Annotated in this window: 97 protein-coding genes, 4 tRNA genes and 1 other RNA gene (1 of these 102 running past the window's edge); 45 read left to right on the forward strand and 57 right to left on the reverse strand. The window is 65.4% G+C overall.

Annotation, left to right across the window (positions count from 1 at the left end; translation table 11 throughout):
- Positions 1-552: 552 nt before the first annotated feature.
- Positions 553-1770: a chromate efflux transporter gene (chrA, locus tag ACVOMC_RS12435; protein WP_481524209.1), complete on the reverse strand. Its 1218-nt coding sequence runs from the start codon at positions 1768-1770 to the stop codon at positions 553-555.
- Between the two features lie 357 nt (positions 1771-2127).
- On the opposite strand from chrA, the gene ACVOMC_RS12440 reads away from it, so the two are divergent.
- Positions 2128-2262, forward strand: coding sequence for a hypothetical protein (locus tag ACVOMC_RS12440; RefSeq protein WP_481524210.1), 135 nt, complete (start codon positions 2128-2130; stop codon positions 2260-2262).
- Positions 2263-2377: 115 nt separating this feature from the next.
- On the opposite strand, the gene ACVOMC_RS12445 is transcribed toward ACVOMC_RS12440, so the two are convergent.
- From ACVOMC_RS12445 to sbcD, 3 genes are all read right to left on the reverse strand, one after another.
- The gene (locus ACVOMC_RS12445; protein WP_481524211.1) at positions 2378-3331 is read right to left on the reverse strand and encodes a GNAT family N-acetyltransferase; all 954 of its coding nucleotides are present in this window, start codon (positions 3329-3331) and stop codon (positions 2378-2380) included.
- 415 nt (positions 3332-3746) lie between these two features.
- Positions 3747-7163 (reverse strand): AAA family ATPase, encoded by a 3417-nt coding sequence (locus ACVOMC_RS12450; RefSeq protein WP_481524212.1) that lies wholly within the window; start codon positions 7161-7163, stop codon positions 3747-3749.
- A complete protein-coding gene (gene sbcD / locus ACVOMC_RS12455; RefSeq protein WP_481524213.1) occupies positions 7160-8386 on the reverse strand; it encodes an exonuclease subunit SbcD in 1227 nt (408 codons plus the stop codon). Before sbcD ends, ACVOMC_RS12450 begins: the two co-directional genes overlap by 4 nt.
- A gap of 208 nt (positions 8387-8594) precedes the next feature.
- Here sbcD and ACVOMC_RS12460 point away from each other — a divergent pair, with 208 nt between their 5' ends.
- Positions 8595-9149: a DUF2939 domain-containing protein gene (locus ACVOMC_RS12460; RefSeq protein ID WP_481524214.1), complete on the forward strand. Its 555-nt coding sequence runs from the start codon at positions 8595-8597 to the stop codon at positions 9147-9149.
- A gap of 18 nt (positions 9150-9167) precedes the next feature.
- Here the strand turns inward: ACVOMC_RS12460 and ACVOMC_RS12465 are convergent, their stop codons facing one another.
- From ACVOMC_RS12465 to ACVOMC_RS12480, 4 genes are all read right to left on the reverse strand, one after another.
- On the reverse strand, positions 9168-10538 hold the full coding sequence (locus tag ACVOMC_RS12465; protein ID WP_481524215.1) for an NAD(P)-binding domain-containing protein: 1371 nt from the start codon (positions 10536-10538) through the stop codon (positions 9168-9170).
- A gap of 364 nt (positions 10539-10902) precedes the next feature.
- Positions 10903-11847: a 5'-nucleotidase gene (locus ACVOMC_RS12470; protein ID WP_481524216.1), complete on the reverse strand. Its 945-nt coding sequence runs from the start codon at positions 11845-11847 to the stop codon at positions 10903-10905.
- Positions 11848-11929: 82 nt separating this feature from the next.
- Complete coding sequence (locus ACVOMC_RS12475; protein ID WP_054658218.1) at positions 11930-12700, reverse strand: NAD kinase; 771 nt, start codon at positions 12698-12700, stop codon at positions 11930-11932.
- Positions 12701-12828: 128 nt separating this feature from the next.
- Positions 12829-17808, reverse strand: a complete 4980-nt coding sequence (locus ACVOMC_RS12480) for an NAD-glutamate dehydrogenase (RefSeq protein ID WP_481524217.1) — start codon at positions 17806-17808, stop codon at positions 12829-12831.
- Positions 17809-18162: 354 nt separating this feature from the next.
- On the opposite strand from ACVOMC_RS12480, the gene ACVOMC_RS12485 reads away from it, so the two are divergent.
- The 3 genes from ACVOMC_RS12485 to ACVOMC_RS12495 are packed head-to-tail and all read left to right on the forward strand — an operon-like array spanning position 18163 to position 23096.
- Positions 18163-18738 (forward strand): TetR/AcrR family transcriptional regulator C-terminal domain-containing protein, encoded by a 576-nt coding sequence (locus ACVOMC_RS12485; RefSeq protein WP_481524313.1) that lies wholly within the window; start codon positions 18163-18165, stop codon positions 18736-18738.
- Positions 18735-19919, forward strand: a complete 1185-nt coding sequence (locus tag ACVOMC_RS12490) for an efflux RND transporter periplasmic adaptor subunit (RefSeq protein ID WP_481524218.1) — start codon at positions 18735-18737, stop codon at positions 19917-19919. The genes ACVOMC_RS12485 and ACVOMC_RS12490 overlap by 4 nt, the downstream gene beginning before the upstream one ends.
- A gap of 12 nt (positions 19920-19931) precedes the next feature.
- Complete coding sequence (locus ACVOMC_RS12495; RefSeq protein ID WP_054658488.1) at positions 19932-23096, forward strand: multidrug efflux RND transporter permease subunit; 3165 nt, start codon at positions 19932-19934, stop codon at positions 23094-23096.
- A 117-nt stretch (positions 23097-23213) separates the two neighbouring features.
- Here the strand turns inward: ACVOMC_RS12495 and ACVOMC_RS12500 are convergent, their stop codons facing one another.
- On the reverse strand, positions 23214-24362 hold the full coding sequence (locus ACVOMC_RS12500) for an acyl-CoA dehydrogenase family protein (protein ID WP_481524219.1): 1149 nt from the start codon (positions 24360-24362) through the stop codon (positions 23214-23216).
- Positions 24363-24489: 127 nt separating this feature from the next.
- On the opposite strand from ACVOMC_RS12500, the gene ACVOMC_RS12505 reads away from it, so the two are divergent.
- Genes ACVOMC_RS12505 through metH form a run of 3 tightly spaced genes read left to right on the forward strand, consistent with a single transcriptional unit; the run spans position 24490 to position 29202 of the window.
- Positions 24490-25419: an ArsR/SmtB family transcription factor gene (locus ACVOMC_RS12505; protein ID WP_057505827.1), complete on the forward strand. Its 930-nt coding sequence runs from the start codon at positions 24490-24492 to the stop codon at positions 25417-25419.
- A 25-nt stretch (positions 25420-25444) separates the two neighbouring features.
- Positions 25445-26524, forward strand: coding sequence for a homocysteine S-methyltransferase family protein (locus ACVOMC_RS12510; protein ID WP_481524220.1), 1080 nt, complete (start codon positions 25445-25447; stop codon positions 26522-26524).
- Positions 26521-29202, forward strand: a complete 2682-nt coding sequence (metH, locus tag ACVOMC_RS12515) for a methionine synthase (protein WP_481524221.1) — start codon at positions 26521-26523, stop codon at positions 29200-29202. The genes ACVOMC_RS12510 and metH overlap by 4 nt, the downstream gene beginning before the upstream one ends.
- Positions 29203-29282: 80 nt before the next feature.
- Here metH and ACVOMC_RS12520 read toward each other — a convergent pair whose 3' ends face one another.
- Positions 29283-30164, reverse strand: a complete 882-nt coding sequence (locus ACVOMC_RS12520) for a LysR substrate-binding domain-containing protein (RefSeq protein WP_481524222.1) — start codon at positions 30162-30164, stop codon at positions 29283-29285.
- A gap of 126 nt (positions 30165-30290) precedes the next feature.
- Here ACVOMC_RS12520 and ACVOMC_RS12525 point away from each other — a divergent pair, with 126 nt between their 5' ends.
- The 3 genes from ACVOMC_RS12525 (at position 30291) to ACVOMC_RS12535 (ending at position 33787) form a co-directional block, all read left to right on the forward strand.
- Positions 30291-30965 carry an ankyrin repeat domain-containing protein gene (locus tag ACVOMC_RS12525; RefSeq protein WP_481524223.1) on the forward strand — a complete coding sequence of 225 codons (675 nt, stop codon included), beginning with the start codon at positions 30291-30293 and terminating at the stop codon, positions 30963-30965.
- Positions 30966-31013: 48 nt separating this feature from the next.
- Positions 31014-32468 (forward strand): amidohydrolase family protein, encoded by a 1455-nt coding sequence (locus tag ACVOMC_RS12530; protein WP_481524224.1) that lies wholly within the window; start codon positions 31014-31016, stop codon positions 32466-32468.
- Positions 32469-32599: 131 nt separating this feature from the next.
- Complete coding sequence (locus ACVOMC_RS12535) at positions 32600-33787, forward strand: MFS transporter (protein WP_481524225.1); 1188 nt, start codon at positions 32600-32602, stop codon at positions 33785-33787.
- A 206-nt stretch (positions 33788-33993) separates the two neighbouring features.
- Here ACVOMC_RS12535 and ACVOMC_RS12540 read toward each other — a convergent pair whose 3' ends face one another.
- The 5 genes from ACVOMC_RS12540 to ACVOMC_RS12560 all read right to left on the reverse strand — a co-directional run bounded on the left by ACVOMC_RS12540 (position 33994) and on the right by ACVOMC_RS12560 (position 37823).
- Entirely contained in the window at positions 33994-34623 is a 630-nt protein-coding gene (locus ACVOMC_RS12540) for a DUF2058 domain-containing protein (protein WP_481524226.1), read from the reverse strand.
- Positions 34624-34632: 9 nt separating this feature from the next.
- Positions 34633-34872: a SlyX family protein gene (locus tag ACVOMC_RS12545; RefSeq protein WP_054658842.1), complete on the reverse strand. Its 240-nt coding sequence runs from the start codon at positions 34870-34872 to the stop codon at positions 34633-34635.
- The gene (locus ACVOMC_RS12550) at positions 34865-36214 is read right to left on the reverse strand and encodes a UDP-glucose dehydrogenase family protein (protein WP_481524227.1); all 1350 of its coding nucleotides are present in this window, start codon (positions 36212-36214) and stop codon (positions 34865-34867) included. The genes ACVOMC_RS12545 and ACVOMC_RS12550 overlap by 8 nt, the downstream gene beginning before the upstream one ends.
- A 24-nt stretch (positions 36215-36238) precedes the next feature.
- Positions 36239-37198 carry an FKBP-type peptidyl-prolyl cis-trans isomerase N-terminal domain-containing protein gene (locus ACVOMC_RS12555; protein ID WP_054658846.1) on the reverse strand — a complete coding sequence of 320 codons (960 nt, stop codon included), beginning with the start codon at positions 37196-37198 and terminating at the stop codon, positions 36239-36241.
- Between the two features lie 85 nt (positions 37199-37283).
- Complete coding sequence (locus tag ACVOMC_RS12560) at positions 37284-37823, reverse strand: glutathione peroxidase (protein WP_481524228.1); 540 nt, start codon at positions 37821-37823, stop codon at positions 37284-37286.
- Positions 37824-37980: 157 nt separating this feature from the next.
- Here ACVOMC_RS12560 and ACVOMC_RS12565 point away from each other — a divergent pair, with 157 nt between their 5' ends.
- Genes ACVOMC_RS12565 through ACVOMC_RS12595 form a run of 7 tightly spaced genes read left to right on the forward strand, consistent with a single transcriptional unit; the run spans position 37981 to position 42439 of the window.
- The gene (locus ACVOMC_RS12565; RefSeq protein WP_054658848.1) at positions 37981-38226 is read left to right on the forward strand and encodes a hypothetical protein; all 246 of its coding nucleotides are present in this window, start codon (positions 37981-37983) and stop codon (positions 38224-38226) included.
- 3 nt (positions 38227-38229) lie between these two features.
- The gene (locus tag ACVOMC_RS12570; RefSeq protein ID WP_054658850.1) at positions 38230-38592 is read left to right on the forward strand and encodes a GntR family transcriptional regulator; all 363 of its coding nucleotides are present in this window, start codon (positions 38230-38232) and stop codon (positions 38590-38592) included.
- Positions 38589-39461, forward strand: a complete 873-nt coding sequence (locus ACVOMC_RS12575; protein WP_481524229.1) for an ABC transporter ATP-binding protein — start codon at positions 38589-38591, stop codon at positions 39459-39461. Before ACVOMC_RS12570 ends, ACVOMC_RS12575 begins: the two co-directional genes overlap by 4 nt.
- Positions 39458-40471, forward strand: a complete 1014-nt coding sequence (locus ACVOMC_RS12580; protein ID WP_481524230.1) for a hypothetical protein — start codon at positions 39458-39460, stop codon at positions 40469-40471. Before ACVOMC_RS12575 ends, ACVOMC_RS12580 begins: the two co-directional genes overlap by 4 nt.
- Before the next feature lie 29 nt (positions 40472-40500).
- Entirely contained in the window at positions 40501-41328 is an 828-nt protein-coding gene (locus ACVOMC_RS12585; protein ID WP_481524231.1) for a GIN domain-containing protein, read from the forward strand.
- Between the two features lie 28 nt (positions 41329-41356).
- Complete coding sequence (locus ACVOMC_RS12590) at positions 41357-41947, forward strand: DUF2884 family protein (protein ID WP_481524232.1); 591 nt, start codon at positions 41357-41359, stop codon at positions 41945-41947.
- Positions 41948-42004: 57 nt separating this feature from the next.
- Complete coding sequence (locus ACVOMC_RS12595; RefSeq protein WP_481524233.1) at positions 42005-42439, forward strand: hypothetical protein; 435 nt, start codon at positions 42005-42007, stop codon at positions 42437-42439.
- A 46-nt stretch (positions 42440-42485) separates the two neighbouring features.
- Here ACVOMC_RS12595 and ACVOMC_RS12600 read toward each other — a convergent pair whose 3' ends face one another.
- Positions 42486-43877: a class II fumarate hydratase gene (locus tag ACVOMC_RS12600; protein WP_481524234.1), complete on the reverse strand. Its 1392-nt coding sequence runs from the start codon at positions 43875-43877 to the stop codon at positions 42486-42488.
- Positions 43878-44021: 144 nt separating this feature from the next.
- Between ACVOMC_RS12600 and purB the strand changes: the two genes are divergently transcribed.
- From purB to ACVOMC_RS12640, 8 genes are all read left to right on the forward strand, one after another.
- Positions 44022-45404 carry an adenylosuccinate lyase gene (gene purB, locus ACVOMC_RS12605; protein ID WP_481524235.1) on the forward strand — a complete coding sequence of 461 codons (1383 nt, stop codon included), beginning with the start codon at positions 44022-44024 and terminating at the stop codon, positions 45402-45404.
- A gap of 119 nt (positions 45405-45523) precedes the next feature.
- Entirely contained in the window at positions 45524-45952 is a 429-nt protein-coding gene (locus ACVOMC_RS12610; protein WP_481524236.1) for a VOC family protein, read from the forward strand.
- A gap of 102 nt (positions 45953-46054) precedes the next feature.
- Positions 46055-47488, forward strand: a complete 1434-nt coding sequence (locus tag ACVOMC_RS12615; protein WP_481524237.1) for a ribosomal protein uL16 3-hydroxylase — start codon at positions 46055-46057, stop codon at positions 47486-47488.
- The gene (locus tag ACVOMC_RS12620; RefSeq protein ID WP_481524238.1) at positions 47485-48393 is read left to right on the forward strand and encodes a GNAT family N-acetyltransferase; all 909 of its coding nucleotides are present in this window, start codon (positions 47485-47487) and stop codon (positions 48391-48393) included. The genes ACVOMC_RS12615 and ACVOMC_RS12620 overlap by 4 nt, the downstream gene beginning before the upstream one ends.
- A gap of 176 nt (positions 48394-48569) precedes the next feature.
- Positions 48570-51398: a 2-oxoglutarate dehydrogenase E1 component gene (locus tag ACVOMC_RS12625; RefSeq protein ID WP_481524239.1), complete on the forward strand. Its 2829-nt coding sequence runs from the start codon at positions 48570-48572 to the stop codon at positions 51396-51398.
- A gap of 42 nt (positions 51399-51440) precedes the next feature.
- Positions 51441-52640: a dihydrolipoyllysine-residue succinyltransferase gene (gene sucB, locus ACVOMC_RS12630; protein ID WP_481524240.1), complete on the forward strand. Its 1200-nt coding sequence runs from the start codon at positions 51441-51443 to the stop codon at positions 52638-52640.
- Positions 52641-52766: 126 nt separating this feature from the next.
- The gene (lpdA, locus tag ACVOMC_RS12635) at positions 52767-54191 is read left to right on the forward strand and encodes a dihydrolipoyl dehydrogenase (RefSeq protein ID WP_054659053.1); all 1425 of its coding nucleotides are present in this window, start codon (positions 52767-52769) and stop codon (positions 54189-54191) included.
- 123 nt (positions 54192-54314) lie between these two features.
- A complete protein-coding gene (locus ACVOMC_RS12640) occupies positions 54315-54908 on the forward strand; it encodes an LOG family protein (RefSeq protein ID WP_481524241.1) in 594 nt (197 codons plus the stop codon).
- Between the two features lie 199 nt (positions 54909-55107).
- Here the strand turns inward: ACVOMC_RS12640 and ACVOMC_RS12645 are convergent, their stop codons facing one another.
- Entirely contained in the window at positions 55108-58014 is a 2907-nt protein-coding gene (locus ACVOMC_RS12645; protein WP_481524242.1) for a bifunctional diguanylate cyclase/phosphodiesterase, read from the reverse strand.
- A 204-nt stretch (positions 58015-58218) separates the two neighbouring features.
- On the opposite strand from ACVOMC_RS12645, the gene ACVOMC_RS12650 reads away from it, so the two are divergent.
- From ACVOMC_RS12650 to ACVOMC_RS12670, 5 genes are all read left to right on the forward strand, one after another.
- Positions 58219-58737, forward strand: a complete 519-nt coding sequence (locus ACVOMC_RS12650; RefSeq protein WP_481524314.1) for an RNA polymerase sigma factor — start codon at positions 58219-58221, stop codon at positions 58735-58737.
- On the forward strand, positions 58734-59675 hold the full coding sequence (locus ACVOMC_RS12655; protein ID WP_481524243.1) for a hypothetical protein: 942 nt from the start codon (positions 58734-58736) through the stop codon (positions 59673-59675). The genes ACVOMC_RS12650 and ACVOMC_RS12655 overlap by 4 nt, the downstream gene beginning before the upstream one ends.
- A gap of 45 nt (positions 59676-59720) precedes the next feature.
- Positions 59721-60317: an IMPACT family protein gene (locus tag ACVOMC_RS12660; protein WP_481524244.1), complete on the forward strand. Its 597-nt coding sequence runs from the start codon at positions 59721-59723 to the stop codon at positions 60315-60317.
- Positions 60310-62073 (forward strand): ABC transporter transmembrane domain-containing protein, encoded by a 1764-nt coding sequence (locus ACVOMC_RS12665; protein ID WP_481524245.1) that lies wholly within the window; start codon positions 60310-60312, stop codon positions 62071-62073. The genes ACVOMC_RS12660 and ACVOMC_RS12665 overlap by 8 nt, the downstream gene beginning before the upstream one ends.
- A gap of 84 nt (positions 62074-62157) precedes the next feature.
- Complete coding sequence (locus ACVOMC_RS12670; protein WP_481524246.1) at positions 62158-62373, forward strand: hypothetical protein; 216 nt, start codon at positions 62158-62160, stop codon at positions 62371-62373.
- A gap of 222 nt (positions 62374-62595) precedes the next feature.
- Here ACVOMC_RS12670 and ACVOMC_RS12675 read toward each other — a convergent pair whose 3' ends face one another.
- From ACVOMC_RS12675 to grpE, 5 genes are all read right to left on the reverse strand, one after another.
- Positions 62596-63708 carry a prephenate dehydrogenase gene (locus ACVOMC_RS12675; RefSeq protein WP_481524247.1) on the reverse strand — a complete coding sequence of 371 codons (1113 nt, stop codon included), beginning with the start codon at positions 63706-63708 and terminating at the stop codon, positions 62596-62598.
- Positions 63705-64613, reverse strand: a complete 909-nt coding sequence (pdxY, locus tag ACVOMC_RS12680; RefSeq protein WP_481524248.1) for a pyridoxal kinase — start codon at positions 64611-64613, stop codon at positions 63705-63707. The genes ACVOMC_RS12675 and pdxY overlap by 4 nt, the downstream gene beginning before the upstream one ends.
- Before the next feature lie 124 nt (positions 64614-64737).
- A complete protein-coding gene (dnaJ, locus tag ACVOMC_RS12685; RefSeq protein WP_481524249.1) occupies positions 64738-65865 on the reverse strand; it encodes a molecular chaperone DnaJ in 1128 nt (375 codons plus the stop codon).
- Positions 65866-66036: 171 nt separating this feature from the next.
- Entirely contained in the window at positions 66037-67953 is a 1917-nt protein-coding gene (gene dnaK / locus ACVOMC_RS12690; RefSeq protein ID WP_054658284.1) for a molecular chaperone DnaK, read from the reverse strand.
- A gap of 139 nt (positions 67954-68092) precedes the next feature.
- Positions 68093-68614: a nucleotide exchange factor GrpE gene (grpE, locus tag ACVOMC_RS12695; protein WP_054658282.1), complete on the reverse strand. Its 522-nt coding sequence runs from the start codon at positions 68612-68614 to the stop codon at positions 68093-68095.
- Positions 68615-68797: 183 nt separating this feature from the next.
- Between grpE and recN the strand changes: the two genes are divergently transcribed.
- A complete protein-coding gene (gene recN / locus ACVOMC_RS12700) occupies positions 68798-70462 on the forward strand; it encodes a DNA repair protein RecN (RefSeq protein WP_481524250.1) in 1665 nt (554 codons plus the stop codon).
- A 64-nt stretch (positions 70463-70526) separates the two neighbouring features.
- Here recN and fur read toward each other — a convergent pair whose 3' ends face one another.
- Positions 70527-70934: a ferric iron uptake transcriptional regulator gene (gene fur / locus ACVOMC_RS12705; protein ID WP_054656922.1), complete on the reverse strand. Its 408-nt coding sequence runs from the start codon at positions 70932-70934 to the stop codon at positions 70527-70529.
- A 105-nt stretch (positions 70935-71039) separates the two neighbouring features.
- On the opposite strand from fur, the gene ACVOMC_RS12710 reads away from it, so the two are divergent.
- Positions 71040-71432, forward strand: a complete 393-nt coding sequence (locus ACVOMC_RS12710; RefSeq protein WP_054656920.1) for an outer membrane protein assembly factor BamE — start codon at positions 71040-71042, stop codon at positions 71430-71432.
- 17 nt (positions 71433-71449) lie between these two features.
- On the opposite strand, the gene ACVOMC_RS12715 is transcribed toward ACVOMC_RS12710, so the two are convergent.
- On the reverse strand, positions 71450-71704 hold the full coding sequence (locus ACVOMC_RS12715; RefSeq protein ID WP_054656918.1) for an RnfH family protein: 255 nt from the start codon (positions 71702-71704) through the stop codon (positions 71450-71452).
- 3 nt (positions 71705-71707) lie between these two features.
- Positions 71708-72136 carry a type II toxin-antitoxin system RatA family toxin gene (locus ACVOMC_RS12720; RefSeq protein WP_054656916.1) on the reverse strand — a complete coding sequence of 143 codons (429 nt, stop codon included), beginning with the start codon at positions 72134-72136 and terminating at the stop codon, positions 71708-71710.
- 50 nt (positions 72137-72186) lie between these two features.
- Between ACVOMC_RS12720 and smpB the strand changes: the two genes are divergently transcribed.
- Both smpB and ssrA read left to right on the forward strand, forming a co-directional pair.
- Positions 72187-72690 (forward strand): SsrA-binding protein SmpB, encoded by a 504-nt coding sequence (smpB, locus tag ACVOMC_RS12725; protein ID WP_481524251.1) that lies wholly within the window; start codon positions 72187-72189, stop codon positions 72688-72690.
- Between the two features lie 404 nt (positions 72691-73094).
- Positions 73095-73448, forward strand: a transfer-messenger RNA (tmRNA) gene (gene ssrA / locus ACVOMC_RS12730).
- A 582-nt stretch (positions 73449-74030) separates the two neighbouring features.
- On the opposite strand, the gene ACVOMC_RS12735 is transcribed toward ssrA, so the two are convergent.
- The 19 genes from ACVOMC_RS12735 to moaA all read right to left on the reverse strand — a co-directional run bounded on the left by ACVOMC_RS12735 (position 74031) and on the right by moaA (position 93669).
- The gene (locus tag ACVOMC_RS12735; protein ID WP_481524252.1) at positions 74031-74699 is read right to left on the reverse strand and encodes a sulfate/molybdate ABC transporter ATP-binding protein; all 669 of its coding nucleotides are present in this window, start codon (positions 74697-74699) and stop codon (positions 74031-74033) included.
- Positions 74689-75375, reverse strand: a complete 687-nt coding sequence (gene modB, locus ACVOMC_RS12740; protein WP_481524253.1) for a molybdate ABC transporter permease subunit — start codon at positions 75373-75375, stop codon at positions 74689-74691. Before modB ends, ACVOMC_RS12735 begins: the two co-directional genes overlap by 11 nt.
- On the reverse strand, positions 75375-76115 hold the full coding sequence (modA, locus tag ACVOMC_RS12745) for a molybdate ABC transporter substrate-binding protein (RefSeq protein ID WP_481524254.1): 741 nt from the start codon (positions 76113-76115) through the stop codon (positions 75375-75377). Before modA ends, modB begins: the two co-directional genes overlap by 1 nt.
- A gap of 21 nt (positions 76116-76136) precedes the next feature.
- Positions 76137-76913: a helix-turn-helix domain-containing protein gene (locus ACVOMC_RS12750; RefSeq protein ID WP_481524255.1), complete on the reverse strand. Its 777-nt coding sequence runs from the start codon at positions 76911-76913 to the stop codon at positions 76137-76139.
- Between the two features lie 7 nt (positions 76914-76920).
- The gene (locus tag ACVOMC_RS12755) at positions 76921-78111 is read right to left on the reverse strand and encodes a coproporphyrinogen III oxidase (RefSeq protein ID WP_481524256.1); all 1191 of its coding nucleotides are present in this window, start codon (positions 78109-78111) and stop codon (positions 76921-76923) included.
- A 66-nt stretch (positions 78112-78177) separates the two neighbouring features.
- Positions 78178-79509, reverse strand: coding sequence for an MFS transporter (locus tag ACVOMC_RS12760; RefSeq protein ID WP_481524257.1), 1332 nt, complete (start codon positions 79507-79509; stop codon positions 78178-78180).
- A gap of 23 nt (positions 79510-79532) precedes the next feature.
- Positions 79533-80429, reverse strand: coding sequence for a peptidylprolyl isomerase (locus ACVOMC_RS12765; RefSeq protein WP_481524258.1), 897 nt, complete (start codon positions 80427-80429; stop codon positions 79533-79535).
- A 3-nt stretch (positions 80430-80432) separates the two neighbouring features.
- Positions 80433-81140 carry a respiratory nitrate reductase subunit gamma gene (gene narI, locus ACVOMC_RS12770; protein WP_054656899.1) on the reverse strand — a complete coding sequence of 236 codons (708 nt, stop codon included), beginning with the start codon at positions 81138-81140 and terminating at the stop codon, positions 80433-80435.
- Positions 81137-81817, reverse strand: a complete 681-nt coding sequence (gene narJ, locus ACVOMC_RS12775) for a nitrate reductase molybdenum cofactor assembly chaperone (protein ID WP_481524259.1) — start codon at positions 81815-81817, stop codon at positions 81137-81139. Before narJ ends, narI begins: the two co-directional genes overlap by 4 nt.
- Positions 81814-83358 (reverse strand): nitrate reductase subunit beta, encoded by a 1545-nt coding sequence (gene narH, locus ACVOMC_RS12780; protein WP_481524260.1) that lies wholly within the window; start codon positions 83356-83358, stop codon positions 81814-81816. Before narH ends, narJ begins: the two co-directional genes overlap by 4 nt.
- On the reverse strand, positions 83358-87101 hold the full coding sequence (locus ACVOMC_RS12785) for a nitrate reductase subunit alpha (protein WP_481524261.1): 3744 nt from the start codon (positions 87099-87101) through the stop codon (positions 83358-83360). The genes narH and ACVOMC_RS12785 overlap by 1 nt, the downstream gene beginning before the upstream one ends.
- Positions 87102-87170: 69 nt before the next feature.
- Entirely contained in the window at positions 87171-88589 is a 1419-nt protein-coding gene (locus ACVOMC_RS12790; protein WP_481524262.1) for a NarK family nitrate/nitrite MFS transporter, read from the reverse strand.
- A gap of 152 nt (positions 88590-88741) precedes the next feature.
- Positions 88742-89113: a DUF7009 family protein gene (locus ACVOMC_RS12795; protein WP_481524263.1), complete on the reverse strand. Its 372-nt coding sequence runs from the start codon at positions 89111-89113 to the stop codon at positions 88742-88744.
- Positions 89110-89673 (reverse strand): molybdenum cofactor guanylyltransferase, encoded by a 564-nt coding sequence (gene mobA / locus ACVOMC_RS12800; RefSeq protein WP_481524264.1) that lies wholly within the window; start codon positions 89671-89673, stop codon positions 89110-89112. The genes ACVOMC_RS12795 and mobA overlap by 4 nt, the downstream gene beginning before the upstream one ends.
- Positions 89657-90154 (reverse strand): molybdenum cofactor biosynthesis protein MoaE, encoded by a 498-nt coding sequence (locus ACVOMC_RS12805; RefSeq protein ID WP_054656889.1) that lies wholly within the window; start codon positions 90152-90154, stop codon positions 89657-89659. The genes mobA and ACVOMC_RS12805 overlap by 17 nt, the downstream gene beginning before the upstream one ends.
- Positions 90155-90157: 3 nt before the next feature.
- Entirely contained in the window at positions 90158-90418 is a 261-nt protein-coding gene (locus tag ACVOMC_RS12810; RefSeq protein WP_054656886.1) for a MoaD/ThiS family protein, read from the reverse strand.
- Positions 90415-91671 carry a molybdopterin molybdotransferase MoeA gene (locus ACVOMC_RS12815; RefSeq protein ID WP_481524265.1) on the reverse strand — a complete coding sequence of 419 codons (1257 nt, stop codon included), beginning with the start codon at positions 91669-91671 and terminating at the stop codon, positions 90415-90417. Before ACVOMC_RS12815 ends, ACVOMC_RS12810 begins: the two co-directional genes overlap by 4 nt.
- Positions 91668-92681: a bifunctional molybdenum cofactor biosynthesis protein MoaC/MoaB gene (gene moaCB, locus ACVOMC_RS12820; protein WP_481524266.1), complete on the reverse strand. Its 1014-nt coding sequence runs from the start codon at positions 92679-92681 to the stop codon at positions 91668-91670. Before moaCB ends, ACVOMC_RS12815 begins: the two co-directional genes overlap by 4 nt.
- 7 nt (positions 92682-92688) lie before the next feature.
- Entirely contained in the window at positions 92689-93669 is a 981-nt protein-coding gene (moaA, locus tag ACVOMC_RS12825; protein ID WP_481524267.1) for a GTP 3',8-cyclase MoaA, read from the reverse strand.
- Between the two features lie 191 nt (positions 93670-93860).
- On the opposite strand from moaA, the gene ACVOMC_RS12830 reads away from it, so the two are divergent.
- A complete protein-coding gene (locus ACVOMC_RS12830) occupies positions 93861-94265 on the forward strand; it encodes a ribonucleotide reductase subunit alpha (RefSeq protein WP_481524315.1) in 405 nt (134 codons plus the stop codon).
- Here ACVOMC_RS12830 and ACVOMC_RS12835 read toward each other — a convergent pair.
- Positions 94259-94588, reverse strand: coding sequence for a hypothetical protein (locus ACVOMC_RS12835; RefSeq protein ID WP_481524268.1), 330 nt, complete (start codon positions 94586-94588; stop codon positions 94259-94261). The genes ACVOMC_RS12830 and ACVOMC_RS12835 overlap by 7 nt on opposite strands.
- 976 nt (positions 94589-95564) lie before the next feature.
- Between ACVOMC_RS12835 and ACVOMC_RS12840 the strand changes: the two genes are divergently transcribed.
- From ACVOMC_RS12840 to ACVOMC_RS12855, 4 genes are all read left to right on the forward strand, one after another.
- Positions 95565-95640 (forward strand) — tRNA-Ala (locus ACVOMC_RS12840).
- 52 nt (positions 95641-95692) lie between these two features.
- A tRNA-Glu gene (locus ACVOMC_RS12845) sits at positions 95693-95768 on the forward strand.
- Between the two features lie 140 nt (positions 95769-95908).
- Positions 95909-95984 (forward strand) — tRNA-Ala (locus tag ACVOMC_RS12850).
- Between the two features lie 52 nt (positions 95985-96036).
- Positions 96037-96112 (forward strand) — tRNA-Glu (locus ACVOMC_RS12855).
- Positions 96113-96327: 215 nt separating this feature from the next.
- Here ACVOMC_RS12855 and ACVOMC_RS12860 read toward each other — a convergent pair.
- Genes ACVOMC_RS12860 through lexA form a run of 4 tightly spaced genes read right to left on the reverse strand, consistent with a single transcriptional unit; the run spans position 96328 to position 102055 of the window.
- Positions 96328-99417, reverse strand: coding sequence for an error-prone DNA polymerase (locus ACVOMC_RS12860; RefSeq protein ID WP_481524269.1), 3090 nt, complete (start codon positions 99415-99417; stop codon positions 96328-96330).
- Complete coding sequence (locus ACVOMC_RS12865) at positions 99414-100820, reverse strand: Y-family DNA polymerase (RefSeq protein WP_481524270.1); 1407 nt, start codon at positions 100818-100820, stop codon at positions 99414-99416. The genes ACVOMC_RS12860 and ACVOMC_RS12865 overlap by 4 nt, the downstream gene beginning before the upstream one ends.
- A 6-nt stretch (positions 100821-100826) precedes the next feature.
- Positions 100827-101447, reverse strand: a complete 621-nt coding sequence (imuA, locus tag ACVOMC_RS12870) for a translesion DNA synthesis-associated protein ImuA (protein ID WP_057505806.1) — start codon at positions 101445-101447, stop codon at positions 100827-100829.
- Positions 101447-102055 (reverse strand): transcriptional repressor LexA, encoded by a 609-nt coding sequence (lexA, locus tag ACVOMC_RS12875; RefSeq protein WP_481524271.1) that lies wholly within the window; start codon positions 102053-102055, stop codon positions 101447-101449. Before lexA ends, imuA begins: the two co-directional genes overlap by 1 nt.
- A gap of 103 nt (positions 102056-102158) precedes the next feature.
- On the opposite strand from lexA, the gene ACVOMC_RS12880 reads away from it, so the two are divergent.
- Complete coding sequence (locus tag ACVOMC_RS12880) at positions 102159-103172, forward strand: GGDEF domain-containing protein (protein WP_481524272.1); 1014 nt, start codon at positions 102159-102161, stop codon at positions 103170-103172.
- A gap of 63 nt (positions 103173-103235) precedes the next feature.
- Here ACVOMC_RS12880 and ACVOMC_RS12885 read toward each other — a convergent pair whose 3' ends face one another.
- Positions 103236-103934 carry a YiaD family glycine zipper/OmpA-like lipoprotein gene (locus ACVOMC_RS12885; RefSeq protein ID WP_054658707.1) on the reverse strand — a complete coding sequence of 233 codons (699 nt, stop codon included), beginning with the start codon at positions 103932-103934 and terminating at the stop codon, positions 103236-103238.
- Positions 103935-104070: 136 nt separating this feature from the next.
- The gene (locus ACVOMC_RS12890; RefSeq protein ID WP_481524273.1) at positions 104071-105480 is read right to left on the reverse strand and encodes a cryptochrome/photolyase family protein; all 1410 of its coding nucleotides are present in this window, start codon (positions 105478-105480) and stop codon (positions 104071-104073) included.
- 151 nt (positions 105481-105631) lie between these two features.
- On the opposite strand from ACVOMC_RS12890, the gene ACVOMC_RS12895 reads away from it, so the two are divergent.
- Positions 105632-106495, forward strand: coding sequence for a hypothetical protein (locus ACVOMC_RS12895; protein WP_481524274.1), 864 nt, complete (start codon positions 105632-105634; stop codon positions 106493-106495).
- A 9-nt stretch (positions 106496-106504) separates the two neighbouring features.
- Here the strand turns inward: ACVOMC_RS12895 and ACVOMC_RS12900 are convergent, their stop codons facing one another.
- From ACVOMC_RS12900 to ACVOMC_RS12920, 5 genes are all read right to left on the reverse strand, one after another.
- The gene (locus tag ACVOMC_RS12900; protein ID WP_481524275.1) at positions 106505-107929 is read right to left on the reverse strand and encodes a replicative DNA helicase; all 1425 of its coding nucleotides are present in this window, start codon (positions 107927-107929) and stop codon (positions 106505-106507) included.
- Between the two features lie 249 nt (positions 107930-108178).
- Positions 108179-108736: an NADPH-dependent FMN reductase gene (locus ACVOMC_RS12905; RefSeq protein ID WP_054658701.1), complete on the reverse strand. Its 558-nt coding sequence runs from the start codon at positions 108734-108736 to the stop codon at positions 108179-108181.
- 144 nt (positions 108737-108880) lie between these two features.
- Complete coding sequence (locus tag ACVOMC_RS12910) at positions 108881-111169, reverse strand: thiamine pyrophosphate-dependent enzyme (protein WP_481524276.1); 2289 nt, start codon at positions 111167-111169, stop codon at positions 108881-108883.
- 47 nt (positions 111170-111216) lie between these two features.
- A complete protein-coding gene (locus ACVOMC_RS12915) occupies positions 111217-111876 on the reverse strand; it encodes a glutathione S-transferase family protein (RefSeq protein WP_481524277.1) in 660 nt (219 codons plus the stop codon).
- Positions 111877-112036: 160 nt separating this feature from the next.
- Positions 112037-112864, reverse strand: a complete 828-nt coding sequence (locus tag ACVOMC_RS12920; protein WP_481524278.1) for a glycine zipper 2TM domain-containing protein — start codon at positions 112862-112864, stop codon at positions 112037-112039.
- Between the two features lie 155 nt (positions 112865-113019).
- Between ACVOMC_RS12920 and ACVOMC_RS12925 the strand changes: the two genes are divergently transcribed.
- On the forward strand, positions 113020-113244 hold the full coding sequence (locus ACVOMC_RS12925) for a DUF6116 family protein (RefSeq protein WP_054658963.1): 225 nt from the start codon (positions 113020-113022) through the stop codon (positions 113242-113244).
- 3 nt (positions 113245-113247) lie between these two features.
- On the forward strand, positions 113248-114018 hold the full coding sequence (locus tag ACVOMC_RS12930) for a TatD family hydrolase (protein WP_481524279.1): 771 nt from the start codon (positions 113248-113250) through the stop codon (positions 114016-114018).
- Between the two features lie 13 nt (positions 114019-114031).
- On the opposite strand, the gene ACVOMC_RS12935 is transcribed toward ACVOMC_RS12930, so the two are convergent.
- Entirely contained in the window at positions 114032-114865 is an 834-nt protein-coding gene (locus ACVOMC_RS12935; RefSeq protein ID WP_481524280.1) for a tRNA threonylcarbamoyladenosine dehydratase, read from the reverse strand.
- A gap of 73 nt (positions 114866-114938) precedes the next feature.
- Between ACVOMC_RS12935 and ACVOMC_RS12940 the strand changes: the two genes are divergently transcribed.
- Positions 114939-115343, forward strand: the 5' portion of a protein-coding gene (locus ACVOMC_RS12940; RefSeq protein WP_481524281.1) for a cytochrome c. 27 nt of this gene lie beyond the right edge of the window; only the first 405 of its 432 coding nucleotides appear in the window; it begins with the start codon at positions 114939-114941; the stop codon falls past the right edge of the window.

A 115343-nucleotide genomic window follows, 5' to 3' on the forward strand; every position in this document is an offset into this window, starting at 1 on the left:
CGGGCTGTCCCTACTTGGCCTAGCCGGCCGAGCCGCGGTGGCTCACCGTGCGTGGCCTTTCCGGGTGGTTTAAAGTAAAGGTGGACTACTGACCGGAGGGGGGGCGGGCCTGGCCGGCAGGCACCCGTGTCCGTGGACGTGGCGGTCAGGTCCGTCCGCGGGTTGAGCTCACCCCACCGCTGCCGCCAGATCGCGCAACGCCGGGGCATGACGCCCACCCCGCCTGCCGGGCCGATGCGAGGGGCATGGCCATTGTCCTTGCGCAAGCCGGCCCTGATGTGGCGCGCCGACGCCACGCCCCCCGCCATCAGGATCAACATGAGGTGGGGTTGCGCCTGACGGCCGGCTGGACGCGCCGCAGCTCAGAGGGCGGTGAATGCGGAGCGTGGGCGACATAGCCGACTGAAAGTTGGGCCACCCCACCCCGATCAGCATGCTCGACGGAGCGCTTTAGACTTTGCCGCCGTGGTGCGGACATCCGGCCAGCGGCGCGGGCCTCACACAGCCTTGGCCGGAAACCGCCAGCGACCGGCAGCGCCTCGGCCAGGATCGCTAGCTGAGCAGACGCGCCACGATGGACGCTGCCACGCACCACGCCACGATCCATAGCGCCGAAACCCGCCGGGTGGTCAGCAGGGCAAATCCGATCAGCGCGATGACGAAATCGGCCACGCCGTGTACGCCTTCGGTCCAGACCGGGGTGTAGAACGCCGCGATGAGCAGCCCCACCACCGCGGCATTGATACCGGCTATGCCACGGGTGGCCCAACGACGACGCGCCAGGTGCTCCCACAGCGGCAACACCGCCAGCAACAGCAGGATGCCGGGCAGAAACACGGCCAGCAGCGCAAGCGTTGCGCTGGCTGCACCGGGCCAGCCCACCGGCACTTCGGCGCCCACAAAGGCCGCCAGGGAGAACATCGGCCCGGGCATCGCCTGCGCCGCTCCGTAGCCGGCAAGGAAGGTATCCGGATGCACCCAACCGGTGTCGACCACCGCCGGCTGCAGCAGGGAAAGCACGACGTGACCACCGCCGAAGACCAGTGCCCCGGCCTTGTAGAACGCGGCAGCCAACGCCGCTGCGGTGGGGGCGTCGGCGGCAGGCCACATCAACGCGCCCCCCAGGCCGGCCAGGAAGACGAGCAGAAACGCGACTCCACCGCGGCGGCCATAGCGCACCGGGAAAGCGGCAGACAGGGGGGCATTCACCTGCCGGCAGAAGCACCATCCCAGCATGGCGCCCAGGGCTATGGCGCCCAGTTGTGCCCATGCGCTTCCGGTGGACACGATCAGCACGGCCGCCCCCGCAGCGATGAGGACTCGCGGCGCATCCGGGGCCAGTTGCCGGATCATGCCCAGCAGACCGTGTGCGACCACAACCACGGCGACCAGTTTCAGGCCGTGCACTGCGGCGGTCCCCACGCCTTGCCCGACATGGGGCGCTATCAGCGCGAAGCCGAACATCAGCAGGGCCGACGGCAGGGTGAACGCCACGAAGGCGGCCAGCGCCCCCGCCCAGCCACCACGGAACAGGCCGATCGCGAAGCACATCTGACTGCTGGCCGGTCCCGGCAGAAACTGGCACACGGACAGCAATTGTGCGAAGTGGGCGTCATCCAGCCAGCCGCGCAGCCTGACGAATTCCTCGCGGAAATAAGCCAGATGGGCAACAGGACCGCCAAACGAGGTCAGCCCCAGCCGCAGAAAGATGCGGAAAACCTCGCCTGCGCTGCCCGGTGACGGTGGAGTCTGGGGGGAAGTGTTGGACAACGGCGTCTCGCACAGGCCACTTGCGTCGCGCAATGCTACCAGCGCCTCTCCGGTTGAAGACCGCCCGCCTTCGGCAACGCCCCGGCACCCACCGCCTTCACCAGCAAGCGCCGGATCCACCGGACCAGGCGGCGCGGGCCCCACCCGCCCGGCGTCTTGGCCCGGCCGTGCGATGCCGGTTGATGGATTCCAGCCATTCTGCCGAGCCGGAAGGCCCCCATCACCGGGGACACAAGTGAATCAGCCACGCCAATCAGAGCCCGGTCTCCGCCGGGCCTTGCAGCGGGATCCGCTTCGACCTCTCCCGCCGCGCCAGCCCCCGGCGCCTAGCGCGGCCTGCCACACGAGGGCGAACCGATGACCGTGCTGGAATTCCACCACCTCGGCTGGGACCCGCACAGCGAACACCTCGGCTTCTGCGGCCAGGCCTGGGCCGAAACGCTGGTGTTGCAGCGGCGCTGGGCTGAAGCCCGCTCGCCGGGGCGTCACTGAGATAACGGCTCGCCAGATGTTCGAGTTTGAATGTCGGGCCGTATGATCGCTCTTATCGACATGTCGCGCAGATATAGAGCCGGCTGTTTTCGACCCGAAGCGGACGTACGTCAACTCAGGCTTTTGTTTTTTTCCTGTAGAGAACGTGCTGTCGAAGCGCATGGCCTTCAGGTATGTCCGGGTGCTCAAATGTCTTTTCATCCCGAACCATTTCAAGCCTCTGCATGACCCGTTCAGAGCGCTTGTTGCTGAGTGCGGTAAAAGCGACCACTTCAACAAGGGCAAGCTCATTAAAAGCGAGATCTAGTGCAGCTTGTGCCCCTTCTGTAGCAAACCCTTTCCCCCAAAAATCTCTCGCAAGTCGCCAGCCTACTTCCACACAAGGTGAGAAGGGCAATTCAACAGAAGGCTCATGGAGGCCGATGAAGCCGGCAAATTCATTGGTCTCCTTAACTTCAACAGCCCAGAATCCCCATCCACGCTGATTAATCAGCTCGCGACAGCGGTCTGCTATGTCTCGGCTCTGCTCATTTGTAAGAACACTTGGGAAAAAGCGCATAGTTTCAGCATCAGCACTCATGCGTGCAAAGGCTGGATAGTCGGATTCCTTCCATTGACGTAATAGCAGTCTCTGAGTCTCTAGCGTTCGCACATCGCCTCCAGTTGCCAAATCCCTATTGTAATTACAGTTCACATATGTCCGCTTATGGCCGATAGCCGACTTTAGTTGACTGGGGTCACAGGCCGCCTGACCCAACCAACTAATAATTTTGGTCTGTTTCGCGAGGCAGGGGAATGGCAACACCGCAGCCGGCCAAAGTTTTGCCCCCCATCGTGGAACTATTTGCCTGGACGACCGAGAAATTTTCTCGGGCCGCCAAGCTCCTGAACTCGGAGCGTTGGCCTTTTTGCCCGGACGACGAAGCAATCTGCTCGGAGTCCCCGAGCTTTTTACCCTGCGCACGGAGCTATTCACTCGGGTCGCCGAGTACCTGAGCCCGGAACTCCGAGCATTTTGCTCGGAGGACGGAGCAATTTTCTCGGAGCCTCTGAGCTTTTTGCTCGGCACACGGAGCTATTTGCCCGGATCGCCGAGCACCTGAGCTCGGCACGCTGGGCCTTATACCCGGACGATGAAGCAATTTGCTCGGAGCCTCCGGGCTTTTTGCTCGGTTGATGGAGCAATTTGCTCGGAGCCCCGAGCTTTTTGCTCGGGCCGCCGGGTACCTGAGACCGGAACGCCGAGCATTTTGCCCGGACGATGGAGCAATTTGCTCGTAGTCCCGGGCTTTTTGCTCGGTGCACGGAGCTATTTGCTCAGGCCGCCGGGCTTTTTGCCCCGACGATTGAGCAATCTGCTCGGAGTCCCGAGCTTTTTGCCCGGAGCGCCGGGCTCCGGTCCCGGAAGGCGGGGCGATCTGCCCGCCACCTACCCACGATCTGCCTGCTATCAGGCCGCTATCTACCTGCAGAGTGTCCCACCCTCACGGACTCAGTACGGTGCTGTGGCCCAGTCCGCGGGTCTTGCGTACCTGGATCTGCACCGGGATGCGTTCCTTGACGGCATCGACGTGGCTGATGACGCCGATCAGCTTGCCTTGGGCGTTGAGGCTGTCCAGTGCGTCCAGGGCGACATCCAGCGAATCCGGGTCGAGGCTGCCGAAGCCTTCGTCGAGGAAGAACGAGTCGATGCGGGTCTTGTGGCTGACAAGATCCGACAGCCCCAGCGCCAGCGCCAGGCTGACCAGGAAGCTCTCGCCACCGGACAGGGTGCGGGTGTCGCGGCGGGCGTCGGCCTGCCAGGTGTCGAGCACGCTCAGGGCCAAGCCGGTGCCGGCGCGGGCCAGCAGGTAGCGGCCGCCGTCGAGGCGCTGCAGGTGCTGGTTGGCCAGCAGCACCAGCTGGTCCAAGGTCAGCCCCTGGGCGAAGGTGCGGAACTTGTCGCCCTGCGCCGAGCCGATCAGACCGTTGAGATGCTGCCAATGTTCCAGCCGCGCGCCGGCCTCGGCGATCTGCGCCTGCAGCGCCTGCAGGCCACTGCGCTGGGCCTGATCCAGCTCCAGCCGGGTGCGCAGCTGCGTGGTCTGGTCACGTGCCTGCGCCACCGCCGCCTCGCTTTCCTGTGCCTGCCGCTGCAGCTGTTCGACATCGGCATCGCTGCGCGGGCTGGCCTGCAGCTCCTGCTCGCGCTCGCGCAACTGCGCCGCACGGCTGCGGGCATCGGCCAGTGCCTGCGCCAGCGCCTCCTGCTGTGCCTGCAGCGATGCGCGCTGCTCGGGCGGCAGACGGGCGGCCAGCAGTGCTTCGACGTTGGCGAAGCCGTGTTCGCGCAGCGCTGCATCGAGCCGGGTTTCGGCCTGACGCAGATCCTGCGTTCGGCTCTCCAGCAGCACCTCGGCGGCATGCGCTTCGGCGGCGGACCGCTGCAGCTGTTGCTGCACCTGTTCCAGTGCGGCGATGGCCTGGCGCAGCGCGGCAGCGGGTTCGGCCACCGCCGCCAGCGCCGGCCCCGGCGCGGCGGCATGACCGCTGTCGTCCCAGCGCTGCTGCCAGTGACGGCCCTGCGCGTCCGCCTGCCCGGCATCACTGCGGCGTTGCACCAGCAGCTGCTGCAACTGCTGCAGTTCCGCCTCGCGCTGACGCCATTGCGTCCACTCCTGTTCGCGCTGCTGCAGCCATGCGCCGCTATCGGCCGGCAGCTCGCCTCCGGGCAGATCGGCCGACAACCGCTCGCGCAGACGCTCGCTCTCGTCGACCGCCGCCGCGTGGTGCTCGCGCGACTCCTGCTCGCGGCCGGCAGCCAACGCCAGCGCCTCGCGCAGGCCCAGCAGTCGGGTGTCGTGCCGATCCAGCGCCAGTTGCTGTTCGTTGCAGTGCTGCTGCGCGGCCTGCAGCGCGGTCTGCAGCTGTTCGAGCCGGGCAACCTGCTCGCTGAGCTGCGTGCCTGCGGCACGGGTGGCGTCCAGCTCGGCCTGCAGGGCGGTCTGTTCATCGCCTTCGCCGAGCGCCAGCTGCAGCTGCGCACAACGCGCCGCCCACGCGTTGCCGAGCGCGAGGTACTGCACGTTCAAGGCCTGCAGCTGTTGTCCAACCCGGGTCAGTTCCGCTTGCCGTGTCGCACGCTGCAGCTCACAGCGCTGCTGGTGTTCGTAGGCCTGCCGGTGCTGCTGTTCGGCGGCGCTGGCGGCGGCCTGCGCGGCGCTGGGGTCCAGCTGCCGGTACTGCTCGATGGCCGGGTGTTCGGTGGCGCCACACAGCGGGCAGGCCTGCCCGTCTTCCAGTGCGGCGCGATGCCAGGCCAGATCCATGATCTGCCGTTCCAGTGTGGCGATGCGCTGGCGATCGTCCCAGGTGGCCTTGGCCGCAACCAGCGCGGTCTGCGCCGCTGACAGCTGCTGCTCGTCATCGACCAGGGCGGCCTGCAGCTGCTGCAGCTGTGCCTGTTCGTCGCGGATCTGCGCACGCAGCATCTGCCGTTGCTCGGCCAGCGGCGAAAGATCACGCAAGCCGCCATAGCGCTCACGCAGCTGGTCGCGCGAGGCGCGCAGCGCGTCCAGGCTGGTGCCGGTGCTGGCGGCGTTGAACTGTCCGGCCTGCGTGTCCCGCTGGGCGATGGCCTGTTCCAGTGCGCTCGCCAGCCCTGCCCGCTCGGCCTCGCCGGCCTGCAGCTGCGCCCGCGCCTGGGCGTGTTTTCCCGCGGCGTCGCCCAGCGCCTGCTGGGCCTGTGTCTGCTGCTGGCTGGCCGCCTGCAACTGGATGAATCCGGCGCGCCAGCCCGGCAGCTGTTCGCCGAGCTGCGCATGGGCGGCAACACCGGTCTGGATCGCCTGCAGCTGGTCAAACCGCTGCTGGTCGCGGTGCAACGCCTCGTTGCTGGCCTGCACGCTGTGCCGCGCCAGCTGCAGGCATTGCCACAGGCCATTCCGCTCCAGTTCGCGGTGTCCGGCGTGCCGCTGCCGCGCCTGTTCGCTACCCACGCCTGCCTCGGCCAGCGCCCGTTGCGCCTGCTGCCAGTGGCTGTACGCCGGCCATGCGCCTTCGGCCGGCTGCGCGCGCTGCAGGCGCTCGCGCGCCGGCGCGGCCTCCTCCAGTGCCTGCTGCGCGGCGCCCGTGTCCGCGTCGGCCGCGCGCAACTGCGCCTGCACACGATCCAGCTCCTGCCGCCAGGCCAGCGCCTCGCGGCTGTGCTGCTGCGCGGCCAGCAACGGCGGCAACTGCGCGGCCAACTGCTCTGCCTGTTCCTGCAGCGCCGCGCGCTCGGGTTCCGGCAGCAGCTGCACGCCGCCGGCACGGGCCTGCAACTGCTCCACCTCGCGCTTGCGCTGCTCGGTCTGCTGGTACACGCGCTGGGAGATGTCGCTGTAGATATCGGTCCCGGTGAGCTGCTCCAGCAGCTCGGCGCGGTCCTTGTCGGAGCTGTTGAGGAAGTCGGCGAACTGGCCCTGCGCCAGCAGCACCGAGCGGGTGAAGCGGTCGAAATCCAGCCCGGTGCGGGCCTCGGTCTCCTCCAGCTTCTCCTTGATCGAGGTGGTGATGATGGTCCCGTCGGCCAGCGCCAGCTCCACCTGCGGCGCCTGCAGGCGGCCATCAACCTTGTCGCGCGCACGCCGCTGCGCCCAGAACGCGCGGTAGCGCTGGCCACGGCTCTCGAACTCGACCTCGGCCAGGCAGTCGGCGGTGTGCTCGGTCATCAGCGGATTGTGCGCGGCCGAGAGGGTGGCCATGCGCGGGGTGCGATGGAACAGCGCCAGGCAGATCGCGTCCAGCAGCGTGGTCTTGCCGGCACCGGTCGGCCCGGTGATGGCGAACAGGCCATCGGCAAAGGCCGGCGCGGTGAAATCGATATGGGTTTCGCCCTTGAGCGAATTGAGGTTCTTCAGCCGCAGCGAGAGGATCTTCATGCCGGCTCCCCGCCTTCGATATCGGCCAGCACCTGCTCGAAACAGGCATGCAGCTCGACCACCCGTTCCTCCGGAAGCTCCTGCTCCTGCGCCAGCCGCTGCGCGAACACCTCGCGCGGCTGCAGTTCATCCAGATGCTGGCCGGCGTCCGCCTCGATCACCGCGGTGACGCTGCTGCGCTTGCGGCGGATACGCAGTACCTCCAGCGGCAACGCCTCGACCAGTGCGGCGATACGGCTTTGCAGATCGGGCAGGTAGTCGTCGATCTCCACGGTGACCTCGACCCAGCCCCGCTGCCCGGCGGGAACCTGTGCCGCCACATCCGCCAGTTGCTGCGGCAGGCCGGCCAGGGTGCCGGCTACCCGTGCCAGCACCCGGAAACGCGGCACCGGCAATGGCGTCACCGACTGCAGCTGCTCGCCGTCCAACTCCACCAGCAGCACCTGCTTGACCTGCCCGACCTCGTCGAAACTCAGCGGAATCGGCGAGCCGCTGTAGCGGATGTGCTCCAGCCCGCCGACCTTCTGCGGCTGGTGGATATGGCCCAGCGCGATATACGCGGCCGGCGGAAACGCGCTGGTGGGAAAGGCGTTGAGCGAGCCGACATAGATCTCGCGCACCGAATCGCTGGTGCTGGCCCCGACCGTGGTGAGGTGGCCGGTGGCGACGATCGGCAGCGGCGCGGCTTCGGCCTCGCGCATCGCCACGGCAGCGGCATGGATGCGCGCGTAGTGCGCCGCGATGCCCTCCATCATCGCGCCGCGCTTGTCATCGGCGCTCTGCCCGGCCTCGCTGCGCGCCACATCGCGGGCGCGGATGAAGGGCACCGCGCACAGGATCATGCCCGGCGCGCCAGCGCGACCGGGAATGCGATGGACATGCTCGCCCGGCTCGGCCATCAGCGTGGGCACCACGAGGGTGTCCAGCCGCGCCAACAACCCGCGCGACTCGGACAGCATCGCCGGCGAATCGTGGTTGCCGCCCAGCACCACCAGCCGTGCCCCGCTGTCGCGCAGCGCGACGATGAACTGGTTGTACTGCTCGCGCGCGTAGCTGGGCGGGGTGCCGGTATCGAACACGTCGCCGGCCACCAGCACCGCATCGACCTGGTGCTCACGCACCTGCCCGATCAGCCAGTCCAGAAACGCCGCATGTTCGGCTTCGCGCGACTGGCCGAGGAAGTTCTGGCCCAGGTGGAGATCGGAGGTGTGCAGCAGGCGCATGTGGGGCGGTTCCAGGAAGCAGGTTGATGGCGCGGAGCGCATCGGCTGTGGCGAAGAGCGGCAAGTGTGCACCGCCGGCGATGCTGCGGCCATGCCAACACGGCGGCGTCGCAACCGCTGCGACCGGGACACCCCACCCGACGGTGCGCTTCACGCATCCGGTGCGGTTTTGCGGCACGCTTGCGGCAACCGATAAGGAGGCTGGGCGATGAACAAGGTGCTGCTGGCGATACTCCTGGTCCTGCTCGTGGCCATCGGCGGTTATGTCGCCGCCGGCCCCTACCTGGCGATCCACGGCATCAGCGAGGCGATCGAGAAGCGGGATACCGCACAGCTCTCGCGCTACGTGGATTTCCCGGCACTGCGGGCCAACCTGAAAGCGCAGCTGAGCGACTATGTGGTCCGCCGCGGCGGACCGGAGCTGCAATCGAGCCTGCTGGGCGCGGTGGCACTGGGCATGGCCGGCGATCTGGCCGGCGCCGGGGTCGATACGCTGGTCACACCGGCCGGTATCGGCGCCCTGCTCCAGGGCCAGGACGTGTGGAAACGGGCGACCGGCGACACGGCCGGTGGCGACACCTGGGCACCGCCTGTCCCGGCCAGACCGTTGCAGGGTGCGCATCACCGCTACGAATCGTTCTCGCGTTTCACCGCCACCACCCAGACCCGCGACGGACGCGCCATCGTGTTCGTGCTGTCGCGCGACGGGCTGCAGTGGCGACTGAGCAACATCCTCCTGCCGCTGGACCAGGCGCCGGGCTGATCCCGGCGCCTGTGGGGTTCAGGCGATCCGGCGCACCTGCGGCACTTCACGATCGGCCAGGAAGGCTTCCAGCGAATCGTCCATCGCCTCCATCCACGGGGTGTGGTGCGGTGGCGCCAGCGTGCCGGTCAACACCGAGCGGTAGCTGCGGTTGCGATAGCCGAGGATGTCGGCCTGCTTGTCGTGCTTCCACTCCTTGAACAGCGCGGCGACCGCTTCGACATTGAAGTCCGGGTAGTCGGTCGCATCGAGCAGATCACGCACGTAGGCGGTCTGGAAGTCGATGTCCTCTTCCGCCGAGCTGGTGGCTTCCTCGCGTGCCAGCCAGGCCTCGCTGTCGGCACGCATCGCCGCCGCATCCGGCAGGGCGATCCGCCCGAGGATCTCGTCGCGCACATACCAGGCCTGCGCGTCGAACATGTTGAAGGTGTAGTACTGGTCCTGCATGCCCAGGTAGACCAGCTTGGGGTTGTCGATCCAGAACACGCCCTTGTACAGGTCGCCCGGATACAGGCGGTTGCGGGTGCGCAGGGTCAACTCGTCCGGCAGGAACGGAAAGTGATGCTGGTAACCGGTGCACAGCACGATCGCATCGACCTTGCGCGAGCTGCCGTCGGCAAAGTGCGCGATATCGTCTTCCAGGCGCAGCAACAGCGGCCGTTCCTCGAAGGTTTCGGGCCAGTCATAGCCCATCGGCGCGCTGCGGTAGCTGAAGGTGACCGACCGGGCGCCGTACCTGTAGCACTGCGTGCCAATGTCTTCCGCCGAGTAGCTGCTGCCGACCAGCAGCAGGTCCTTGCCGCTGAACTCGCAGGCATCACGGAAGTCATGGGCATGCAGTACCCGGCCCGGAAAGCGTTCCAGACCTTCGAAGAACGGCGCATTGGGCGTGGAGAAATGGCCCGTGGCAACGATCACCCGGTCGAACTGTTCGGTGACCAGCTCGTCCTTCTTCAGGTCACGCACGGTGACGGTGAACAGGCCGGTGTCCTGGCTGTAATCCACCCACTGCACGGCCATGTTGAAGCGGATCTGGTCGCGCACGCCGCTCTTCTCGATGCGCCCCATGATGTAGTCACGCAGCACCGCGCGCGGCGGATAGGAGGCGATGGGCCGGCCGAAGTGCTCCTCGAAACTGTAGTCGGCGAACTCCAGCGCTTCCTTCGGTCCGTTGGACCACAGGTAGCGGTACATGCTGCCGTGCACCGGTTCTCCATAGGCGTCCAAGCCGGTGCGCCACGTGTAGTTCCACATTCCGCCAAGGTCGGACTGTTTTTCATAACAGACGATCTCGGGCACCTCCGCGCCGGCCCTGCGGGCTGATTCGAACGCACGAAGTTGGGCCAGACCACTGGGGCCGGCGCCAAGAATGGCGATACGCATGGTCATTCGGTTTTTCTCCTGTGTAGCGGCCGCATCGACAAGGCGATGCAGTACTGCGCAAGGGCGCATATGAAGCGCCACGCAGGAGACAGCTGTCCAGACCCGCGTGGCGCGCGAATACCCGGCAACTGCCATTGGCAGTCACGTCGCAACGGGAATGGCGGAACGCAAACGTCGCCGATCGGGAACAAGCCCCGCCCCGTTGGATACCAGGTGGGTGCGATGCGAGTGGAATCTGCCGCGGTACTGCAGATCGATGCGCGGCGCGACGCCGCAAGGGGATACTCGCAAAAGCGGCCCCATCCTAACATGTACATCACGCCGCCCCGCAAATGCGGGACGGCGGAAAACCGTCAAAAACCCCGGGAAATCAGCCTGCGTTGGCCACACCGTGCGGCACATGACCGGCAGCGACATGCTGCCGGGCACTGTCGATGTTGTGCTGCGAATCGTCGAAAAAAATGTCGGCGCCGAAGGCTTCCAGGAACGGGCCCTTGTGCCGGCCCCCGAGGAACAGGGCCTCATCCAGACGCACGCCCCATTCGCGCAGGGTACGGATCACCCGCTCATGGGCCGGTGCCGAACGCGCGGTGACCAGCGCGGTGCGGATCGGCGCATTCTCGCCTGCCGGGAACGCCGCCTGCAGCGCGTGCAGGGCGGACAGGAAATTGCGGAACGGGCCACCACTGAGCGGCTCGTGCGCGCGCTCCTGCTCGTGCCGGCCGAATGCCTCCACGCCCTGCTCGCGCGAGATGCGCTCGCTCTCATCGCCGAAGATCACCGCATCCCCGTCGAAGGCGATACGCAGCTGCGCAGGACAACGGCCGGTATCCAGCGGTTCGTGCGCGGCGGCCAGGGTCTCGCCCGGCGCCTTGGGCAGGATGGTGGCGGCGGCGATGCCATGCACCAGCGCCCGCCGTACCGACTCGGGATTGGCCGACAGGAACAGATCGGTACCGAACGGCTTGGCGTAGGGCCAGGTCGGCTCGCCGGCGGTGAAGGTGGCGCGCACGATATCCAGCCCGTAGTGCTGGATCGAATTGAAGATGCGCAGGCCCGTGTCGGCGGAGTTGCGCGAAAGCAGGATCACTTCCACCCGCGGCGTCTCGCCCGGTACGCCGGCATTCAAGGACAGCAGCTTGCGTACCACCGGAAACGCCACACCGGGCTTGAGCACATCGTCCTCGTGTTCGCGCTGGTAGGCCGCATAGGCTTCCAGCCCGTCGCGCTCGAACAGCGCATGCCCCTCCTCCAGATCGAACAGCGCCCGCGAGGTCACGGCCACGGTGAGAAGTCTTGGTGAGTTGTCGCCCATATGCTGCTTTTTTCCGAATCAATTGAACCATCTGGCCGGGACGTCCCGGTGCGTGGCCAGCGCGGCCATGACGGGCGTGCCGTCAGAACATGAACTGCTCGCTGAGGATGCGTTCTTCCAGGTTGTGTTCCGGGTCGAACAGCAAGGTCACCTGGCGCTCGCGCGACTCGCGGATGGTCACTTCCACCACGTCGCGGGTCTCATGCGAATCGGCGGTGACGCTGACTGGCCGCTTGTACGGATCGAGCACGCGGAAGCGCACCTCGGTATCGGCCTTGAGGATCGCGCCCCGCCAGCGGCGCGGACGGTATGGTGCCAGCGGCGTCAGGGCGATGGTGTTGGAGCCCAGCGGCAGGATCGGCCCGTGCGCCGAGTAGTTGTAGGCGGTGCTGCCAGCCGGGGTGGAGACCAGCACGCCATCGCAGATCAGCTCGGCCACCCGTTCCTGGCCGTTGAGATCGATACCGATATGCGCCGCCTGCCGGGTCTGCCGCAGCATCGACACATCGTTGTAGGCCAGCGAGCCGGTGGTGGTGCCCGATTCGGTCTGCGCGATCATCTCCAGCGGGCGCAGGTGCGCCGGCTCGGCCATCGCCAGCCGGTCCATCAGCTCGTCATCGCGGTGCTGGTTCATCAGGAAACCGACCGTTCCCAGCTTCATGCCGAACACCGGCTTGCCCATGCCACCGTGGCGGTGCAGGGTCTGCAGCATGAACCCGTCGCCGCCCAACGGACACAGCACGTCGGCATCATCGGGATCGAAATCACCATAGCGCGCGACCAGCGCGGCACGTGCCGTCTGGGCCTGCGCGGTGTTGCTGGCGAGAAAAGCGATACGGGGGGAAACAGTCATCGTCGGCTCCAACGCAGGTGCCGAGCATACCTTGCGGCCGGAAAGACGACAGCCCCGCCAGGGCGGGGCTGTCGTTTCCTCTATCGCGGCAAACGGGTGCCCCGGGAGGCCGGGGCACCCGTCTGGCCTCAGGCCCCGTGCGCGGCCAACTGGCCCAGACGCTGCACCGCCACCGACACGGTCGGGTAGTCCAGCGTCTTCTGCTCGGCCAGTTCGGCCAGCATCCCCAGCGTGAAGCGCAGGCCGCTATCATCGCGCTTGAGCCACGCGGCAACCTTGGACTCGGCACCACTGCCGCGCATGGACAGCACCTGGCCGGCCAGGCTGCACTGGTGCGCGGCCAGTTCGTCGCGCAGCACGCCACGGGCCACCGCATGCCAGCGGCCGTTGACCTCCAGCGCGTCGATCTGCTCGAACAGCCACGGCATCTGCAGGGCTTCACCCAGACGGAAGTGCACCTTGGACACCTCCACCGGCTTGAGCTTGCGGGTGCGTGCCAGTTCGATGATGTCGAACGCCGGCTCCAGGAACTGCAGTTCCGACAGCTGCTGCGCCAGTGCCGCCGGCAGCCCCTTCCGCTTCCATTCCTGGACGCTGGCCTCATACGCCGGGCGCTGCGAGTCGGGCAACACGCCCGAGGCGACGCGGATATCGTTGAACGCGGCCTGGTAGCGCTCCACCGCCGCGGTGATACCCGGCATGGTGCCCGGACGCGACAGCAGCCAGCGCACAAACGAGCGCTGCAGCTTCCAGATCACTTCCAGCGCATCGACCTGCACCGCTTCAGGCAGCGTGCCGTCGAGCGCGTCGATCTGCGCCCACAACGCGCGGGCATCGAGCGTCTCGCGGCTGATGGTGTAGGCCTTGGCGACCTCGGCGATGCTGCGGCCGGTGTCCTCCTGCATCCGCATCAGGAACGTCGCGCCCATGCGGTTGATGGTCTGGTTGGTCACCGCCGTGGCGATGATTTCGCGCTTCAGGCGGTGACGCTCCATGGCGTCGGCGTACTTCTTCTGCAGCGGCTGCGGGAAATAGCGCAGCAGCTCCTTGGACAGGTACGGATCTTCGGGGATGTCCGAGTCCAGCAGCTGCTGGAACGCGACCATCTTCGAGTACGACAGCAGGATCGCCAGCTCCGGACGGGTCAGGCCCTGGCCGCGCAGCTTGCGTGCGGACAGCTCCGCATCGGAGGGCAGGAACTCGATCTGGCGATCGAGCAGGCCCTGTTTCTCCAGCGTGCGGATGAAGTGCTGCTTGGAGCCCAGACGGGTGGTGCTCATGCGCTCCATCACACTCAGCGCCTGGTTCTGACGGTAGTTGTCCATCAGCACCAGCTCGGCCACCTCGCCGGTCATCGACGCCAGCAGCTTGTTGCGCTGGTCGACGCTGAGCTTCCCGGCGCGCACCACATCGTTGAGCAGGATCTTGATGTTGACTTCGTGGTCGGAGGTGTCGACACCGGCCGAGTTGTCGATGAAGTCGGTGTTGAGCAGTACGCCGGCCTGCGCGGCCTCGATGCGGCCGAGCTGGGTCATGCCTAGGTTGCCGCCCTCGCCCACGATCTTGCAGCGCAGCTCGCCGCCGTTGACGCGCAGCCCGTTGTTGGCGCGGTCGCCGACATCGGCATGGGTCTCGGTTGCGGATTTGACGTAGGTGCCGATGCCGCCATTCCACACCAGGTCCACCGGCGCCCGCAGCGCGGCGCTGATCAGCTCTGTCGGTGTCATCGCCTTGATACCGTCGTCGATACCCAGTGCTTCGCGCACTTCCGGAGTGATCTCGATCGACTTGAGCGAACGCGGGTAGATGCCACCGCCCTTGCTGATCAGCTTGCTGTCATAGTCCGCCCAGCTCGAACGCGGCACCTTGAACATGCGCGCGCGTTCCTTGAACGAGCTGGCTGCCACCGGGTTCGGGTCCAGGAAGATGTGGCGATGGTCGAACGCGCAGACCAGACGGATGTGCTCGGACAGCAGCATGCCGTTGCCGAACACGTCGCCGGACATGTCGCCGATGCCGACCACGGTGAAATCCTGCTTCTGGCAGTCGCGGCCCAGCGCACGGAAGTGGCGCTTGACCGACTCCCACGCACCGCGCGCGGTGATGCCCATGCCCTTGTGGTCGTAACCGACCGAACCACCCGAAGCGAAGGCGTCGTCCAGCCAGAACCCGTGCGCACGGGCGATGCCGTTGGCGGTGTCGGAGAACGTCGCGGTGCCCTTGTCGGCCGCCACCACCAGATACGGATCGTCCTGGTCGTGCCGCACCACACCCACCGGCGGCACGATCTTGTCGTCGACGATGTTGTCGGTGATATCGAGCAGGCCGTTGATGAAGCGCTTGTAGCAGGCCACGCCTTCGGCGAACCAGGCGTCACGATCGACCGCCGGGTCCGGGAGCTGCTTGGCGAAGAAGCCGCCCTTGGAGCCGACCGGCACGATCACGGTGTTCTTCACCATCTGTGCCTTGACCAGACCCAGCACTTCGGTGCGGAAGTCTTCGCGACGGTCCGACCAGCGCAGGCCGCCACGGGCCACCGGGCCGAAGCGCAGATGGGTGCCTTCCACGCGCGGGCCGCAGACGAAGATCTCGCGGTACGGGCGCGGCTTGGGCAGGTCCGGCACCTTGGCGGCGTCGAACTTGAAGCTGATGTAGTCGGCCGGGCCACCGTCGGCGCGCACGCCGTCCTTGCGCGGCATGAAATAGCTGGTGCGCAGCGTGGCTTCGATCACGCCGATGAAGCTGCGCAGGATGCGGTCCTCATCCAGGCTGGAGACGCCATCGAGCAGCTTGATCAGCGCGTCATGGACAACCGCCATGCGCGCATCGCGCTTGCCCTTGCGTGCCTTGACCACGTCCTCGAGCAGCTTGAGGGTGGCAACATTGTCACCGGCCAGCGCCTTGAGCTGGGCCAGCTGTGCGTCCAGCACCGCCTTGTCGGTGGCCGGGGCCGGTTCGAAGCGCGCTTCGAACAGCTCCACGATCAGCCGTGCCAGCAGTGGATAGCGGTTGAAGGTGCCTTCCACATAGGCCTGCGAGAACGGCACGCCGATCTGCAGCAGGTACTTGCAATAGCCGCGCAGCATCGACACCTGGCGCCAGTCCAGGCCGGCGCCCAGCACCAGCCGGTTGAAACCGTCGTTTTCGGCCTCGCCATGCCATACCTTGGCGAACGCCTCACAGAAGGTGGGATTGGCCGCCGCCACATCGATACCGGCCAGCAGTGATTCGACCTCGAAGTCCTGCACGTAGACCGGCGCGTTGTCGACCATCAGCCGATACGGCCGCTCGGCCATGACCCGCAGGCCCATGTTTTCCATCATCGGCAGCACGTCGGACAACGGAATGTCCTTGAGCTGGCGGTAGAGTTTCAGACGCAGGCCGTCCACGCCATCACGGCGCAGCGCGTGCAGGTTCAGGCGCAGATCGTCAGGACCGGTCAGTGCGTCGAGCTGGGCCACGTCGGCCGCCGCGATTTCAGCACTGGAATCTTCGATATACCCCGCCGGCAGTGCCTTGCCGATACGCGAGGCGATGCGCAGCCCCTCGGTTTCCCCGTGACGGGCGATCAGTGCTTCACGCAGATCGTCCTGCCAGTTGCGCAATACATTAGCCAAACGCTTCTCCAAATCGCCGGTATCCGGCTCCAGACTTCCACCGGCCTTGGGCCGGACGATGAGATGTACCTGTGCCAGCGGAGAATCCCCCAGCACCACGTGGGAGTCGACGTACTCGCCCTGCAGCGCTTCGCGCAACATGGCCTCGATACGCAGACGCACATCCGTATTGAACCGTTCACGCGGCAGGAACACCAGCGCGGAGATGAAACGGCTGAACTTGTCGCGGCGCAGGAACATGCGACTGCGCACGCGCTCCTGCAGACCCAGCACGCCCATCGCCACGTTGAAAAGTTCGTCTTCGCTGCACTGGAACAGCTCTTCGCGCGGCAGCGATTCGATGATGTGGCGCAGCGCCTTGCCGCTGTGGCTGGAGGCACTCAGCCCCGCACGCTGCATCACGTTCTCATAGCGCAGGCGCACCAGCGGGATTTCCCACGGGCGCCGGCTGTAGGCGCTGGAAGTGAACAGACCCAGGAAGCGCTGCTCGCCGATGATCCTGCCCTTGGCATCGAACTCCAGGACGCCGATGTAGTCCATATAGCCGCCGCGGTGGATCCGCGAACGGGCGTTGGTCTTGGTCAGGATCAAGGCGTCGGTCAGGCCACTGGTGGTGTTCAGGCCCTGTGCCGCCAGGCCCTTGACCGGCCGTGCGACCGACCCGTCCGAGCCGCGCATCAGGCCCAGACCGGTCCCCTTCTGCGCGACCAGCACCTCTTCGCGGCCCTGCTTTTCGACCTTGTACTCGCGGTAGCCGAAGAAGGTGAAGTGGTTGTCGGCGGCCCAGCGCAGGAACTCCTGCGCCTCAAGGCGCGAGGCCTTGCTGACCGGCAAGGCGCGCTTGCCCAGATCCCCGGCCAGTGCCAGCGCCTGGTCACGCATCGGCTTCCAGTCCTTGACGATCGCGCGCACATCCTCGAGCACCGCACTGATGCGCTTGGCTACCGCCTCCAGCCCGGCGGCGGGCTGCCGGTCGATTTCCAGCAGCATCACCGACTCCGCCGCGCCCTCGCCCACTCCGGAGAGTTTTCCGGCCTTGTCACGGGCCAGCACGATCACCGGATGCCCCAGCACATGCACGCCGATGCCCTGCTCGGCCAGTGCCAGCGACACGGTATCGACCAGGAACGGCATGTCGTCGTTGACGATCTGCAGCACCGTATGCGGCGATTCCCAGCCATCGGCCTTCAGTGTCGGATTGAACGCCCGCACGTTGGCCTTGCCCGGCTTGCGCACGCGCACGAACTCGAACATGTCGGCGGCAAGCACCGCCCACTCCTCGGCCGAGTGCAGACAAAACTCGTCCGCCTCCATCCGCTTGTAGAACGCCGACGCGAACGCCACCGCCTGGCTCTGCGCGGCAACGGGGTATCGCTTCCGCAACGCTGAAAAAACGGGTTCTAGTGACAGGCCGGCCTGCAGGACAGTCTCTTTGGCTACCGGCTTGCGTTTCGGTTGGGTGGACTTGGCAGCGCTGTTTTGCGATTTCATAACGGAGCTTTTGGGTGGTGCTCGTTGGAGAATCGGCGATTGTATCTCCGGCAACCAAAAGAGCCTTGCTGCATGGCGGCATAGAAATAGCCGCGTAACACACGCCCCGCAATGGTTTGCCGCTCATCGCGCAGCCCTTGCCCGCACGTTTTCCCGATGTCGGAAACGGTCGCTTGCCCATTGCATCTCCGCCTCGTCCCCTCCGGTTTCTAGACGGCGGAAAACCTGTATTAATTCTGTACTGGACGGTATAGTCCAGACCCTGTGCAGACCTCCGACGCCAACACCCGTACCACCGACGCCCGCGACCAGCGCGTGTTCGACGCCGTGCGCGAGCTGCTGGCCATCCAGGGCATGCGGCTGAGCATGGACGCGGTGGCAGCCCAGGCCGGCTGCTCCAAGCAGACCCTCTACAGCCGCTATGGCTGCAAGCGCGACCTGTTGCGCAAGGCGATGCAGCTGCATGTCTCCACCGCGACCTCCGCGCTCTCGGCCTGCCGTGAGACACCGCTGCGGCAAATCCTGCTGGATTTCGCCCTCGGTTATCTGGAACACCGCAACCAGCCACGCAACCGCCAAGCCTCGCAGGTGATCGGCGCCAGCGCCCATGAATTCCGCGAAGAAGCGCGGTTCATGTACCAGGGCAGTGCCGAAGCCCTGCGGGATCACGTAGCTGAATGGATGCGAACCGAGATTGCCGATGGCCGCCTGATCCATGACGACCCGCATTTCATGGCCGAACTGTTAATAAGCATGATCTGCGGCCAAGAGTTCGAACGACAGCGCTTCCATGTACCCCACCGCGAACATGCCCGACAACGGCGCCAGTGGGCTGAATTCGCGATCGACAGCTTCCTCCGCGCGTTCGCCGCGCCAGCCGAAGCGGCCGTTCCTCCCAATAAAAACAACACCCGGAGCTCCTCCCGATGACCGCCCCGCTTCGCGCCCTTGCGCTCTCCTTCGTCGCCGCGCTTTCTTTGGCGGCCTGCAAGAAAGAACAGGCCCAGACTGCTCCACCACCGCCCGAAGTGGGCGTCATCGCCGCCGAGCCGAAAACCCTGCCGCTGCAGCGCGAGCTGGTCGGCCGGCTGTCGCCCTTCCGCTCGGCCGACGTCCGCGCCCGGGTGGCCGGCGTGCTGCAGAAGCGCGTCTATGAGGAAGGCAGCAACGTCAAGGAAGGCCAAGTCCTGTTCCTGATCGACCCGGCCCCGTTGCAGGCCGCGCTGGCCTCGGCCGAAGGTGCACTGGCCTCGGCCCGTGCCAACTACGCCAATGCCCGCGCCACCGCCAACCGGGCCCGCTCACTGGCCCCGCAGAAGTTCGTCTCCAAGTCGGATCTGGACAATGCCGAAGCCGCCGAGCGCAGCGGCGCCGCCGCCGTGCAGCAGGCTGAAGCCGCTGTCCAGAGCGCTCGCATCAACCTCGGCTACGCCCGCGTCACTGCGCCCATCGCCGGCCTGGCCGGAAAACAGCAGGTGACCGAGGGTGCGCTGGTCGGCCAGGGGGAAGCCACCTTGCTGACCACCGTCGACCAGATCGATCCGCTGTATGTGAATTTCTCGATGTCCGCCGATGAGCTGAGCCTGCTTCGCGCGGCCCAGGACAAGGGCGCGCTGGCACTGGCTGGCGACGGCAAGACCACGGTGCAGGTCAACCTGCCCGACGGCAGCCTGTATGCCCATGAGGGTACGCTGGACTTCTCCTCGCCGACGGTCGATCCGGCCACCGGCGCGGTGTCGCTGCGCGCGCAGCTGCCCAACCCCGACCACATCCTGCTGCCGGGCTCGTTCGTCAGCTTCAAGGCCCATCTCGGTGAGCGCAACAACGCCTTCCTGATCCCGCAGCAAGCCGTGCAACGCGACACCCAGGGCGGCTTCGTGCTGGTGGTGGGCAAGGATGGCAAGGTCGAGCGCAAGGCGGTCGTGCTGGACAGCCAGCAGGGCGGCAACTGGCTGATCTCTTCGGGACTGGCGGCTGACGACCAGGTCATCGTGTCGGGCATCCAGAAGGTCAAGGTGGGGAGCCCGGCCAAGGCGACCCCGTGGCAGCCGCAGGCTGCTGCCGCACCGGCCACCGGCGCGCCGGCACCGGCGACGGAAAAGAAGAACTAACGGGACGCCGCCATGCCTAAATTTTTCATCGATCACCCGGTATTCGCCTGGGTGGTGGCCATTCTGATTTCGCTGGGCGGTGTGATCTCGATCCTGAATCTGGGTATCGAGTCCTACCCCAGCGTGGCGCCGCCCCAGGTCACCGTTTCCGCCACCTACCCCGGCGCCAGCGCCTCCACGGCCGAGAAATCGGTCACCCAGGTCATCGAGCAGCAGCTGACCGGTATCGACAACCTGGTCTACTTCAACTCGTCGTCCTCCTCGTCCGGCCGGGTGACCATCACCCTGACCTTTGACAGCGGCACCGACGCCGACATCGCACAGGTGCAGGTGCAGAACAAGGTGGCGCTGGCCACCCCGCGCCTGCCCTCGGAAGTGACCAAGCAGGGCGTGGTCGTCGCCAAGGCCAACGCCGGCTTCCTGATGGCCATCGGCGTGCGCTCCGATGACGGCAGCGTCGATCGCGACGCGCTCAACGACATCGTCGGTGCCCGCGTGCTGGAGCAGATCTCCCGCGTCCCGGGCGTCGGCAGCACCCAGCAGTTCGGCTCCGAGTACGCCATGCGCATCTGGCTCAACCCGGAGAAGCTGCAGGGCTACAACCTGTCGGCCACCGACGTCTACAACGCCATCGGTACCCAAAACCTGCAGTTCGCAGCCGGCTCGGTGGGCGGCGACCCCGCCCCCAACGGCCAGGCGTTCACCGCCACGGTAGCCGCCGAAGGCCGCTACACCTCGCCCGAAGAGTTCGAGAACACCATCCTGCGGGCCAATGTCGACGGCAGCGTGGTCAAGCTCAAGGACGTCGCCCGGGTGGCCTTTGGTGCGTCCAACTACGGCTTTGACACCAAGTACAACGGCAAGCCCGTCGCGGCTTTCGCCATCCAGCTGCTGCCCGGCGCCAATGCGCTGGACGTATCTGAAGCGGTGACCGCCAAGATGGACGAGCTGGCGCCCAGCTTCCCGCCGGGCGTGAGCTGGTTCACCCCGTTCGACAGCACCACCTTCGTCAAGATCTCGATCAAGGAAGTGGTCCACACCCTGATCGAAGCCATCGTGCTGGTGTTCCTGGTGATGCTGATCTTCCTGCAGAACTTCCGCGCGACGATCATCCCGACCCTGGTCATTCCGGTGGCCCTGCTTGGCACCTTCATGGGCATGCTGATGGTGGGCTTCACCATCAACCAGCTGACCCTGTTTGCGATGGTTCTGGCGATCGGTATCGTGGTCGATGATGCGATCGTGGTGGTGGAAAACGTCGAACGCATCATGACCGAGGAGGGCCTGGCGCCCAAGGCGGCCACGCAGAAGGCCATGAGCCAGATCACCGGTGCGGTGGTCGCGATCACCGTGGTGCTGGCTGCCGTGTTCATCCCCAGCGCGATGCAGCCCGGCGCGTCGGGCGAGATCTACAAGCAGTTCGCGCTCACCATCGCCATCTCGATGGGCTTCTCCGCCCTGCTCGCCCTGAGCTTCACCCCGGCCCTGTGTGCGGCGTTCCTGCTGCCGACCCACAATGACAAGCCGAACTGGATCTACCGCACGTTCAACAAGTACTACGGCAAGCTGGAGCACCGCTACGTCGGCATGGTCGGCGGCGTCATCAAGCGTGCGCCGCGCTGGATGATGGTGTTCGGCCTGCTGGTGGTGCTGTGTGGCTTCCTGTTCACCCGCCTGCCGGGCAGCTTCCTGCCCGAGGAAGACCAGGGCTACGCGCTGGCCATCGTGCAGCTGCCGCCGGGTGCGACCAAGACCCGCACCAGCGCCGTGTTCGAACAGCTGCTGGGCACCATGCAGAACGAAGACGCCTTCGAAGGCATGATGCAGATCACCGGCTTCAGCTTCCTGGGCCAGGGCGAGAACGTCGGCATGGCGTTCATCCGCCTCAAGGACTGGAGCGAGCGCAAAGAGACCGCGCCGGAGTTCATCCAGGCCATGAACCGGAAGGCCTACGGCATCAAGGATGCGCAGATCTTCTTCGTCAACCTGCCGACCGTGCAGGGTCTGGGCCAGTTCGGCGGTTTCGACATGTGGCTGCAGGACCGTGCCGGTGCCGGCCAGGATGCGCTGATGGAGGCCCGCAACACCCTGCTGGGTGCCGCCTCGCAGAACCAGTCTCTGGTGGGCGTGCGCCCCAACACCCTGGAAAACTCGCCGCAGCTGCAGTTGAAGGTGGACCGCATCAAGGCCCAGACCATGGGCGTGTCGGTCAACGACGTCTACACCGCCATCCAGATGATGCTGGCACCGGTGTATGTCAACGACTTCTTCTATGGCGGCCGCATCAAGCGGGTCAACATGCAGGCCGATGCGGCCTACCGCACCGGTCCGGAATCGCTGAACAGCTACTTCGTACCCAGCTCGCTGAGCAAGGACGCCACCGGCCAGCCGGCGATGATCCCGCTCAGTGCGGTGGTCAAGTCCGAGTGGATCTACGCCCCGCCGGCGCTGAACCGCTACAACGGCTATTCGGCGGTCAATATCGTCGGCTCGCCAGCCCCGGGAACCAGCTCCGGCCAGGCCATGACCACGATGGAGAACCTGGTGCGCGACGATCTCCCGGCAGGCTTCGGCTTTGACTGGAGCGGCATGTCCTACCAGGAAATCCTGGCCGGCAACGCCGCGACGCTGCTGATGGTGCTGTCGATCGTGGTGGTGTTCCTGTGCCTGGCCGCACTCTACGAGAGCTGGTCGATCCCGGTTTCGGTGCTGCTGGTGGTGCCGATCGGCATCCTCGGCGCGGTGGTGTTCTCGCTGATGCGCGGCCTGCCGAATGATCTGTACTTCAAGATCGGCATGGTCACGGTGATCGGTCTGGCGGCGAAGAACGCGATCCTGATCGTGGAGTTCGCGGTCGAGCAGCGGGCGCTGGGCAAGACCCTGCGCGAGGCCACCATCGAAGCGGCGCACCTGCGCTTCCGCCCGATCCTGATGACCTCGTTCGCCTTCATCCTGGGCGTGCTGCCGATGGCCATCTCCACCGGCGCCGGCGCCAATGCACGCCATTCGTTGGGTACCGGCGTGATCGGCGGCATGCTGTTCGCCACCGCCATCGGCGTACTGCTGATTCCACTGTTCTTCGTGACGGTACGTCGCGTCCTGGGCGACAAGCTCGATGAGAAGTCCAAGGCGTATCTGGACCAGCACCAGGCGCGTGCCGCCAAGGAAGACCGGTAAGCCCGGGGCCGTGGATGGCGCCCAAGCGCGCCATCCACCGGTGCCCCCGGACATAGCCACCAATGAAAAGCCCCGGCATTGCCGGGGCTTTTTCTGTTCCGCTGCAGGCCGCAGGACTCAGCGCAGGCCGGTCTCGTTGCGGGCGATGACCATCCGCTGGATTTCCGAGGTGCCTTCGTAGATCTCGGTGATCTTGGCATCACGGAAGTAGCGTTCCAGCGGCATTTCCTTGGAATACCCCATGCCGCCGTGGATCTGCACCGCCTGGTGGGCGATCCACATCGCCGCCTCCGACGCGGTCAGTTTGGCGACCGCCGCCTCGGTGGAGAAGCGTTTGCCCTGCGACTTGACCCACGCCGCGCGCAGCGTCAGCAACATCGCAGCATCCAGCTTGCACTTCATGTCGGCGATCTTGGCCTGGACCATCTGGAACGTGCCGATCGGCGCACCGAAGGATTTGCGCTCCTGCACATAGGCCAGCGAGGCCTCGTAGGCGGCACGGGCGATGCCCACGGCCTGCGAGGCGATGCCGATACGACCCCCGTCCAGCAGGCTCATCGCGATCTTGAACCCCTGGCCTTCCTGGCCGATCACCTCGTCGGCAGTGGCCACGTAGTCCTGGAACTCGATCTCGCAGGTTGCCGAGGCGCGCACGCCCAGCTTCGGCTCGGTCTTGCCGCGACCGAAGCCCGGCTTGGTGGTGTCGATCATGAACGCGGTGATGCCACGGGCGCCCTGTTCCGGATCGGTCATCGCAAACAGCACGATGTAGCGCGCCACCGGGCCGGAGGTGATCCAGCTCTTCTGGCCGTTGATCACGAACGAGCCGTCGGCCTGCTTCACGGCGCGGCAGCGCATCGCCGTGGCATCGGAGCCGGACTGCGATTCGGTCAACGCGAAGGCACCGATCTCCCGGCCTTCGGCAATGGCACGCACGTACAGCTGCTTCTGCGCCTCGGTGCCGTAGGCCAGCACCGCATTGCAGAACAGCGAGTTGTTGACCGACATGATGGTGGCGTGGGCGGCATCGGCGGCCGACACCTCCACGATGGCCAGCACGCTGGAGATCGGGTCCATGCCCGAGCCGCCATACTCGACCGGCACCTCGATGCCCATCAGGCCGTTCTCGCCGAGCAGGCGGATGTTCTCCAGCGGGTACTCGCCGGTGGCATCGAAATGCTCCGCACTGGGGGCGATCTTCTCTTTGGCGATGCGGCGCGCGACATCCTGCAGCATCAATTGTTCGTCGGAAAAACTGAAGTCCACTACACCCCTCCCAGGGCTCACGAGGTTGCAATTGTAACCATCGCGCCCGGTTGCGGCCTATGCCTCGCCTTGACCCTGCCCCCACGGAAAGGAGAAAATATCTCTATATCGCGATAGGTAGATATTTATGGATCTGGAAGACTGGTCGACCCGTCTGAAAGTGTTCGCCGATGCAACGCGCGTGCGTCTGCTGACGCTGCTGGAACAGGAAGAACTGACCGTGGCCGAGCTGTCGGCCATCACCACACTGGCGCAGCCGCGGGTCTCGACCCATCTGGCGCGCCTGAAGGAAGCCGGGCTGGTGCGCGACCGCCGCGCCGGGGTCTCGGCCTATTACCGCTTCGACGAGGCCGCGCTGGATCCGGCGCAGCGCGCATTGTGGCATGCCCTGAGCACCGGCAGCGATGATCCATTGCTGCGCCAGGATGCGGAACGGGTGCCTGCGGTGCTGGCCATGCGCGCCGCCGACCAGAACTGGGCCGACAGCGTGGCCGGCGACATGGAGCGCCATTACTCGCCTGGCCGCACCTGGGAAGCGCTGGCGCGCAGCGCGCTGCCGCTGTTGGAAACCGGTGACGTGCTCGATATCGCCTCCGGCGACGGCGTGCTGGCTGAACTGCTGGCGCCGCACGCGCAGCGTTATGTCTGCATCGACACCAGCGCCCGCGTGGTCGCCGCCGCCAGCGAGCGCCTGCGCAAGCTGGCCAACGTCGAAGTGCTCGAAGGCGACATGCACAAACTGCCTTTCGAGGACGGCAGCTTTGATCTGGTGGTGCTGATGCACGCGCTGACCTACGCCAGCCAGCCGGCCAAGGCCGTGGCCGAATGCGCCCGGGTCGTGCGTCCTGGCGGCCGGCTGATGCTGTGCAGCCTGGCCCGGCACGAGCACAAGGCGGCGGTGGAGGCCTACGGCCACGTCAATCTCGGCTTCACCGACAAGGAACTGCGCAAGTTCGTCGAAAAGGCCGGGCTGGAAGTCTCCAGCCTGGAAACCGTGACCCGCGAGAAGCGCCCGCCGCATTTCGAAGTCATCTCCCTGATCGCCCACAAACCCTGATCACGTCACAGCGAGTCCCCACGCCATGCGTTCCCTCCCCTGGCTCCATCCCGAGCGTGTCGCCAAGCTGCTGCTGGCACTTGAGCAGCGCATCCTGATCATCGACGGTGCCATGGGCACGATGATCCAGCGCCACCGTCTGGAAGAAGGCGACTACCGCGGTGAGCGCTTCGCGGGGGGCTTCGACAGCCAGCACGCGCATGGCCCGGGCTGCGAACACGACCTGAAAGGCAACAACGACCTGCTGCTGCTGACCCGGCCTGAAGTGATCGCCGGCATCCACACCGCCTACCTGGAAGCCGGCGCGGACCTGCTGGAAACCAACACCTTCAACGCCACCGCCGTCAGCCAGGCCGACTATCACCTGGAGCACCTGGTCTACGAGTTGAACAAGGCCGGCGCGCAGGTCGCGCGCCAGTGCTGCGACGCCATCGAGGCGACCACGCCGGACAAGCCGCGCTTTGTGATCGGTGTACTCGGCCCGACCAGCCGCACCGCCTCGATCAGCCCCAACGTGAATGATCCGGGTTTCCGCAATACCAGTTTCGACGAGTTGCGCGGTACCTACCGCGAGGCCATCGAAGGCCTGATCGACGGTGGCGCCGACACGCTGATGGTGGAAACCATCTTCGACACGCTCAACGCCAAGGCCGCGCTGTTCGCGATCGAGGAAGTGTTCGAGGCGCGCGGCGGCCGCCTGCCGGTCATGATCTCCGGCACCATCACCGATGCCTCCGGACGCACCCTGTCCGGGCAGACCGCCGAGGCGTTCTATGCCTCGGTCGCGCACGGCCAGCCGCTGTCGATCGGCTTCAACTGCGCGCTCGGCGCCACCGACATGCGCCCGCATGTGGAAACCCTGGCGCAGATCGCCACCGGCTATGTCAGCGCGCACCCCAACGCGGGCCTGCCCAACGCGTTTGGCGAATACGACGAGACCCCGGAAGAAATGGCCACCACGCTCAAGGAGTTCGCCCAGTCCGGGCTGCTGAACCTGGTGGGCGGCTGCTGCGGCACCTCGCCGGAGCATATCCGCGCCATCGCCGCTGCGGTGGCCGGGCTCCCCCCGCGTGCGCTGCCGTCGCGGCAGGAGCAGGCGGCATGAGCCATCCGCCGTATACCCGGCTGTCGGGACTGGAACCGCTGGTCATCACCCCGGACCTGCTGTTCATCAACGTCGGTGAGCGTACCAACGTCACCGGCAGCGCCCAGTTCCGCAAGCTGATCAAGGAAGAGCGTTACGAGGAAGCGGTCGAGGTCGCCCGCCAGCAGGTCGCCAGCGGCGCGCAGATCCTCGACGTGAACATGGACGAGGGCCTGATCGACTCCGAGAAAGCGATGACCCGCTATCTCAACCTGATCATGTCCGAGCCGGACATCGCCCGCATTCCGGTGATGGTCGACTCCTCCAAGTGGAGCGTGATCGAGGCCGGGCTCAAATGCCTGCAGGGCAAGAGCGTGGTCAATTCGATCTCGCTCAAGGAGGGCGAAGCCGCGTTCATCGAACACGCCCGGCTGGTGCGCCGCTACGGTGCTGCCGCGGTGGTGATGGCGTTCGACGAGGTCGGCCAGGCCGACACCTGCGCGCGCAAGGTGGAAATCTGCACGCGCGCCTACCGCATCCTCACCGAAGACGTGGGCTTCCCGCCCGAAGACATCATCTTCGATCCGAACATCTTTGCCGTGGCCACCGGCATCGAGGAGCACGACAACTACGCGGTGGACTTCATCGAAGCCACCCGCATCATCAAGCGCACGTTGCCGCACTGCCACGTCTCCGGCGGCGTGTCGAACGTCTCGTTCTCCTTCCGTGGCAACGAGACCGTGCGCCAGGCGATCCACTCGGTGTTCCTGTACCACGCCATCAGGGCCGGCATGGACATGGGCATCGTCAACGCCGGCGCGATGCCGATCTATGACGATCTGGACCCGGAACTGCGCGAGCGCGTGGAGGATGTGATCCTCAACCGGCGCAGCGACGGTACCGAACGGCTGCTGGAAATCGCCGAGCGCTACAAGGGCAGGAAGGGCGAGAAGAAGGTCGAGGACCTGGCCTGGCGTGACAAGCCGGTGCGCGAGCGCCTGGCCCATGCCCTGGTGCATGGCCTGGACGCTTGGGTGGAAGAAGATACCGAAGACGCCCGCCAGCAATCCACCCGCCCGCTGGATGTGATCGAAGGCCCGCTGATGGACGGCATGAACGTGGTCGGGGACCTGTTCGGCGCCGGCAAGATGTTCCTGCCGCAGGTGGTCAAATCCGCCCGTGTGATGAAAAAGGCCGTGGCCTACCTGCTGCCGTATATCGAGGCGGAGAAGGCGCGCACCGGCGATACCGCAAAGTCCAATGGCAAGATCATCATGGCCACGGTCAAGGGTGACGTGCACGATATCGGCAAGAACATCGTCGGCGTGGTGCTTGCCTGCAACAACTTCGAGGTCGTGGACCTGGGCGTGATGGTGCCGGCGCAGAAGATTCTCGATGCCGCCCGTGAGCATCAGGCCGACATCATCGGCCTGTCCGGGCTGATCACCCCGTCACTGGAGGAGATGAGCCACGTCGCCCGGGAGATGCAGCGCCAGGGTTTCGAGCTGCCGCTGCTGATTGGTGGCGCCACCACCTCGCGCGCGCACACCGCGCTGAAGATCGATCCGTTCTACAACGCGCCGACGGTGTGGGTGAAGGACGCCTCGCGCGCGGTCGGCGTGGCCCAGTCGCTGATCTCGCGCGAACTGCGCGACAGTTTCGTCGCCGCCAATGACGCCGACTACGCCGATATCCGCCAGCGCCACCGCAACCGCGGCGACGCCAAGCGGCTGGTGTCGCTGGAGCACGCCCGCAGCCAGCGTTTCCAGTGCGACTGGCAACAGTACGAACCGGCGGTGCCGGCGCAGCCCGGTATCCACGTGTTCGACGACTACCCGCTGGAGGACCTGCTGCCGGTCATCGACTGGACGCCGTTCTTCCAGGCCTGGGAGCTGGCCGGCAAGTTCCCGGCCATCCTCACCGACGAGGTCGTCGGCCCGCAGGCCAGCGACCTGTACCGCGATGCCCGCGCGATGCTGGAGCGGATCATCAAGGAGAAATGGCTGACCGCCCGCGCGGTGTTCGGCCTGTGGCCGGCCAACAGCCGTGGCGACGATGTGATCGTCCACAACGCCGAACAACCCACCACCCTGCACTTCCTGCGCCAGCAGGTGGACAAGCCGGCCGAACGCCCGGATTTCTGCCTGGCCGACTTCATCGCCCCGGAAACCAGCGGCCGGCAGGACTGGATCGGCGCCTTCGCGGTGACCGCCGGCATCGGTATCGAGCCGCACGTGGCCCGCTTCGAGGCCGATCACGACGACTACAACGCGATCCTGCTCAAGGCCCTGGCCGACCGTCTGGCCGAAGCGCTGGCCGAGCGCCTGCACCAGCGCCTACGTACCGAATTCTGGGGCTATGACCGCCACGAGCAGCTCGACAACGAGGCGCTGATCGCCGAGAAGTACCGCGGCATCCGCCCGGCTCCTGGCTATCCGGCCTGCCCGGAGCACAGCGAGAAGCAGACCCTGTTCGCGATGCTCGGCGCCGAAGGGATCGGCATGTCGCTGACTGAAAGCTTCGCCATGCTGCCGACCGCCGCGGTATCGGGCTACTACTTCAGCCACCCGCAGAGCCAGTATTTCGTGGTGGGCCGTGTATCCAAGGAGCAGGTCAACGATTACGCCAGGCGCAAGGGCGTGGAGCGCGCGCAGGTGGAAAGGTGGTTGGCCTCCAACCTGGACTACGACCCGGAATGAGGCCTGGCGTCCTGCGTCCCTGCAGGGCGCAGGACGCCTCCATTGGATGACCGGCGGCGCGGCGGCTCCGCAGGCCGCCCTCAGTCCTGCTCCTGGCCCAGCATCCGGATCAGCCGCGCCGCCAGTGCCTTGACCTCCGGCCCGGCGGAGGGACGGTGCAGCAGCACCCGCTCGATGCTGTCGATCAGCGGCAGCCCGCTGGCCAGTCCCAGCACCGTATGGCCGGCGGTTACCGCGCGTGCGGGCAACAGGCTGATGCCCAGCCCGTCAGCGACCGCCGCCTGCAGTCCCCCCAGGCTGGAGCTGGTGAAGCTGATCCGCCAGCGGCGCCCGAGCGCCTCGATGGCGTCGATCATGTCCTCGCGGTACAGCCCGCGCGGCGGAAACGCCACCAGCGGCACCGGGTCCTGCGCGAACGCCGGTGCCGAAGCCGCATCGACCCAGCACATCGACTCCGGCCAGCAGGCCACGCCGTCACGGCCGCCACGGCGCTGCTTGAGCAGCACCAGGTCGAGTTCGCCGCGGTCATAGCTGTCGCCCAGCGCCCGGCTCAGGCCGCTGCTGACTTCCAGCTTCACCTGCGGATGCTCACGGCTGAAGACGGCCAGCAGCCGGGTGGTACGGCCACCGGCGAAATCCTCCGGTACACCCAGCCGGATCGTGGCCGTGGCGCCCTCGCCCGAAAGCGCATCGGACAGTTCCTCGTTCAATGCCAGCATCCGCCGCGCATAGCCCAGCACGGTTTCGCCGATATCGGTCGGTCGCGCATCGCGCACGCCGCGGTCCAACAACCGGTGCCCAGCCAGTTCCTCCAGCCGCCGCACCTTCTGGCTGATGGTGGACTGGGTCGAGTGCAGGCGCGCAGCCGCAGCGGTGAAACCACCGCAGTCGGCCACGGTCACCAGTGCCCGCAGCAGATCCAGATCGAACAGGGATCTATTCGATTTCGCACTGGTAGCCATCGTTACATTTCATTTCTGGATGGATGAAAGGACTTGTAGCATCGACCCATAACCGGTGCAAACCGTCGCGCCCCACCCCGGTGCCCGCTCCACGGCACGCCACATTGCAGAGACAGGAGGCGGGCGATGTCCGCACGACATTGGATCACCGCCCAGTTGCTGGCCAGCGCCATGCTGGCGTCGTGCGCGGCCGGCGCTGACGACAGGGGGCTGTCGCGCCAGCTGTTCCAGGCGGCCGAAGCCGGCAACGTCGAGACGGTGCGCAGCCTGCTGGCGCAGGGCGCCGACATTCACGCCCGCGACAAAAAAGATCGCACCCCGCTGCTGGCCGCCGTCCACCAGCGCCAGATCGGAACGGCACGGCTGCTGATGGAAGCCGGCGCCGACGTCAATGCCAGGGATTCGATCCAGGACACCGCCTACCTGTATGCCGGCGCCAGTGGGCAGGTGGAGATCCTGAAGATGACGCTGGCCCACGGGGCCGATCTACGCAGCACCAACCGCTACGGCGGCACCGCGCTGATTCCGGCTGCCGAGCGTGGCCATGTGGAAACCGTGCGCACGCTGATCGAGGCCGGCATCGACTTGGACCACGTCAACCGGCTTGGCTGGACCGCGCTGCTGGAGGCGATCATTCTCGGCGATGGCGGCGTCGCCCATCAGCAGATCGTGCGCATGCTGATCGATGCCGGTGCCGACGTGAACCTCCCCGACAGCTATGGCATCTCTCCACTGCAACGCGCCCGCCAGCGCCAGCAGGCCGCCATCGTGCGCCTGCTGGTCGCCGCCGGCGCGCACTGACCCCTTTACTCCGCTGTGCGGCCCGCCGCACGCCACTGGACACCGCTGATGAAAACCACGCTTTCCCTCGCCCTGTCAGGCCTGCTGCTGGCGGTCGCGCCCGCAGCCCTGGCGGCACGTTCCACCGCCGACGTGCTGATCCGCCACGCCACCGTGGTCGACGTCGAACACGGCAGCACCCGTCCCGGCCAGACGGTGGTGATCCGCGGTGACGACATCGTGGCCGTCGGCGAGGACCAGACCCTGGCCGGCCAGTGGCGCGCCGGCACGACCATCGATGCGAAGAACCGCTACCTGATCCCCGGCCTGTGGGACATGCACGTGCATTTCGGCGGCGGCCCGGCGCTGATCGAGGAGAACAAGGCGCTGCTGCCGCTGTACGTGGCCCATGGCATCACCACCGTGCGCGACGCCTCCGGCGATCTGGCCGAACAGGTGCTGTCCTGGCGCGGGCAGATCGCCAACGGGCAGCTGTTCGGGCCGCAGCTGTTCACTTCCGGTGCCAAGATCGAAGGCCTCAAGCCGGTCTGGAAAGGCACGATCGAAGCCGGCGACGAGGCCGGCGTGGACGCCGCCCTGGACCGCGAGCAGCGCGACCAGGTGGACTTCGTCAAGATCACCGACAGCACGCTGTCCCCGGAGCTGTTCCTGTACGCCCTGCGCCAGGCCCGCCAGCGCGGCCTGCGCACTTCCGGCCATATCCCGATGGCGCTGACCGTGGGCCAGGCCGTGGATGCCGGCATCAGCTCGATCGAACACCTGGACTATGCGTTCAAGGCCGGGGTGAAGGATGAGGCCAGCATCGCCGCGGACTACGCCGCCGGCCGCATCGACCGTGCCGAAGCCAACCGCCGCCTGTCGGCCGGTTTCGACAACGACACCGCGATGGCCGCCTACCGTCGCTTCGCCGCGCTGGGTGTCGCGGTCACGCCGACGCTGGACGGTGGCCGCATCCTCGACTTCCTCGACAGCGAGCCGCACGACAACGACGCCTACCTGGCCTACATCGGCCCGGGCCTGCGCAAGACCTACGAATGGCGCGTGGAGCGCGCGGCCAAGGCCACGCCGGCGCAGATCCAGGCCCGCCACGAGGGCTATGCGGAGGTAGCCAAGGTGCTGCCGATGCTGCAGCAGGCCGGGGTGAACATCATGGCCGGCACCGACGCGGGCTTCCTCAACTCCTACAACTACCCGGGGATCGGCCTGCACAACGAGCTGAAGCTGTACGTGCGCGAAGGCCTGACCCCGCAGCAGGCGCTGGTCGCGGCCACCCGCGCCGGCCCGCAATGGTTCGGCACGCTGGACCGCTACGGCGCGGTGGAAGCAGGCAAGGCCGCCGACCTGGTGCTGCTGGAGCGCAACCCGCTGCAGGACATCGCGGCCACCCGCGCCATCGACACGATGATCCTGCGCGGCCGGGTGCTCGACCGCGCCGCGCTGGACGCGCTGCTGACCGAGGCCAAGGCCAAAGTGGCTGCCTGGGATGCCGCTGAAACGCGTTGAGACGGATGCCTGCTGAGCGGTCACCCGCCAAAAGGTGACCGCGCTGCTGCCCGCGGAGACGGGCACAAGGCACAATAGCCGGCGCGGCCCAGCCGCTCCCCCGCCCCCACCCGCGCCGCTGGCGCCTTGTGATGACCGCCGTTTCCCTGCCACGCCCATCCGTGCCCACCGCGCGGCTGTCGAGCTTCTATTTCTTCTATTACGCCGCCCTCGGCGCGTTCACCCCGTACTGGAGCCTGTACCTGCAGTCGCGCGGGATGAGTGTCACCGCCATCAGCGTGATGATGAGCCTGTGGTATGCCACCCGGGTGGTCGCGCCCAGCACCTGGACCTCGCTGGCGGCGGCCTCGCCACGGCCGATCCGCTGGCTGCGGATCGGCTGCGTGCTGACCCTGCTCAGCTTCGCCGCCTTCCTGTTTCCCGCGCCGCAGTGGTCGATGTACGCGGTGATGATCGCGTTCTGCTTCTTCTACAACGCGGTGATGCCGCAGTTCGAATCGATCACCATCACCCATCTGGGCAGTGACAGCCACCGCTACGGCCTAATCCGCGTATGGGGCTCATTCGGCTTCATCGCCGTGGTCACCAGCTTCGGCTGGCTGATCGAACACCATGGCGCCGGCAAGCTGCCGTGGCTGATGCTGCCGCTGTTCGCGCTGATGATCGGCTCGGCCTTCCTCAACCGCTACGCCCGCGATATCCCCGGCGGCACCCACACCGAGGGCGGTTTCTGGGCCATCGTCCGGCAGAAGCCGGTACTGGCGTTCTTCGTCGCCGCGTTCCTCGAGCAGCTCTCGTTCGGCCCCTACTACACGTTCTTCTCGCTCTACATGGACCAGCACGGCTACAGCACCTCGTTGCTGGGGCTGATGTGGACGGTGGGCGTGGTGTTCGAGGTGGCGGTGTTCTTCCTGATCTCGCGCTTCTTCCGCCGCTGGGACGCCAGCTGGCTGCTGATCATTTCCATGGCCAGCGCCGCCCTGCGCTGGTGGGCCACCGCGCTGTGGCCGGAGAACATCCCGGTGATGCTCGTCGCCCAGGCCACCCATTGTCTTGGCTTTGCCGCGTTCTTCGCCTCGGCCATGCAACTGCTGGCGCGCTACTTCCCCGGCCAGCTCAACGGCCACGGCCAGGGCCTGTTCTACGGCTTCTCCTCAGGACTGGGCGGCGTGCTGGGCGCGCTGATCGCCGGCCAGCTGTGGCGCTTCGGCGATGGCAAGGTCGCCTTCCTCGTCGGTGGCGGCTTCGCCCTGGCCGGCGCGCTGATCGCGCTGTACTGGCTGCCCCCCTCCCGACAGGCCCGGGGGGCCGCGGGCTAGCAGATACCTGTGCAGGCAGCCATTCCCCACGCAGGGAGCGCCGTCCGCCGCGGAGGCGAGTCACTTGCAGGGCCACTGCGCCTGTTGCCGGTGCGGATCGTCAGCCTCGAGGCGAGCCGCGCCCCAAACCGTAGCCGGCGCCGCACATGGAAAAAGACAGGCCAGCGGCCTGTCTTTTCTGTCACACCGAGGCGGCCGGAACCGCTTTACCAGACCAGGTCGTCCGGCACCTGGTACATCGGATCGGCATACGGATCGGCTTCGGCCGGCGCGTTCGGGTCGATCTTCAGCGCCACCGAGGGGGCGAACACCTGTTCGGCCTCGGCCAGGACCGCCGCGGTGACCAGCAGGTAGCGACCGTTCTGCTGCAACACCCCCAGCTCGCCGGCATTGAGCGCCTTGAGCTGGTCGGCATTGACATAGATGCGCTTGATCTTGCCGCCGTACTCGAAGTGCCGGGCGATATCGGCCTCAGGGTCGTTCAGTCCCTTGTCCTTGATCAGCTCGTCGAGCCTGGCGCGGGCTTCGCGGCGCAGGCGGGCTTCTTCCTGCTTCCGGCGCTCGGCCTCGATGCGCTCGTCCTTCTCGCGCTGGGCACGGATGGCGTAGGCCTTGGCCAGATCGATGTCTTCCTGCGAGCGCGGCTTGCGCGCGCCCTGCGGCCGGCCCTGGCCGGGCTTGCCCTGTCCTGCTTTGGGAGCGCCGGCAGCGGCAGACGGCCGACTGCCCTGCTTGCCGTGCGGACGGCCATCGCGGCGTTGATCGGGTTTGCGCTCCGGCTTGGGCGCAGATTTGAAGCCCAGCCCGAGGAGCTGGTCGCGGAGTGTGTCGCTCATAGGTAACCGTCAGTAATGCGGGGGCGGTGGTTCGTCGGCGGCATCGGCATAGAGCGCGGTACGCACCTTGCCCAGATCGTCCAGCAGGTGCCGCAGCAGGTCGGCGTTGCGCGAGCCCTGCATGCGGGCATCGGCCAGGGCTTCGCTCATTTCGGCCAGTGCCTGCTCTTGGAAGGAGACCCGCATTTCCAGCTCAACCAGACGGGCTTCGAGCGCTTGTTCGCGCTCGTTCGGAGAAAACTCATGCATGCAGGGAACGTCCTCGGCCAATGCCGTAATAAGCGAGGCCTGCGGCCTCTATTTCCTGCGGGTCGTACAGATTGCGCCCATCGAACACCACCGCATCCCCGAGCGCCTCGCGCAGACGGACAAAATCGGGGCTGCGGAACTGCTTCCACTCGGTGACCACGATCAGCGCGTCGGCACCTTCCAGTGCCTCGAACGCGGACTCGCACAACATCAGATCCTTGCGCTCTCCGAAAACACGACGGGCTTCGCCCATCGCCTCGGGATCATAGGCGCGCACCTGCGCGCCGGCCTCCCACAACTGCGCCAGCAGCCGCCGGCTGGGGGCGGCGCGCATGTCATCGGTATTGGGCTTGAACGCCAGGCCCCATACCGCAAACGTCTTGCCCCGCACGCCTTCATCCTCGCCCCGGTCGTAATGACGCTGGATCAGGGTGAACAGGTGGCCCTTCTGCGCCTCGTTGACCGCTTCCACCGCCTCCAGCAGCCGGGGCGTATGCCCGTACTGGGCGGCAGTGCGCGCCAGCGCCTGCACATCCTTGGGAAAGCAGGAGCCGCCGTAACCGGCGCCGGGATAGATGAAGTGCCAGCCGATGCGCGGGTCCGAACCGATGCCCTGGCGGACCTGTTCGATATCCGCCCCCACGCGCTCGGCGATATTGGCGATCTCGTTCATGAAGCTGATCTTGGTCGCCAGCATCGCGTTGGCCGCGTACTTGGTCAGCTCGGCCGAACGCACATCCATCTCCACCACACGGTCGCGCTTGCGGTTGAACGGGGCGTACAGACGGCGCAGGACGGTCACCGCGCGCGCATCGTCCGCACCGATGATGATCCGGTCCGGCCGCAGGCAGTCGGCCACCGCATCACCTTCCTTGAGGAACTCCGGGTTGGAGACCACATCAAAGGCGATCCGGGCGCCACGGGCGGAAAACTCCTCGGCGATCACCGCGCGGACCTTGTCGGCGGTACCGACCGGCACCGTCGACTTGTTGACCACCACTGCCGGATGGTCCAGGTGGCGACCGATCGTGCGGGCCACGGCCAGCACATACTGCAGGTCGGCACTGCCGTCCTCATCGGGCGGGGTGCCGACTGCAATGAAGATCACCTGTGCATGCGCGATGGCGCCGGCCGCCTCGGTGGTGAAGGCCAGACGCCCGGCGGCGTGGTTGGCCTGCACCAGTGGCGCCAATCCCGGTTCGTAGATCGGGATGACGCCCCGGTTCAGACCATCGATCTTGGCCTGGTCGATATCGACACAGACCACGTCATGACCGACCTCGGCCAGACAGGCTCCGGTGACGAGACCGACATAGCCTGTACCGAACATCGCGACGCGCATGGCAGCGGGAACTCCGTAGCTGTGTTACTGCAGAATACCCAGCAGTTCCACGTCAAACGTCAACGCCGCGTCAGGACCGATCGGGCCACCCGGGGTACCGGCGCTGCCGTAAGCCAGCTCCGACGGGATCCAGAAACGGTACTTGGCACCGACCGGCATCAGCGACACGCCTTCGGTCCAGCCCTTGATGACCTGGTTCAGGCCGAAATCGACCGGCTCGCCACGCTGGTAGCTGCTGTCGAACACGGTGCCGTCCAGCAGCTTGCCTTCGTAGTTCACGCGCACGCGGCTGGTCGGGACCGGACGCTCGCCGCTGCCCGGGCGGATCACCTGGTACTGCAGGCCCGAAGCGGTGGTCACCACGCCCGGCTGGGTCTTGTTCTTGGCAAGGAAGGCATTGCCTTCTTCACGGTTCTTGCCGGCCGAAGCGGCCTGCTTGGCGGTGCTGAAAGCCTGCAGCATGGCCTGCGCCTGCTGGCGGTCCATCAGCGGCGTGCCCTTGCTGAACACGGTGGTGATGGCCTGGAACACCGAGTCCAGGTCGATTTCCTTCTGGATCGGCGCCAGCGACGGGCCCACCGCATAGCTGCCCAGCATCAGGCCGACTTTTTCCTTGTCCACCGACGGCGGCTGGCTGCCCGGCGCCATGCCCGGCACCTGTTGGCCGGAACGGGCCATCATGACGGTGCGCAGCGCCTGGTCGGTCTGCTGGGCCTCTTCCTGCGAGAGCAGCGGCTGGCCGCCGGCAAATGCGTTCTCGATGCCACGACGCAGTGCCGCGATGTCGACTTCCGAAGCGATGGGCTCAAACGAGCTGGCAACGTCGATGCCGATGGCGTAACCGACTTTTTCACGATCCGAGGTCAAAACAGACTTCTCCTTGGTAGCCGCCGGGGCGGCAGGTTGTTGCGACATCACGACACCCGGTGCCGCCATCGCCAGAATCAGAAGCGACGCCACGGCGCCGCGCTTTCCCATCTTCATTCGCTGCTTTCCTGGAAGTGAACAAACGCCGCGGTCGGCGCAAGGGGCGACATTGTCGCACGCACGCTGGATATGTCGAGGCGCCTCAACGCCGAGGCGACGGTGCCGCCAGCTCGCGTTCGATCGCCGCACGCAGCGCCGGATCATCCGGGCGCACCTTGCTCGGGAACTGGGCGACCACCCGCCCGTCGCGCGACACCAGATACTTGTGGAAATTCCAGCCCGGCGCCACGCCGGTGGCGCGGGTCAGGTCCCGGTACAGCGGCGTGGCTTCCGGGCCGACCACATGCACCTTCTGGAACATCGGGAATTTCACGCCATAGGTCAGCGTGCAGAACTCCTGGATCTGCACCTCGGTGCCCGGTTCCTGACCCTTGAAGTCGTTGGAGGGGAAACCCAGCACCGCAAATCCCTGCCCCGACAGCTCCTGCTGCAGCGCCTCCAGTCCTTCGTACTGCGGGGTGAAACCGCATTTGGAGGCGGTGTTGACGATCAACAGCACCTTGCCACCATAGGTCCGATTCAGGTTCACCTCGCTGTTTCCCGCCAACAGCCGGTAGTCGCGGTCCAGCAGCGGCCCGGCAACGGCACTCGCCGCACCGCCAAGTGATGCCATAAAAACCATTGAAATCAGTATCTTGCGAATTTTCAAAATCCTTCTCCTGAGCAATCGGCACTGATGGATACGTATCGGCCGTAATTTTAGTGACAGAACAGTTGCGCGGCGCCGTGTCGGTGTTATAGTTGCATACAACACCAGCCACCCTACACAGGGAGCCGAGATGAGCATCAAACGCAGCAGACACGTACTCCAGGCAGTGATGGCCACGGGCACCCTGTTGTTGCTCGGCTGCTCGGCGGCGCCTGAAACCGGCCGTACCAACGTCCGGGATTATGCAGCCGAGGCGGCCGGTGATGAGCAGGATGCGAATGACCTTCCCAAAGCGAAGCGGCCGGTCAGGCGGATGCGAACCAGCCTGTCACTGCCCTACTTCTCCTTCGCACAGTCGCTGAACCCGCGGAGCTGACTCATGACTGATATCCAGTGGAGCGATGGTGCTCCCATCTACCGCCAGTTGAAGGATCGCGTGATCGCGATGATGCTGGACGGGCTGCTCAAGCCGGGCGATGCCCTGCCCTCGGTACGCCAGGTGGCGGCCGAATACCAGCTCAACCCGATCACGGTATCGCGCGCCTACCAGGAGTTGGCCGACGAGAACCTGGTCGAGAAGCGCCGTGGCCTGGGCATGTTCATGACCGAGGAAGCCGCGCTGAAGCTACGTGGCAACGAGCGCGAACGTTTTCTCAAAGACGAATGGCCCGCGGTCCTGGAGCGTATCCAGCGTCTGGGGCTGACCTTGGAAGATCTGCTGCCATCGGGGACCACGCTATGAATGCCGTTACTGAACCGGTCGTTTCCGCCACCGGCCTGCGCAAGGCCTACAAGAAGAAGCCGGCACTGGACAACGCCAGCTTCTCCATCGAACCGGGCCGCATCGTCGGCCTGATCGGCCCCAACGGCGCCGGCAAGACCACCGCGCTGAAGGCCCTGCTCGGGCTGACCCCGTTCGAAGGCGAACTGCGCGTGCTGGGCATGGACCCGCGCACCCAGCGCAACGCGCTGATGAACGAAGTCTGCTTCATCGCCGACGTGGCCGTGCTGCCGCGCTGGATCCGGGTCAGGGAAGCCATCGACTTCGTCGCCGGCGTGCATCCGCGCTTTGACCGCGCGCGCTGCGAGCGCTTTCTGGCCAACACCAAACTGCAGCCCAGGCAGCGGGTGCGCGAGCTGTCCAAAGGCATGGTGGTGCAGTTGCACCTGGCGCTGGTGATGGCCATCGACGCCAAGGTGCTGGTGCTGGACGAACCGACCCTGGGTCTGGACATCCTGTACCGCAAGGAGTTCTACCAGCGCCTGCTGGAAGATTATTTCGACGAGCAGAAGACGATCATCATCACCACCCACCAGGTGGAGGAGATCGAACACATCCTCACCGACGTGCTGTTCATCCGCGATGGCAGGATCGTGCTCGCCGCCGACATGGAATCGATGGCCGGACGCTACACCGAGCTGCTGGCCTCGGCCGATACGCTGGAGGCCGCCCGCGCACTGGGCCCGATCGACGAGCGCGCCCTGCCGTTCGGCAAAACCGTACTGCTGTATGACAACGTCGAACGCAGCCGTGTCACCGCCCTGGGCGAAACCCGCAACCCGGGCCTGGCCGACCTGTTCGTGGCCATCATGAAGGGAACCTACGCATGAACGCCGTTCACCACATCACCCCGCTGGGCAAGTTCAAGTGGCTGCTCAAGCGCGAATACTGGGAAAACCGCGGCGGCTTCCTGTGGGCGCCGCTGATCGCCGGCGGCGTGTCCCTGCTGCTGTCGCTGATGGCGATCGTCGCCGGGCTGTGGGCGGCCAACCGCGCCGCGGACAATGGCGATCTCCATATCAATGGTGTGAACGTCAACGGCCTGGACCTGAAGCTGCTGACCTCGCAGATGTCGCCCGCCGATATGGGCAAGTGGGCCGAAGGCATGAACTTCACCCTGGCACTCAGCGCGGCGTGGCCGTTCATCGTGCTGGGCTTCGTGGTGTTCTTCTACTGTCTGGGCGCGCTGTACGACGACCGCCGCGATCGCAGCGTGCTGTTCTGGAAATCGATGCCGCTGTCGGACACCCAGACGGTGCTGTCCAAGCTGGCCAGCGCGCTGCTCGTGGCGCCGGTGCTGGCCACCGCCGCCGCCATCGTGACCATGTTCGGCTTCCTGCTGATGATCAGCCTGGTGGCGCTGGCCCATGGCGGCAGCCCGATGACCCTGATCTGGGGGCCGGCCAGCCCGTTGTCCCTGGCCGCCGGCCTGCTCGCGGGCATTCCGGTCTACGCGCTGTGGGCACTGCCTACCGCCGGCTGGCTGCTGCTGTGCTCGGCCTGGGCCAGGAGCAAGCCGTTCCTGTGGGCGGTGATGCTGCCGGTGTTCGCCGGTGTGGTGGTGAGCTGGTTCGGGCTGATGAAGCTGTTCGACATGAATGCCGGGTGGTTCTGGGCCCATGTGGTCGGCCGCCTGCTGCTGGGCACCGTGCCGGGTATCGAGATGGCCTACAAGGCTGACCTCAACGGCGGGCAATCGCTGCAATCGGTGCTACATGGCCTTACTCCAGCCGACCAGTTCACGACGCTGGTCAGCCCGCAGCTGTGGATTGGCGCCGTTGTCGGCATCGCCTTCATCGTTCTGGCCATCTGGCTGCGCCAGCGCCGCGACGACATCTGAACCGCCTTCCGCCAACGCAAGGAACCGAGATGAACATCAAACCCCTCCTGTTCGCCCTGGCCCTGCTGCCCGCCAGCGCCATTGCCGGGGAGCACTGCAAGTTCAGCCAGCCACAGGCCTTGGAGTTGGAGCTGGCCGGCGCCAAAGCCGTGGTGTTTGAAGTCAACAGCCACGACCTGAAGCTGCAGGCCAGCCCCGGCGCCAGCGCCGCGCTGAGCGGTCGCGCCTGCGCCTCGACCCAGGATCTGCTGGGCCAGCTGTCGCTGACCCAGCGCAGGGTGGGCGACAAGCTGGTGGTCACCCTCAAGCGCGAAAGCCAGGGCCTGAATATCAACTTCAGCGGCAGCACCTACGCCTATTTGGACCTGACCGGCACCGTGCCGGACAACATCCTGGTACAGCTCAAGGTCGGCTCGGGTGACGCCACGCTGGCCGGCGCGCACTCGATGAGCGCCGATGTCGGCTCCGGCGATGTCAGCGCCCGCGACATCAAGGGTTTGGCCACCGCGGCGGTCGGCTCCGGTGATATCCAGTTCGACAACGTCGGCGCCCTGTACCTGCTGTCACTGGGCTCGGGTGACGCCCGGATCCACGGCGTCCGTGGTGAGGCACGGGTCGGAAGCGTAGGCTCGGGCGACCTGGAGCTGCGTGGCGTACAGGGCGCGGTGACCATCGAAAGCCTTGGCTCCGGCGATATCGAGGTACGTGACACCCGCGGCGGCGTCAGCCTGGGCGCGATCGGCTCGGGCGACGTTGACGTCCACAACGCCGCCAGCCTGCGCGTGCAACGCGTGGGCAGCGGTTCGATCCGTCACAGTGGCGTTTCTGGCACGGTCGATCTGCCAAAAAAACGCTGACATTCCCAACCGCAACGGAAAGCACCTCATGAAAATTCCTGTCGCCCCCCTGTTCGCCCTGGTTCTGGCCCTGCCGCTGGCCGCCTGCGGTGAACGCCCCCAGACCGGTGCTCCGGGCACCGATACAGCGCTTGGCCAGAAGGTCCGCGCCGCTACCGATGAAGCCCGCAAGAAGCTGGCCGAAGGCAACATCAGCATTTCCAAAGACGGCGGCGCCAAGGTCGAGATCTCGCCCAGCGGCGAGCTGCTGATCAACGGTACTGCCGTACCGCTCGATGCCGGGCAGCGGGCGCTGGTCATGCAGTACCGCGCGCAGATGGTCAAAGTGGCCGAAGCCGGTATCGATGTCGGCATAGCCGGCGCCAACCTCGGCGTCAATGCCGCCGGGGAAGCGATCAAGGGCATTTTCAGCGGCAACAGTGGACAGGTCGAAGCCCGGATCAATGCCGAAGCCGACAAGCTGAAACAGCAGGCGCAGCTGATCTGCGACCAGTTGCCCGGACTGATGGCCACCCAGCAGAAGCTGGCCGCCGCCGTACCCCAGTTCGCCCCGTACGCGAAGATGGACCAGAGCGATATCGACGACTGCCGCAGCAACGGTGAGTTCTCCGCTCCGTAAGCCGCATTGGCAGCGGGGCGGTAAACTGCCGCCCCCTGCCCCACGCTTTGCCCTCTCATGAACAAGCTGCTGTTGTTGGCCCTGGCGGCCCTGGTTTCCCTGCTCTCCGCTTGTGGCGACCGCGCCGAATACGCCGCGCACCGCGTCGAGCGCAGCAAACCGAAGATGGAAGTGACCGATGACCGTATCGCGTTGCGTCGCGCCCCCTATCCCAATCTCGACATCCAGCCCGATGGCGGCTTGCGCGTGGATGACATCGCCATCCCGCTGACGTCCGAACAACAGCAGATCCTGCAGACCGGTTTCGTCAAACTGCAGATCCTGCGCCAGAACACACTGGTGGACGCCACGCCGGCCAGCAAGCCGGGCGAGCGCACCCTGCCGATCGTGATCCCGCCGGGGCAGGAACCGTTCCCGGCCGATCTGGTCGAACATATTCCCGAGTTCAAGCAGTACAGCGAGGCGCTGGCCAACCCGCGCGCGCTGCGCTGACCACGCGCCCTTCCGGCTCCAGCGCAAAGGCGGGCAGATGCCCGCCTCAGCCGCCGTGGATGCCGCCGCGGGTCAGCGCCGCCGGGTCCAGCAGCCGCTTGAGCTCGGCCTCGGACAGACCACTGTCCTCCACCGCCACCTCCAGCACCGGACGCTGCTCCTTGTAGGCCCGTTTTGCGATCGCGGCGGCCTTTTCGTAGCCGATGATCGGGTTCAACGCGGTCACCAGGATCGGGTTGCGGGCCAGCGCCTCACGCACCCGTTCCTGCTTGACCACCAGCCCGGCGATCACCTTGTCGGCCAGCAGGTTCATCACGCTGGACAGCAGCTGGATCGAATCCAGCAGGTTGGCTGCGATCAGCGGCAGGGTCACGTTCAACTGGAAGTTGCCGGTCTGCCCGGCAATGGTGATGGCGGTGTGGTGGCCGATCACCTGCGCCGCGGCCATCACAGTGGCTTCGGGAATCACCGGATTGACCTTGCCCGGCATGATCGAACTGCCCGGCTGCAGCGCCGGCAACTCCACCTCGCCCAGCCCGGCCAGCGGCCCGGCGTTCATCCAGCGCAGGTCATTGGCGATCTTGATCAGCGCCACCGCCAACGCATTGAACTGGCCGGACAGCTCCACCGCGTCGTCCTGCGCGGCCAGTCCTTCGAACTTGTTGGCGGCACTGTCGAACTTCACCTTCGTCGCGGTCGACAGCGCTTTGACCACCTTGCCGCCGAAGCGCGGATCGGCATTGATGCCGGTGCCGATCGCGGTGCCGCCCAGCGGCAGCCGGCGCAGCCGCTTCAGGGCGTCCTCGATGCGTCCTTCAGCCGAGGCCAGCTGCGCGGACCACGCGCCGAACTCCTGGGCAAAGGTCAGCGGCATCGCATCCATCAGATGTGTGCGCCCGGTCTTGACCACTTTGCCCAGTCCGCGGGCACGCCTGTCGATGATGCGGCGCAGGTGCTTGAGCGCCGGCAACAGGTCTTCGACCGTGGCCAGCTGCGCCGAGACGCGGATCGCGGTGGGAATCACATCATTGGAACTCTGCCCCAGATTGACGTGGTCATTGGGGTGCACCACCGTCTTGCCGGCCCTGCCGCTGGCGTTGGCCAGGGTGGCGATGACCTCGTTGGCATTCATGTTCGAGGAAGTGCCCGAGCCGGTCTGGTACACGTCGATCGGGAAATGCGCGTCATGCATGCCACCGGCCACCTCGGCCGCCGCCGACTGGATCGCCTTGGCCACCCCCTTGGGCAGCAGCCCCAGGCCGGCGTTGACCTCGGCCGCCGCGCCTTTGATCAGCCCCAGTGCCCGGATGAAGGCTCGCGGCATGCGTTGCCCGGACACCGGGAAATTCTCCACCGCACGCTGGGTCTGCGCCCCCCACAGCGCCTCGGCCGGCACCTGCAGCTCGCCCATGCTGTCGTGCTCGACACGCATCTTCATAGGATTCCTCCAACAGATCGACATTCCGGCGGCAATCTAGCCCATCACCTGCGAGGAATTCGTTTGCGGCGCCGCCCGTGGCACAGCCTGCCGCCGTCGTCGGCGTAGAATATGCGCCCCCGCCACTGCCCAACGCCTGCCGCCATGACGGATACGTCCCGCCAAGAAGCCACCCTGCTCGCCCTGTCCCCGCTTGACGGCCGTTATGCCGGCAAGGTCGACGCACTGCGCCCGATCTTTTCCGAATACGGCCTGATCAAGGCCCGCGTCAAGGTCGAGATCGAGTGGCTGCTGGCGCTGGGTGCCGAACCGGGCATCAGCGAGTTGGCCGATTTCAGCGCCGCCGGCAAGGCCAGGCTGCGCGCGCTGGCCGAGGATTTTTCGGTCGAGAATGCCGCACGCGTCAAGGAAATCGAGCGCACCACCAACCACGACGTCAAGGCCGTGGAGTACTTCATCAAGGAACAGCTCAAGGACGACGCCGAGCTGGCGCCGGCACTGGAGTTCGTGCACTTCGCCTGCACCAGCGAGGACATCAACAACCTGTCCTACGGCCTGATGCTGGCTGAAGCCCGCGACAAGGTAATCGTGCCGGCCTACAGCGGCATCGCCGCCACGCTGCGCCAGCTGGCCCACGCCCAGGCCGAACAGCCGATGCTCTCGCGCACCCACGGCCAGACCGCCTCGCCGACCACCCTGGGCAAGGAAATGGCCAATGTCGTCGCCCGCCTGGAACGGCAGATCAAGCAGATCGGCGCGGTCGAGCTGACCGGCAAGATCAATGGCGCCGTCGGCAACTACAACGCCCATGTCGTGTCCTACCCGGATATCGACTGGCCGGCCTTCGCCGAAGCGTTCGTAACATCGCTGGGGCTGGTGTTCAACCCTTACACCACCCAGATCGAGCCGCACGACAACGTGGCCGAGATCGGCGACGCCGCCCGTCGCGCCAACACCATCCTGATCGACCTGGCCCGCGACATCTGGGGCTACATCTCGCTGGGTTATTTCAAGCAGAAGCTCAAGGAAGGCGAAGTCGGCTCCTCGACCATGCCGCACAAGGTCAACCCGATCGACTTCGAAAATGCCGAGGGCAATTTCGGCATCGCCAACGCGCTGTTCGAGCACTTTTCCGCCAAGCTGCCGATCAGCCGCTGGCAGCGCGACCTGACCGACTCCACCGTGCTGCGCGCGGTCGGCACCGCCTTCGGCCACAGCCAGATCGCGCTGGACTCGCTGGCCAAGGGTCTGGGCAAGCTGACCGTGAACCCGGAGCGTCTGGATGCCGATCTGGATGCGGCCTGGGAAGTGCTGGCCGAAGCCGTGCAGACGGTGATGCGCCGTCACGGCCTGCCCAATCCCTACGAGCAGCTCAAGGCCCTGACCCGCGGCCATGGCATCACCGCCGATTCGATGCGCACGTTCATTGAATCGCTGGAGCTGCCGGCCGAGGCCAAGCAGCGCCTGCGCGAGCTGACCCCGGGCAGCTATGCCGGCCTGGCCGCACAGCTGGCCAAGGCGATCTGAGTCCTGATCACCTGCGCGAACCCCAGAGGAGCCGGCACTGCCGGCTCTTCTGCCATCTGGCGCCTGCCCGCAGCCCCGCATTGTGAAACCGCGCTGCCCCGGGGCGGTGGTGCACGCCTATGCTGGCAGTCCAGGTCTCAAGGGAACTGCGGATCAACCTGGATGTGCCCGACCTGGCCGCCGTCCCGGTCTGCTACTGCGCGGCGTTCGGGCGGCGCCCCGGCCGACGCATCGACGATGCCGGAGTCGAACTGCTCGGCGCCGAGGCCCCGCTGTGGCTGCTGGCCCCTCCGGCGGGCGGCGATGCGGCCGCCGGCCAGTCGCGCCACTGCGGGCGTCACTGGACGCCTCTGCACCTGGGTGTGGTGGTACCGCTGCTGGAGCCGGTACTGGCCCGAGCCAAAGCGGCCGGAATGCGCCCGGAAACCGGGATACGCGAAACCGCCTGGGGCCGCCTCGTGACCACGGCCGATCCCTCCGATCATCGCCGGTGCCCGCTGCCATTCACCGGTGACGGCCATGACGGGATCGCCCGCGCGCCGGCCTGACTTCGCGCCGGCAGTCGTGCGGTTTGGCGCCAACAAGGGGACAATAGCGGCCTGCGCGCATCTGGCGCCCGCAACCCCGCTTCCACGCTGCAAGGATTTCCCATGGCTGCACGCAAGAACAAGACCTATCCGATCGAAGTCCAGGCCAAGCCGGGCCAGCCGCTGGGCATGGCCCCGGCCACCTTCCTGCGCGACTACTGGCAGAAGCGTCCGCTGCTGATCCGCGGTGCCTTCCCGGATTTCCAGAGCCCGGTCTCGCCGGACGATCTGGCCGGTCTGGCCTGCGAGGACGGCGCGCTGGCACGGCTGATCAACCACGACCGCGCCGCCGACGGCTGGACCGTGCGTACCGGCCCGTTCCAGGAAGATGAGTTCCCGGGCATGCCCGACCACGACTGGACCCTGCTGGTGCAGGACGTGGACAAGTGGGACCCGGACGTGCGCGCGCTGCTGGCCCACTTCGATTTCCTGCCGCGCTGGCGCATGGATGACGTGATGATCAGCTTCGCCGCCACCGGCGGCTCGGTCGGCGCCCATGTCGACCAGTACGACGTGTTCCTGCTGCAGGGCTACGGCCACCGCCGCTGGCAGATCGACGCCAGCGAATCGACCAAGGGCAAGCGCCCGCCGCTGGATTTCCGTCCGGACGTGGAGCTGAAGCTGCTCAAGAAGTTCAAGGCCAGCCACGACTGGGTGCTGGCGCCCGGTGACATGCTCTACCTGCCGCCCAACGTGCCGCACAACGGCGTGGCCGAAGACCCGTGCCTGACCTACTCCTTCGGCATGCGCGCACCGTCATCGGCCGAGCTGATCAGCGACTGGCTGGATGACCTGGTGGCCAATGCCGATGAATCCATCCGCTTCCAGGATCCGGACCTGAAGCTGCCTGAAGATCCCAACGAGATCGATGCGGCGGCGATGAAGCGGGTGGTCACCGCGCTCAACGCGCTGCGGATGAACGATCCGGACCGCCTCGGCGACTGGTTCGGCCGCTTCATCACCACCTACCGCTCGGCCGGCGACATCCTGCCCTCACAGGCACCGCGCCCGCTGGAAGAGGTGGAAGCCGAACTGGCCCGTGGCGGCGAGCTGGAGCGCCACCCGTGGGCCCGTCTGGCCTGGCGCCGTGCCACCCGGGGCGGCACGCTGTACTGCTCAGGTCGCGAATTTCCGCTGTCGGTGAAGGACGCGCAGACCTTGGCCGCCGCCGAACACATCGACGCCACCGCCTACCGCAAGCTCTCGGCCAAGGGCCGCAGCGCCATGCTGGAGCTGCTGGCCGGCGGCTACTTCCAGCTGCTGGATGTGGAGACGCTCGCCCGTTTGCAGGCCGCTGCCGAAGAACTGGACGACAGCGACAATGACGCCGACGACGACCACGACGCGCCGGAAGTCGAGATCGAGGTGTTCGAGTACACCCAGGCCGCCGAAGGCGAGCCGGCCCAGGCCGACATCCAGACCGTCAATGTCAGCGAAGACGGGGTCGAGGTCGTGGTGATCTGCGACAACGACGACACGGATACCCCCGCAGCATGATCCCCGCCCCCAGTTTCCATATCGAAACCGCCGACTACGCCACCCAGCAGGCCGCGCTGCATGGCGTGCGGCATGCCGTGTTCGTGATTGAACAGCAGGTACCGGTGGAGCTGGAGGTCGATGCGCTGGACCCGCTCAGCCATCACGTGCTGGCGCGCGATGCCGATGGCCAGCCCATCGGTACCGGCCGGCTGACTCCCGAGCGCCGGATCGGACGCATGGCGGTCGTGGCCGGCGCCCGCGGCAACGGCGTCGGCGACGCCCTGCTCGAAGCCCTGGTCGCCGAGGCCCGCCGCCGCGGCTGGGGCGAGGTGAGCCTGCACGCCCAGCTGACCGCGCGCGACTTCTACGCCCGCAACGGTTTCCTGCCCGAAGGCGATACCTTCGAAGAGGCCGGCATCACCCACCAGACCATGCGCCGCCGGCTCGATGGCGCCATGCGCGTGGCCGATCTGACCGGAGCGACGGCCGCCGCCAGCAGCGTGATCCATCGCGCGCGCCGGCGGTTGCGGCTCCAGATCCGCGGTGACGACTCGGTCCTGCTCGGGCAACCCCAGCTGCTGGCGGCGCTGCGCCGCTTTGCCACCGCCCGCCACGACAAGCAGGTACAGCTGCTGCTCGCCGAAGGAGACCTGGCCACCTTGCCTGCGCCACTGACGGCGTTGATCCAGCGCCTGCCCAGCGTTTTCGAGCTGCGTGAGCCGGTCGATCCGGTCGATTGCGCCGTCGCGTCGGCCGGCATCGGCAATGACAATGGCGACTGCTACTTTCGTCCAATGGGCGAACGTTTGGAGGGCGAGCTGTCCCTGGCCAACGATGCGCGCGCCCGGCAGCAGGACGAGCTGTTCCAGCGTATCTGGGAGCGTTCGCGCGTCTGCAGCGCACTGCGTGTCCTCGGTGTCTGACGCCAGACACGGCAAGACAAATGGCGGCCTGGCATTAATCCGCGGGACAGTGTGAATGCCCCTTCCTGTCCCGGCAGGGGTATAATTCAGCGGTTAGATCACGCCCGTGCGCGCCTGTTCATGTGACGCGCCGGTTTCCCTGAGTCATACCCCACAAGCGAATCCGACACTCCATCGTGGACAATCTCCTGAAGCAGTTTGCGCAGTCATCGCAACTCGCCGGCGGCAACGCCTCCTATATCGAGGATCTGTACGAGCAGTACCTCGTTTCTCCGGACAGTGTGGACCCCAAGTGGAAGTCCTACTTCGATGGCTTCAAGGGCCGCGAAGCAGGTGATGTCCCGCACTCGGCCGCCATCGCCCTCATCACCGAAGCCGCCAAGAACGCGTCCAACGCAGGCGCTGCCAGTGCAGGCGACGAGCGTGAGCGCAACGTCGGCCGTCTGATCACCGCTTACCGTTCGCGCGGCCACCTGGGTGCCCGCCTGGATCCGCTGGGCCTGACCCCGCCGGTCAATCCGCCGGACCTGAGCCTGCCGTTCCATCACCTCACCGACGCCGACCTCAACGACGAGTTCAGCACCGGGGGCGTCGCTGGCCAGCCGCGGATGAAGCTGCGCGATCTGGTTGCACGCATGAAGGCGACCTATACCGGCTCGATCGGTGCGGAATTCATGCACATCGCCGAGGTCGAGCAGCGCCAGTGGCTCTACCAGCGCCTCGAGAACGCCGGCGGCAACTACAACCTCGATGCCGACACCCGGCGCCGCACGCTGGAGCGCCTGACCGCGGCCGAAGGCCTTGAGCGTTACCTGCACACCAAGTACGTCGGCCAGAAGCGCTTCTCGCTGGAGGGCGGCGATTCGCTGATCCCGATGATGGACACCGTGATCCGCAGCGCCGGCAAGGATGGCGTCAAGGACGTGATCATCGGCATGGCCCACCGCGGTCGCCTCAACGTGCTGGTCAACACGCTCGGCAAGAACCCGCGCAAGCTGTTCGACGAGTTCGAAGGCAAGTTCGAGCACGACGAGCGTGCTGTCGCCGGTGACGTGAAGTACCACATGGGTTTCTCCGCCGACGTCGCCACCGATGGCGGCCCGGTGCACCTGGCACTGGCGTTCAACCCGTCGCACCTGGAAATCGTCGACCCGGTGGTTGCCGGCTCGGTGCGTTCGCGCCAGGAGCGTCGCGGCGATGCCGCGCGCAAGCAGGTGATGCCGATCCTGATCCACGGTGACGCCGCCTTTGCCGGCCAGGGCGTGGTGATGGAACTGTTCCAGATGTCGCAGGCCCGCGGTTTCACCGTTGGCGGCACGATGCACATCGTGGTCAACAACCAGGTGGGCTTCACCACCTCCAACCGCGACGATTCGCGTTCGACCCTGTACTGCACCGATATCGCCAAGATGATCGGCGCACCGGTCCTGCACGTGAACGGCGACGATCCGGAAGCGGTGGTGTTTGCCGCCAAGCTGGCGTACGACTTCCGTCAGCAGTTCAACAAGGACGTCGTGATTGACCTGATCTGCTACCGCCGCTGGGGTCATAACGAAGCCGATGAGCCGGCGATCACCCAGCCGCTGATGTACCAGGTGATCCGCAAGCACAAGACCACCCGCGAGCTGTATGCCGAACAGCTCGAAGCCGCCGGCGTGATCCCGGCCGGTGCTGGCAAGGAGCTGGTCGACAGCTATCGCAACAAGCTCGATGCCGGTGAAGTGACCACCGAACTGGCCGATGTGGGCAAGACCCCGGCCACCAGCAAGTTGTTCGTGGATTGGGGCAAGTATCTGGCGGGCAAGCTGTCCGACCAGGTCAGCACCAAGGTCGAGATGGGCAAGCTGACCCAGCTGGCCGCGATGATCAACACCATTCCTGAGGGTGTGGAAGTGCATTCGCGCGTGGCCAAGGTCTATGACGACCGCCGCAAGATGGCCGCCGGCGAGATCCCGGGTGACTGGGGCTTTGCCGAAAACCTGGCCTACGCCACCCTGCTGGACGAAGGCCACGGCCTGCGTCTGGTCGGCCAGGACGTCGGCCGCGGTACCTTCACCCACCGCCACGCGATCCTGCATGACCAGAAGACCGACAGCTATTACCTGCCGTTGCGTCAGCTGGTCGAGTCGCCGGAGAAGGCCACCATTATCGATTCGCTGCTCAGCGAAGAAGCGGTGATGGCCTACGAGTACGGCTTCTCCACCACCGATCCCAACACCCTGTGCATCTGGGAGGGCCAGTTCGGCGACTTCGCCAACGGTGCCCAGGTGGTGATCGACCAGTTCATCGCCTCGGGCGAAGCCAAGTGGGGCCGGATCTCCGGCCTGACGCTGCTGCTGCCGCACGGTTATGAAGGACAGGGTCCGGAACACAGCTCCGCGCGTCTGGAGCGCTTCCTGCAGCTTTGCGCGCTGGAGAACATGCTGGTCTGCGTACCGTCGACCCCGGCCCAGGCATTCCACATGCTGCGTCGCCAGATGCGTATGGACACCCGCAAGCCGCTGGTGGTGATGTCGCCCAAGTCGCTGCTGCGCCACAAGCTGGCCGTGTCGACCCTGGACGAACTGGCCAACGGCGAGTTCCAGCACCTGATCGGTGACGCCGCTGCCGACGCCAAGAAGGTCAAGCGCGTGGTGCTGTGCTCGGGCAAGGTCTACTACGACCTGCTGGAAGACCAGACCAAGCGTGGCCAGGACGATGTGGCCATCGTGCGTATCGAACAGCTCTATCCGTTCCCGCGCCCGGCGCTGGCTGCCGAACTGAAGAAGTTCGACAAGGCCACTGACGTGGTGTGGTGCCAGGAAGAGCCGATGAACCAGGGTGCGTGGTACCAGATCAGGCACCACCTGCAGGCATGCGTGGCCGATGGCCAGGCCCTGCACTATGCCGGTCGCCCGCGTTCTCCGTCGCCTGCTGTTGGCCACATGTCCGATCACCTGCGCGAACTGCAGCAGTTGCTCGCCGACGCGCTGGTCAACAAGATCGACGACAACTACGCCGAATAAGCCACCTTTCTCTCAAGAATCTGCAACCAGGAAATCCGCCCAATGGCCACCGAAGTCAAAGTACCGGTACTGCCCGAATCCGTCTCCGACGCCACCATCGCCACCTGGCACAAGAAGCTGGGCGAGGCCGTCAAGCGTGACGAGAACCTGCTCGACCTGGAAACCGACAAGGTCGTGCTGGAAGTGCCGGCACCGGTTGATGGCGTGCTGAAGGAAATCAAGTTCAAGGAAGGCGACACCGTCACCTCCAACCAGATCCTGGCCATCATCGAGGAAGGCGCGGTTGCCGCTGCCGCACCGGCCGCCGCGGCCGAAGCGCCGAAGGCTGCCGCTCCGGCCGCCGCCGCACCGGCCGCTGCTGCCGCGCCGGCTCCGACTGCCAAGTCCGCCGCCGACACCCTGCCCCCGGGCGCCCGCTTCTCGGCCATCACCGAAGGCGTGAACCCGGCTGACGTGTCCGGCACCGGCCGCCACGGCGCCGTGACCAAGGAAGACATCGTCAACTTCGCCCGCAACGGTGGCGTCGGCAAGGCCGGCGGCGCCCGTCCGGAAGAACGCGTGCCGATGACCCGCATGCGCAAGCGCATCGCCGAGCGTCTGATGCAGTCGAAGAACTCGACCGCGATGCTGACCACCTTCAACGAAGTCAACCTGGCCAAGGTCTCCGCCGCGCGCAAGGAACTGCAGGAAGAGTTCGTCAAGGCCCATGGCATCAAGCTGGGCTTCATGAGCTTCTTTGTGAAGGCCGCCGCCAACGCGCTGCAGCGCTTCCCGCTGGTCAATGCCTCGATCGATGGTGACGACATCATCTATCACGGCTACTCGGACATCTCGATCGCCGTGTCCACCGACAAGGGTCTGGTGACCCCGGTGCTGCGCAACGTCGAGCGCATGTCCTTCGCCGACATCGAAAAGGCCATCGCCGACTACGCCAAGAAGGCACGCGACGGCAAGCTGTCGCTGGAAGAACTGCAGGGCGGCACCTTCACCGTCACCAATGGCGGCACCTTCGGCTCGCTGATGTCGACCCCGATCGTCAACCCGCCGCAGAGCGCGATCCTCGGCATGCACACGATCAAGGATCGTCCGATCGCCGAGAACGGCCAGGTCGTGATCGCCCCGATGATGTACCTGGCCATGTCCTATGACCACCGCATCATCGATGGCAAGGACTCGGTGCAGTTCCTGGTGGACATCAAGAACCAGCTGGAAAACCCGGGCCGCATGCTGTTCGGTCTGTAATCCCTCCGGCCCCTCGCCCGCAATGGCGAGGGGCTTGGTTTTGCAGGCTCGCATCACCGTCCTCTTCCCGGCGCCAGGCGCCAGCGGCCCGCCTCCGGGCCGACGGAAAGCAACAAGGAATTATCAATGGCTGAACAATTCGACGTCGTCGTCATCGGTGCCGGTCCTGCCGGCTATCACGCCGCCATCCGCGCCGCCCAGCTCGGTCTGAAGACCGCCTGCATCGACGCAGCGCTGGGCAAGGACGGCAAGCCGGCCCTCGGTGGCACCTGCCTGCGCGTGGGCTGCATCCCGTCCAAGGCGCTGCTGGATTCCTCGCGCCAGTTCTGGAACATGGGCCACATCTTTGGCGACCATGGCATCAGCTTCAACGACGCCAAGATCGACGTCGGCGCGATGGTTGGCCGCAAGGACAAGATCGTCAAGCAGTTCACCGGCGGCATCGCCCAGCTGTTCAAGGCCAACAAGGTTGCCGCCTACTACGGCTTCGGCCAGCTGCAGGCCGGCAACGTGGTCACCGTCAAGCAGCACGACGGCAGCACCGTCGAGCTGAAGGGCACCAACGTCATCATCGCCGCCGGTTCGGATTCGATCGAGCTGCCGTTCGCCAAGTTCAACGGTGACACCATCGTCGACAACGTCGGCGCGCTGGACTTCACCGAAGTGCCCAAGCGCCTGGCCGTGATCGGCGCCGGTGTGATCGGCCTGGAACTGGGCAGCGTGTGGAAGCGCCTGGGTGCGGAAGTGACGATCCTGGAAGCCATGCCGGAGTTCCTGGCCGCTGCCGACAGCGAAGCCGCCAAGGTCGCCGCCAAGGAATTCAAGAAGCAGGGCCTGGACATCCAGCTCAACGCCAAGGTCTCCAAGACCGAGGTCAAGGGCAAGGAAGTGCTGGTCACCTACAGCGACGCCAGCGGCGAGAAGACCATCACGGTCGACAAGCTGCTGGTCGCCGTGGGCCGTCGTGCCGCCACCAAGGGCCTGCTGGCCGACGGTACCGGCGTGCAGGTCAACGAGCGCGGCCAGATCGTGGTCGACGACCATTGCCACACTGGCGTCGACGGCGTGTGGGCGGTCGGCGACTGCGTGCGCGGCCCGATGCTGGCCCACAAGGGCTTCGAGGAAGGCATCGCGGTGGCCGAACTGATCGCCGGCCTGCCCGGCCACGTCAACTTCGACACCATCCCGTGGGTCATCTACACCGAGCCGGAACTGGCCTGGGTCGGCAAGACCGAGCAGCAGCTCAAGGCCGAAGGCATTCCGTACAAGGCTGGCAGCTTCCCGTTCGCCGCCAACGGCCGCGCAGTGGCGATGTCCGAGCCGGCTGGCTTCGTCAAGGTGCTGGCCCATGCCGAAACCGACCGCATCCTCGGCATGCACATGGTCGGCGTGAACGTCTCCGAGCTGGTGCACGAAGGCGTGCTGGCGATGGAGTTCAGCGGTTCGGCCGACGATCTGGCCCGCATCTGCCATGCCCACCCGTCGCTGTCGGAAGTGGTCCACGACGCGGCCATGGCCGTTGGCAAGCGTTCGATCCACAAGGCCAACTAAGCTCCACGGCCTGTGTGCAGAAGGCTCCGCCCCGGCGGGGCCTTCTTGCTTTTGAAATCCTCTGATCCCGCCCCTGTTCATAGACGGAATCCGAACACCTCTCCCCATCCAACAGGAACAACCATGAAGTCCATCTGCGTCTACTGCGGCTCCAATCCCGGCGCCAAGCCCATCTACATGCAACGCGCCACCGAACTGGGCACGCGCATTGCCAAAGAAGGCCTGCGGCTGGTGTACGGCGGCGGCAGGACCGGACTGATGGGCGCGGTGGCCGACGGCGTGCTGGCCGCCGGCGGCGAAGTCACCGGCGTGATTCCGCAGCATCTGGTGGACATGGAAGTGGCGCACAAAGGCGTGACCACGCTGGAGATCGTCGGCTCGATGCACGAGCGCAAGTCGCGCATGTTCGACCTGTCCGATGCCTTCGTCGCCCTGCCCGGCGGCTTCGGCACCGCCGAGGAGATCTTCGAGATGCTGACCTGGCGCCAGCTCGGCATTGGCAAAAAGCCCTGTGCCTTCCTCGATATCGACGGCTTCTATGCACAGCTGATCGGCATGATCGACACCATGGTCAGCGAACGCTTCCTGCATCCGGAACAGCGCGATGATCTGTGGCACGGCGAAGATCCGGCGCAGATGCTCGAATGGATGCGCGCCTACTCGCCGGCGCAGGCCAGCAAGTGGTTCGACGAGAAGCTGCGCGCCGCGTTGCGGTAAGTCACTGGCACGGCGCAGCGCGAGTGGCTGGAAAGCGCCCGCCTCCGGACGTGGCGCGGCCGGGAGAAAACGCAATCCATTGCGTTGATGCGGCCGCGCCGGGGATCATCCAGATCGATCCTCTTCGGGCATGCCGTTCAAGCACAGTGAGCGCCCGTCCAGAACAAGCCCGCATCGGCGGGCTTGTTTTTTTTGTACATCAAAGCTGATGCAAAGTGGCCTGGCGCGGAGCGGGATACCCCAGCAGATATCCCTGCCCGTAGTTGCAGCCCAGCTGCTGGAGGGTCTGGCGTTGCTGCTCGGTTTCCACGCCCTCGCCGATGGTTTCGATACCCAGGGTCCGGGCCAACGACAGCACTCCGTCCACCAGTGCCAGCGTGCTCTTGCCGCTCTGTGCGTGCAGTCCGGCGACAAAACTGCGATCGATCTTCAACGCGCTGATCGGAAAACGATGCAGATAGGACAGCGCCGAATACCCGGTTCCGAAATCGTCCAGCTGCACCACCACGCCCCGCTCCCGCAACTGGTGCAGGGTCTGCAGCGTACGCGGTGCATCATCCAGCAAGGCCGTTTCGGTGATTTCAATGCGCAATCGATCCGCATCGGCACCTGCCTCTTCGATCACTGCCAGCAGGCGCGGCGCGAAATCCGCCACGCGGAAATGCCGGGGCGAGACATTGACCGACACGTAGCCACGCGTGGTGCGGGCCAGATCCTTGACCACCTGTTCATAGATCAGCCAGTCGACCTGCTCGATCAGTCCGCTCTCCTCGCCCAGCGCGAGAAACTGCCCGGGCAACAGCAGGCCGCGCTGTTCGTGCGGCCATCGCAGTAACGCTTCGTGGCCGATCAGGCGACCATCCTCCAGTGACACGATGGGCTGGTAGAAGGGCACGAAATCACGATTGTTGATCGCACGCCGCAGATCGGACTCCAGCTCCAAGCTGCGCATCGCTTCCTGATGCATGGCGGCATCGAACACCACACAGCGGTCCTGGCCTTTCACCTTGGCCCGGTACATCGCCGCATCGGCATCCCGCAGCAGATCCGCGCCGGAGGTGTAGCGCGGGTGCCACAACGCGATACCCACGCTACCGGAAGGAAACAGCTCGCGCCCCTCCACCCACATCGGCGCCTCCAGCACTTTCAGCAGACGCCGCCCCAGATCCATGGCCGCCACAGCACCACCGTCACAACGCACCACCAGCGCGAACTCATCGCCTCCCAGGCGGGCGACGACATCATCGGTGCGGATCATCCGCACCAGCCGTCGCGCGACCTCCACCAGCATCTGATCACCGGCGGCGTGGCCGATACTGTCATTGACCCATTTGAAGCGGTCCAGGTCCAGGAACAACAACGCGAAAGGCGGGCCAGCGCCCAGGCGCGCATGGGCAATGGTCTGCTCAAGCGTCTGCTGCAGATGCATGCGATTGGGAAGACCGGTCAGCACGTCGTGCAAGGCAAGGTGGGTGAGCCGCTCCTCCGCGCGCAGACGTTCACTGATCTGCCCGAGCAGCTTCTGGTTGACCTCCCCCAGCTCGTAGGTGCGCTCCACGACCCGGCGCTCCAGTTCCGAATGCGCATCGAGCAGGCGGCCGCGATCACGCTGACGGGTCAAGCTGTTGCCGATATTGCCGGCCACAAACGCGAGAAGCCGCTGGTCCTGCGCGTTGAAAACCACGTCAGGCGAATAGCTCTGAACCGCGATCACTCCCATAATCTCGTCATCGTTCAGCAGTGGTACCCCCAGCCAGCAATAGGAAGGCGTGCCAAACTCGCAAAGCTCACCGTTGGCGATCAACCGATCAATATCCTCGCGCATGGCCAGCAACGGCTGTCCCCGGCGGATGGTGTATTCGGTCAGGCCGCCACTGAACGGGCGCGAGGTTTCCCGGGGTCTCTTTTCATCCACCGAGTAGACGAAGTCCACCCCATCGCCGGTGGCGTTCACCAGGGCGATGTAGAAGTTCCGGGCATCGAGCAACGTGCAGATCACTGCGTGCAGCTGTGCATGGAAATCGGCCTGGCTGTTGCAGCTCATGGCCAGCTCGGAAATCCGGAACAGCGCCGTCTGCACCATTTCAGCGCGACGGCGCTCGTTGATTTCCGCCTGCAGACTGCGGTTTGCCCGCTCCAGCTCCAGCGTGCGCCGCTGTACGTGCTGCTCCAGCCGCACATGCGCCTGCCGCCGGTCCATAGCGGTCAGGATGTGCTTGGCAACGAAATTCAGTACCGCGCGATCCTCGTCCGAGTAGCGGACCTCGAGCTGGTAGCTCTGCACCACGATGGCGCCGCACACCCGCCCGTTGCGCCACATCGGCACCCCCAGCCAGTCGGCACTTTCCAGCCCCTCGGCCTTGTCACACCGTGAATCGATATTTCTCAGCAGCTCACGCGATGGGCCACTCATCACCTGGCCATGCCGCAGCACGGCGAAGGTCAGGCTGGCCGGCATTTCCTCGTGGCGATAGCTGCGTTCGGGCTCGGGGATGAAATCATCCTGGGTATCCACGAAATACAGAAAGCGCAGACTGCTCTGCTGCTCGTCGCATTCGACGATATAGCAGTTTTCCGCGTACATCAGCGAGCCGAGAATCTGATGGAAATGCGCCAGCATTTCATCGAAATCCAGATCCGAACCGGCCAGATCGGCGATCTCGAACAGTGCCTTCTGCAAGCGTTTGGAGCGCTCCAGCTCCTGGATCCGCAGCTGCTGGCGCAAGGTCATCAGTACCGTGGTCACCAGCGCCCGCGCCGTACCCAGCCACGCTTCGCGCTGCTCGTGCGCCACGGTTTCGGTGAGCTCGGCGATCAGCGCAATCCGAGTACCGCTGTCGGCATGCGTCCACGTGGTTGAAACACGCAGGGGAAGATCACCCGTCAACGCGGCCCCCTCGAGCTGCTGTCGCACCGCCGACTGCAGCGCATCGCGATCCGGCGGACTGGTACAGCCGCCGGCAGCCAGCACCGCGTCCTCCCACGCCAGCGCCACCGTACTTCCGGCGGGGAGCAGTCCCTGCAGGGTCGCCACCACGCGGGCCGTGGGGGAATCACTGTCCGCACGCGGGTGGGCGGCAAGGATATCAAGCGGGCTGTAGAGCATACATCCGGTCTCTTTGGCTCCCAAACTGGATGGGCTCCCCTGATCCGCAGCATACCGTCACCCACGCGGATATACAGGGCCGGGCAAAAGTTCTTTATCTGAATCCGCAGGAGCCGACTCGCCGGCCGGCTAGGCATCCACCCGAGGAATCATTAGGCTGGGAAAGTGGATACCGCCGTCCAACCTGTTTCCGACGAAACGCTGATGCTGGCCTATGCGCGTGGCGATGGCGACGCGTTCGCCGAGCTGTATGCCCGCCATCGGACCCGCCTGTTCCACTACTTGCTGGGCCAACTGCGTGACCGCTCGCTGGCCGAGGAACTTTTCCAGGATATCTGGCACAAGGTCATCAACGCCCGCGGCAGCTGGCAGCCGGAGGCCGCCTTCGCCACCTGGCTGTTCCGCATCGCCCACAACCGGCTCAATGATCACTGGCGGGCCGCCAGGCACCGCCCTGCGGCACCGGCCGATGCAGACGAGCGCACAGCGCGACTGGCCGATGTACGCACCCCGGAACTGCTGGCCGATGAGCACATCCGGCGCCAGCAGTTGCAACAGGCGCTGGCGGAACTGCCGCCCGAGCAGCAGGAAGTGGTCATCCTGCGCCTTGAGCAGGAGCTGAGTCTGGAAGAAATCGGGCAGATCACCGGCGTGGGCCGCGAAACCGTCAAATCGCGACTGCGTTACGCGATGGACAAGCTGCGCGCGAGGTTGAACGAATGAACATCTCCGACAGGCTGACCCCGGAAGAACGCGAACTCGCCCGGCTGCTGGGGCAACCGCGCTCCAGCGAGCAGCCCGGCGCCGAGCTCGACGCCCGGGTCCTGGCAACGGCGCGACAACCGCTGTCCAGCGCGCCCGCCGCACCACCGCGCTCGGCCCGCAGCCAAGGCTGGGGCCGTCGCCGCAGCGTGACCTCCCCGCTGGCAATCGCCGCCTCGCTGGTACTGGTGGTGGGCCTTGCCTGGCAGTGGCGGCCGACACCCCCCGCAGCACCGGTTCCCAGTGCCGTCCGCACCGCACCGACCATTTACCCGGCGTCAGCACCACCGCAGGCCGAGGCTGCCGTAGATGGGGCGGGTACAACCGCACCCGCCTCCATCGGGGCACCGGCTGCCACAACGGACAAGAAGGCCCCGGACGCAAAAACCGCCACAACGCCCCTGCCAGCCAGGGCACGGACCAGTGAAAGACCGGCACCGCGCGCGGCATCTGCAAGCGACGCGGCAGTGGTAACGGCGCCCGCCGTTGAAGCCACGCCGATGGTCACTTCCCCTTCCCCGCCAGCACCACCCGCACCAGCACCGGCGATGGCTCCGCAAAACGACGAATACGCCGGCGCGCAGGCCGATCGGCGCACCGCGCTCCAGGCGCCGCCGGTTGCCCGCACGGCCGCGCCTCGGCCCGAACCGCTGGCGGCGGTCCGCAGTTCCGGCAGCACGCCGCAGAGTGCCGAATATCTCGCGGCCGAACGACTGCAGCAATGGCAGAGCGACCTCGACAGCGATGCCGCGCTCCCGCGCCGGCAGTGGCTCAAGCGCATCCGCGAACGCCGCGACTCCGGCGATCTGTCCGGCGCACGTCTGAGCCTGCGGCGTTTCATGCAGGAGTATCCCGAGGCGCGTATTCCGCGTGACCTGCGCCCCCTGCTCACGGACTGATCGCGCAGACACACGCGTCGGTTGCCAGCCTCTAGAATGGCGGTGATGCTCGACACCCTTGCCGCCCCCGCCAGCCATGAGCTGGAGATAAAACACAGCCGCTTCCTCGCGCAGGCCGCCCCCATCGGCACTGCCGCCGAAGCACTGGCGTTCATCGGTGCGGTCTCGTTCGCCGATGCCACCCACAACTGCTGGGCCTACCGCCACGGCAATGAATACCGCTCCAGCGATGACGGCGAACCGGCCGGCACCGCGGGCAGGCCGATCCTCGCGGCAATCGATGGCCAAGGCTACGACCGCATCGCGGTGGTGGTCACGCGCTGGTATGGCGGCATCAAGCTGGGCGCCGGCGGTCTGGTGCGCGCCTATGGCGGTACCGCCGCCGAGTGCCTGCGGCTGGCCCAGCGCAGCCCGCTGGTGGCAATGACCGAACGCATCCTGCAATGCGGCTTCGAGGACATGGGCATCGTCCACACCCTGCTGGGCAATGCCGGTGCCGAGAAGCTTGAAGAACAATTCCTGCCCGAGGGTCTGCGCCTGCACGTGCGCCTGGCTGCCGACCAGATCGACGCGTTGGCGCTGCGCCTGCGTGACGCCACCCGCGACCGCCTGCGCATGAGCGAGTTTTCCCCCCATGACTGAACCAATGCCTCCCTCACCCAAGCTGCAGAAGCTGGGCAGCCTCAAGGCGCTGTGGCCGTTCGTGCGTCGCCATGGCGCCCTGTTCGGGGCGTGGCTGGTCGCATTGGCGGTGTCCTCAACGGCAACGTTGAGCCTGCCGATGGCGGTCAAACAGATGATCGACCACGGTTTCTCCGGCGGCGGCCAGATCAACCGCGCGTTCTCGCTGCTATTCGTGGTGGCGGTGGTATTGGCGCTGGCCACGGCCGCCCGCTTCTTCTTTGTGTCGCTGCTTGGCGAGAAGGTCGTCGCCGATCTGCGTGGACGCCTGTACGCCCACCTGATCGGCCTGGATGCCGGCTTTCACGACCGCAACCGCAGCGGCGAGCTGGTATCCCGGCTGACCGCCGACTGCGAACTGCTGCGCAGCGTGATCGGTTCGACCATGTCGGTGGCTCTGCGCAGCGCCGTCACCGTCGTTGGCAGCATGGTGATGCTGTTTGTCACCAGCCCGCGCCTGGCCGCGTACGCATTGATCGGTATTCCACTGGCAGTGCTGCCGATCGTGCTGGGCGCGCGCCAGCTGCAGAAGATCTCGCGCGTCAGCCAGGACCGCATCGCCGACGCCAATGCACTGGCCGCCGAGACCCTGGGCGCGGTCCGCACCGTGCAGGCCCATGCCCGTGAGCCTTACGAACGCGGCCGCTTTGAAGACGCATTGAAGGTTTCGGTGGCCACCGCACGGCGCCGCATCCGCACCCAATCCGTCGTCACTGCCATCGCCATCGTGCTGGTGTTCGGTGCCATCGTCGCGGTGCTGTGGTCCGGCGCGCACGATGTCGTGGACGGCAACATGAGCGCCGGCACGCTGGGACAATTCGTGCTGTATGCGCTGATCGGCGGCGGCTCGGTGGGCGCACTGGCCGAAGTGTGGAACGAGCTGCAGCGCGCCGCCGGCGGCATGGGCCGCATCGCCGAGCTGCTGGCCGAAACGCCGCGCATCACCGCGCCGGCGCACGCACAGCCGCTGCCGGTACCGCTGCGCGGGGAAATCCGCTTCGAGCACGTGTCCTTCCACTACCCGCAGCGTCCGGACCAGCCGGCACTGGACGACTTCAGCCTGACGGTGGCGCCCGGCGAGACCGTTGCCCTGGTCGGCCCCTCCGGCGCGGGCAAGAGCACGGTGCTGTCACTGCTGCTGCGTTTCCACGATCCGGACGCCGGCAGCGTGCAGCTTGATGGCATCGATCTGCGCCGGCTCGATCCGGCCCAACTGCGCCAGAACATCGCGCTGGTGCCGCAGCAGCCGGCCCTGTTCGCCGCCAGCGCCGCCGACAACATCCGCTATGGCCGGCTCGAGGCCAGTGATGAAGCGATACGGATCGCCGCACGCTCGGCCGAAGCCGACGAGTTCCTCTGCCAGCTGCCCGAAGGTTACGCCAGCGATCTGGGCGAGCGCGGCGCGCGCCTGTCCGGCGGCCAGCAACAGCGCATCGCCATCGCTCGCGCGTTGCTCAAGGACGCGCCGGTGCTGCTGCTGGATGAGGCCACCAGCGCGCTGGACGCGCAGAGCGAGCGCGCGGTGCAGCAGGCGCTGGAACGACTGATGAGCGGCCGCACCACGCTGGTGATCGCGCATCGCCTGGCCACGGTGCTGAAGGCGGACCGCATCGTGGTGATGGACCACGGTCGCATCATCGCCCAGGGCTCGCATGCCGAGCTGCTGGCCCAGGACGGGTTGTATGCCGAACTGGCGCGACTGCAGTTCATAGATTGAGAACATCATGCCGACAGCAGGGTAACGCCGCTGCCGGCATGATCAACGCGTCCGATCCGGGTCCCTGCCACCAGGAGCTGAGCGATGGCGTTCCGACAATTCCCTGCGACAAGCGCCGATGGCCAGAGCTGGATCGTCATCGAATTCAGGGACGAGACACCAGGCGCGGCCAGTGGCAACTCCACGCCCGCGCCGCGTTATGAATTGGCCGACGGGCGTCCACTGATCCGCCAGGGCAGCCACCTGGGAACCGCCGATGGCGCGGTCAGGTTGTCACTGAACCAGCCATACCGTGCCTGAAAACAGGACCTCCATGCGACAGCAGATGCAGCGGCAAAACGCGTGGACTATGTGGGCCTGAATGGGCTTTGCCAAACCAGCCCGATGCTGGTCAATTATTGAACAAGTGTCTTGACAGCCTTGTGCCACAAGGCGCGCCGACGCTTATCCACACGTTTGTGTACATTTCATCCACACCCCCTGTGGATTAAGTCGCAGCTGCTGCGACAGTCCCCCGGTAGGTCAGCGTCCCAGCACGCGTCCGATACCGCTGTGATCGATCTGTTGTGCGGCCGCGGCCAACACCTCCGGCGCATAGCTGTGCTCGAAACCGATACGGAAATGCACTTCCCCTGACGGCGTACGCGAGGAGTGGATCGAGGCCAGGCTGACCCCATGCTGCTCGAACACATGCAGCAGTTCACGCAGTGAACCGGCGCGGTCCTGCGGCAGATGTACACTCATCGCCCGTTGCTCGGTGAGATCGGCCAGCAGATAGCCCAGCCGCTCGAAGCTGTAATTGCCGTCGCGCAGGGTGTCCTCGCCCACCGCCGCCCGGTTGTCGAGCAGGAACTGCTGACGGAACACGGCGCGGGCCGAATCGCTGCTCTGTCCGATCAGTCCGCGCAACTGCTGCAGCTGGCCCAGCAGACGATCCAGCATCTCGGCGGTATGCGGATTGCCGAACTGGATGTCTTCGTATATCACCGGATTCAGCGACAGGATGCGCGAAATGACCGCCGCATCCAGTTCGAAGGCGGTAGAACGGTAAGGCATCAGCGCCTGCAGATCACCCAGCAGGGGCGCGTACTCGCGCAGCACACCGGCCTGCGCCAGATGGGTGGCGTGCACCATCGCCTGCACCAGCGCCATCACCCGGTCATGATGCTCGGGCGTGGCATGCACGCATTCGGCCTCCAACCCGGCGTACAGCTCCTTGAGCCAGCCCTGCCAGCGGGGATCCAGGCGGGCTTCACAGACCACCATCACCCGGCCCTTGAGCGTCGGCGATTTGGGCGGCGCGGTCATCGGATGCAGTCCGGCGACCGATGCTCTGGACTCCAGCATCGCCGCTACCGGCCCGGCCTTGATCGAGGTGACATCCAGCCACAGACGGCCCTGCTCGCGCCCGCCCGAGCGGTGGACGTAGTGGCGTATCAGATCAGGCGTATGGCGGATGGGCGCGGAAAACAGCAGCACGTCGGCCCGCTCCAGCAGCTGTTCAGGCGTCTGCGAATCCACATCCACCGGATCGTGGCCGATGACCGTCAGACCCATCCGCGACTGGAAGAATCCGCGCAGCCAACGGCCATAGGCGCCACCGCTGCCGACGATGCCGATGACGGGACCACTCATGCCAGGCGCTCGGCGCGGAACCGGTGCGGCGTACCCAGCGCCGCGGGCGCTGCGGCAAGCACATCGAATTCCTCCACGCCCTGCGCCAACGTCGCTTCCAGCGCGGCATGCACACCGGCAATGGCGCGGCCCACCGCATCTTCAAAGGCGTGTCCCTTGAGCAGAAAGGCGACGATCAGCGACATCAGCACGTCACCGGTACCGGCCACATCCACCGGCAGATGCGGCGAGGTCCAACGCCAGACTTCATCGCGCCCGATCGCCAGCGTCACCAGGTCGCCGGGATTCCCCGAGACCGAATGGGCGATCACCCATTCCGGCCCCCGTTCCAGCAACTTGCGCGAAGCGGCGATGGCATCGTCCTGCGCCAATGCGGGCATGCCGGTCAGCCGTCCCAGTTCGAACGCGTTGGGCGTCACCAGCCAGGCATGTGGCAGCAAGCGCTCGGCGAAGACCTTCTCCAGCCCCGGCTCCACATAGGGGCCGGTATGGGTGTCGCCGATCACCGGATCCAGGCAGTAACGCAACTGGGACGACTGCGGAAGCACTGTATCCAGCCAGTCGGCGAATGCGACACCGTTTTCCACACTGCCGAAATAGCCGGACACCAGCGCACCGGCACGCTGCGGCAGACCACGCTCGCTCGCCCCCAGCAGCAGATCGGCAAACCAGTCCGCGGGGAGCACGTGCCCGCGCAGCGTCGAATAGAACGGCGCATTGCTCAGCAGCGTCGTGGGGATTTCCGCCACGCGCAGACCCAGCGCACGCAACGGCGGCACCGCCGCGCTGTTGCCGGCGTGGCCGTAGACCAGTTGGGATTGGACCGAAATCACGTCCACCGGCGTCGGCCCATCCGGGCGTTGCCGACGACCGTGCACGAGATGGCTGTGGTCGACTTCGTTCATCGTTACATTCTACGTCCGCACACCCCCGAGGCGACGGCGTAGATTGCGTGCGCAACCAACGCCGCGCACGGAAACAACAAAGCCGCAGCAAGCTGCGGCTTTGTCATTGCTGAAAACTAACCGGTCAGGTGGAGGTCATGCGGTCCCAGAACCCCTTGACGCCATCAATGAACGTGGCCGATTTGGGCGAATGCTTGCGCGCGTCCTCGCCACTGAAGCTGGCCTCGAACTGTTCCAGCAGCTTGCGCTGTTCGGCCGTCAGGTTGACCGGAGTTTCCACCACGATGCGGCAGTACAGGTCCCCTTCGGTGCGGCTGCGCACCGACTTGACGCCCTTGCCGCGCAGGCGGAACAGCTTGCCGGTCTGGGTCTCGGCCGGAATGCGGATCTCCGCCTCGCCCCCGAGTGTGGCCACCCGGATCGTGTCGCCCAGCGCCGCCTGCGAGATACGCACCGGCACTTCGCAATGCAGGTCGTCGCCATCGCGGGTGAAGATTGCATGCTCGCGAACGCGGATTTCCACATACAGATCGCCCGGCGGCGTGCCCGGCGGACCGGCCTCGCCCTCGCCCTGCAGGCGGATGCGATCACCGCTGTCCACGCCCGCGGGCACCTTGACCGAGAGCACCTTGTCTTCCTCCACCCGGCCGTTGCCGTGGCAGGTCTTGCAGGGCTTGGCGATGATCTGGCCACGGCCGCCGCAGTTGTGGCAAGCCTGCTGCATGGCGAAGATGCCACGCTGCACCCGCACCTGGCCGCGTCCGCCGCAGACGTTGCAGGTCTCGACCTTGCGGTCTTCCGAGCCGCTGCCATCGCAGTCGTCGCACTCGGCCAAGGTGGGAATCTCGATGCGGCGTTCGACGCCGGCCACCGCCTCCTCCAGGTCAAGCTCCATCACATAGCCGATGTCGGCCCCGCGACGCGGCTGGCGCGGGCCGCCACCGCCCCCGAAAATATTGCCGAAGATGTCGCCGAAGATGTCGTTCATGTCGGGGCCGCCGTGGCCGCCCCCACCCCCCATGCCATGCTCGAACGCGGCATGACCGTGGGTGTCGTACATGCGCCGCTTGTTGCCATCGGACAGGACTTCGTACGCCTCCTTGCACTCCTTGAACGCCGCTTCGGCCGCGGAGTCTCCCGGATTGCGGTCGGGATGGTGCTTCATCGCGCAACGGCGATAGGCCTTCTTCAGCTCTTCGTCATTGGCAGTGCGGGAAACACCCAGCACTTCGTAGTAATCGCGCTTGCTCATTTCAGGAATAGAGTTCCGTCACTCGGGATTCGTCAAAACAAAGGAGCGAAAACCGCTTCCGCTCCTCTGTTGGCCGCCCCGACGCCGGCTTACCCTTCTGTCAGGACCAGTTGTTGCAGGGGGGGGGGAACGGGGCGATGGCCTGCGCCACCACCCCGTTCCACCGCCGGATCAGGACTTCTTGTCGTCCTTGACCTCGGTAAACTCGGCATCGACCACGTCATCGCTGGACTGACCGGCACCGGCATCGGCCGTGCCGCCCTGCTCGCCCGCCGAAGCCGCAGCAAACAGCGCCTGGCCGGCTTCTTCCAGCGACTTGGACTTGGCTTCGATCTGCGCCTTGTCGTCGCCCTTCATCGCCGTTTCCAGATCGGCAAGTGCCGCCTCGACCTTGCCGATGACATCGCCGCCGACCTTGCTGCCGTGCTCGGTGATGGCACTGCGGGTCGCGTGGATCAGACCATCGGCCTGGTTGCGGGTCTGCACCAGCTCCTGGAACTTCTTGTCTTCCTCACGGTTGGCTTCCGCATCGGCGACCATGCGTGCGATCTCTTCCTCGGACAGACCCGAGCCGGCCTTGATCTCGACCTTCTGCTCCTTGTTGGTCTTCTTGTCCTTGGCCGACACATGCAGGATGCCGTTGGCGTCGATGTCGAAGGACACTTCCACCTGCGGCATGCCACGCGGGGCCGGCTCGATGCCGGACAGGTCGAACTTGGCCAGCGACTTGTTGTAGCGGGCCTGCTCACGCTCACCCTGCAGCACGTGCACGGTCACGGCCGACTGGTTGTCCTCGGCGGTCGAGAAGATCTGCGAAGCCTTGGTCGGGATCGTGGTGTTCTTCTCGATGATCTTGGTGAACACGCCACCCATGGTCTCGATACCCAGCGACAGCGGGGTCACGTCCAGCAGCAGCACGTCCTTGACGTCGCCGCCCAGCACGCCACCCTGGATCGCGGCACCCAGTGCCACGGCTTCGTCCGGATTGACGTCCTTGCGCGGCTCCTTGCCGAAGAACTCGCTCACGGCCTGCTGCACCTTCGGCATGCGGGTCTGGCCACCGACCAGGATCACTTCGTTGATGTCGCTCGAACGCAGGCCGGCGTCATTGAGCGCAACACGGCACGGCTCGATCGACTTCTTGACCAGGTCTTCCACCAGCGCCTCGAGCTTTGCACGGGTCAGCTTGATGTTCAGGTGCTTCGGACCGGAGGCATCGGCGGTGACGTACGGCAGGTTGACTTCGGTCTGCTGCGCGGACGACAGCTCGATCTTGGCGCGCTCGGCAGCATCCTTCAGGCGCTGCAGGGCCAGCGGATCCTTGCGCAGGTCGATGCCCTGGTCCTTCTGGAACTCTTCCACCAGGTACTCGATGACGCGGTTGTCGAAATCTTCGCCGCCCAGGAAGGTGTCACCGTTGGTGGCCAGCACTTCGAACTGCTTCTCGCCGTCGACGTTGGCGATCTCGATGATCGACACGTCGAAAGTGCCGCCGCCCAGATCGTAGACAACGATCTTGCGATCCTTGTTGTCGCCCTTGTCCAGGCCATAAGCCAGAGCCGCAGCGGTCGGCTCGTTGATGATGCGCTTGACGTCCAGACCGGCGATGCGGCCGGCGTCCTTGGTCGCCTGGCGCTGGCTGTCGTTGAAGTAGGCCGGCACGGTGATGACCGCTTCGGTGACCTTCTCACCGAGGAAGTCCTCGGCGGTCTTCTTCATCTTTTCCAGCACGCGCGCGGAGATTTCCTGCGGCGCCATCTTCTTGCCGTCGCTGGTCTGCACCCAGGCATCGCCGTTGTCATGGGCCAGGATGCCGTAGGGAACGTGGGCGATGTCTTTCTGCACTTCACCGTCGGTGAACTTGCGGCCGATCAGGCGCTTCACCGCATAGAAGGTGTTCTTCGGGTTGGTGACGGCCTGGCGCTTTGCCGAGGCGCCCACCAGCACTTCGCCGTCCTTGGTATAGGCGACGATGGAGGGCGTGGTGCGATCGCCTTCCGAGTTTTCGATGACGCGGGCCTTGCCGCCGTCCATGATCGCCACGCACGAGTTGGTGGTGCCGAGGTCGATACCAATGATCTTGCCCATGGGGGACTCCTGAGGATTCGTTTGCCGGCAGCCGCCGGGGATGAATGGGATGTGGGGGATGGCGTGGTGACATTCAAGCCACCCCCGGAACACGGTTTGCGGATGGCCGGCGCCGTTTAACCGGCGGCCAGCCTGCGGGTCAGTCGACCCGGGCCACCACCACCAGCGCCGGACGCAGCAGGCGCTCGTTGAGCAGGTAGCCCTTCTGGAACACGGTCACGACCGCGCCGGGGTTCACGCCAGCCGGCGCATCCACTTGGCTGATGGCCTGGTGGTGCTCCGGATTGAAGGTTTCCCCGGCCGGATCCAGCAGCGCCAGGCCGTTGTCGGCCGCCACCTTGAGCAGCTGCTTGTAGGTCAGTTCCAGCCCTTCGCGCAGCGGGTTGGGCTCGCTGCCCGCGGCGGCAAGGCCCGCATCCAGGCTGTCAAACACCGGCAGCAGTTCACCCAGCAGCTTCTCGTTGGCAAACTTGCGCGCCTGTTCGACATCGCGGGCCACACGCCGGCGCTGGTTCTCCAGGTCGGCGCGCTCACGCAGCGCGTCAGCCTTCACCTGCTCCAGCTCGGCGCGCAGCGCCTGGATCTGCTCCTGCTGGGGATCAGTGGCCGCTTCGCTGTCAGCGGGGGTAATGGGGTCGAGTTCTGGGTGCTCTTGGTTCATTTCCGGTTCCCTGGCGGAAGTTCAGCCGCCTACCCTGCCCCGTATGTGGGCGGCGGCGGCGGTTTCAAGGCCAAGAATCACGCGGTGAGACGCCAACCACCTACCCTGCCAGGAAAATCCCCCCGGACATTTGCCCGGCCCTTCGCGCATGCTAGTTTTGCGCGGCCCCAAGACCTGCCGACCATGCTCAGACATCTTTCCATCAAGGATTTTGCAGTAGTACGCGCCACCGAACTGGAGTTCGGCCCCGGCATGACCGTGGTTTCCGGTGAAACCGGCGCCGGCAAGTCGCTGATGGTCGATGCGCTGGGCTTCCTTTCCGGCCAGCGCGCCGACTCCGGCGTGGTGCGCCACGGCGCCAGCCGGGCCGAGCTGTCAGCAGAATTCAGCCTCAGCGATGACACCCCCGCCCGGCAATGGCTGCGCGACAACGAACTCGATGACGAGGAACAGTGCCAGCTGCGCCGGGTCATTCGCGCCGATGGCGGCTCGCGCGCCTTCATCAATGGCCGCCCGGTACCGGTATCGCAACTGGCCGAACTGGCCGCCTTTCTGGTCGAAATCCACGGCCAGCACGAGCAGCAGGCCCTGCTGGCCCGCCACAGCCAGCTGGCACTGCTGGATGCCTACGCCCGCAACGAGACCGAGCGCGCCGCCGTTCGCCTGGCCGCATCACGCTGGCAGGCGTTGCTGGACGAGCGCGAGGCCCTGTCGCAACAGGGTGATGTCTCCGATCGCATCGGCTTTCTCGAACACCAGCTGGGCGAACTGCAGCGCGAGGAGCTGGAGCCGGCTTCCATCGCCACCCTGATCGCCAGCCACCGCCGCCAGGCCCATTCCACCGCCCTGATCGAGGCCTGCCAGCATGCCAGCGGCCTGCTCAACGGCGACGACAGCCCCTCCCTGCTCGCCCAGCTGCAGCAGGTTCGCGGCGAACTGGCGCGGGTCAGCCAGCACGATCAGCGACTGGGCGAGATCGACAGCATGCTCGATGCCGCCGCCATCCAGCTGCACGAGGTCCTGGTACAGCTGGACCGGGTGCAGGACGACCTGGACAGCGATCCGGAGGCATTTGAAGACATCGAACGTCGCCTCGGGCGTCTGCATGATCTGGCGCGCAAGCACCGCGTGCCGATGGAGGAGCTGGCAGGCACCTGCGACCGTATCGAGGCCGAGCTGGAGCAGCTGCGCGGCGCCGACGAACGTCTGGCCAGGCTGGCCGGCGAGATCGACAAGGCCTGCGCGCACTGGCAGGCGCAGGCCGCCGCTCTGACCCTGGGCCGCACCCGGGCAGCCGCGGCGCTGTCGCAGACCACCACTGAACTGATTGGCGAACTGGGTATGGGCGGCGGCCAGTTCCGGATCGAACTGGAACCGCAGGCGCAGCTCCGCCCGGACCCCAATGGCGCCGAGCGGGTCGAATTCCTGGTGGCTGCCAATGCCGGCCAGCCGGCGCGGGCGCTGCGCAAGGTCGCCTCCGGCGGCGAGCTGTCGCGCATTTCACTGGCCATCGAGGTGGCCGCACTGGGCTTGGACGCGGTGCCCACGATGGTGTTCGACGAGGTGGACTCGGGCATCGGCGGGGCCATCGCCGACATCGTCGGCAGCAAGCTGCGGGCGCTGGGCGAACGCCGCCAGGTACTGTGCGTGACCCACCTGCCACAGGTCGCCTCCAAGGGTCACGCCCACTACCGGGTCAGCAAGGCGCCGGTGGAAGGCATGACCCAGAGCGCGGTGGAGCTGCTCGACGGCAAGGGCCGCGAGGAAGAGCTGGCGCGCATGCTCGGCGGCGCCGAGGTCAGCAAGGAGGCCCGCGCCGCGGCCCGCAAGTTGCTGGCAGAAGTGTGAGAAAAAAAACCGGCGCATGCGCCGGTTTTTTTTGAGATCAGATGATGCTCCGCCGCAGCCGGGCTCAACGCCGCTTCTTGCGCACGTACAGCACCAGCGAGTGCTCTTCGAGCTCGAACCCGTGCTCGGCGGCGATCTTCCGCTGCAGCTCCTCGATCTCGGCACTTTCAAATTCGATGATCTTGCCGGTATCCATGTCCACCATATGGTCATGGTGGGCGCCGCGATCCAGCTCGTAGACCGCCTGACCGCCTTCGAAATTGTGCTTGAGCACCAGACCGGCCGCCTCGAACTGGGTCAGCACACGGTAGACCGTGGCCAGACCTATCTCATCGCCGCAATCAAGCAGCTGGCGATAGATGTCTTCGGCCGTAAGGTGGTGATGCGGGGTGTTCTGCTCGAGCAAAGCGAGAATGCGCATGCGGGGATGCGTCACTTTCAAACCGACTTTGCGCAGCTCATTGGATTCCATAGCCATCCTGTTCATTGGCGGTTTAACGCCAGTTGTCTCCTGTCAGATCGCGCAGGGTGCCGGGGAGTGTATCATCGGCCTGATTTCCTAAAACCGCCCTACCCAATGCGCAACCTCCTGTTGATCGCCGTTGTCGCCCTGTCCACTACTGGCTGCGGCATCATCTATAAGCAGCCCATCTATCAGGGCAACCTGATCCGCGAGCAGTCCGTGGCGCAATTGCAGGTCGGCCAGAGCAAGCAGCAGGTCAACGCGCTGCTGGGCACACCTTCGATTGCTGACCCGTTCCACGCCCAGCGCTGGGACTACACCGCCAGCCAACGTGTGAACCGCCTGGGCAAGACCGAAGTGAAGAATTTCACTGTTTTCTTCGAGAACGATGCAGTGACGCGCTGGGAAGGCGACTACTTCGCCACCCAGGATGCGGAGCTGGCCAAGAACAGCGTGCGCCAGTTCGGTCGCAATCTGGCCAAGGACAAGAAGAAGGGCGGCCGCTGATCGCCGCCTGCTGAACCTCAGCCGCCGCGCGCACGCCGGCGGCGATTTTCCTTGGGATCGGCCACCAGCGGCCGAAGCATCTCAATGCGATCCCCGTCCCGAAGCACCTGCTCTGGACGCGCGACGACGCCATGAACCGCGCAGGCCACCACTTCGCCGTCTGCGACCAGCGCCGCTTCTGCAAGCGCATCGGCCACGACACAACCTTCCGGCAACTGCAGCTCGCGGCGGAGATAACGATCCGGCCAGGCCAGCACTACTTCCACGCGCATGCCTCAGGCCTCCTGATCGGCCACGCGCACGAAGTCATTGACCATGCGATCGGCCAGCCCCTGAAAACCCAGCGCCAACGCCGGACCCAACAAGCGCGAGGTTGGCTCGAACTCCAGCGTCAACGTCACCTTGCAGGCATCTTCCGCAAGCGAGTGGAATTCCCAGCGTCCGTGCAGGCGCTTGAACGGGCCATCACGCAACTGCATATCGATACTGTGCGGACGCTGCAGCGTGTTCTCGGTCATGAACCAGGTCCGGAACGAGCCCAGCCCCAGATCGAGCCGGGCAACAACGCGATCACCGCCCTGCTCCAGGATCTCGGCCTTGTCGCACCAGCGGAAGCGGCGCGGATAGGCGGAGACGTCATTGACCAAGTCGAACATGCATCCTGCGGAGTGTTCGACCAAAGCGCTGCGGCGGATGGTAGGCATGGGATTACAAAGAATGTCCGGAACGCCCCCGAATCGGAGACAATATGTAAATGAGCAAGAAACCCGGCAAGGATAAAGCAAAGAGCGCGACGGTCGACAAAACCATCTCGCTCAACAAGCGTGCCCGTCACGAATACCACCTTGAGGAGCGTGTCGAGGCTGGACTGGTGCTGCAAGGCTGGGAGGTCAAGGCCATCCGCGCCGGTCGCGGCAATATGACCGACGCCTATGCGTATGTGAAAGATGGCGAGATCTACCTGATCGGCGCGCAGATCACCCCGCTGATCCAGGCCTCCACCCACGTCGTGGCTGAAGACCGCCGTCAGCGCAAACTGCTGCTGCACCGCCGTGAGATCGACAAACTGATCGGCCGCGTCGAGCGTGAGGGCTACACTCTGGTGCCCACCGCGATGTACTGGAGCAAGAACAAGATCAAGCTCGAGATCGCGCTGGCCAAGGGCAAACAGGATCACGACAAGCGCGATGCCGCCAAGGACCGTGACTGGGCCCGCGAGAAGCAGCGCGCCATGCGTGCGCACAACCGTAGCGCCTGAGCAAACCCCTGCGCGCTTGGCCGCTCCGGCGCGCGGAACGCCCCGGCGATGCTGGCCCCGCTTGGATTGGTTTCCAGTCCGGCATTCGACACAACAGTTAGCGACGCGCCAGCCGCTCCACCTGATCCCGGAGCGTCTGCATCGGCCTGTCTATACAGCCACGGTTCGCTGATCGCACCTGCACCCGACGCATTTCATTTGAGGGCGGCGCGTGTGCCCCGCCTATTCAGCATTTGCACCAGAAACACGGCGAAAGGATGGGCGTCAGATGAACCGACCAGCCGCGCACCGGCGCGCAGCGCGTGACGATTCAGATGCTTTGCCGTACCATCACCCACGTCGAGCATCGGCCCGCCCCGCAACAGCGGACGGATCGCTGAAGACTTGTAAGGCTCGAAGAAACCGGGGGTGCACTGGTTTCGACGGGGGTTATGAAGTCGCTTGGTGCATGCCGAGGGGGTAGCTTTCCTCGTAAATCCAGCTGCAAAACTCTAGTTGCCAACGACGACAACTACGCTCTCGCCGCTTAAGGCGTAAGCCCCGAACCCACTTGTGCCCGTGCTCGTGGATGTAGGGTCATTATCACGGAACCGGCTGTGACGGCTGCCTGTCAGTCATGGCTTAACCAAAACAGGCTGGTCTTGGGGTGCGCTTCGCATACCGTGCTGCCACAGGACGAGACCCAACGGTGAGCTAAGCATGTAGTACCGGGGATGGAGTGCCTTCGGACGGCGGTTCAATTCCGCCCACCTCCACCATATAGCCGTCTTGGGACGGTACAACAAAGGCTGGAAACCCTAGAGAAATCAAAGGTTCCGGCCTTTTTTGTGCCTGCGACAGTCCGACAGCGCCCATAACCACGCGGGGCAACACTGGGCAATCCAGGGCGCGGTAACTGCGCATGAAGCATGGCCCTCAATGCTCCTTAGCGATGTTGCGTTCGGCAAAAGCAGGTCCGCGACGACCGCTGTTTTCAACGACGGCGGCCATTTCCTGCCTTATGGAGTCGCAATGCGGGTCGCTACAAGGTTGGGATCTACAGAGAGGAAAGACCCGTGCCCCTGGACACCTTCCCCTCCCCCGGCCATGCGCTTGTCAGCAAAGGCCAGGTTGCAACGGGCACTGCGTTGACGGGCGGCGCGTAGACGACAGCCCACCGCCTCAGGCCAAGGCCCCGCCAAGCAGCACCCGCTCTGGAAAGCGCGCGGACAAAGTCGCAACTGGCAAGCAGCGCTCCTGCTGGCTCCCTCTGATGGATGTGTCGCTGCTGGCGCGGCGCGCCAGGGTCTTCCACCCCAGCGCTGCGCCGATCATTGGTCCAGCCACGCTGCGGACAGCCATCAACCACTCTTTATCCGGCCCTCGACCAGATGCGCCACCTGTTGGCCGAACATGTCCATGTCCTCCGGGTCATGGCTGATCAGCAGCAGCGGAATGCCGGTCTGGTCCAGGACCGTCTCCAGTTCCTGACGCAGGTGCGCGCGCAAGTGGTGATCCAGCGCCGCGAACGGTTCATCCAGCAACAGCGCCTGCGGTTGCGTCACCAGTGCGCGCGCCAGTGCAGTGCGCTGGCGCTGTCCACCGGAGATCTGTGCAGGCAGCAGATCGCCGATGTGCTCGATGCGGAACGCCTGCAACCACTGCTCCACCGCCGCGATACGGCTCCCGCGCGCCGGGTTGCACCAACCGCGCTGCAGACCGAAGCCCACGTTCTGGCGCACGCTCAGATGCGGAAACAATGCGTAGTCCTGAAACACATAACCGATCCGACGCCGTTGTGGTGACAGGTGGACACCCGCACGGGCATCAAACAACGTATGGCCATGCAGCCGGATCAGGCCGCTGTCCGGCCGCAACAGGCCTGCCACGGCTTTCAGCGTGAGGCTCTTGCCCGCGCCTGAAGGACCAAACAACACCACGCGGGGCTGGCTGCAACGCAGCTCCGCCTGCAAATGGAAATGCTGGCCGGCGGCTTGCAGGTGGCAGGCGATCTCCAGCTCAAGCCACATCACGTGTGCCTCCTGGCTGTCGCCCCACCAGCCGCGAGGCGAGCAGAAGCACGCTGATGCAAACCACCGAGGACACCATCACCAGCAGATTGGCACGTCCGTCGTTGCCTGCCTGCACTGCCTCGTAGATGGCGATGGACAGGGTCTGGGTGCGCCCGGGAATACTGCCAGCCACCATGATGGTGGCGCCGAATTCGCCCATCGCACGCGCGAACGCCAGCAACAGACCGGCCAGAATTCCGCGCCATGCCAATGGCAGCGTCACCCGGAAGAACAGCGCCATCTCGGAAATTCCCAGCGTGCGCGCAGCCTGCTCCAGCTGGGTGTCGACGTTCTCGAACGCCGCCCGGGCCGGCTTGAACACCAGCGGAAACGATGCCACTGCAGCGGCAACCACCGCCGCCTGCCAAGTGAAAACCAGATTGATACCGAAGCTGTCCAGCAGCCATGCTCCCAGCGGACCATGGCTGCCGATCAGTACCAGCAGGTAGTAACCGAGCACGGTGGGCGGCAGCACCATCGGCAAAGTGAGAACCGTGTCCAGCAACTCACGTCCTGGAAAGCGCCGCCGCGCCAGCAGCGCGCCCAGGGCGACACCGAACACGAGATTGAGCAGCGTGGCCCAACCGGCGACCTTCAGCGACAACCACAAGGCACTCCAATCCAGGTCGACCATCAGGGACTGCCGAAACCATGTCTGCGCAGAATGGCCTGCCCTTGCGCTGAACGCACGAAAGCCATGAAGGCACGTGCATGCGCGGGAGACCGCGCCGTTCTCACCATTGCCAGCGGATAGCTGATACCGCCCGGAACCGGCACCTGGAACGCGCGATGTACGCGACCAGGCATCGCCTGCGCGTCGGTGGCATAGACGAAACCGGCATCCACCTCGCCCCGTGCCACATAGTCCAGCGACTGGCGTACATTCTGGGTGTTGATCATCCGCGGCTGCAGCGCTTGCCACAGACCCGCCTGCTGCAGCACCTCGCGCGCGTAGCGCCCGGCCGGTACGCTGTCCGGATTGCCGATGGCTATCCGCCTGACTCCCGGTTCGGCCAATGCCACCAGTGATGCCGGCTTTACCCGAGCCTGCGGCGGCACCACCACCCACAGGCTGTTCACGGCGAATATCTGCCGCGTCGCAGGCACCACCAGACCACGTTGTGCGGCCAGCGCCATCGTGGCTTGATCGGCCGAGGCGAATACATCCACCGGTGCCCCGCGCGCGATCTGCTGCAGCAGCACACCGGAGGCGGCGAAATTCAGATCCACACGGATGTCTGGATTCACCGCTTCATAGGCTGCGGCTATTTCACGGAAGCTTTCGGTCAAGCTTGACGCGGCCGACACGGTCAGTTCGGCTGCGGCGGCCGGAATCGCGGCAAACATCAGTACCAATGACAACAACGTGTTCATGGACAGGTCCTGGTTCGGGCATCACGCGTTCGCATCGTCCTGGGCCGCCATCTGCGCCAGCCGTTCCGGCTGCAGCAGGATGATTTCCCGCTGGTTGACCAGGATGACCTTGTCATCGCTCAGGCGTCGCAGCACCCGGCTGGCGGTTTCCGGCGCCATGCGCAGGTAATTGGCGATCTCCGAGCGGGTCATGGTCAGATTGAAGCGATTGGCTGAAAATCCGCGCCGGCTGTAGCGGGCGGAGATATCCAGCAAGAATGCGGCCATACGCTCCTCGGTGCGGTAATTGGCCGCCAGCACGGCGGCCTTGCCGATCTCTGCACTGAGCAGGCTGAACAGCTTGGCCTGCAGTGTCGGCATCCGTGTTGCCAGCAGGCTGAGGCGGGGAAACGAGATCCGGCACAGCGACACGGTGTCCAGCGCCACCGCATTGCAGGGATAGCGCTCACCATGGATCGCATTGAGGCCGATCACCTCTCCCGGCAGGCTGAATCCCAGTACCTGCTCGTTTCCCAGGCTGTCATCGATGAAGGTTTTGACCACGCCGGCGCGCACGGCGGCGATGGCCTCAAACGGCTCGCCGGCGCGGAAGATGTACTGTCCGGCGTGATAGGGTCCGACATGATCGACCAGCACGTGCAGCTCGGCGAGCGCGCCCTTGTCATAGCCCTGCGAAGTGCAGGCATCGGAAAACGCGCAGGTGCTGCAGAATTTCAAGGCATCACCGTCGTTGGCGGCGGCAGGATTGGTTATGGCGGCTCCCGGTGGACCGCGTGATGCTGGGCTGGAGGAATTCATTCCGAAATCATGCAGAAGCAGTCGAAGGCCGGAAGCACGCCGCAATCGTACGCCACAACAGCTCACCTTCATTCTGGATCCGCAACACGTGACCTTCGCGCTGCAGCCAACCGCACTGGATGAAGGAGGTAACCCGCGCCATCGCATCCTGGAAAAACTCCTCGAATGGCACGGTGTTGCGCCATTCGAATGCACGCATGTCCAGTGCATGGTCACACGCAAGACTTTGTACCACCTCGTCAACCAGACATTCCTGCCCGGACAAGATCAGCCCGGCTGCCACACCCGGCTGGCCCGCCGCCAGACATTGACGCCACCGCTGCGGCTGCGACTCGATCTCGCACACGACATTGCCAATCTGGCTGCTCGCGCCTGGCCCGATTCCGAGGAGGTCGTGGCGCTTGCGCCGCGGCACGCCCAGCAAGTCACAGTAGCGCTGGCCATCGCCATTGCGTACCGGCAGGGTGAGGTCAGGACGCTGGTAGTGGTCTCCGCCGATGGGGCGATAGCCCGCGGCACGGACCATTCGCCAGGCCTGCAGCCAGTGCGCCGCTGCCGGCTGGCTTGGCAGCACACACGGCGCAGGCAGCAGCAGGCGATCGGGTGCCGACGCCAGCACGGCCTGGAGGCGTTGCCGGAAGGAGAGGTCATCCCGTGCCGGTATGCGCAACTGGTAATAGCATGCGGTGAACCCGGCATGCAGGCCTTGCGCCAGCACCGCTGGGCCATCGGCGCCGGCATGGTCGATCACGGTCAGCCGCGTGCAGCCCACCTCACGCAGTGCGCCCGGCGCAACGCCGCTGGCCGCGTCCAGCCTGACCTCCACCTGTGGCCGGGCGATGGTGGAAAGATGATGTGGCACGGCATCAAGGAGACGTCCGAGCAGCGGCGGCGGCAGATGCTCGGCCATGCCCAGCTGCAGCACCATCGCGCCCACTTCACGATCACCGGCCACCACGCTGGCATGCAGGCGAAGACTGTTCAGCAGCGCCTCAAGCAACCCGTCCGGATCCTCCTTGCCCCCCTGCGGGGCACAGAAGCCCAAGGTAAGGTCGCGCGGGATCAGATGTTCGTTGCTGGCCAGCATCGCAGCACGCCACCCTGCCTCGCCGAACCCGTGACTGAGCTGCCCGGATGCGGGAAACAGGACATGACGCGGCTGCTCCAGCAATGCGGCGTGCAACGAGGTGTCGTCCATCCCGGCGGTCTCCACTGGTATGTCTGCATCCTCGCGCACGCCGCGCCCCCTGCTCCCTGATATGGATCAAACGCGCCGCAGCTTTTCGGCGGCACCGGCGTCAATGGCTTCCGGCAGATCGGTTTCGCCATCCAGCTGCGGGAAGTGTCGGCGTTCCATGCGACGGATCGCGAAATGCATCCACGCCAGCGCTGCGGCAACCACCACGAACAGCAGCATGAAGCAGCTGCTCCAGATACCCACGGCATCATTCAAGGCGCCGAACGCGATAGGCAGGATGAACCCCCCCAGACCACCGATCATGCCTACCACACCCCCTACCGCACCTACGTGGTGGGGGTAGTACACCGGGATGTGCTTGTATACCGCCGCTTTGCCCAGCGACATAAAGAACCCCAGTACGAACACCAGCACGGTGAACAGGGTCACGCCGATGGCCAGGTGGAAGCGAAGCTCACCGTTGATGCCCTTCACCACGTATTCGGTGTCCGGATAGGCCAGCAGGAAAGTGCAGATGACCGAGACGCTGAAGGTCCAGTACATCACCCGGCGGGCGCCGATGCGATCGGACAGCCAGCCACCGACCACGCGGAACAGACTGGCCGGAATCGAATAGCAGGCCGCCAGCATGCCGGCCGTCGCCACGTCCATGCCGTAGGCGCCCACCAGATAATGCGGCAGCCACAGCGCCAGTGCCACGAAGCCGCCGAACACGAAAAAGTAGTACAGCGAGAAGCGCCACACCTGAAGGTTCTTCAACGGCGCCATCTGCTCGGAGAACGGCATCGGCTTGACGCCATCACGGCGACGCTGTTCCAGCTGCGGGTCCTCCTTGCTGAAGATGTAGAACAGCACGGCGGCAACGGCCAGACCGACCGCCCAGATCTTGGCGACCATGGTCCAACCGGCGGCCACCATCACCATCGGCGCCAGCAGCTTGGTGACTGCCGAACCGATGTTGCCCGCACCGAAAATGCCCAGCGCGGTTCCCTGCTTGCTGGCCGGGAACCACTTGGACACATAGGCCACCCCCACCGAGAAGCTGCCACCGGCGATACCCACACACAACGCGGCGAACAGGAACTGCGGGTAGGTGTGCGCATACGTGAGCATCCAGGTGGCGACGGCGCCGCACAGCATCACCAGTACCAACACCTTGCGGCCACCGAACTGGTCGGCCCAGATGCCCAGGAACACCCGGCTCAACGAGCCCGTCAACACCGGAGTGGCGATCAGCAGACCGAACTGGGTGTCGTTCAATCCCAGTTGCGCGCTGATCTGGATACCGATGATCGAGAAGATCATCCACACCGCAAAACAGACGGTGAAAGCGAACGTACTCAACCACAACGCGCGTTGTTTCTGCCCATGGGTGACTGCTTGCAGACTTTGGCTCATCGCCACTCCTCCAGAACGTCAGTTCATTCGGCCAAGGCTTCAATTTCTTGAAGACCGCGGACGGGATAGCGCTCGCGCAGCTCCAACAGGAACTGCTGCACGTTGCGCTGGCGCACCTGCAGCTCAAGGTAGTCGCGGATCTGTGTGTGGACCTGCTCGAAGCGCTGCGACTGCCCGGCTTCAAGCGCATCCACACTCACCACGTGGTATCCCCAGCGGGATTCCACCGGGAAGCCCGCCAACCCTTGGCGCAACCGGAAGACCTGCCGATCGAACTCCGGCGTGGTCTGGCCGCGCTGCAACCATCCCAGATCGCCACCTTCGCTGCTCGAGGGACATTGCGAATAACGCTGTGCCAGATCGGCGAACAGATGCAGCTGCTCAGCCAGCTGCGCGACCAGCTGCTCGGCCTGGGTGCGGGCCTTGAAGCGGCCGGCGATATCGTCCGCGGGCGCAGCCAGCAGGATGTGGCGTACGCGGATACGGTCGGGCGAACGAAAGCGCTCGGGGTTCTGCTCGAAATAGCGACGACAATCGTTCTCGCTCGGCACACGGTCCTCCACCTGCTGCTCGAGCAGGCGCTGGATCTGCAGTTCCTCATCCGTATGGACGCCGTCGCCCTGCTCTTGGTGCAGGCCCAGCCGCTGGGCCTCACGACGCAGCAGTTCGCGCACCACCAGGGCACGGGCGGCATCGGCACGCGCCTGTTCCGGCCGCATCGCGCGGTGGAACTGCATCTCGCGGGCTATCTCGGCCTCGCTGATGGGTGTGTCATCGACAAACAGACTGCACGGTGCCGGCTGCCCAAGCGAGCGTGGCCCCTGCTGCGCCGCGTCGTCGTGGTGATGATCGGCTTCGACCGGCACCGGCTGGGCCGAGTCGATCACGGTGATCGGCAGGATTCTTGGCAGGCTGCCCATGGCTCACTCCCTCGGGCCGTAGCGCAGCGTGGCCTGGCGGCGGCGCACCACCTGGTACGGCCGCCACAGATAGCTGATCGGGATGCTCCAGACATGCACCAGACGGGTGAACGGTGCGATCAGGAACAACGTCAGGCCAAGGAAGATGTGCAGCTTGTAGACCCAGTGCACGCCTTCGACGTAGTCGGCAGCGCCGGCACGGAACGTCACGATGTGCTGCGCCCACTCGGCCAGCATGACCATCACGCTCCCATCCATGTGCCCGGCCGAGATGCGGATGCTGTACATGCCCAGGCACAGCTGCGCGAACAGCAGCACCAGCACCAGCACGTCCCCGAAGTTGCCGGTGGCACGCACGCGTGCATTGGTCAGGCGGCGCACCAGCAGGATCACGATGCCGATGAAGCACAGCGCACCGAAGAGGCCACCGACCACCATCGCCAGCAACTGCTTTTGCGAGGAGGTGATGAAGTGCTCATACACCCCATGCGGTGTCAGCAGTCCGACCAGGTGGCCACCCAGAATCGCCAGGATGCCGATATGGAAGCAGTTGCTGCCGATCCGCATGCCGCGATCGGACAACAGCTGACTGGAGCCGGTGCGCCAGCTGTACATGGCCTTGTCATAGCGCGCCCAGCTGCCGATCAGCAGCACAGCGACCGCGATATACGGATAGAACTGGAAGGCGAACTGGTTCAGGTAATAGTTCATGGCTGCATCTCCCGGTGTACGGCACGCGCGGGTGAACGGTGGGGAGGATCGCAATCCTGCGAGGGCGCCTCGGCGCCGAAGCGCACCGCCTCCTCCTCCCACAGGCGGTCCATGGCTTCCACGCTGTCATCGCGCACTTCCTCGCTGGCACGCTGGCGCAACAGCGCGAGGTCGACCTTGCCCTCACCCACTTCCACCAGTATCTCCAGCAGCGCCGCATGCGGCAGCTTCCGCTCGGCCGCGCGCGCGGCCAGCATGCCGGCGATATGGCCGATGTGGTGCAGCCAGTCCTTGGCCTCGGCCTGCGGCCGGTGCGAGAGGTACTCCAGCAGCAGTGGCAGGTAGTCCGGCAGTTCCCGGGCGTCCAGCTCGAAGCCATTGCGCCGGTAGGCCTCGATCAGATCGACCATAGCCTGGCCCCGGTCGCGCGACTCGCCGTGGATATGCTCGAACACCAGCAGGCTCATCGAACGGCCACGGTCGAAGGTGGCCAACCAGCGGTCCTGCGCGTCCAGCGGATCGCTGGCCAGCAGCTCCTCGACGAACCGGCGCAGCTGTTTGCGCCGGGCCGGCGACAGCGCCGGATCATCACAGGCCTGCAGCAGCTCCTCGCCGTGCTGCCACAGTTCCTCCCGCGGGTAATCCAGCAGCACCCCGATCAGTTTGAGCAGGCTCATTTGGCCACCTCATGCCGGTGCTGGCGGTTGGGATGCACCGCGTAGGTGGTGTTCTTGCGCTGGCCGAACAGATCCGCCGGACTGTCACCATTGCAGCCATTGCCGAAGGTGAAGCCGCAGCCGCCGCGCTCACCGAAGGCGTCGTTGGCGTACTCGCGGTGGGCGCTGGGAATCACGAAGCGGTCTTCATAGTTGGCGATGGCCAGGTAGCGATACATGTCCTCGGCCTGCGCCGCGCTCAGCCCTACCTGGTCGAGCACCTTGTGGTCCTCGACACCGTCCACGTTCTTGGCCCGGCGCCAGGCACGCATCGCCATCAAACGCTCCAGCGCCCGCACCACCGGCATCTCGTCACCGGCCGAGAGCATATTGGCCAGATACCGTACCGGGATGCGCAGCGAGGCGATGTCCGGCAACTCGCCACTCATACCGACGCGGCCACGCTCGGCCGCCGACTGGATCGGCGACAGCGGCGGCACGTACCAGACCATCGGCAAGGTGCGGTACTCCGGATGCAGTGGCAGCGCCAGCTTCCAGTCGATGGCCAGCTTGTACACCGGCGAGGCCTTGGCCGCTTCCAGCCAGCTGTCCGGAATACCCTCGGCCCTTGCCGCTTCGATCACCTTCGGATCTTCCGGGTCCAGGAAGATATCCAGGTGCGCCTGATACAGGTCCTTCTCGGCTGCGACCGAGGCCGCCTCGGCAATGCGGTCGGCGTCATAGAGCATCACGCCGAGGTAGCGGATGCGCCCCACACAGGTTTCCGAACACACCGTGGGCTCGCCCATCTCGATCCGCGGGTAGCAGAAGATGCATTTCTCGGACTTGCCGCTCTTCCAGTTGTAGTAGATCTTCTTGTACGGACAGGCCGACACGCACATGCGCCAGCCCCGGCACTTGTCCTGGTCGATCAGGACGATGCCATCCTCCTCACGCTTGTAGATCGCGCCAGACGGGCAGGCGGACACGCAGGCCGGATTGAGGCAGTGCTCGCACAGGCGCGGCAGATACATCATGAAGGTCTTTTCGAAGGCGCCGTAGATCTCCTTCTGCACCTGGTCGAAGTTGTAGTCGCGCGAACGCTTGCTGAATTCAGTGCCCAGGATCTCCTCCCAGTTCGGCCCCCACTCGATCTTCTGCATCCGCTCGCCTGTGAGCAGCGAACGCGGCCGCGCGGTCGGCTGGTGCTTCAGATCCGGTGCATCGTGCAGATGCTGGTAGTCGAAATCGAACGGCTCGTAGTAGTCGTCGATCTGCGGGAGATCCGGATTGGCGAAGATCTTGGCCAGCATGCGCCAGCGACCGCCGGCGCGTGGCACCAGCTTGCCGGCGCGGGTGCGCACCCAGCCGCCGTTCCACTTCTCCTGGTTTTCCCATTCCTTGGGATAGCCGATACCCGGCTTGGTCTCGACGTTGTTGAACCAGGCGTACTCGACGCCCTCGCGCGAGGTCCACACGTTCTTGCAGGTGATCGAACAGGTATGACAGCCAATGCACTTGTCCAGGTTCAACACCATCGCAATCTGGGCACGAACTTTCATCACACCACCTCCCGGGCGGAAACTGCGGTCTCTTCGCCGTCCAGCCAGTCGATCCTGTCCATCTTGCGCACAATCACGAACTCGTCGCGGTTTGTGCCGCAGGTACCGTAGTAGTTGAAACCCCAGGCAAGCTGCGCGTAGCCGCCGATCATGTGGGTGGGCTTGAGCACGATGCGTGTCACCGAGTTGTGGATACCACCGCGGGTACCGGAAATTTCCGAACCGGGCACATTGATGATGCGTTCCTGGGCGTGGTACATCATCGCCATGCCCGGCATCACGCGCTGGCTGACCACTGCACGCGCGGCGATCGCCCCGTTGACGTTGAACAACTCGATCCAGTCGTTGTCCTCGATGCCGGCATTGCGCGCGTCGTCCTCGCTCAACCAGACGATGGGGCCACCACGCGACAGCGTCTGCATGATCAGGTTGTCGCTGTAGGTGCTGTGGATGCCCCACTTCTGATGCGGAGTAATCCAGTTCAGCACGATTTCCTTGTTGCCGTTGGAGCGTTTGCCCAGCAGCGGCGCCACCGTCTTGGTGTTGACCGGTGGTCGATAGCCCATGAAGGCCTCACCGAAGTCGATCATCCACTCGTGGTCCTGGTAGAACTGCTGGCGGCCGGTCACCGTGCGCCACGGAATCAGCTCGTGCACATTGGTGTAGCCGGCGTTGTAGCTGACGTTGTCGTCTTCCAGCCCGGACCAGATCGGCGAGGAAATGATCTTGCGCGGCTGTGCCTGGATGTCACGGAAGCGGATCGTCTCGTGCTCCTTGCCCACCGCCAGATGCGTGTGCTCGCGACCGGTGAAGGTGCCCAGCGACTCCCAGGCCTTGACCGCCACATGGCCGTTGGTTTCCGGTGCCAGGTGCAGGATCACTTCGCAGGCGTCGATGGCGGTATCAATGGCCGGCCGGCCGTGACTGATGCCTTCGTCCCGCACGGTGTGGTTGAGCTTGCCGAGGAATTCCACCTCGTGTTTGGTATCCCAGTTCATGCCCTTGCCGCCATTGCCGAGCTTGTCCAGCAGCGGGCCCAGCGAGGTGAACTTGCGGTAGAGGTTGGGATAGTCGCGCTCGACCACCGCCATGCTCGGCATCGTCTTGCCGGGGATGGCCTCGCATTGGCCCTTCTTCCAGTCGGCCACGCCGAACGGCATGCCCAGTTCGTTGGGCGTGTCGTGCAAGGTCGGCACCAGCACCAGGTCCTTCTCGACGCCGAGCACGCCCGGGGCCATGTCGCTGAGCGTGCGCGCGACGCCCTTGAAGATTTCCCAGTCACTGCGTGATTCCCAGGCCGGGTCCACCGCCTTGGACAGCGGATGGATGAAGGGATGCATGTCCGAGGTATTGAGGTCGTCCTTCTCGTACCAGGTGGCGGTGGGCAGCACGATGTCCGAGTACAGCGCGGTGGTGCACATGCGGAAGTCCAGCGTCACCAGCAGGTCGAGCTTGCCTTCCGGAGCCTCGTCACGCCACTTCACGTCCTCGGGCTTGACCGCGCCCATCTCGCCCAGATCCTTGCCCTGCAGGCCATGGCGCGTGCCGAGCAGATGCCGCAGCATGTACTCGTGGCCCTTGCCGGAGGAGCCGAGCAGGTTCGAGCGCCAGATGAACATCATGCGCGGGTGGTTCTGCGCGGCATCCGGATCGGCGAAGGCGAAGTCCAGCGAGCCGTCCTTGAACTTGGACAGTGCATAGTCGGCCGGCGCGATGCCGGCCTGTTCGGCCTCGCGCACCAGCTGCAGCGGATTGCGGTCCAGCTGCGGCGCGCTCGGCAGCCAGCCCATGCGCACCGCACGCAGGTTGAGGTCGGCCAGGCTGCCGCTGTACTTGGCAGGATCGGCCAGCGGCGACAGCAGTTCGTTGACCTGCAACTTTTCGTAACGCCACTGCCCGGTATTGAAGTAGAAGAACGAGGTGCCGTTCATCTGCCGCGGCGGGCGGCTCCAGTCCAGGCCGAAGGCCAGCGGCTGCCAGCCGGTCTGCGGACGCAGCTTTTCCTGGCCCACATAATGGGCCCAGCCACCGCCGGTCTGGCCCACGCAGCCACACATGACCAGCATGTTGATCAGGCCGCGGTAGTTCATATCGTTGTGAAACCAGTGGTTCATGCCGGCGCCGACGATGATCATGCTGCGGCCATGGGTCTTGTCGGCGGTGCGGGCGAACTCGCGAGCGATCTCGATCACCTCGGCGCGCGACACGCCGGTGATGCGCTCCTGCCAGGCCGGCGTACCCGGCACGTTGTCATCGAAACTCCTGGCGACATTGCCGCCGCCGAAACCCCGATCCACGCCGTACTGCGCCAGCAGCAGGTCATATACGGTGGCTACCAGCGCCTCACTGCCGTCGGCCAGCGGCAGGCGGCGCAGCGGGATATTGCGCTCCAGCACGTCCTCGGCCGGCGCGGCGGTCCAGCCGTCGCTCTCGATGCCGCCAAAGTACGGGAAGCTCACCGCCTCGACGCCGTCATGGATATCGGCCAGGCTCAGCCGCAGGCGGGTCTCATGGCCATCGCTGGCCTTCTGCTCGATGTTCCACTTGCCCTTCTCACCCCAACGGAAACCGACCGAACCATTGGGCACAGTGATGTCGCCGCTGTTCTCATCGAACGCCAGCGTCTTCCATTCGGGGTTGTTGCTCTCGCCCAGCCCGCCCAGTTCGCTGGCGCGCAGGAAGTGGCCCGGTACGAGTCGGCCATCGGCACGGCGCTCGATGCGCACCAGCATCGGCATGTCCGAGTACTGGCGGCAGTAGTCCTGGAAGTACTGCGAGGGTGTATCGACGTGGAATTCGCGCAGGATCACGTGACCGAAAGCGAATGCAAGCGCAGCGTCGGTGCCCTGCTTGGGATGCAGCCAATGGTCGGTGAGCTTGGCCAGCTCGGAATAGTCCGGGCAGATCGCCACCGTCTTGGTACCGTTGTAACGCGCCTCGGTGAAAAAATGCGCATCGGGCGTGCGCGTCTGCGGCACGTTCGAGCCCCAGGCGATGATGTAGCGGCTGTTGTACCAATCGGCCGATTCCGGCACGTCGGTCTGCTCGCCCCACACCTGCGGCGAAGCCGGCGGCAAGTCGCAATACCAGTCGTAGAACGACAGGCAGGCGCCCCCGAGCAGCGACAGATAGCGCGCACCGGCGGCATAGGACACCATCGACATGGCCGGAATCGGCGAGAAGCCAACGATACGGTCCGGGCCGTATTCCTTGGTCGTGTAGAGGTTGGAGGCGGCGATGATCTCGTTGGCCTCGTCCCAGTTCAGCCGCACGAAACCGCCCATGCCGCGACGGCGCTTGTACTCGCGCGACTTGGCCGGGTCCTGCACGATGCTGGCCCAGGCCTCGACCGGCGACAGGGTCTTGCGTGCCTGCCGCCACATGCGCAGCAAGGTGCCGCGGATCAGCGGGTACTTGAGGCGGTTGGCGCTGTACAGATACCAGGAATAGCTGGCGCCACGCGGACAACCACGCGGCTCGTGGTTGGGCAGGTCCGGGCGGGTCCGTGGATAGTCGGTCTGCTGGGTTTCCCAGGTGACCAGGCCGTTCTTGACGTAGATCTTCCAGCTGCACGAGCCGGTGCAGTTCACGCCGTGGGTGGAGCGCACGATCTTGTCGTACTGCCAGCGGGCGCGGTAACTGTTCTCCCAGTCGCGGTTCTCGCTCTTGCTGAACCCGTGGCCATCGGCAAAGGGTTGTGGGTCCCGCTTGAAGAACTGCAAGCGATCAAGGAAGTAGCTCATGGTCAATCTCCGTTCGCAAACTTCTGCATCATGACTGGGTGTGTCTTGTGGCTACGCTGCGTGGCTGTCTCAACAGGGCGTCTCGGCGCCGCGCCGGTAGTACCACCACCACGTCACCGCCAGGCACGTGGTGTAGAACACGATGAACCCGTACAGCGCCATGTCCGGGCTGCCGGTCAAACTGATCGAAGTGCCGTAGCTCTTGGGGATGAAGAAGCCACCATAGGCACCGATCGCGCCGGAGAAGCCGACCACGGCGGCCGATTCGATGCTGGCCTGGTGGGCAGAGGCCTTCTTGCCTTCGGCCCCCTCACTGGCAGACAGGCGCTCGTGCAGGGTGCGGAAGATCACCGGAATCATCCGGAACGTGGTCCCGTTGCCGATACCGCTGAGTACGAACAAGGCCATGAACGAGAGCAGGAAGCCGTAGAAATTGCCGCCTTGGCCGTTGCTGGGCAGGAAGTGCAGCACGCCGAACACCGCGGCGATCATCAGCGCGAACACCCAGAACGTCAGGCGTGCGCCGCCCCAGCGATCAGCCATGCTGCCGCCCACCGAGCGCATCAGCGCACCCAGCAACGGGCCGATGAAGGCATAGGTCATCGGGTTGACTTCCGGGAACTGGCTCTTGACCAGCATCGGAAACCCGGCCGAAAAGCCGATGTAGGAACCGAAGGTGCCGATGTACAGCCAGCACATCAGCCAGTTGTGCTTGCGGCGGAAGATGACGGCCTGCTCGGAGAACGAGGAGCGGGCGCTGGTCAGGTCGTTCATGCCGAACCACGCGGCCACCGCGAACAGGACAATGCCCGGCACCCAGATGAAGCCGGCGTTCTGCAGGAACAGCGGCTCGCCACCATCCATGGTCGGCTGTGGCGCCCCGCCCAGTGCGCCGAACACGCCTGCCGTGATCACCAGCGGGATGACCGCCTGTGACACCGAGACGCCGACATTTCCCAGCCCCGCATTCAGCCCCAGTGCCGAGCCCTGGCGCTGCTTGGGATAGAAGAAGGAGATGTTGGACATCGAGGAGGAGAAGTTCGCACCGCCAAAGCCGCAGAACATCGCGATCAGCACGAACACCCAGTAGGGCGTGGATAGATCCTGCACCGCAAAGCCCAGCCACAACGTGGGGATGAGCAGCGAGGCGGTGGACAATGCGGTCCACCGGCGCCCGCCGAAGATCGGAATAACGAACGAGTAGAAAATGCGCAGCGTGGCCCCGGAGAGACTGGGCAGCGCCACCAGCCAGAACAGCTGATCGGTACTGAAGTTGAAGCCGATGCGCGGCAGGCTGATGGTCACCGAGGAGAACAGCACCCATACGGCAAACGCCAGCAGCAACGCGGGAATGGAAATGAGGAGGTTGCGCGTGGCGACGCGCCTGCCTGTGCGTTCCCAGTAGTCGGGATCTTCAGGCCGCCAATCGGTGATGACCCGGCCTGTGCTCGCCTTCTTGCCTGTTTTGACATCGTCACTGACAGTCATGCATGGCTCCAATGCGGTATGAAACGGCGCTGGCTTGCTGTGCTTTTACTGTGCTCAATCGCGCCACCGGCGCCATTAAGCCCGGGCCGCGCTGGTGGCGCGATTGATCTGGATCAATCAACGGCGCCTGCGCGCCGGTTTCCTGATATATGTCAAACCATGGAGGATGTGGCCGCCGCGGACCGGCGCGAAGGACCGCGCTGTCGCAGGCTGTCGCGTACATCCACGTCAAGCCGCAACTGCAGCGGTTCTCCGCCCGCAGCAACGTCAAAGCTCAGGCCGTCACGGCACGGCAACCGCGCCTGCAACGCCAACACGGCATCGCGCGGAAGGCTGATCTGCAGTATCGCCGTATCACCCGTGATGAGGACTTCACCGGAAGGAACCAGGCGCAGGGTCTGCGACCAGCAGCGCTCAGCAGCCAGACGAGTGTGGTTTTCCACCCTCTGGCCGGCCAGGAGTCTGGCCAATTCCGCCTCATCAATACGCAATCGTATCGATTGGCGGTGAATCTGCACTTTCATGATGCAACCTCCTCCCATTGTGCGGGGGTATTGCAGTTCACCAGCCATGGAGCGACATCGTCCGACAAGGGCAGCTCAAGTACGCCAAGGCGCGCTTGCAGGGCGTGCAGGGAACGCGGCCCTTCGCGTTGCTGGACCATGGACGCCACTACCTTGCGGCATGCATCGTCGATGTTCAACCGCATCGGCAGCGGTTGCCCTTGGAAGATCACGCACGGCGCCGGTCCGGCATCCCGCAGGCGCCCAAGCAATGCCTTGTTCAAGCGCGGCATATCTACCGGGACCACCCACGCGGGACCATCTTCAAGTATCGGCAACACGCTGTACAAGCCGCCCAGTGGGCCGCAACCTGGCAGCTTGTCGGGTACCGCGTCGAAATCCGGATAGTCACCGCTCACCCTGACCGGTCGTGCACCGGACTGCTCAAGCAGCCCGCACATGTGCGTCAGTAAAGGCCGCCCGCGCCACAGCAGCCGCGCCTTGTCCTGTCCCATCCGGCTGGACAGACCTCCGGCCAGCACGATGCCGGCCAGAAGTGAAGACTCAGTGTGGGTGTTCATGAACGTGTCTCTCGTCCGCCGGCCCCACGACCGGCTCACACAACGCGCAGCCCTCACTCCACTGGCTGTCACCGTCCAGATAGTGCTCCTGTTTCCAGATCGGCGAACGGTGCTTCACCGCCTCGATCAGCTGCCGGCACGCCCGGAACGCCTCATCGCGATGGGGCGTTCCGGCAGCCACCACCACGGCGACATCGCCCACCGCCAACCGGCCTTTGGCATGTGCCACATACAGCTTGATGCGCGGACCGAAGTCCGCCTCGACCTCGGCGACAAGGCGCTGGAACTCGTTCATGACCAGCGGCTCGAACAGGTCATAGGTGATGCCCTGCACACCACGTCCCTGGTTGAGATCACGCACTTTGCCGATAAACACATCGATGCCGCCGAATGCGGGATCGGAAACGAAGTCGATGGCTTCGGCTGGATCAACCCTGCCGTTCGCCCGTTCAACAATTTTCCAGAGGCTGCCTGTGCGCATGGTTCAGCCTCCGCTGACGGGAGGCAGGATGGCAACACGACCATCGTCCGGCAGCGGATCATCGTCACGCAACACCCGCTGCTCGTCGGCAAAAACGGAGTAGTCGATAAGCCCCGCGCGGAACTGTGGCCAGCGCTGCACGATCAATTCACGCAATGCCTGGCGCAGATCCGCGATGTGCTCGCCATGCGTGACCACCTCGATCTCGCGCTGCGGATCCAGATCCGAAAACGCGCCGAACAGCTGAACCTGCATCTGTTTCATGACATCTCCTGTGCAACCAGTTGCACCGGTTCGCAGTGACCCCAGCCCTGTACACGAACCGGCGTGCCGGCAACGGCGAGACCGCCCTCTTCCTCCAGTACCGCCCAGGCATTGGCCTGCAGCGTGGTCTTCAAACGGAACGATTCCTGCCCACCCAGCACGCGGACACTCAAGCGTCCTGCCGCATCCACTTCCACCCGGGCGCGGACATACGCGCGCAGCCCCGGTGGCTTGCGCACGTCGGCCTGCAGCGGCAGCTGCAAAACCGGTTCATCCTCCAGTCCCAACAGTCGGCGCAAGACCGGCTCGACAAAAAAACGCTGGCCCACCGCCGCCGAGACCGGATTGCCGGGCAGGCCGAAATACAACGCGCCGTCCGGCAGCCGCGCGAACAGCAATGGCTTGCCCGGGCGGATCGCGACTTTGTGGAAAATGATCTGCGCGCCACGTGCACGCAAGGCATCGGGAATGAAGTCGTAGCGCCCTTGCGACACCGCACCGGTACTGACCAGAAGCCGCGCCCCTGCTTGCAGTGCGTCCTCCAGCGCCCGGGTGAAAGCCGCCACCTCATCGGCCACCCCGCCCTGCCACACCACCTTGGCCCCCGCCGCTTTCAGCCGGCGGACCAGATATGGCCGATTGCTGTCGCGGATCTGTCCCGATTCCAGCGCCTGCCCGGCGTCACTGACCAGCTCCTTGCCGGTGGCGATGACTGCCACGCGCGGCTGCTGGCGGACCGGCACGCTGACCGTGCCGATCGCCTGCAACAGGGTCAAGGCATTGATGTCGAGCAACGTGCCTGCGACAAGCACCACCTCGCCGAGCTCCACGTCCTGCCCGCGAAGGCGTACATGCTGCCCGGGCTTGAGCGCCTCCCGCAGGCGGATACGCAGCGGTCGCCCGGCATCGGCCTCCAGGACCTCGACCTGCTCCACCGGCACGACGCTGTCCAGACCTTCGGGCATCCGTGCACCGGTCATGATTTCCCAGGCGCCGGCCCCGCCTCGGGCTGTGGCATCGCCGGCAGCCTGCCAGCCCTGCACCTCGAAAGTGCTGCCGCCGGCAACCACCGCACCGGCGGCACGCAGCGCGAATCCATCCATCGCCGAGTTGTTGAACGGCGGCAGTGCTTGCATGCTAGTCACGGCCACTGCCAGCGTACGTCCTTCCGCCCGTTCCAGCGGCAATGTTTCAGCCGGCAACGGCTGGGCCGCCGCCATCAGATGGTGCAGCGCCTCGGCATAACTGATCATGCATGCCCGCCTTCGTCATGGCTGCCACCGCCGATCATGGCCAGCGCATGGCCCAGCAGCGGTGCCAAGATATCCAGACACTGCTTTGCCGCACGTGGGCTTCCCGGCAATGCGATCACCAGCATCGTGCCCAGCTGCACCACTTCAGCGCGACTCAACCAGGCGTGCTGGGTATGCTGCGCGCTGAGGCTGCGCACCATCTCGGCCAGCCCTTCGACACGACGTCCCCCCAGCGACTGCAAGGCTTCGGGGGTGAGATCACGCGGCCCCAGTCCGGTGCCGCCGGTGCAGATGCACAGTCGCACCCCCTCAGCTGCCAGCGCCTGCAGACGCCCCGCCAGTGGCTCGATACCGTCCGGCAGCACTTCCACCGCTTCCACATCGCCACCGAGTGTCTGCAGCCCCTGCACCAGGCCTGGGCCGGACTCGTCGATATAGCGGCCATCGCTCGCACGGTCACTGAGGGTGATCACCGCGCAGCGCGTGCCGTGCAGTCCTTTGGGCGAACGCGGCTGGAAGCGTGCCAGCTCGTCGGTCGCCATGCCCTGTGGATGCATCCACACCCCACTCTTGCCACCTTCCTTGAACAGCAGGCGGATACCACTGATTTCCAGTGCCGGCTCAACCGGCTTGCTCAGGTCATACAGCGTGAGTAGGGCGGCATTGACACCGGCCAGTGCCTCCATCTCCACGCCGGTACGCGCTTCACTGGCGCATTCGCACCACACCCGGATCGCCTGCCGTTCGGGCACCGGCGCGCAGTACACGCGCACCAGTTCCAGCGGCAATGGATGGCACAAAGGCATAAGTGTCGAGGCCGACTTGGCCCCCTGCAGCCCGGCGATCTCCGCCATCACCAGGGCATCGCCTTTGGGCAGCCGGCGCTCGACGATCATCGGATACGCCGCGGGTCCGGCAATCAGCTCACCCACTGCCACCGCACGACGCCGGGTCACGCGTTTGTCACGGACATCTGCCATGTGGAAGGCCGCACTCATTCCAACGCTCATCGTTCTTTCATCCTCCAATCGAGGCCAGGTGCGGGGTCAAGCCGGTCAGGCCCTGATGCAGTCCGTGCCCGGCCGCCTTCAAGCCCAACTGGGTGGTGATGCACGCCAACAGCGCATCACTGTCATCATCTGATTGCAGCAGCGGTCGCAACGGCACCCCGAAGTCGCCAAACAGGCATAACCGCAAGTCGCCGCGGGCGGTCACGCGCAAACGGTTGCAGCCTCGACAGAAATCGCGCGAATACGGCGCGATGATGCCCACACGCCCGCAGTAGTCGGGATGGGCGAACTCACGGGCCGGGCCGGCATCGGCGGCGCGCGCACGCTCACTCCATCCGGCGGCCAGCAGTTGCTCGACCAACACCTCGGCACGCAGGTGATAGCGCTCGAAATAATCGGCGTTGTCACCGGTGCGCATCAATTCAATGAAGCGGATGCTCAGCGGACGCTCGCGCAGGAACTCCATCCATTGCGGAAGCTCATCGTCATTGACGCCACGCAGCAGTACCGCGTTGAGCTTGATCGATGGAATGCCCAAGGCCTGTGCCAGGGCGATGCCTTCCATGATTTGCGGTAACCGGTCGTGCCCGGTGATGGCACGGAAGCGCTCGCGCTGCAGGCTGTCCATGCTCACGTTCAACGCGTTGAGACCGGCGCGACACCACCCCGGCAGATGTCGTGGCAACAAGGTGCCATTGGTGGTGATGGCGACCTTGCGGATGCCCGGCACCTGCGCCACGGTGGCGATGATCTGCTCCAGATCCTTGCGCAGGCTGGGCTCGCCCCCGGTCAGGCGGATCTTGTGCATGCCCAGGATCGCAAATGCGCGCACCAGCCGGGCGATTTCGTCGACCGTCAGGAATTTCGGTCGACCGTCTGCCTGATAGCCCTCAGGCAGACAATAGCGGCAACGGAAGTTGCAGGCCTCGGTGAGCGACAGCCGGAGATAGGGAAAGCGGCGACCGAAGCCGTCAGCAAGTTGATTCATGGCTGTATCACCTCCTGACTCGAGATTTCCATGCTCGCCCGGGGTACCAGCCCTTTCAGCAGCGGCCCGGCGCCAGCCTACGTGGCGAGATGCTGCAGTGACATGACTTAAATCAAGTCTTCATCCCCGCCGGTTGCGTGATGGTTATGGCAGCATGCCTGTTCCCGGACCTGCTTCCCGTGAACTCCATCATGATGCTGAGCAACTTCGATGATCTGCTGCGTGCTGCCGGCGAACAGGGGCAACCGCAGCGCCTGCTGTTCGTATTTGTCCGCACCGAACTTCCCGAATCCCCTACCCGCGACCAGCATGAGCGCCATGCCCAGGGAGAAGGCGGCACCCTGACGCCAGTGCTGTGCGTGGACAAGGCACCGCAGGAAATCGCCTCATTCCGCGCACTGGCCAGCGAGTCCGGCAACACCGGCCTGACCTGGGATCTGGTGTTTGTCGCCGCCATGGAAGGTCGCGCCGGGATCCCTCCTTCCGGTGATGAAGCCGCTCAACCGCTAAGGCTGATGGTCGATGCCATCAACAACGGACAAATCAGCCGTTTCGCGGCCTTCGACCGGGAGGGTGATCCCATTCAATTTTATTGAGCCAACAGTTGCAGGGTCAGAAAGAACACCACCAGCACCGTGTTCAATCCCCATGCAACGGTCAAGCCACGCGCGGCCAATCCATACCCGGGCGTTCGAGCATTGGCCGAAGCGCGCCATACCGCCGGGATGATCCAGCCGGTGTACAGCAGCAGTACCACGAACAGCCCCAGCAGCAGCGGTAACTTGCCGTGCGCCAGAGCCCACATCGCTCCTGCCCATAAAAGGTTGCTGGGAAGCACGCCCTGCAGCCAGAACACCCGCCAAAGGCGCGAAGAGGGCAGCTTGTCGCCCGGTGCACTCATCGAAGTGACAGCAGTCATGATCTCCGGTCCTGGGTTGTGCAACGCAGGGCTTGAGCTTGCGCCGGTTAGGCACCCGGGTCAAATTGGGGGAGCCCGATCTGCGACGCCCCCATCCGGGGGAGCCCCGGCTTCCACTGCGCCCGTGGATGTCCCCGAATTCCAGGTGCCGAGCCGGGGAAAGAAGAAGCTGCAGGCAAGAACCGTAGTGAACGCACCTGCGGTATCGAGCAGCATGACAAACACCCATACAGGAATTGCTGAAGTGATGCGCCGTGCGCCCTCGGCTGCCACCCGGTCGGGGGCCTCCGCATTTTTCACTGCCCCTGCCAACGCGTTACAACTTCAAGAACCGCATGCTCTGCCAGAGTGCAGATCCGCTCATCGACATGCATCATGGACTGCGTTGTCCCAGCGGCTTGACAGGTGAAAACTCCGCTTGTGGCCGGCCTTCTTGAAGGCGGCCTCTCTCCCCGACCTGGCGCGCTCACAGGCAGTGGGGGATGGGACGCTCTGCCGGCGCAAGCGTGATCGGCTCCCGCCACGGGCGACGGCTACCTCCAAGCTTTTCCGGCTGCGCAGCTCCGCGCGCAGTTGCTCCAGCTTCCGCTCGATTTCGGGATCTACGCGCTCGGAAGCCACCTCCCAGGAGGTCACTTGGCGGCTTGTGCACGGCGTGGATTGATAGGCCGTGATTCCTGCATCCATGCACTTGAAGACGCGCAATGCGGATTGCCCACCGGCGAGCTGCAACGCCAGAATCGAAGACATCATCCAGATAGGCATCTCCCCTCCGTAGGGCCAGCGACAGCATTGACGCTATCCGGGCAGACCAACTGTGGATGCCGGAAATATCCGTAGGCGGATGTCAGGCAAATGCCTGCTGTGTGGTTGACAGAGCACGCAGCCCGCATCCGCATAAACAGTCGTGAAATTTTTTAACAAATTGCTTGCGGGAAAAACAAAGCCCCGTTACTATTTCCTCCTCGGCAACGTCGGGGCCATAGCTCAGCTGGGAGAGCGCCTGCATGGCATGCAGGAGGTCAGCGGTTCGATCCCGCTTGGCTCCACCAAATCCGGACATTAGGCCGTCTGGATTGTCGAAAAATTTGATGAAGTTTACGCGTCCCCATCGTCTAGAGGCCTAGGACATCACCCTTTCACGGTGGCGACCGGGGTTCGAATCCCCGTGGGGACGCCATTCATCAAGTAAAACTAAAGACCCAAGAAACCGGGTCTTTTTTGTTGGAGGAACCGCACTCCCAAGCGGTCCCAAAGAGGAAGCCCACCTCTTCCATTCCAGCAAAAGCCCGCTATAATAGCGCGCTCGCAAAGCAACGTGGGGCCATAGCTCAGCTGGGAGAGCGCCTGCATGGCATGCAGGAGGTCAGCGGTTCGATCCCGCTTGGCTCCACCAAATCCGGACTTTAGGCCGTTCGGACTTACAACTTGAGATTTTCAGAATACGCGTCCCCATCGTCTAGAGGCCTAGGACATCACCCTTTCACGGTGGCGACCGGGGTTCGAATCCCCGTGGGGACGCCATTTCTAAAAAGCTCCGAGAAATCGGGGCTTTTTTCTTGCCTGAAATGATCCACTACAACCGCGATCCGGCGAGTCCTTCCGCCAGACAAGTTACTCCCATGCGGGTTTCTTTGAGGCAATCCCTTCGCAATGCGCGAGGATTGCCCTCCAGGTTGTTGCGCTGCTCGAAACCGGGGCGTCCGTGCTCCCCAAGCGAATCACTGAGCCGGCGTCATTCAATGAAAATCCCGGCTTTGCACATCCAGCCCCGCCAGCAGCGGAGTCAGATCCTCCAGGCGGCGGGCGACAAGATGCCGTACGTCGTTTTCGACTTCGAGGCGTCCGCTGACCTGCATCAGGCGGGATTCAAGGAAGACCTGGCGCTGGCGCTCGGCAAGCTGCCGCCAGACCACAACGTTGATCTGGCCAAACTCATCCTCCAGCGTCAGGAAGGTAACGCCACTGGCGGTCTGCGGGCGCTGGCGACCACGCACCAGCCCGGCAACCACCACGTGGCCTGCAGCCGGCATCGTTGCCAGATCGTTGGAGCTGCGGCAGCGCCGGGCCCGCAACTGCGCCCGCAGACGTGACAGGGGATGGGCGGACAGGGTGGTGCCCAGCAGGGCATAGTCGGCCACCAGATCCTCCCCCGCGCTTGGCATCGGCAAGGGCACCGCCGCCTCGTCGGTCTCGGCCAGGCCCTGGAACAACGGCCGCATCGCTTCCACGCCGGCGACCACCCAGCGCGCGCGGTGGCGATGCCCCGCCATTCCGCGCAAAGCGCCGGAATCAGCCAGCAGCGCGCGGGTGCGACCATCCAGCGCCGCTCGCTGGCACAGGTCGGCGACATCGGCGAACGCCCGCTGTGCCCTCGCCTGCTCGATACGCAGCGCATCTGCCTGATTGAAGCCGCGCACCAGGCAGAACCCCAGACGGATCGCCAGGCGCCGGCCATCGCGCTCGGGTTCCAGCGAGCAGTCCCAGCCGCTGTAGCGCACGTCCAGCGGCCGCGTTGCGACGCCATGTCGACGCACATCCTGCAGCAGCTGGTCCGGGCTGTAAAAGCCCATCGGTTGGCTGTTGAGCAAGGCGCAGGCGAACTCGGCCGGGTAGTGGCATTTGAGCCAGCTGCTGGCATAGGCGATCAGCGCGAAGCTGGCGGCATGGCTTTCCGGAAAACCGTAGCTGCCGAAGCCTTTGATCTGCTCGAAGATACGTTCTGCAAATTCCAAGGGATAGCCGCGCGCCAACATCCCCGCAGTCAGACGCTCGCGATGATGCTCCAGGCCGCCATGGCGTTTCCATGCCGCCATCGAGCGCCGCAGCGCATCGGCCTCGCTGGCGTTGTAACCGGCCGCGACCATCGCGATCTGCATCACCTGCTCCTGGAACAGCGGCACTCCCAAGGTGCGCTCCAGCACCTGCTCCAACGCCGGTGAGGGATAGCTGACCTGCTCCTCACCGGTTCGACGCCGCAGATAGGGATGCACCATATCCCCCTGGATCGGCCCCGGGCGCACGATCGCCACTTCAATCACCAGGTCGTAGAACGTCTGTGGCCGCAATCGCGGCAGCATCGCCATCTGTGCGCGTGATTCGATCTGGAATACACCCACCGTGTCGGCACGGCTGATCATGGCGTAGGTGTCCGCGTCCTCCTGTGGAATCGTGGCCAGTGTGAGCTGACGCCCGCGATGGTGCCGTATCAGATCGAAGCAGCGCCGCACTGCGGTAAGCATGCCCAGAGCCAGCACGTCGACCTTCATCAGGCCTAGGAACTCCAGGTCATCCTTGTCCCACTGAATCACCGTGCGTGCGGCCATCGCGGCGTTCTCCACCGGCACCATGCTGTGCAATGGCCGCTCGGAAATGACGAACCCGCCGGGGTGCTGCGACAGGTAGTGCGGAAAGTCGATCAGTTCGCCAGCCAGCACCAGGATGCGATGCAGCAGCGGGCTGTCCGGGTCGAACCCGTGCTCGCGCAATCGCTCCCCGTCGGGCAGGCGGTCCGACCACTGACCGATACAGCTGGTCAGCCGGCTGATCGCGTCACCGGGCATCCCCAGCACCCGCGCCACATCGCGGATCGCCCCGCGTCCGCCGTACTGGGTGGCTACCGCAGCCAACGCGGCCCGCTCGCGTCCGTAACGTGCAAACACATACTGGATGACTTCCTCCCGCCGCTCGTGCTCGAAATCGACGTCGATATCCGGCGGTTCGTCGCGATCTTCTGAAATGAAACGCTCGAACAGCAGGTGGCTGTGCGAAGGATCCAGCTCGGTGATTCCCAGTACGAAGCACACTACCGAGTTGGCCGCCGAACCGCGCCCCTGGCAGAGGATGCCAAGGCTGCGGGCGTGGGCCACCAGGTCATGCACGGTGAGGAAATAGGAGGCATAGCGCTTGCGGGCGATCAACGCCAGCTCCTTGTCGATGAGTGCCTGCGCCTGGGGGCTCGTCCCTTGCGGCCAACGTCTGCAAGCGCCCTGCCTCACCAGCTCAGCCAGCCAGCTTTGCGGCGTATGGCCGGCAGGCACCAGCTCACTGGGATACAGGTAGTCCACGGCTTTTCTCAGATCGAAGCCGGTACAACGCGCTGCTATCCGCAGCGTTTCGCGCAGCAGCGCGGACGGATAGATCGACCGCAGGGCGGACAGCGGCCGCAGATGCCGCTCGCCGTTGGGAAACAGCAGATGACCGGCGTCGGCCACGGTGACGCGGTGGCGGATAGCCGTCATCACGTCCTGCAGGGCACGCCGCCCCCGCGCGTGCATGTGCACATCACCGGACGCCACCAGCGGCATCCCCAGCTCCGCGCCCAGGCGCTGCAATAACTGAAGGCGCCCTGGATCATCCGCCCCATGATGCAGCTCGACCGCGATCCAGCAACGATCAGGAAACCATTCCCGCAGGCGACACCCGTGCGCCGGCTCCGGCACCGCCGGCGGCAGCCACAGCGCCAGCAGACCGTTGCGATCCACCTGATCGAGATCCTCGGCCAGCAGCCGGTATTGGCCCTTGTCGGCACGTCGCCGGGCCTGGGTGATCAGCCAGCACAGGCTGCGGTAGCCGTTGTCATCCTCCACCAGCAACACCAGCCGAGGGCCAGCCTCCAGCTGTATTTCACTGCCGACAATCAACGGCACGCCACTGGCTTCCGATGCACGCAGTGCGCGCACGATGCCGGCCAGCGAGCATTCGTCGGTGATCGCCAGCGCGCTGTAGGCGTGTTGCCTGGCGCGGGCAAACAGCTCATCCGCAGTCGAGGCGCCGCGCTGGAAACTGAAGGCCGACAAGCAATGCAGCTCGGCATATCCCTCACTCATGCAAACCAGCCATGCAGCATGAACCCGCCTTCGCCACCCACGTCGCGCCAGGCCCAGGCCTGCTGGCCGAAGCGAGTAGCGACCCGGTAGTAGTCCCGCCGTATATCCGCCTCCCACCAGCCACTTTCAATCCGCTCCGGCCCGGACAGCAGCTCCGGCGCCGCCCCTGGCCACGGCCGGGGTTCGCGCAGCAGCCAACCGGGGCGCAACAGGGCCGGGACATCACCCGCCAGGCCTGCCATGTCGCTCCGCCACGCCTGTTCCGGGCGATGGTCGGCATGCACACGCAGCCCGTGCACCGCCTGGTCGCCCAGGCGTGCGCGCAGACGTTCGCGCAGCTGCTCCCACGGCATGCTCTGCTGGGGCCGGGCATCAAACAGCTCCCGATATTCCGGCACAAATACAGGCAGCTGGTCAGCACGCAGCCCGAACTGGCGCACCGGGGCGGGAATTTCCGCCTGCTCCAGGCGGCTGCGCGCGATATCGAACAGCAACCCGGCATCGCGTTCGGCTGAAAGCAGGCCGATATCGATGCAGGTCAACGGCCGGTCTTCATGCTCCAGCAACAGTGAAAACCGTTGCACGCTGCCATCGCGCCCGGCCAGAAACGCAGCCAGGTCGGAGGTCAGCCGCCGCAACGGGAACAGCAACGCCTGCGAGGATTCCACTTCATAGCCCAGTTCGATGCGCAGTTCGAACACCTCCGGCGGCTGATAAGGCTGCAATACGAAAGCACGCTCACCGAGCAATGCATCCAGATGCTGCAGTACTTCCGGAGCAAACCGGCGGTTTATGCTGGCACGCGGCAGCGCCTGCAACTGCCGGACCTTGCGCACGCCCATGCGCGCCAACGCCGCAGCGGCCGCAGCCCCGAAACCTGCCCGCGCCACCGGCAACTGGCCCAGCAGCGCGGCCAGTCCGGCCTCATCCACAACCAGGCCGTCGCCGGCATTGGCCAGCGCCCGCGCCGCCACCGGATTGGGGGCCAGGGCGATGCGATGGCGGAAACCCAGCGCGTCCAGCTCACGCCGCAAGCGCGCCTCGAATTGTGGCCACGGACCAAACAGACCCAGGCTGTGTTCGACCTCGATGACCAATGCCTGTGCGTATTGCAGACTTACCTGCGAACTGAAGCGGTAGGCCCATGCCGCCAGAAATTCCTGCCAATGCGTCTGCATCTGCGGTGCATAGGGCTGCACCTGGAAACCGGCAACCAATGCCTGTGCGGTCACCAGCGACTGACCCGCCTTCAATCCCAGCGCTGCGGCGGCCGGGCTCACCGAATGCAGCACCCGCCGTTGGGCCGGACCACTGACCAGCACGCGCGGCAGCGCCGGTTCGGCGCAACCACGCAGCACGCCGTCCATGGCCAGATGTGGCAGCAGAATGCAGGCCCAGCGCATGGTGCCTCACTGCATCCGTGCAAACGGCAGCGGCCGGGACGGAGGCATCCCGCCCCGGCACTTGAGCACCCGCAGCTGCGCCGGCTGCGCATCGATGGCGATACGCAACGCCGCGGGCGACGGATTGCACACCGCCTGCAACGGCCGGCACGCAAACCCCAGTGTCCGCCCGGATTCGGCCGCCACCTGCAAGCGCCGCAGCGCCTTGTCTTCGGTCAACTGGGGCCAGCACAGCACCGCGCCACAACTACCCGAGCGCAGACACTGCTCACTGGCCCACAATGCATCGCGCAACCCGTCGGCCTGCACCACCTGCACCTGGCGAAGATCCACTCCCGCCGCCTGCCAGGCCGGCGCATAGGGAATATGCGGCGGCGCCACCAGCACCACCCGTTCTCCGGCACGGGTCAACCGCGTCAGCGTGGGCCACAGCAGGCGCAACTCCCCCACCCCCTCGGCAGGCAGCAGGATTTCGCTCAGTGCCGCCTCCGGCCAGCCACCGCTCGGCAAGACTTCGTCCAACAGCGGATGCCCGGTAGGTTGCCGGCTGGCCGGCAGCGCAGCCGGCCGTCCACGCCAGACACGGCGTTCCTGCAACAGGCTGTCGAGGGCAACGACCGCGCCCATCAGCCGCGTCGCACCAGCCCACAGAACACGCCCTCGATGGCGAACTCCTGATCCGGCTGTATCTCTATCGGCGCATAGGCCGGATTCCGTGGCAGCAGGCGCACGTGGGCGCCGCCGCGCGACAGACGCTTGATGGTCAACTCGCCCTCCAGCCGTGCCACCACCGTCTGTCCGTCGTACGCGTCATCCGCGCGACGTACGGCGACCAGGTCGCCATCCAGGATGCCGTCTTCGATCATCGAATCGCCCTGCACGCGCAGCAGATAATCCGGCCGGGCCGCAAACAGCCGCGCATCCAGCTCCAACGTATCCACCAGTCCGGCATCGGCACCGATAGGGAGGCCGGCCGCCACCCGCCCCAGGATGGGAACCTGCAACCGGTCGGCGCGAGCGCGGAAATCAGCCGGCCGGATACCGCGGGCCTGTCCGGCGGTGACATCGATCAATCCGGCTTCGGAGAGCGCCAAGACATGCTTGCGGGCCGCCCCGCGCGAGGCCAGACCGCAGGCCTGGGCGATTTCAGCCAGCGTCGGTGGCTGTCCTTGCCCGTCGATACGGTCATGGATGAAGGCGAGGATCGCGGCACGGCGGGGACTAAGGTCACTCATGGAGTACATTTGTACTCCATCACAAGGGAACCTGCCAGCGCTTGAAGAGTCCAATTCAGGCGAAATCCAACATCGCCCCACAGCCTGCTATCGTTCGCGAACCATGGAACCCGTCAGCGGTCCTTCCCCCTCTTCTCCCGACCTGCCACACGAGTTGCGCAGGGTGCCATTGCGCACCATTGCCCCGACCACCAGCCTGCTGCTGCTGTTCTTCAGTGTCTGGCTGGCGCTCAACCGCCAATGGGGATGGGCACTGTGCAGCGCAGCCGTCGCGATCCCTGCGGTCATCGCCTGCACTCTGATCTACAGGCGCGCTCCAAGGATGGGCGCGGCGGGTCTGTTGCTGTGCATCGCGCATATCACCGGCTGCCTGCTCGCCGCAGGGCTGCTGGACAGGAGCGCGCTGCCCTGGTCGTACCTGGCCTTGATGGCCAATTTCTTCCTCGTGCGTCAGAGCATTGCAACACCCGCCAACCTGCTGCTGGTCGCCGGCCTGATCGCCATGCCCCCGCTGCTGCGCGGCCCGCCTCCGGATCTGCAGGCGCTGGTGGTCATCATCCTGATCTTCGGCTTCGGCTATCGCTTTTCACGACGCCTCCAGGGCGATCACACCCGGCTGGAGCTTCTGGCCTCGCTGGACGCACTGACCGGCCTGCCCAATCGCCGCGCGCTGGAAAAAGCCCTGCAACAACAGATCAACGGTGCGCGCGAAAACCGCTTCCGGCAGGCGCTGGTGGTGCTGGATATCGACCATTTCAAAGAGGTCAATGACCGTCATGGCCATGCTGCAGGTGATGCGGCATTGTCCGATCTTGCCGCCATCCTGCACGCCGAGCTTCGCGACAACGACAAGGTATTCCGCTTCGGTGGCGAGGAGTTCGTGATACTGGCCGAAACCGGCTCGCGCGAAGCGCTGGCCTGCTTCAGCGAACGCATACGCAATGCGGTCTTCCAGGCGCTGAACGGGCCTGACGGACGCATCACCATCTCGCTGGGCGCGGCAATGTATGGCGGCGAACAGCACTGGCAGGACTGGTTCTCGCGTGCCGATGCGGCGTTGTACCGGGCCAAGAGCGAAGGCCGCAACAGCTTTGCCATCGCCGACGATCTTCCCTAGCGCTGCTGTTCACGGGAAAAGGGCCGCTCGCGCGGCCCTTCCCCTGGATCAACTACCGATGGATCACGAACGCAGCGGGATCACACGGATCTCGACGCGGCGGTTCTGCGCGCGACCGGCTTCGGTGCTGTTGTCGGCAATCGGATAGGCCTTGCCCGCGCCCAGCGTCTCGATGCGTTCACGCTGCACGCCCTGGGCGGTGAGATAGGCGGCCACGGCATCGGCGCGCTCCTTGGAGATGCGGTTGTTCACCGCATCGGTGCCGATGCTGTCGGTATGCCCGACCACCTCGATCATGGTCTGGTTGTATTCGCGCAGGGTGCTGGCCACGCCGTTGAGCGCCCCGTAGAACTGCGGTTTGAGCGAGGTCTTGTTGAAATCGAAGGTGATGCCATCGGGCAGGCTCAGGGTGATGTTGTCGCCCTGGCGCTGAACATCGATACCGGTGTTGGCGGTGCGCTCACGCAATGCGCGCTCCTGGCGGTCCTGGTAGTTGCCTACCGCGGCGCCTCCCAATGCACCGATACCGGCGCCCACCATCGCGCGCTGACGGCGCTCGGTGGCGCTGTCACCGCTCAACAGGCCGGCGGCTACGCCGATGGCGGTACCGATCAGCGCGCCCTTGCCGGTACGGTTCTGCTGCTGCGAAGGGTTGCCGTACTGGTCGCTCTGCACGTACGAACCACCGGTGGCACAGGCCGAAAGGACGGCAGCGGCCACCAGACCAATGGAAAGATTGCGAACAACGGTAAGTGGGATCATCTGAGTCTCCTTCATGAGCCGGCCGGGCCAGCGGGGATTTGCCCGCGCAGCATAAACAGCACTGCGCAATCCGGACATGATGAAAATCGCCTACCCATGGCATCCATTCATAAAGCTGCCACGGGAACGAAAGCGGCTAACGGCAGAGGTGATAGGCCGCCAGCGCCGCCTCCCGGCCTTCTGCCAGATCCACCAGCGGCTGTGCGGGATACGACGGGGCCATTTCCGCCAGCAATCCGGGCGACAGCCACGGCGCAAAGCGCGCTTTCACCGGCAACTTCGCCAGTTCCGGCACCCAGCGCGTGATGTAGCGCGCCTGCGGGTCGAACTTCTGCGCCTGCGTGACCGGATTGAACACGCGGAAGTACGGCGCCGCATCGGCGCCGGTGCCGGCGATCCATTGCCAGCCCATGCTGTTGTTGGCCAGATCGGCATCCACCAGCGTGTCCCAGAACCAGCGCGCGCCTTGCAGCCAGTGGATGCGCAAGTGCTTGCACAGGAAGCTGCCCACCAGCATCCGCACCCGGTTGTGCATGTAGCCCGTTGCCCACAGCTCGCGCATGCCGGCATCAATGATGGGGATGCCGGTACGTCCTTGCCGCCAGGCCTCCAACAATGCTTGCTGCGGCGGCGCCCAGGCAAAGCCATCAAAACGCGGATTGAGGTTGGCATCCGAGGTCTGCGGGAAGTGATGCAGCAGATGCCAGGAAAATTCGCGCCAGCCCAGCTGGCGCAGGTAGCCGTCGATATCGGCATTGCGACCGGCACTACGCATTCCCTCCAGCACATGGGCGATGCGCCACGGTGCGATCTCGCCAAAATGCAGATGGGGCGAGATCAGGGAGGTACCGACACGGTCCGGCAGATCGCGCTGTTCGCAATAGCCATTGAGCGCACCGTCGGTGAACACCTCCAGCGTTTGCTGCGCACCGGCCTCGCCGGGCTGCCAGCGCTCCCAGAAACCGGCGTCCCAGGCCAATCGCGGCGCCAGGCCCAGTGCCTCCAGGGGCAATCCATCGATCCCATGCGCGGCCAGCGTATCCGGCGCAGCGCAAAGCTCCGCCAGACGCCAGCGGCTCAGCGCATTGCGCCAGAACGGCGTGAATACCTTGTAGGGGCCGCCCTGCTGGGTCGTCAGCTCCCAGGGTTCGAACAGCAGATAGCCGTTGTGGCTTTCCACCTGCAGTCCCTGCTGGCGCAGATCGCGCTTGATCGCCGCATCACGCGGCTGGGTGACAGGCTCGTACTTGCGGTTCCAGTACACCGCCTGGGCGCCGGTTTCGGCGATCAACTGCTGCAAGGCCCCGGCACTGGGGCCGCGGCGGATCACCAGATGCGAACCACGCGCACGCAGATCGGCATCCAGCGCGGCGAGTGAGCGATGCAGCCAGGCGTCGGAAGCCGCGCCGGGCGCCCACGTCCCCTCCTCCGCCGGCGCATGCACGTACACCGGCACCGGGTCGTGCCCGGCAGCCAGCGCCGCCTGCAATGCCGGATTGTCCTGCAGGCGCAGATCACGCCTGAACCATACCAACGCAACGGACATCTTCAGTCAGAACCAGTCGATTTGAAGGCGCTCATGATAGGTCGTCGCGCCGTGAAAAGAGCGCCCGGGATGCTGTGCCATCATCTCCGGGACAACCCGGCCACGCGGCCCGGACGCCCTTACCGGCCGCCGCCAGAGAGAGGAATACTCGATGGAAACGCAGCTCAATCCGGCCGCATCGGTCTACCGGATTCTGGTTTTCGATGAAGTGTACTCAGCGCGCGCGGCCGAGGAACAAGCCGAGAAGAGCAAGCTGTCCGCTTTTGGCACGCTGGCCCGGCTCAATCCGCTGAACCGGCCCAAGACCGAGACCGTGAACCTGTCCAAGTCGGAGTTGCGCTATGAGCCGTTCTGGTATGTGGCCGCGCGGCGCGAGATCGATTACCTGCACGAGGCGGTGTATCCGCTGCAGATCGCCAATCCCTACGCGCGCCAGCTGGAAATCGCCGGGCAGACGTTCGAAGTGCTCGCCAATGGCAACAAGCCCCGGGTGGAGCTGACCGTCAACGAACGCTGCCACCGCAAGATCGATACCAGCCTGTACCAGGACGGACTGAAGCGGCCGATCCGCCAGGCGAAGCTGCAGGGCTACGTGGAGCGCTACCGCGCGATCGAGCAGCAGCAACTGGATCTATCTGGCGGTATCGCGCCGCAGATGCCGTTCGCCTCGGTGGTGCAGGTGATCAAGTCGCAACTGGCCGCCGAAGCCATCGACGCGCATCGCATCGACAATGACCTGCTCGAATTCGTCAGCGCCAACCTGTACTTCCGCCCGGTATTCGCCTTCGAATATCTGTGGACCGGCGCCGGCAAGATCGGCGTGATCGAAATCGACGGCCTGACCGGCGAGGTGGTCGAGGACGGCCAGTGGTTCCGCGACAAGCTCGATACCGTGATGTCGCGCGAGATGCTGTTCGAACTGGGCGCGGAAATGGCTTCGGCCGCCGTGCCCGGCGGGGGATTCGCGGTCAAGGTGCTGGGCAAACTGACCCAGGAGCGCCAAGGGCGCCCCTGAGCGGGCCACTTACTCGAACGATCCCACCGAGTCGTGCGAAAGGTTGTCAAAGCGGGTGTATTCACCGAAGAACTTCAACTTGCACGAGCCGGTCGGGCCACCACGGTGCTTGCCGATGATGATCTCGGCCAGGCCCTTGTCCGGCGAATTTTCCTTGTTGTAGTAGTCGTCGCGGTAGATGAAAACGATCATGTCCGCGTCCTGCTCGATAGCGCCGGATTCGCGAAGATCGGCCATCACCGGGCGCTTGTCGGTACGCGTTTCCAGCGAGCGGTTGAGCTGGGACAGGGCGATCACCGGCACGTTCAGCTCCTTGGCCAGACCCTTCAACGAGCGCGAGATCTCCGAAATTTCGGTCGCGCGGTTTTCGCTGTTGCCCGGCACGCTCATCAGCTGCAGGTAGTCGATCACGATCAGGCCCAGATCGTGCTCGCGCTTCAGACGTCGGCACTTGGATCGCAGGATCTCCGGCGACACGCCCGGCGTGTCGTCGATGAAGATCTTGGTTTCCTTCAGCATGCGGATCGCGCCGGTGACGCGGCTCCAGTCCTCGTCCTCCAGCTGGCCGGTGCGCAGCCGCTGGGCGTTGATGCGGCCGTTGGAGGAAATCAGGCGCATCGCCAGCTGCGATGCCGACATTTCCATCGAGAACACCGCCACGCCCTTCTTGGACTTGATCGCCGCATATTCGGCGATGTTCAGCGCAAAGGTGGTCTTGCCCATTGCCGGACGCGCGGCCAGGATGATCAGATCGGTCGGCTGCAGGCCGGCGGTCATCGCGTCGAAATCGTTGTAGCCGGTCGGCAGTCCGGTGATGTTGCCGCCGTTCTCGAAGCGGTTGCGCAGCTCTTCGAACGCGTCCTTCAGTGCGCCGGGCATGGCCACAAAGTCGGTACGGCCACGGGCGCCCTGCTCGGCAATGGCGAACACCTGCTTCTCCGCCGCCGAAAGCAGTTCCGCACTGTCCCGCCCTTCCGGCTGGAAGCCGTCGTTGACGATGTCGGTACCGACCTGGATCAACTGCCGGAGCACGGCCTTGTCACGCACGATCTCGGCATAGGCGCTGATGTTGGCGGCCGATGGCGTGGTGCTGGCCAGCTCGATCAGGTAGGCGCCATCGCCAATCAACTCCATCTTGCCCTGCGATTCGAACCACTCACCCAGCGTCACCGCATCGAACGGACGATCGCGCTCGGACAATTCGCAGATCGCCCGGTAGATCAGCTGGTGGTCACGCCGGTAGAAATCCTTGTCGGTCAGCGCCTCGTTGACCCGATCGTAGGCTTCCGGCGCCAGCATCAGGCCACCGAGCACAGCCTGCTCGGCTTCCACCGAATGCGGGGGCACACGCAAGGCGTCGATGCGCTGCTCGCTGCGATCGGCACGATCAGCGCGGTCTTTACGGTCGGAACGGAAACCAGTGCGGGCGGACATGAAAAGCGTATTTCCTGCAGTAAGGCCGTGCGGCCATGTTAGGTGGGCATCGGCCACCGGGATACGGACAACTCTGTGGACAACCTGTCCACAAACCAACCCCGCGCGGGGGCGCTGGCGTACCGGACGTGGGTGGCCATACAGAAAAGTCCCCGGCACCATTGCAATGCCGGGGACATGATTATCGCAAAACCCGACGCCCGGGCACGTACCGACCGTGAATGGGGCTACCGGGGCCGCGCCAGGCCGTCACCTGGGCTGCTGGGTCTGGATCCAGTCGAAGAAGGCATCCAGAAAGCCCTGCAGGAATTTGCGCGTGCCTTCGCTGGCAACGGTGCCGTCCGCCTCGATCAGCCCCTCCTTGAACTGCACGAAGGCCTCCGGCCGCGCCATTGCGGCCAAGCCCACCGCCACCAGCACGTTGCGCAGGTGCTGCTGCGCCATGGCGGTACCGGCACTGCCGAAGGAGGCGCCGATCAGCGCCGCCGGCTTGCCTTGGAACGCATTGTCCCCCTGTGGCCTGGAACCGGTATCGATGGCGTTTTTGAGCACCCCGGGAATGGAGCGGTTGTACTCGGGCGTGATGAACAGTACCGCATCGGCCGAGCGCACCTGGTTCTTCAGCCGTGTGCCCTGGGCCGGAAACCGGCTGTCGTGATCCTGGTTGTACAGCGGGATGTCATCGAGCTGGATGTAATCGAAGCTGGCGCGGTCGCCAGCCAGCTTTTCCAACGCATGGGCCAGACGCCGGTTGATGGACTCCTTGCGCAGACTGCCAACGAAAACCGCGATCTTGTAGGGGCTCATGGCGACCTCGTCATGAAAAGTGGATAGACACTAGCCGGGCACGCCTTCGCGGTGGATGAAGGAGCGTGCCCACCCAAGGAAGATGGCCGTTTTCACTCCCCCTGAAACCGCCACTGCCTGTCGCCGGCGCGCATGAAGCCGAGTTCATGCGCCCGCGGTGTCTGACGCAAGCTGCGCCGCTGCGGCCACCACGTCGTTCTCCCCCGGCAACACCAGCAACGCGGCGCTGGCCAGTGGTGTATAGGTGTCCACACCGGTCACCCGCCGCAGCGGAATGTCCCCGTAACCGGCCTCGACCAGCGCGGTGATCACCCCTTCACCGACACCGCCGCTATGCCGCCCCTCATCGACCACGACAATCCGCTTGGCACCCTTGGCCTGCGCGGCGATCCAGGCATCATTGAGCGGCACCAGCCAGCGCAGGTCCACCACCCGCACCTTCCAGCCTTGCGCCTGCTCGATGGCCTTGGCCGCACGCAGGCTCATGGGCACACCGTTGCCATAGGTGAAGATGACCAGATCCTCGCTTCCCGCACCGTAAACACGTCCTTCACCGAGGGTAAGCGCCTGTTCCGGGGCCGGGTATGGGAACAGCCACTGCCCGTCTCCCGCTGCGTACAGGTCCTTGCCCATGTACAGCGCGATCGGCTCGAGGAACACGCACACCCGGCCGTCCACCTTGGCCAGCGCCGCCAAGGTGCGCAGCATCGCCACGGCATCGTCGCCGCGCGAAGGGCAGCCCACCACCAATCCGGGAATGTCGCGCAGGGCCGTGATCGAGTTGTCATTGTGGAAGTGGCCGCCGAAGCCCTTCTGGTAGCCCAGCCCGGCGATGCGGATCAGCATCGGGTTGCGGTACTGGTCGTTGGAGAAGAACTGCAGCGAACAAGCCTCGCCGCGTACCTGGTCGATGGCATTGTGCAGGTAGGCCAGGTACTGGATTTCCGGCAGCGGCAGCATGCCCATGTTGGCAAACCCCTGCGCCATACCCAGGATCATTGTCTCGTCCAGCAGGGTGTTGAAAACCCGGCGCGGCCCAAATGCTTTCTGCAGGCCCTTGGTCACCGTGTAGACGCCGCCTTTCTGCGCCACGTCCTCGCCGAACAGCACCGTTTCCGGATATTTGGCGAACAGGTCGTGCAAGGCCTGGTTGATCTGCACGGCCAGATGCTTCGGCGGCTGGCTCTCCGGCAAGGCCGCATCGCTGCCGAACACCTGCAGGCGCCGCTCGCGGTAGTCGCCCCGCCTGGCCTCCGCCTGTACTTTGTCTGGCGTGTAAGGCGCCAGCGGAGCGATCACCTCGGCCAGCCCGGTCAGGCGCGGGCGCTGGTCGGCCGCTTCGGCGGCGGCAAAGCAGCGCTTTCGGGTCTGTTCGTACAGCGCCAGCACCTCGGCCTTGTCCATCAGCCCCGACTCGACCGCGATCTGCGCCGAGCGCAGCAGCGGATCACCCGCCTCCACCGCGCACAGCTCCTCCAGCGCGCGCCATTCGATCTCGAAATCGGTACCGGCGTGGCCCATCAGCCGCGTGGTGCGCAGATGCAGGAAGGTCGGTCGCCGGGTCTTGCGGCAATGCTCCACCGCACGCTGCACCTCGGCATAGCCACTGGCCAGATCCAGCCCATCGGCATGGAAATAGTCCAGACCCGGGCGATGGCGGAAGCTCTCGGCGATCCAGCCTTCCGGCGTCTTGACCGAGATGCCGATGCCGTTGTCCTCGCAGACAAACAGCACCGGCGCCGGCAGTTTCTGGAAACTGCTCCACGCGGCGGCATTGAACGCGGTCTGCGCGGTGGCGTGGTTGGCCGATGCATCGCCGAAGGAACAGATGGTGATGCTGTCGTCGGGAATCGGCAGCGCATGTCCCACGCGCTTGCCGGCTTCGATCGCCATCGCCGTGCCCAGCGCCTTGGGCAGGTGCGAGGCGATGGTCGAGGTCTGCGGCAACACCCACAAAGGCTTGCTGCCCCACACCTTGTGGCGGCCGCCGCTGGCCGGATCATCCTTGCTGGCGGCGAAGGACAGGGCCGAATCCATCACCGGGTCCAGGCCCGGCAATTTGCGGAAACGCTCGGCCATGAAGCCGCCGGAGCGGTAGTGCAGGAAGGCCGGATCGGTGTGCCGTGCAGCGCGCGCGACCATCGCATTGCCCTCGTGCCCGGAGGAGCCGATCGTGTAGAAGACCTTGTTCTGGACGCGCAACACCCGCGCCATCAGGTCCAGATGACGACTGATCAGCTGTGATTCGAACAGTTCGCGGAAGCCCCGGGCGTCCAGTGCGCTACCCGGCAGCACCGGCGCGCCGTCCTGCGGCCCTTCGCCATGCCCCTGGCCCAGCCCCGTTACGAATTCGATGAAATTGGTATCGCAGATCTCGGCGCGGTTCAGGCCCTTCATGCGGGCCGGAAGGGGATTCGGTACACGGGCAAACATGCAGACAGACTCCACGTGACAGTCGCGTTGGGCGGGGGAAAGGGGGTTCAGCAGTGGGTGGCGATACGGGCAAGCACCTGCGCCTCCGGTGCGGGCATCGCCACGAAGCCGGGTTGCGCGCGTATCCGCTGCAGCCATTGCTGGATGGCCGGATACGGGGACAGCGCAATGCCCCCGTCTTCGGCAACGGCGGTGTACGCGAACAGGGCGATGTCCGCGATGCCGTAGTCGGGCCCGGTAAACCAGGTAGCGAGCGACAAGTGCCGCTCCATCACCGCCAGTGCGGCATGACCGTGTTCGCGCAGGCGCGGTAGATCATCGCGGCGTGGGGAGTCGTCCGGTGCCCAGCCACTGATGAAACGGGCCACGGCGATATACGGCTCATGGCTGTACTGCTCGAAGAACATCCACGACAGCGCCTGCGCACGCTGCCAGCCATCAACCGGCAGCAAGGGCGTGCCTTCGGCCAGCCAGAACAGGATGGCGTTGGATTCGGTGAGCACGCGCCCGTCGCCCAGTTCCACGACCGGCACTTTTCCATTGGGATTGAGCGCCAGGAACTGCGGCGTGCGGGTCTGACCACCGGCGCTGTCCACCTCGATCCATCGATAGCGCCCGCCAAGCTGCTCAAGCAGCAGGCGCACCTTGTGACAATTGCCCGAAGTCGACATGCCATGCACAGTCAACGGAGCGTCAGGTTTCACCATTGATACGGTTCCAGAAGGTGGCGGCCGGTACAACGTATGCGCCCTCATCACACCGCAATCACTGGCCGTTGGAAAGTGCGCCTGCAGCAATTTCCGGGAGGCCGGCAACAGAAAAGGGCCGGCAAAGCCGGCCCTTTTGTTATGCGCGACAGTACTGCGATTACTGGCGGCTGCTACCTGCATCCACTTTGGCAGTCTGCGTCACCACCTGGCCATCGATGACCGGTAGGCGGTCGCTGGCCGGGCGGCTTTCCATACGGACGGTCTTTTCAGCGCCGTCGTGACGGTAGGTCACGTCGTAGCCGATGGTCTGATCGGTGTTGCCCATCGCAATGCGGTTGCCGGGCTTGCTGTCCATCCGCATGGTGCCGGTGCTACCGTCGGCATTGCGGTAGGTGACGTTGTAGCCGGTTACCCGCGAGGATTCGGAGGTGGTGTTCTCGGTGCGGCACTGGCGCTCGGTGCGGCTGACGACGCGACCACCGACGTGACGTTTGTCGACCTGGTTGCCGATCACACCACCGGCGACCGCACCGGCGGCCGTCGCGGCCTTCTTGCCGTTGCCGCCACCGACCTGGCTGCCCAGCAGGCCACCGATCACCGCGCCGGCGACCGTACCACCGACATTGCCATCACGCTCGGGCAGGCGCTCCTGCACCACCATATCCTCGCAGACCTCGTGCGGCACGGTGGTGGTGGAGGTTTCGCGCACCGGTTCGGTACCAATCACCGTGGCATAGGCGCGCTCTTTCTGTGTCACCGGAGCGACCTTCAGCACATCGGCGTAGTCGAGCTTGCCACCGGCAGCCAGCGCATCGCTGACCGCCGCATCGTCGGTGAAGGCGGAATTGTCCAGCACCGGAGTCGTCCCCTCGGTGCCGGCGGCAAGCGGCGCCCTGTCGCGCCCACTCATGAAAGCCGCCGTGGCAATACCGCCCACCAGCAGCGCGCCGGCGGCGACCAGAATCGTTGTGGTGTTGCTCTTCATCGTCGGCTCCTTGCGGTCCATCCGCGCTGACTGGGGGGGGATTCCAGCATGATAATGCTGAACAGAGGCAGGTATTTCCGCATCTGCCCCTTACAAAATTCAGGCTTCGTCGCAATATTGCGACCGTCTCCCTCCTCTTCCCGCAGGCCACCCACATGTCCAGCCCGATACTGCTGCCGTTGATGTCCTGGGCACGCAAGTTGCGTTACCCGACCCTGTTCAAGATCACCGCGGCATTGTTCGTGATCAGCATGCTGCTGCCCGATCCCATCCCGTTCATCGATGAAATCCTGTTCGCACTGGGCACCTTGCTGCTGGCCAACTGGAAGCGGCGCAAGGATCCAGCCATCGAGCCTGCGGTCATTGCACGCAAGCGCTGAACCGTGCAGCTGATCGACAGCCACTGCCATCTGGACGCGCCCGAGTTCGATGGAGACCGTGCCGCGTTGATCGAACGTGCGCGCGCCGCGGGCGTGACGGTACAGATCGTCCCGGCCATTACCGCCGCCCGCTGGCCCAAGCTGCGCACGGTCTGCACACTGGAGAGCGGGCTGTATCCAGCCTACGGCCTGCACCCGATGTTTGTGGCCGAGCATCGGCCCGAACACCTGGACCAGCTGCGCGACTGGATCACCCGGGAACGTCCGTGTGCCATCGGCGAATGCGGACTGGACTTCTTCGTCGACGGTCTCGACCCGGATGCGCAACGCGCCTATTTCAACGGACAGCTGGTACTGGCGCGCGAGTTCGACCTGCCACTGATCGTGCATGCACGCCGCGCCCTCGACGAGGTGATCCACACGATGCGGCGGATCGGCGGGCTGCGCGGCGTGGTCCACAGTTTTTCCGGCAGCCCCGAACAGGCCCGGCAGCTGTGGGAGATGGACTTTTTGATCGGCCTCGGTGGCCCGGTGACCTACGACCGCGCCAACCGCTTGCGCGGCCTGCTCACACAGATGCCCCTGGAGTACCTGCTGCTGGAGACCGATGCCCCGGACCAGCCGGACGCCGCCGTCCGCGGCCAGCGCAACGAGCCGGCGCGGCTGCCGGCCATTCTCGAGGTGATGGCACAGCTACGCCAGCAGCCGGCTGGCGAGATCGCCGCGCAGACCACCGCCAACGCCCGTCGCCTGTTCGCCCTGCCCGGTCATTGACCGGGAAACGCGTTTACTCGACCACGGCCATCGCCGCCGTTGAAGTGGCAGCGGCCCTGTCGCGGGACTTGAGCAGCATTTCCAGGGCACGGCCGACGGCGGCAAAGGCGAATGCCCCGGTGATGTGGGTGGCCGCACCCAGCCCGGCACCGCAGTCCAGCTTCAGCGCCGCATCCGCGCCCAGGTTGGGGCGCAGCCCGCAGACGCTGCCATCAGCCTGCGGATACTTGACGTTCTCCAGCGAGTAGATCGCCGAAACCCCGAAATACCGCTGCGGATTCTTCGGAAAGTTGAACTCGGCACGCAGCTTCTTGCGGATCAACGCCATCATCGCATCGTGCTCGGTACGCGAGACATCCCGCACCCGTACCAGGGTTGGATCGGTACGTCCGCCGGCCGCCCCCACGGTGATCATCGGCAGCTTGCGCCGCCGGCACCAGGCGATGGCCTCGACCTTGACCCGGAAACTGTCACAGGCGTCGATCACCAGATCGAACCGGCGATCCAGCAGCTCGGCCATATTGGCGACGGTCAAAAACGCCTCGACGGCCTCGACCTCGATCTCGGGATTGATCGCCCGGCAGCGTTCGGCCATCGCCACGGATTTGTTGCGTCCATATTGGCCAGCCAGTGCCGGCAGCTGGCGGTTGGTGTTGGAGACGCAGATGTCGTCGGCATCGATCAGGGTCAGATGCCCGACCGCCGAACGCGCCAGCGCCTCGACAATCCACGATCCGACCCCGCCAATGCCGATCACCGCGACCCGGCAGCCGGACAGGTGCTCGATGGTCCCGGCACCATACAGCCGGTCGATACCGGCAAAGCGTTCACGCAATGACTCTTTCATGCTCCCATTTTAACCGTGGTCGGCAGCAGTCCGTGCGTCGTACCATCGGCATTCCTTGTCCGGAGACACCCGCATGTCCGATCCCGTCCGCACCCAGTCCAAGGCCTCCCGTTATCTGTTCATCCTGGTTCTCGGCCTGCTGCTCGGGGTGGTGGCAACGGTCATGGCGATGCGTGCGATCCAGGAGCGCCAGGACCATTTTCCCGACAGCCTGATGACCGTACTGGCCAAGCAATCGCAGCTGCTCGGCGAAAGCCAGAAGCAGAACCGCTGTGCGCCCAGCGACGTGACCCCGCGCCTGCAGACGCTGCGCGCCCTGTCCAACGACCTGGATCTGGCCTTCCCCGGCCTGAAGGACGATGCGCGCTTCCAGCAGCATGCCAGCCAGTTCCGCGCCACACTCAATGATGCGTTGGCCAGCGTGCCAAGCGACTGTACGGCGCTCGCCGTCACCCTGCAGAAGCTGGGCAGTGACTGC

The sequence above is a fragment of the Stenotrophomonas sp. STEN014 genome, from assembly GCF_056760315.1.

Coding starts and splice junctions, on each gene's coding strand:
- ACVOMC_RS12895 (WP_481524274.1), top strand. CDS start 105,632: ATGGAAACGCAGCTCAATCCGGCCGCATCGGTCTACCGGATTCTGGTT.
- grpE (WP_054658282.1), bottom strand. CDS start 68,614: ATGAACCAAGAGCACCCAGAACTCGACCCCATTACCCCCGCTGACAGC.
- ACVOMC_RS12655 (WP_481524243.1), top strand. CDS start 58,734: ATGAACATCTCCGACAGGCTGACCCCGGAAGAACGCGAACTCGCCCGG.
- purB (WP_481524235.1), top strand. CDS start 44,022: ATGACGGATACGTCCCGCCAAGAAGCCACCCTGCTCGCCCTGTCCCCG.
- ACVOMC_RS12795 (WP_481524263.1), bottom strand. CDS start 89,113: ATGAAAGTGCAGATTCACCGCCAATCGATACGATTGCGTATTGATGAG.
- ACVOMC_RS12590 (WP_481524232.1), top strand. CDS start 41,357: ATGAAAATTCCTGTCGCCCCCCTGTTCGCCCTGGTTCTGGCCCTGCCG.
- ACVOMC_RS12815 (WP_481524265.1), bottom strand. CDS start 91,671: ATGATCAGTTATGCCGAGGCGCTGCACCATCTGATGGCGGCGGCCCAG.
- ACVOMC_RS12645 (WP_481524242.1), bottom strand. CDS start 58,014: ATGCTCTACAGCCCGCTTGATATCCTTGCCGCCCACCCGCGTGCGGAC.
- ACVOMC_RS12885 (WP_054658707.1), bottom strand. CDS start 103,934: ATGATCCCACTTACCGTTGTTCGCAATCTTTCCATTGGTCTGGTGGCC.
- ACVOMC_RS12595 (WP_481524233.1), top strand. CDS start 42,005: ATGAACAAGCTGCTGTTGTTGGCCCTGGCGGCCCTGGTTTCCCTGCTC.
- lexA (WP_481524271.1), bottom strand. CDS start 102,055: ATGAGTGACCTTAGTCCCCGCCGTGCCGCGATCCTCGCCTTCATCCAT.
- narH (WP_481524260.1), bottom strand. CDS start 83,358: ATGAAAGTTCGTGCCCAGATTGCGATGGTGTTGAACCTGGACAAGTGC.
- smpB (WP_481524251.1), top strand. CDS start 72,187: ATGAGCAAGAAACCCGGCAAGGATAAAGCAAAGAGCGCGACGGTCGAC.
- ACVOMC_RS12755 (WP_481524256.1), bottom strand. CDS start 78,111: ATGGACGACACCTCGTTGCACGCCGCATTGCTGGAGCAGCCGCGTCAT.
- ACVOMC_RS12900 (WP_481524275.1), bottom strand. CDS start 107,929: ATGTCCGCCCGCACTGGTTTCCGTTCCGACCGTAAAGACCGCGCTGAT.
- ACVOMC_RS12910 (WP_481524276.1), bottom strand. CDS start 111,169: ATGTTTGCCCGTGTACCGAATCCCCTTCCGGCCCGCATGAAGGGCCTG.
- ACVOMC_RS12915 (WP_481524277.1), bottom strand. CDS start 111,876: ATGGTGAAACCTGACGCTCCGTTGACTGTGCATGGCATGTCGACTTCG.
- ACVOMC_RS12555 (WP_054658846.1), bottom strand. CDS start 37,198: ATGAAGATGGGAAAGCGCGGCGCCGTGGCGTCGCTTCTGATTCTGGCG.
- pdxY (WP_481524248.1), bottom strand. CDS start 64,613: ATGAACGAAGTCGACCACAGCCATCTCGTGCACGGTCGTCGGCAACGC.
- ACVOMC_RS12470 (WP_481524216.1), bottom strand. CDS start 11,847: ATGGGCGACAACTCACCAAGACTTCTCACCGTGGCCGTGACCTCGCGG.
- ACVOMC_RS12935 (WP_481524280.1), bottom strand. CDS start 114,865: ATGAAAGAGTCATTGCGTGAACGCTTTGCCGGTATCGACCGGCTGTAT.
- moaA (WP_481524267.1), bottom strand. CDS start 93,669: ATGAATCAACTTGCTGACGGCTTCGGTCGCCGCTTTCCCTATCTCCGG.
- ACVOMC_RS12540 (WP_481524226.1), bottom strand. CDS start 34,623: ATGAGCGACACACTCCGCGACCAGCTCCTCGGGCTGGGCTTCAAATCT.
- recN (WP_481524250.1), top strand. CDS start 68,798: ATGCTCAGACATCTTTCCATCAAGGATTTTGCAGTAGTACGCGCCACC.
- ACVOMC_RS12585 (WP_481524231.1), top strand. CDS start 40,501: ATGAACATCAAACCCCTCCTGTTCGCCCTGGCCCTGCTGCCCGCCAGC.
- ACVOMC_RS12735 (WP_481524252.1), bottom strand. CDS start 74,699: ATGTGGCTTGAGCTGGAGATCGCCTGCCACCTGCAAGCCGCCGGCCAG.
- ACVOMC_RS12465 (WP_481524215.1), bottom strand. CDS start 10,538: ATGACCATGCGTATCGCCATTCTTGGCGCCGGCCCCAGTGGTCTGGCC.
- sucB (WP_481524240.1), top strand. CDS start 51,441: ATGGCCACCGAAGTCAAAGTACCGGTACTGCCCGAATCCGTCTCCGAC.
- ACVOMC_RS12600 (WP_481524234.1), bottom strand. CDS start 43,877: ATGAAGATGCGTGTCGAGCACGACAGCATGGGCGAGCTGCAGGTGCCG.
- ACVOMC_RS12475 (WP_054658218.1), bottom strand. CDS start 12,700: ATGACTGTTTCCCCCCGTATCGCTTTTCTCGCCAGCAACACCGCGCAG.
- ACVOMC_RS12650 (WP_481524314.1), top strand. CDS start 58,219: ATGCTGGCCTATGCGCGTGGCGATGGCGACGCGTTCGCCGAGCTGTAT.
- ACVOMC_RS12670 (WP_481524246.1), top strand. CDS start 62,158: ATGGCGTTCCGACAATTCCCTGCGACAAGCGCCGATGGCCAGAGCTGG.
- mobA (WP_481524264.1), bottom strand. CDS start 89,673: ATGAACACCCACACTGAGTCTTCACTTCTGGCCGGCATCGTGCTGGCC.
- ACVOMC_RS12710 (WP_054656920.1), top strand. CDS start 71,040: ATGCGCAACCTCCTGTTGATCGCCGTTGTCGCCCTGTCCACTACTGGC.
- ACVOMC_RS12805 (WP_054656889.1), bottom strand. CDS start 90,154: ATGCGCACAGGCAGCCTCTGGAAAATTGTTGAACGGGCGAACGGCAGG.
- ACVOMC_RS12675 (WP_481524247.1), bottom strand. CDS start 63,708: ATGAGTGGTCCCGTCATCGGCATCGTCGGCAGCGGTGGCGCCTATGGC.
- ACVOMC_RS12485 (WP_481524313.1), top strand. CDS start 18,163: ATGCGGCTGAGCATGGACGCGGTGGCAGCCCAGGCCGGCTGCTCCAAG.
- ACVOMC_RS12520 (WP_481524222.1), bottom strand. CDS start 30,164: ATGGCTACCAGTGCGAAATCGAATAGATCCCTGTTCGATCTGGATCTG.
- modA (WP_481524254.1), bottom strand. CDS start 76,115: ATGAACACGTTGTTGTCATTGGTACTGATGTTTGCCGCGATTCCGGCC.
- ACVOMC_RS12615 (WP_481524237.1), top strand. CDS start 46,055: ATGGCTGCACGCAAGAACAAGACCTATCCGATCGAAGTCCAGGCCAAG.
- imuA (WP_057505806.1), bottom strand. CDS start 101,447: ATGGGCGCGGTCGTTGCCCTCGACAGCCTGTTGCAGGAACGCCGTGTC.
- ACVOMC_RS12920 (WP_481524278.1), bottom strand. CDS start 112,864: ATGAAGAGCAACACCACAACGATTCTGGTCGCCGCCGGCGCGCTGCTG.
- dnaK (WP_054658284.1), bottom strand. CDS start 67,953: ATGGGCAAGATCATTGGTATCGACCTCGGCACCACCAACTCGTGCGTG.
- ACVOMC_RS12790 (WP_481524262.1), bottom strand. CDS start 88,589: ATGACTGTCAGTGACGATGTCAAAACAGGCAAGAAGGCGAGCACAGGC.
- dnaJ (WP_481524249.1), bottom strand. CDS start 65,865: ATGAGCAAGCGCGATTACTACGAAGTGCTGGGTGTTTCCCGCACTGCC.
- ACVOMC_RS12545 (WP_054658842.1), bottom strand. CDS start 34,872: ATGCATGAGTTTTCTCCGAACGAGCGCGAACAAGCGCTCGAAGCCCGT.
- ACVOMC_RS12530 (WP_481524224.1), top strand. CDS start 31,014: ATGAAAACCACGCTTTCCCTCGCCCTGTCAGGCCTGCTGCTGGCGGTC.
- modB (WP_481524253.1), bottom strand. CDS start 75,375: ATGGTCGACCTGGATTGGAGTGCCTTGTGGTTGTCGCTGAAGGTCGCC.
- ACVOMC_RS12865 (WP_481524270.1), bottom strand. CDS start 100,820: ATGCGCTGGGCCTGCATTCTGCTGCCACATCTGGCCATGGACGGCGTG.
- ACVOMC_RS12715 (WP_054656918.1), bottom strand. CDS start 71,704: ATGCGCGTGGAAGTAGTGCTGGCCTGGCCGGATCGTTATCTCCGCCGC.
- ACVOMC_RS12890 (WP_481524273.1), bottom strand. CDS start 105,480: ATGTCCGTTGCGTTGGTATGGTTCAGGCGTGATCTGCGCCTGCAGGAC.
- ACVOMC_RS12640 (WP_481524241.1), top strand. CDS start 54,315: ATGAAGTCCATCTGCGTCTACTGCGGCTCCAATCCCGGCGCCAAGCCC.
- fur (WP_054656922.1), bottom strand. CDS start 70,934: ATGGAATCCAATGAGCTGCGCAAAGTCGGTTTGAAAGTGACGCATCCC.
- ACVOMC_RS12835 (WP_481524268.1), bottom strand. CDS start 94,588: ATGACTGCTGTCACTTCGATGAGTGCACCGGGCGACAAGCTGCCCTCT.
- lpdA (WP_054659053.1), top strand. CDS start 52,767: ATGGCTGAACAATTCGACGTCGTCGTCATCGGTGCCGGTCCTGCCGGC.
- ACVOMC_RS12925 (WP_054658963.1), top strand. CDS start 113,020: ATGTCCAGCCCGATACTGCTGCCGTTGATGTCCTGGGCACGCAAGTTG.
- ACVOMC_RS12560 (WP_481524228.1), bottom strand. CDS start 37,823: ATGGTTTTTATGGCATCACTTGGCGGTGCGGCGAGTGCCGTTGCCGGG.
- moaCB (WP_481524266.1), bottom strand. CDS start 92,681: ATGAGCGTTGGAATGAGTGCGGCCTTCCACATGGCAGATGTCCGTGAC.
- ACVOMC_RS12720 (WP_054656916.1), bottom strand. CDS start 72,136: ATGCCTACCATCCGCCGCAGCGCTTTGGTCGAACACTCCGCAGGATGC.
- ACVOMC_RS12610 (WP_481524236.1), top strand. CDS start 45,524: ATGCTGGCAGTCCAGGTCTCAAGGGAACTGCGGATCAACCTGGATGTG.
- ACVOMC_RS12765 (WP_481524258.1), bottom strand. CDS start 80,429: ATGGGCAGCCTGCCAAGAATCCTGCCGATCACCGTGATCGACTCGGCC.
- ACVOMC_RS12490 (WP_481524218.1), top strand. CDS start 18,735: ATGACCGCCCCGCTTCGCGCCCTTGCGCTCTCCTTCGTCGCCGCGCTT.
- ACVOMC_RS12760 (WP_481524257.1), bottom strand. CDS start 79,509: ATGAGCCAAAGTCTGCAAGCAGTCACCCATGGGCAGAAACAACGCGCG.
- ACVOMC_RS12535 (WP_481524225.1), top strand. CDS start 32,600: ATGACCGCCGTTTCCCTGCCACGCCCATCCGTGCCCACCGCGCGGCTG.
- ACVOMC_RS12620 (WP_481524238.1), top strand. CDS start 47,485: ATGATCCCCGCCCCCAGTTTCCATATCGAAACCGCCGACTACGCCACC.
- ACVOMC_RS12750 (WP_481524255.1), bottom strand. CDS start 76,913: ATGAATTCCTCCAGCCCAGCATCACGCGGTCCACCGGGAGCCGCCATA.
- ACVOMC_RS12510 (WP_481524220.1), top strand. CDS start 25,445: ATGCGTTCCCTCCCCTGGCTCCATCCCGAGCGTGTCGCCAAGCTGCTG.
- ACVOMC_RS12550 (WP_481524227.1), bottom strand. CDS start 36,214: ATGCGCGTCGCGATGTTCGGTACAGGCTATGTCGGTCTCGTCACCGGA.
- ACVOMC_RS12580 (WP_481524230.1), top strand. CDS start 39,458: ATGAACGCCGTTCACCACATCACCCCGCTGGGCAAGTTCAAGTGGCTG.
- ACVOMC_RS12785 (WP_481524261.1), bottom strand. CDS start 87,101: ATGAGCTACTTCCTTGATCGCTTGCAGTTCTTCAAGCGGGACCCACAA.
- ACVOMC_RS12665 (WP_481524245.1), top strand. CDS start 60,310: ATGACTGAACCAATGCCTCCCTCACCCAAGCTGCAGAAGCTGGGCAGC.
- ACVOMC_RS12525 (WP_481524223.1), top strand. CDS start 30,291: ATGTCCGCACGACATTGGATCACCGCCCAGTTGCTGGCCAGCGCCATG.
- narJ (WP_481524259.1), bottom strand. CDS start 81,817: ATGAGCCTGCTCAAACTGATCGGGGTGCTGCTGGATTACCCGCGGGAG.
- ACVOMC_RS12505 (WP_057505827.1), top strand. CDS start 24,490: ATGGATCTGGAAGACTGGTCGACCCGTCTGAAAGTGTTCGCCGATGCA.
- ACVOMC_RS12440 (WP_481524210.1), top strand. CDS start 2,128: ATGACCGTGCTGGAATTCCACCACCTCGGCTGGGACCCGCACAGCGAA.
- ACVOMC_RS12830 (WP_481524315.1), top strand. CDS start 93,861: ATGATGCTGAGCAACTTCGATGATCTGCTGCGTGCTGCCGGCGAACAG.
- ACVOMC_RS12450 (WP_481524212.1), bottom strand. CDS start 7,163: ATGAAGATCCTCTCGCTGCGGCTGAAGAACCTCAATTCGCTCAAGGGC.
- ACVOMC_RS12565 (WP_054658848.1), top strand. CDS start 37,981: ATGAGCATCAAACGCAGCAGACACGTACTCCAGGCAGTGATGGCCACG.
- ACVOMC_RS12905 (WP_054658701.1), bottom strand. CDS start 108,736: ATGAGCCCCTACAAGATCGCGGTTTTCGTTGGCAGTCTGCGCAAGGAG.
- narI (WP_054656899.1), bottom strand. CDS start 81,140: ATGAACTATTACCTGAACCAGTTCGCCTTCCAGTTCTATCCGTATATC.
- ACVOMC_RS12860 (WP_481524269.1), bottom strand. CDS start 99,417: ATGAGTGAGGGATATGCCGAGCTGCATTGCTTGTCGGCCTTCAGTTTC.
- metH (WP_481524221.1), top strand. CDS start 26,521: ATGAGCCATCCGCCGTATACCCGGCTGTCGGGACTGGAACCGCTGGTC.
- ACVOMC_RS12660 (WP_481524244.1), top strand. CDS start 59,721: ATGCTCGACACCCTTGCCGCCCCCGCCAGCCATGAGCTGGAGATAAAA.
- ACVOMC_RS12570 (WP_054658850.1), top strand. CDS start 38,230: ATGACTGATATCCAGTGGAGCGATGGTGCTCCCATCTACCGCCAGTTG.
- ACVOMC_RS12810 (WP_054656886.1), bottom strand. CDS start 90,418: ATGAAACAGATGCAGGTTCAGCTGTTCGGCGCGTTTTCGGATCTGGAT.
- ACVOMC_RS12495 (WP_054658488.1), top strand. CDS start 19,932: ATGCCTAAATTTTTCATCGATCACCCGGTATTCGCCTGGGTGGTGGCC.
- ACVOMC_RS12480 (WP_481524217.1), bottom strand. CDS start 17,808: ATGAAATCGCAAAACAGCGCTGCCAAGTCCACCCAACCGAAACGCAAG.
- ACVOMC_RS12460 (WP_481524214.1), top strand. CDS start 8,595: ATGAACAAGGTGCTGCTGGCGATACTCCTGGTCCTGCTCGTGGCCATC.
- sbcD (WP_481524213.1), bottom strand. CDS start 8,386: ATGCGCCTGCTGCACACCTCCGATCTCCACCTGGGCCAGAACTTCCTC.
- ACVOMC_RS12880 (WP_481524272.1), top strand. CDS start 102,159: ATGGAACCCGTCAGCGGTCCTTCCCCCTCTTCTCCCGACCTGCCACAC.
- ACVOMC_RS12575 (WP_481524229.1), top strand. CDS start 38,589: ATGAATGCCGTTACTGAACCGGTCGTTTCCGCCACCGGCCTGCGCAAG.